Source organism: Nonomuraea sp. NPDC004580 (genome assembly GCF_040609855.1).
Taxonomy (GTDB): Bacteria; Actinomycetota; Actinomycetes; order Streptosporangiales; family Streptosporangiaceae; genus Nonomuraea; species Nonomuraea salmonea.
The window spans coordinates 56,944-166,215 of sequence record NZ_JBEXLH010000007.1; the positions used below are offsets into that span (position 1 = coordinate 56,944).

Consider the following 109,272-nt stretch of genomic DNA (forward strand, 5'->3'; position numbering starts at 1 on the left):
TGCTCGGCACGGGGGTCGCGCTGGGCGGGGCAGGGGAGCCGCCGCTGCCGCAGGCGGTGAGGAACGCCGCTCCCAGCAGGAGCGTCACGATCGGCTTCTTCATGCCGTCCAGCATGGTTCGACAGCTATATGCCGATGTAGTGGGTGAAAACACCACTTCCGGATGACTTCGAGGATCAGCCGGAGATGACGAATGTCAGTCGCGGCCGGGACGGCGGACGAACCAGATGCCGAACAGCCCGAACGCGACGCCGGTCACGCAGGTCCAGATCCACCACGTGCTCTCCGGGCCGGGACGGAAGATCAGCAGCGCCACGAGAGCGAGCGCCCACAGGCCGGTGCCGACGGCGACGGCGGCCGTGTCGTTCGTTTTGATGGGCGGCGGGTCGGGATGCCACTGCTTGTCCACGTATCCAGCCTAGCTTCCAATAGGGTCTCGATCTCATCACTGGCTCTTTTCGCAGCTCATCCCTGCTGTCACTCTTCGCGTCGTGAGTGACACTCGTACGGCTATCGACCGTTTCTTCCAGATCTCTGAACGAGGCTCGACGATCTCCCGTGAAGTACGGGGCGGTCTGGCCACGTTCTTCACCATGGCGTACATCGTGGTGCTGAATCCCCTCATCATCGGCACCGGCAAGGACGTCACCGGTGAGTACATCGGTGATGGTTCCGCGCCCAACGTGGCCTTGGTCGCCGCGGGCACGGCGTTCGTGGCGGGCGTGCTGACCATCCTCATGGGCGTCGTCGGCAAGGTGCCGTTCGCCATGGCGGCCGGGCTGGGCCTGAACGCCTTCGTGACGTTCACCATCGCCTCCGTCATGACCTGGGAGGAGGCCATGGGCCTGGTCTTCCTCGAGGGCATCATCATCACGATCCTGGTGCTCACCGGGCTGCGGACGGCGATCTTCCACGCCATCCCGGCCCCGTTGAAGACCGCGATCAGCGTGGGCATCGGCCTGTTCATCGCGCTGATCGGCTTCGTGGACGCCGGGTTCGTGCGCAGGGCCGCGGGCACGCCGCTGGAGCTGGGCATCGGCGGCAACCTCACCTCGTGGCCGATCCTCGTCTTCATCATCGGCCTGCTCGCCACGGCCGCCCTGGTGGCCCGCAAGGTCAAGGGCGCGATCCTCATCGGCATCGTCGGCACCACCGTCCTCGCGATCATCGTGGAGGCGATCGCCAAGGCCGGCGCCTTCTCGCCGGAGAACCCCGGCGGCTGGCAGCTCAACCGCCCCTCCGTGCCCGAGCAGATCTTCGGCTTCCACAACCCGCTCACGCTGTTCACCGAGTTCGACCCGTTCGGTGGCTTCGTCCGCATCGATGTGCTGCTGGCGGGCTTGTTCGTGTTCACCCTGCTCATCACGGACTTCTTCGACACCATGGGCACGATGGTCGGCGTCGGCCGCCAGGCGGGGCTGGTGCAGGAGGACGGCACGCTGCCGCGTACCCAGCAGATCCTGCTCGTCGACTCGATCGGCGCGGCGGCCGGCGGCGCGGGCTCGGTCTCCTCGAACACCACCTACATCGAGTCGGCGTCGGGTGTCGCCGAGGGCGCCCGCACCGGGCTGGCCAGCGTGGTGACCGGCGCGCTGTTCCTCGTCGCCATCTTCTTCGCGCCGCTCGTCACGGTCGTCCCGTACGAGGCCGCCGCCCCGGCGCTGGTGCTGGTGGGCTTCATGATGATGACCGCCGTCCGCGACATCGACTGGAACGACTTCGAGCTCGCCATCCCGGCGTTCCTCACCATCGTCATCATGCCGTTCACGTACTCGGTGTCGAACGGCATCGGCGCGGGCTTCATCACGTACGTGCTGATCAAGGTGGTTCGCGGCAAGGGCCGCGAGCTGCACCCGCTGCTGTGGATCGTGGCCGTGCTGTTCGCGCTCTACTTCGCGATCGGCCCGATCAGGGCGCTGCTCGGCATCTGACGGCCCGAGGAGGCCGTACGGACCTGTAGAAAGAGGGCTCGGGAGCCGCTCCGCGCACGCGGGGCGGCTCCCGGGTATCAAGGGGACAGAAGACCTTGATTCGGGAAATATCCTGCCATGCCGTATAGTTAGCAAAGGTAATGACTCATGCTAACCAACACCAAGCCCAAGATGGACCTGCGCAGCGACGCAGGTCTCGCTTCAGCCCTGCGCGTTTCGCTCGCCAGGCTGAACCGAAGACTCCGACGACAGGCGGCGGCACACTCGCTGACGGCCACCCAGTTCGCGACACTCGCCGCGGTGCATCGGCATTCCGGGATAACCCCCGGCGAATTGGCCGAGCTCGAGAAGGTGCAGCCGCCCTCGATGACGCGCGTGATCGCCGCGCTCGAGGAACGCGGGCTGGTCTCGCGCACCCCGCATCCGACCGACCGGCGCCAGGTGACCGTCTCGGTGACCGAGGCCGCAGAGAAGCTGCTGAAGGAGGAACGCCGCCGCAAGGAGGCGTGGCTGGCGCAGCGGTTGAAGGAGCTGTCGCCGGAGGAGAGGTCGATCCTCAGGCAGGCGGCGCCGATTCTGGAGAAGCTCAGCCAGATCTAGAGCCTGAAGAACCCAGGACCGGGATGTTCCGGTCTCTCAAGGTTCGCAACTACCGCATGTTCGCAGCCGGGGGCGCCGTCTCCAACGTGGGCACCTGGCTGCAGCGCACCGCCCAGGACTGGCTGGTCCTCGACCTGACCCACGGCAGCGCCTCCGCACTCGGCACGGCCACCGCCCTGCAGTTCCTGCCGATGCTGCTGTTCGGCATGTTCGGCGGCGTGCTCGCCGACCGCTACCCGAAGCGGCCCATCCTCATCGGAGCCCAGACCCTCATGGCCGGGCTCGCGCTGACCATCGGCATCCTGACGATGACGGGCAGTGCCCAGGTGTGGCACGTGTACGTGATGGCGTTCCTGCTCGGCATGATCTCCTGCGTGGAGGTGCCGACCCGGCAGGCGTTCGTGGTCGAGATGGTCGGCCGCGCCGACCTGCCCAACGCGATCGCGCTCAACAGCTCCATCTTCAACCTGGCGCGCGTGGTCGGGCCGGCCCTGGCCGGTGTGCTGATCTACGTGCTGGGCGGCACCGGGCCGATCTTCCTGATCAACGCGCTGACCTTCGGCGGCGTGATCTCCAGCCTGGTCTTCATGCGTAAGTCCGAGCTCAACCTGTCCCAGCCCGTCCCCAGGGCCAAGGGGCAGCTGCGCGAGGGGCTGCGCTACGTGCTCCAGCACGAGGAGATCCTCATGCCGGTGCTGCTGATCGCGTTCGTGTCGATGTTCTCGCAGTCGTTCTCGATGTCGATCGCGCTCATGGCCCGCGAAGTGTTCGGGGCGGGGGCGTCCTCGTTCGGGCTGGCCTCCAGCATGTTCGCGGTCGGCGCGCTCGCCGGCGCCCTGCTGGCCGCGCGGCGGGCCAGGCTGTCGCGCAAGGTGCTGTTCGCGGGGGCGATCGGATTCGGGCTGTTCCAGATCGCCACGGCCGTCGCGCCGTTCTACCCGATCTACCTGCTGCTGCTGGTGCCGACCGGGATCGCGTTGATCACCATCAACACGGCCGCGAACGCCAGCGTGCAGATCGCCACCTCGCCCGAGATGCGGGGCCGCGTGATGGGCATCTACATGCTCGTCTTCACCGGCGGGGCGCCGCTGGGCGCGCCGCTGATCGGCTGGCTGTCCGAGATCGGCGGGCCGCGGATGGGCGTGCTGCTCTCCGGCGTGCTGGTCCTCGTCGGCACCGGGGCGGCCGTCCTGATGACCCGCCTCATCACCACTCGGGTGGAGAGGTCGGCGCTAGCGATGGCATGAGTCATTTCCGCCGTCATCGTGGGGGAAGCGGGCGTCCGTACGCGGGGGCCCGCTTCGTTCTGTACGGGGGAGCAGAGCCCAGACGACGCGCTCACCCACGCGCGTGACGTCCGTGCCCCAGCAGCCGCCCGTGAGGTCGTGCACCAGCCACAGGCCCCGGCCCCGCGTGTCCTCCGGAGCCGGCGAGCGCGGCAGCGGCACGGCTCCGCCTCCGCCCGGGTCGATGACGGCGAGCCGCCAGTAGTCGCGTCCGCCCTCGCGGACGGGGAGCAGGCTCAGCCGCACCCAGCGGCCGCCGCCGTGCTCCAGCGCGTTGGTCACCAGCTCGGACGTGATGAGCTGCAGGTCCTCCAGCGCCGGATGATCTCGCAACCACCCGTGCACCTCGCGCCGCGCCAACGCGGGCAGCCGTCTCGGGTCGTCCAGCTCTGCGATCAGCCAGACCTTGAAGCTCGTGTACGCTAGCGCTCTTTGCATGGTCACCTCGGCCCGTCACAGGGGTACACCCCCGATCCGGCTCGTACGCGGAATCTCCCCAGCATGAGCTTTTCGCCAGCCCGCAGGGGGTGAGAGCGGACCTACAGTTCCCTTACAGTTAGTAGGCCAGCACGCTGCGTGTCCGAGGAGCACGAGATGGCAGCTGAGGGGGACGATCCGGGCCGGGAGGCGTGGAAGGAGTTCGCCAGGCGGCAGCGCAGGTTCCGCAGGGGCCGGGGCCTGAGCCAGGAGCGCCTCGCGAGCCTGCTGCCCTACAGCGAGAGCGCCGTCGGCCATGTCGAGCGCCTCATGCGCAAGCCGACCGGCGACTACACCCGCGCGGTGGAGAAGGCGCTCGGTCTCGACGGCCAGCTCATGGAGCTGGTGCCGGTCATCCAGGGGCACACCATGGCCCCGAAGTGGTTCAGGGAGTGGCCGCGCGTCGAGACGTCGGCGCACACGATCAGGACGTGGGAGCCGATGCTGATCCCCGGCCTGCTGCAGACGGAGGACTACGCCACTCAGGTGTTCCTGGGGGAGCCGGGGGTCGCCGAGGCGGGCATGCGGCAGGCCGTCCGGTTCCGCATGCACCGGCAGGCCGTCTTCGCCCGCCCCCGCCCGCCGCTCTACTCGGCCCTCATCGACGAGAGCGTCCTGCGCCGCCAGGTCGGCGGGCGGGAGGTCATGCGGGCGCAGCTGGGCAAGATCCTCGACGTCCTGCGGCCCCCGTACGTCACCGTGCGGATCGTGCCGCTCTCAGCAGGGCTGACGACCGGCTGCCTCGGCGCGTTCGAGGTGGCGACGCTCCTCGACGGGGGCGTGGACCACGCGTACTTGGAAAGTGCGGAGGAAGGGCGTGTGACCAATCGCGCCGAGACCGTACAAGCGCTTATCGTGCGGTGGGAGATCCTGTCCAGCGTGGCGTACCCGCTGGACAGGAGCCGGGAAACGATTTCTGAGGTGATGGCGAGCTATGCCTGAAACAGTCGGATTGACCGTTGGCGTGTGGACGAAGGCCAAGGCGTCGGGCGGAAACGGTGGGAGTTGCGTCGAGGTGATGCGCGGAGCGGACGACAGCGTCCTGGTGCGCGACACCAAGGACCACGGGAAGGGGCCCGTCCTGACGTTCCGGCGGGACGAGTGGCGGGCCTTCCTGGACGGCGCGTCGAAGGGGGAGTTCGACCTCTCCTGACAGCGCTGCCGTCCTCGTCCATAGGGTGAGCGACCACGGAGGCGCCGCGAACGGTCAGCGGGCGAGCAGTGCCCAGACGACGCGTTCGCCCACACGGGTGCGGCCCGTGCCCCAGCAGCCGCCGGTCAGGCCGTCCACGAGCCACAGGCCGCGCCCGCGTGGCTCGTCCGGGCCCGGTATGCGGGGCAGGGGGACGGCTCCGGGCCTGCCGGGGTCGATGACGGCGAGCCGCCAGTAGCTTCGTTCCCCCTCCTGTACGGGGAGCAGGCTCATCCGCACCCAGGGGCCGCGTCCGTGCTCCAAAGCGTTGGCCACCAGCTCGGAGGCGACGAGCTGCAGGTCCTCCAGCGCCGGATGGTCCCGCACCCACCCGTGCAGTGCGCTCCGCGCCAGCGCGGGCAGCCGCCTCGGGTCGTCCAGCTCGTCGATCAGCCAGACCTTGAAGCTCGTGTACGGGCGTTCGGGCACGATCGCTCGGATCATGGGCTCTCACCACCTGTCTCGGCAAGGGGCGAACGGCCTACACGCAAGATCGCGCATGTCATTTCACTCGCAGCAATTTGAGTAAAATGTCGGATTGCCGTCTGGCGCCCTTCTGTCAATGGCTTCAGAGTGCCGGTGAACCAGGGGAAAATGCACGCCGGATAAGGGGACAATCGCTCGACATAAAGCCCCACGGATTGTGCTCCTGTGTGCTTACATTGTGAGCGAACGTCGTCGGATTCCCTCCGCCCCCCTGGAGCCCGTCGTGGCGAACAATCTCGACCCCCGTCTGTCGCCTGCCGAACGATTCGGCCGTGAGCTGGCGCGATGCCGCAAGGAGAAGGGGCTGTCCCAGCGACGGCTGGCTGAGCGCCTACGGTGCTCACCGTCTCTCGTAGGACATATCGAAACCGGTAGCCGAAATCCGCAGCTTGATTTCGCCGAAGTCTGCGACCAGATCTTCGAACTGCCGGAGAAGGACTACTTCGTCCGGCTATGTCGGCGCATTCATCAATTTCCTTCCGGTCCGGGATGGTACTTGCGGTGGCTGGAGGAGATCGAGCCCAGCGCGGTGACCCTTCGCACCTGGGACCCGCTTCTCGTGCCCGGCCTGCTCCAGACCCACGACTACGCCAGGGCCGTGTTCCGCGGGCATATGGCCATGCCGGAGCCGGAGGTCGAAGAACAGGTCGCCGCGCGGATGGAGCGGCAGGCGATCCTCGCCAGAGAGTCCCCGCCCACCTTGTGGGTGCTCATCGACGAAGGGATCCTTGAGCGTCCCATCGGCGGCCCCGACATCATGGTCGGCCAGCTCGCCCACCTGGCCACCGTCGCGCTCCGCCACAACGTGACGGTGCAAATAGTGCCCATCGACAATCCCTGCACAGACGGTCTGATGTCCAGCTTCGTCATTGCGGAGCTGCCCACCTCACCGACGACCGTTTCCGTGGACTCGGCGGGAAAAGGCGAGGTATCGGCGGAACATGATCTTGTCTCGCTGATCTGGGGCCGCTATGACAGACTGAGGGCGGAGGCGTACCGTCCAGGCGAATCGCTCGCGATGATGAAGAAAGCGGCAGACCGATGGAGCGCAAAGATCTGAAGGCTACGGACCTCGCCGAGGCTGTATGGAAGAAGAGCTCCCTCAGCGGCAACAACGGCGGTAATTGCGTTGAGGTCGCCACCAATCTTCCCGGCATGATCGCCGTTCGGGACAGCAAGAATCCGGCCGGCTCAGCGCTCGTCTTCACGCCGGACGAGTGGCGGGCCTTCCTCGGTGGGGTCAGGCTCGGCGAGTTCGACCGGTAGCTCCGGCTGCGGCATGGTCCGCTTCTCCTGCCTCGGCGTCGTTCGGCAGGATGAGGAGCATGAGGTTGTTCGCGGCGGTGGTGCCGCCCGATGCGGTGCTGGACGAGGTCGCCGAGGCCATCAAGCCCTTCGTCGGGCAGGTGCCCGGCCTGCGGTGGCCCGACCGGGAGTTCTGGCACATCACGCTCGGGTTCTTCGGCGAGGTGCCCGAGCGGGTGCTGCCGGAGCTGGAAGTGCGTCTCGCTCGCGCCGTACGCCGGCATTCCGCCCCTGAGCTGGCCTTCGACGGGTTCGGGGCCTTCTCGTCCGTACGCCGTGCGCGCGTCTTCTGGGCGGGCCTCACCGGCGACTCCATGGTCAGGCTGGCCGACTCCGTCAAGGCGGGAGCGCGGCGGGCCGGGGCCGTACAGACGGATGAGAAACGCTTCCATCCGCACCTCACGCTGGCCCGCGCCAAGACGGAGACCGATCTCCGGCCGCTGGTCGAGGCCCTCTCCGGGTTCAGCGGGTCGCCGTGGCGGGCCGAGCGGGTGCGGCTCGTCCGCAGCCACACCGGAGCCCAGATGAGGTACGAGTCACTCGCCGAATGGGCGCTGGCACCCGCTGAGCAGAGCTAGGCTCCACGTCGTGGACCGTCCTCGCTCCTGGTTGCTGCCCGTCGTGCTGGGCCTGCTCCTGCTGATCGTCATCGTCGGAGCCGCACTCACCTGACCGCCTGACACGGGCCTGTGTCCGATGTGCGGCCCGCTCCTGCTCGCGGGGCCGCGTCGCCGGCCGCCACGGCGACGGACGGCGACGCGGTCGAGGTCTGCCAGAGGTCTACCAGGCGTAGTCCTCCGGGGCGGTGCGGTGGCCGGGGAAGATCTCGTCGAGGCGGGCCAGGGCGGCCTCGTCCAGGTCGATCTCCAGCGCCCGCAGGCTGCCCTCCAGCTGCGCCAGCGTGCGCGGGCCGATGATCGGGGCGGCGACCGCGCGCTGCTTGAGCAGCCAGGCCAGCGCCACGTTCGCCGGGTCCTCGTTCAGCTCGTCGCAGAACTTCTCGTACGCCTCGATCTTGTCGCGGTGCTTGTCGAGCTGCTTGACCATGTTCTCGGCGGCCGAGCGGCCCTTGTCGATCTTGCGCAGCACGCCGCCGAGCAGGCCGCCGGCCAGCGGGCTCCACGGGATCACGCCGAGCCCGTAGTCCTCGGCCGCGGGCAGCACCTCCAGCTCCGGCGCGCGGGTCAGGAGGTTGTAGTGGGTCTGCTCGCTGACCAGGCCCATGAAGTTGCGGCGGGCCGCGGTCTCCTGCGCCTTGGCGAGGTGCCAGCCGGCGAAGTTCGACGAACCCACGTAAATGATCTTGCCTTGCTGCCGCAGGACCTCCATGGCCTCCCAGAACTCGTCGAACGGCGTGAGCCTGTCGACGTGGTGGGCCTGGTAGATGTCGATGTAGTCGGTCTGCAGCCGCTTGAGCGAGGCGTCGGCGGCGCGGCGGATGTTGAGCGCCGACAGCCGGCGCTCGTTGGGCCAGTCGCCCATGTCGCCGTAGACCTTGGTCGCGATGACCGTACGCTCCCTGCGGCCCCCGCCCTGGGCGAACCACCGGCCCACGATGGTCTCGGTGATGCCCTCGCCCTTGACGCCGCCGTACACGTTGGCCGTGTCGAAGAAGTTCAGCCCCAGCTCGTGAGCCCGGTCCATGATGGCGAAGGAGTCTTCCTCCGTCGTGCGCGGGCCGAAGTTCATGGTGCCGAGGCAGAGCGGGCTCACGAGGAGACCGCTGCGTCCGAGTGTGACGTAATCCATGTCGTCCAACCCTAAAGACCTGGAGTGCACTCCAGGCCATACGCTCGACGGGTGAAATCCGCCGCGTCGCCCCCCGGACATCGGCTCGTGCTCACCCTGCTCCGCGCGGCGGTGCCGCTCTGCCTGGCGATGATCGCCGGCATGGTCGGCTCGCTGGTGGTGACCTCGGTGCTGGGGCAGCACGACACGGTGACGCTGGCCGCGTTCGCGGTGGTGACGGCCGTGCTCAACCCGGCGTCCGCGGCCGTGCAGGGGGCGCTGCGCGGGCTGGGGCCGTTCGTCGCGCCCTTCCGTGACGACCCGGCGGCGGCCGTGCCGGTGATCCGCGACGCGCGCTGGCTCAGCCTGGCGGCGGGCGCGCTGGGGGCGGTCGCGGTGGTCTGCGTGCCGCTGCTCGCCACCGTCACCGGGGTGCCGGACGAGGTGGTGGCAGAGATGGGGCTGCTGCCCTGGTTCCTCGCCGGATACGTGCTCATCTTCGCCTCCACCGGCGGCGCCAGCACCATCCTGGTCGCGCTCGGGCGCAACCGTAACGTGCTCTGGCCCACCCTGACCTACGGCATCGCGCTGGGCGGGCTCACCGCGCTGCTCGTGCCGTCGCTCGGGCTGACGGGGGTGGGCATCGCCTGGCTGGTGGGCGGCGTGACGTCGGCGGGGGTGGCGGCCTTCAACGTGCGCAGGGCCGTCGGCCGCCCGGTGGGGCAGAGCCGGCCGAGGCCGCGCGAGATCGTCAAGCTGGCCAGGGTCAGCCTTCCGCTGGCCGCGACCGTGCTGGTGAAGTTCGCGGTGCTGGGCGTGGTGACGTTCGCGGCGGGCACCACGAACACCCGCGACACCGCCGCCCACGCCGTGCTCACCACGCTGACGGGCCTGATCATGATGGTGTCACTTTCCATCGCGCAGGCCGCGGTGCCCGAGATCGCCCGCGCCCCCGACACCGCCGGGGCTCGGCGGGCCGGGCGCGTCGCGGCGCTGCTCGCCGTCTCGGGGACGCTCGTGGTCGCGGTGCTGCTGCTGGTGGCCGGGCAGCCGTTCATCGGGCTGTTCACCGACGATCCGTCCGTGCGGGAGCGGGCGCTGGGGCTGCTGCCGCTGATGCTGGTCTCCGCGGCGTTCGACGCGGCGCAGGCGGTGCGCGGGATGGGGCTGACGGCGCTCAAGCGGTCGTCGTCCAGCCTCGGGTACTTCGCGCTCGCGTACGGGCTGCTGCTCGTCTCCGTCGTCCCCGTGGCGCGGACCTGGGGCATCACCGGGTTGTGGGCCGCCATGACGGCGGCCAACGCGCTGCTGGTGGTGCTGCAGGGGCTGGGGTTCCACCGGCACAGCGCCCGCGTCGGCGCGGTCGCGGCCGCGTGAGCGGCCGGTGGGGCATGATGGCGGCGTGGGGGACTTCGTGATCAGACTGCTCGCCGTCGTGGCGGCGGCGTGCCTGCTGCCCGCCGCGCCCGCGCTGGCGGCGCCCGGCGACGACGGCATGGAGAGGCTGTTCACCTTCAAGGACGAGCGCATCACCGAGTCGAGCGGCCTCGCCGTCTCGCCCACCCACGACGGCGTCTACTACACCCACAACGACAGCGCCGCCGCGCCCGTCTTCTACGCGGTGGACGGCGGCGGGCGCACGCTCGCCACCTTCCAACTGCGCGGGGCCGAGGCGCGCGACTGGGAGGCCATGGCCGCCTCCAAGGACCCGGCGACCGGGCGGGGCGTGCTCTGGTTCGCCGACATCGGCGACAACCTCGACGGCGCCTGGCCGAACGTCTCCGTCTACAAGGTCATGGAGCCGCGCGACCTCACCGACGCCACGCTGCCCGCCGTCCGCTACCGCTTCCGGTACGCCGACGGGGCGCGCAACGCCGAGGGCATCATGGTCAACCCCAGGACCGGGCGGCTGTACGTCGTGTCCAAGGAGTTCGCCGGGTCGGTCTACGCCGCGCCCAAGAAGCTGCGCACCGACCGGGTCAACGTGCTGCGCAAGGTCACCGGCGCGCCCATCATGGCGACGGACGCCGCGTACGCGCCCGACGGCTCCTCGTACGTCGTCCGCACCTACTTCTCCGCCACCGTCTACAAGCCCTCGGGCGAGGTGCTGACCAGGGTGACGATGCCGGACCTGAAGCAGGCGGAGTCGATCGCGTACACGGCCGACGGCAAGGCGCTGCTCACCGGCAGCGAGGGGCCGCGCAGCCCGGTCTACCGGGTGCCGATCCCCGAGGCCGCCCAGCCCACGCCCACTCCGACCCCGACGCCCACCCCCTCGGAAACCGAGACCGAGACCGAGGAGAGCGCACAGGCCGCCGGCTCCGGTGGCCTGACCGGCACCGACGTCCTCATCTGGCTGGCCGCCGCCGTGCTCGCCATCGGCGTGATCACGTTCCTGGCCCGGCGCACCCGCTAGCGGCGCATGGTGGCGGTGAAGATGTCGCCGCGCAGCGCCCGCTCGACCACCTCGATCGAGCGCTGCAGCCGCACCAGCCGGGGCCCCTCCTCGCGGTAGGTGTCGAGCACGGCTTCGATGGCGTGGGGCGGCAGGTGGCCCTTGAGATCGACGGCGGCGGCGCGGTAGCCGGCGCGGGCGGCCTCGACGGCGGACCTGACGTGGTGGCGGGCCATCGCGGCCAGCGCCACGGGGTGCCGCCTGAGCACCTCGTACGCCCGGTAGTCGGGCGGCACCGCGTCGAGCAGCCAGGCCACGGCCGAGGTCTCCCAGTCGGGGACGCTAGGCGGACGGACCTCGGCAGGCCACTCCGGCGGCAGATACATGAGCCCATCGTACTCACGTTCGATTCCGGTCCACTTGGGTGGTTAGCATCCTGGTATGCGGCTTCATGTACGAGAGTTCGACGGGCCCGCGGAGCGCACCTTGCTGGTCATCCATGGCGGCCCCGACTGGGACCACAGTTACCTCGTGGAGCCGCTGAACAGGTTGGCCGGCGAGCATCGCCTGCTCTTCCCCGACCTGCGCGGGTGCGGCCGGTCTCCTGTCGCCGAGCCGCTCACTCCCGACGCGATGGTGGCCGATCTCGTCGAACTCATCGGCGCGTCACCGGTGGACGTGCTCGGCTTCTCCTATGGCGGTCTCATCGCCCAGCGGCTGGCCATTCAGGCTCCCGGCCTGGTCCGCCGCCTGATCGTGGCCTCCAGCAGCGTCCTGCCCGTGCCGGCGGACGCGTTCGAGGGATGGGAGGAGTACGAGCGCCGCAGCGCCGCGGTCGTTCTGGAGGAGGCAGGGCACATGGCGCACATTGATCAGCCAGAGGCGTGGCTGGATGCGGTCAGGCGATTCCTGGCCGCTGCCACATGATCCCCCGTGCCGGATATGGCGGTGACGGGCGGTAAGTCGGAAAATCGGCTTGTGACGGAGAAGATCGGGATCGTGGGCGCGGGCATCGTCGGGCTGGCGGTGGCGCGCGAGCTGGCCGGCGCCAGGGGCGCCGAGGTGACCGTGCTGGAGAAGGAGAGCCACGTCGGCGCCCACCAGACCGGGCACAACAGCGGCGTCGTCCACGCGGGCATCTACTACCCGCCCGGCTCGCTCAAGGCGCGGCTCTGCCGGGAGGGCGTGGCGCTGCTCAAGGAGTACTGCGCCGCGCACGACCTGCCGTACCAGGAGGTCGGCAAGCTGGTGGTGGCGAGCACGCGCGCCGAGCGGCCGCTGCTCGCGGCCCTGGCCGAGCGGGCGCGCGCGAACGGCGTGCCGGACATCGCCGAGCTGGACGGGCTCGCGCTGCGCGAGATCGAGCCGCACGCGGCCGGCGTCGGCGCGATCCACTCGCCGCACACCGCGATCTGCGACTTTCCCGCCGTCGCCCGCCGGCTCGCGCGGGACGTCGAGGAGCTGGGCGGGTCCGTACGCCTGAACGCCCCCGTCAGGGCCATCAGGGAACGCGCAGGCACGGTCGAGGTGGTGGCCGGGCGGCAGCGGCTGGCCTTCGACCGGCTGGTGGTCTGCGGCGGCCTGGGCACCGACGCGGTGGCCCGGATGGCGGGCGCGCCCGGCGAGGTGCGGATCGTGCCGTTCAGGGGCGAGTACTACGCGCTCAAGGGCGCCGCGCAGGACCTGGTGCGCGGCCTCATCTATCCGGTGCCCGATCCGCGCTACCCGTTCCTGGGCGTGCATCTGACGCGGCGGATCGGCGGGGGCGTGCTGGTGGGGCCGAACGCGGTGCTGGCGCTCGCGTACGAAGGCTACAAGTGGCGAAATTTCGGCAATTTCCGGCAAATTTTGGGTTGGCCGGGCACGCTGCGCATGGCGCGGACCCACTGGCGTACCGGCGTCAAAGAGGTCTACGGATCCCTCGTCAAGGGCGCCTTCCTGGAGGCCGCGCGCCGCTACGTCCCCGAACTCACGGCCGCCGACCTGGAAAGAGCGCGGGGCGGCGTCCGCGCCCAGGCCGTCGCGCGGGACGGCAGGCTCGTGGACGACTTCATCGTGGACGTGCACGGCCGCGTCGTCCTGGTCCGCAACGCGCCCTCACCCGCGGCCACGTCGAGCCTCGCGATCGCCCGGCACATTGCCGGAATTGTCCCAGCACTCGTCCGATGAGTGCATCCTTGGTACTGATGGAATCACGCCTGCTGATAGTCGAGGACGACCCCAACATCCTCGAGCTCCTCGCCGCGAGCCTGAGGTTCGCGGGTTTCGACGTGACCACGGCGAAGAGCGGCCACGACGCCGTCGCCGCCGTCCAACGACACCGCCCTGACCTCGTCGTGCTCGACGTCATGCTGCCCGACCTGGACGGTTTCGAGATCGTCAGGCGGATGCGCGGCGGCGGGCTGCACACGCCGGTGGTGTTCCTGACCGCGCGTGACGAGACCGAGGACAAGATCCGCGGGCTCACGATCGGCGGCGACGACTACGTCACCAAGCCGTTCAGCCTGGAGGAGGTGGTCGCGAGGATCCACGCCGTGCTGCGCCGGACGAGCGGGGACGCCCAGGCCGCGCCGCCCCGGCTGACGTTCGCCGACATCGAGCTGGACGAGGAGAGCCACGAGGTGTGGCGCGGCGGCACCGCCGTCGCGCTGTCGCCCACCGAGTTCAAGCTGCTGCGTTACTTCATGACGAACGCCGGCCGCGTCCTGTCCAAGCCGCAGATCCTCGACCACGTGTGGGACTACGACTTCCGCGGGGAGGTGGGCATCGTCGAGTCGTACGTGTCCGTGCTGCGCCGCAAGATCGACAACCGCAGCCCCCGGCTCATCCACACCCTGCGTGGCGTCGGATACGTCATGCGCCTGCCACCGAGCTCCTGATGCGCGGGCTGCCGCTGCGGATCAAGCTCATAGCGTCGATGCTGGCGCTGCTCGGCATGGGCATGTTCTTCATCGGCCTGGTGAGCGTCTCCGTCCTGCACGGTTACCTGCTCGACCGGGTGGACAGCCAGCTCCACCTGCTCAGCGCGCGCATGGAGAAGAAGGTCAGGAGCGACTGGCGCAAGGACAGGGAGACCCCCGATCGGCCGATCCTCATCGAGTCCGACGCGATCGCGCTGGTCAAGGAGCGCGACGCGGCGTTCGTCCCGATGCTGACCGACCGCGACGTGGACGCCAAGCCGAAGCCCGTGCTGTCGGCCGCGCCGGGCCGGGACCCCTACACCGCGCCCGCCGTGAGCGGTGACGGCGAGTGGCGGGTGCTGGAGACCGTGGGGCAGTGGCGCACGCTCGTCGTCGCGGTCGACCTCGAAGAGGTGGACGCCATCACCCGGCGGCTCGCTCTGATCGAGCTGCTCGGCGGCGGCGGGATCCTGCTCATCCTGGCCGTGGCCGGCGTCACGATCGTGCGGCACAGCTTGCGGCCGCTGGGCGAGATCGAGCGTACGGCCGAGGCCATCGCGGGCGGCGAGCTGGGCCGCAGGGTGCCCGACCTCGACCCGCGTACGGAGGTCGGCGGCCTGGCCAGGTCGCTCAACGGCATGCTGGCCCAGATCGAGGCCGCGTTCGTCGCCAGGTCGGCGTCGGAGGAGGCGGCCCGCCGCTCCGAGGACCGCATGCGGCAGTTCGTCGGCGACGCCTCCCACGAGCTGCGCACCCCGCTCACCTCGATCCGCGGCTTCGCCGAGTACGCCAGGCAGAACCCGCAGGCCGACACCACCGAGCTGATGCAGCGCGTGGAGAAGGCCGCGGGACGGATGAGCCTGCTGGTGGACGACCTGCTGCTGCTCGCCAGGGTGGACCAGCAGCGGCCGTTGCGGGTGCAGCCGGTGGACATGCTGGCGCTGGCCGCGGACGCCGTACAGGATGCCAGGATCATCGCCCCGGACCGGCAGATCAAGCTCGACGTGGTCGGCGGCGCGGCGCTGATCGTCTCCGGCGACGAGGTGCGGCTGCGCCAGGTCATCAGCAACCTCGTCACCAACGCCATCGTGCACACCGAGCCGGGCTCGCCGATCATCGTGCGGGCCGGCGGCACCACGGGCAGGGTGTTCGTCGAGGTCGTGGACAGCGGCCCAGGGCTGACTCCTGAGCAGGTCGAGCACGTCTTCGAGCGCTTCTACCGGGCCGACTCGGCCCGCTCGCGCCGCCGCTCCGCCGAGGACCGCGGCAGCGGGCTCGGCCTCGCCATCGTGCAGGCCCTCGTCGAGGCGCACGACGGCACGGTCACCGTGACCAGCTCGCCCGAGTCGGGCTCGAGCTTCCGCGTCGAACTCCCACTCGCCTTGGAGTGAGCGTTCAGCAAACCCTCAGCATGCTGCGTCACTCTAAGTAGGTGACGAATGCCGAGGCGTTGATCATGGTCGTGGACGACGAGCCCAGCATCAGGGACCTGCTCGCCGCCAGCCTGCGCTTCTCCGGGTTCGAGGTGCTGACCGCCGGCGACGGCGAGGAGGCCGTCGAGGTCGCCGTACGCGCCTCGCCCGACCTGGTGGTGCTCGACGTCATGCTGCCCGACCTCGACGGGTTCGAGGTGGCCAAGCGGATCGACGCGCCCGTGCTGTTCCTCACCGCGCGCGACGCCACCGAGGACAAGATCGCCGGGCTGCGGGTGGGCGACGACTACGTGACCAAGCCGTTCAGCCTGGAAGAGGTGCAGGCGCGCATCCGCGCCGTGCTGCGCCGCACGCGCGGCGACGCCGCGCCGGTCAGCAAGCTCAAGGTCGCCGACCTGGAGCTGGACGAGGACTCGCGCGAGGTGTGGCGGGCCGGCCGGCAGGTACGCCTGTCGCCGACCGAGTTCAAGCTGCTGCACTACTTCATGGTCAACGCCGGCCGGGTGGTGTCGAAGGCGCAGATCCTCGACCACGTCTGGAACTACGACTTCGGCGGCGACGCCGGAGTGGTCGAGTCGTACGTGTCGTATCTGCGGCGCAAGGTGGACGACGTCGAGCCGCGGCTCATCCACACGCTGCGCAGCGTTGGGTACGTGCTTAGGGAGCCGCCTGCGGGTTAGCGTGCAGGCATGGACCTGCTCGGCGCGCTCGAGTCGCTGCGGCGGCCACTGGACCGGGAGCTGTTCCCGCTGGCCGTCGGCGACGTGGCGGGCGAGCGGCGCGCGCTGCGCGACCTGACCGGACAGCTCGACGACTATCTGCTGCCGCGGCTGCGCTCGATCGACGCGCCGCTGCTCGCCGTCGTCGGCGGCTCCACGGGGGCAGGGAAGTCCACGCTGGTCAACTCGCTGGTCGGGGCCGACGTGGCCGAGCCTGGCGTGCTGCGGCCGACCACGCTGGTGCCGACGCTCGTCGTCAGCCCGGCCGACCGCTCCTGGTTCATGGGCCAGAACGTGCTGCCGGGGCTGTCCCGCGTCACCGGCGAGGGGCCCGGCGCGCTGCGCGTCGTCACCTCGCCCGCGCTCGGGGCCGGGCTCGCGCTGCTCGACGCGCCCGACATCGACTCCGTCGTGACCGCCAACCGGGAGCTGGCCGCCCAGCTGCTCGCCGCCGCCGACCTGTGGTTGTTCGTCACCACCGCCGCCCGGTACGCCGACGAGGTGCCGTGGAGCTTCCTGCGCTCGGCCCGCGAACGCAGCACCGCGCTCGCCGTCGTCCTCGACCGGGTGCCGCCCGAGGCGGTCGAGCCCGTCTCCCGCGACCTCGAACGGCTGCTGCGCGAGAACGGTCTCCAAGGCACCCGGCTGTTCACCGTGCCCGAGGCGGCGCTGCCCGACGAGAAGGCCCGGCTGCCCGTCGCCTCCGTCCGGCCCATCGCCGACTGGCTCACCGAGCTGGCCGCCGACGCCGCCCAGCGCTCCCTGGTCGTGCGGCAGACGCTCACCGGGGCACTCGACAGCCTGGCCACCCGGGTGCCGGCGCTGGCCGCCGCCGTCGAACGCCAGCAGGACGCCTTCGAGTCGCTGCGCGACATCGTCGAGGCCGCGTACGCGGGCGGCATGGCCGACTTCGACGCCGGCATGCGCGACGGGTCCCTGCTGCGGGGGGAGGTGCTGGCCCGGTGGCAGGACTTCATCGGCACCGGCGACCTCATGCGCTCCCTGGAGAGCCGCGTCGGGTGGCTGCGTGACCGGGTCGTCGGGTTCTTCACCGGGCGGGCGCCCGAGGTGCAGCTTCGCGACGCGCTGGAGAGCGGGGTCGAGGCGCTCATCAGGGGCTCTGCCGACGGCGCCGCGGAACGCGCCCTTGAGGGCTGGTCGGCCGCGCCGGGCGGTCCAGGGCTGCTCGAACGGCTCGGCGCCGTCGAGTCCGCCCGCCTCGGCCGGGCCTCCGCCGACCTCGCGCAGCGGGCCGAGGCGGCGGTGCGGGGATGGCAGGCGTACGTGCTGGACCTCGTCCGCGAGGAGGGCGCGGAACGGCGGACCGCCGCTCGCGTGGCCTCCTTCAGCGTGAACGGGGCCGGGCTCCTGCTCATGCTGGCCGTCTTCGCCTCCACCGGCGGGCTCACCGGGATCGAGGTGGGGATCGCGGGCGGCACGAGCGTGCTGTCCCAGAAGATCCTGGAGGCCGTCTTCGGCGACCAGGCCGTACGGACGCTCACCGTCCGCGCCCGCGAGGACCTGCGTGATCGCGTACGCGAGCTGCTGGCCGACGAAGCGGACCGCTTCCTCGACCTGCTGGACGCGGTCGAGCCGCCCCGCGACACCGCCGACGCGCTGCGCGCCGCCGCCCGCCGCATCCACGAGCACCGCACGGAGCTTCCGACCGCCGAACTCCCCACGTTGGGCGAGGCCCGGAGCGAGGGCGGGGAGGAGGCGTGAAGGTGTTGCGGCGTAAGGAGGGGCCGTCGCTGGACGTCCGGCTGGCCGCCCTGACCGAGGCGGCCGAGCTGGGGGCGGGGCGGTTGCCGGACGAGGTCGTGGCGGCGGCTCGGGAGGTGGCCGGGCGGGCCGGGGCGCGGCGGGAGCTGTCGCTTGAGCACACCGTGGTCGCCCTGGCCGGCGCCACCGGCAGCGGCAAGTCCTCGCTCTACAACGCCCTCGCAGGGCGGCGGCTCGCGGACGTCGGCGTCACCAGGCCCACGACCTCGACCGCCCAGGCCGCCCTGTGGGACGGCGACGGCGCCGGCCCGCTCCTCGACTGGCTGGAGGTCCCGCACCGCCACCCGGCGGGCGAGACCGGCGACCTGGCCGGGCTCGTCCTGCTCGACCTGCCCGACCACGACTCCATCCGCCTGTCCCACCGCCTGGAAGTGGACCGGCTGGTACGCCAGGTGGACGTGCTGGTGTGGGTGGTGGACCCGCAGAAGTACGCCGACGCCGCCCTGCACGAGCGCTACCTGCGCCCGCTGGCCGGGCACCGCGACGTGACGATGGTGGTGCTCAACCAGGTGGACCGGCTGCCGCCCGCCGCCGTCGACCGCTGCCTCGACGACCTGCGCCGCCTCCTGGACGGCGACGGCCTCACCGGCGTCCCGGTGCTCGCGGTCTCGGCCAGGACCGGCCAGGGCCTCGACGACCTGCGCGGCCTGCTGGCCGAGCGCGTCGCCGACCGCCGCTCGTGGTCGGCCCGCCTCTCCGCCGACCTGACGACCGCCGCCGGCCACCTCGCCACCGATCCCCACGCCACCGGTGAGCCGTCCGCGACCGCCCCTGGGCACGTGCTCGTCACCGAGCGGGAGGGGACGGGCAAGCGGCCGGGTAGGGCGGAGCGGGGGCTGACCGACGCGTTGTGCGTGGCGGCCGGGGTGCCGGTGATCGTGGAGGCGGTGGCCAAGGGGCATCGGCATCGGGCCGTGGTGGCGACCGGGTGGCCGGTGACGCGGTGGCTGAGGAGGTTCAGGCCCGATCCGCTGCGCAGGTTGCGCATCGAGGCGGGCCGGGGGAAGGACGTCGTCGGGCGGACGTCGGTGCCGGCCGCGTCGGGGGCGCAGCGGGCTCGGGTCGAGACCGCGATCAGGGACGTCGGCGAAGCTGCGGCGGACGGGCTGCCCGGCCCTTGGGCGGCGGCCGTGCGGCAGGCGGCGCGGTCGCGGGCCGGTGAGCTGACGGACGCCGTGGACCGGGTGGTGGCCACGACCTCGGCGGGCGCGACCAGGCGGCCACGGTGGTGGCGGGCGGTGAACGTCCTGCAGTGGCTGGTCTTCGGGGCCCTGCTGGCGGGGGCGCTGTGGCTGGGCGTGCTGTTCGCGATGGACTACCTGCGGCTGCCGCAGCCACCGCTCCCGACCGCCGGCGAGGTGCCGTGGCCGACGGTGCTGCTGCTCGGCGGGGCGGTGGCGGGCGTGCTCATCGCGCTGGCGGCGCGGCTGGCGGCCTGGCTGGGCGGGCGGCGCAGGGCCAGGCGTACGGCGAAGGCGCTGCGTACGGCCATCGCGCAGGTCGGCCGTGAGCAGGTGCTGCAGCCCGTGGAAGCGGAACTGGCCACCTACGCCCGCTTCACCGAAGCCGTCACCGTGGCCCGCGGTTGACCAGGGTCGCGGCGAGGGCGGCGGCCAGCAGGGCGAAGAGGGCGGCGGCGGGGAAGGGGGCCGAGGGGCCGAACCGTTCGCCCGCCACGCCGGCCGCCGCGGAGCCCAGCGCGCCGCCGATGCCGATCGCCGTGGACACCCAGCCGAACGCCTCGCCCTGGGCGGCCGGCGCGTACTCGTCCACCAGCAGGGACGACGTCGTGAGGGACGGATTGAGCACCAGCCCGCCCGCGAACAGCGCCGCCCAGAACACCGCCAGCGGCCCCGCCAGCACCAGCGGCGCGAGAACGAGCCCGAGCACGAGCAGCAGCGAGGCGAGCCGCACCGGGACGCGCGAGCGCCAGACGCGGGCACCGTACGCGGCGGCGCCCGCGATGCCGCCCAGCGACAGGGCGGCCACGAGCAGCCCGGTCGCGGCCGGTACGTCGCGGGCGGCGGCCAGCGCGGGCACGCCCACCTGCAGCGCCCCCACGACGGCCCCGAGCAGCGTGGTCACGGCCAGCAGCATGAGCATCCGCCGGTCGGCGAACACCCGCCCCCGCTGCCGGACGGCCGCGGCATGCCCCCTACGCAGCGCGCGGGCGAAGGCCAGCGTTCCCGCCCCGGCCGCCCCCGCGACCACGCCCAGCGCCAGCGACGACGAGGCCACCGCGATCAGCAGCCCGAACACCAGCGGCCCGACCATCATGGCCGTCTCCTGGACGAGGTAGACGAGGCTGTAGGCGGCCGTACGCCCCTCGGCGGCCATCCTGGCGCCCCACGCGATGCGCATGCTGACCGAGATCGGCGGCAGGCCGATGCCCGCCGCCCAGGCCAGCAGGGGCAGCGGCCACCACGGCCAGTGGGCGCGGGCGCAGGCGAGCAGCGCCAGCAGCGCCGCCACGTGCAGGAACGCCGTGCCGGCCAGCACCGGGCCGGCGCCGCGCCGGTCCATCAGCCGCCCCTGCACCGGACGCCCCATGCCCGCCCCCACCGCGAACGCCGCCGCCGTCGCCCCCGCGAAGGCCAGCGAGCCGGTGGCGTGCTGGGTCACGAGCACGATGCCCACGGGCGCCACCTGCTGCGTGAGCTGCGCCAGGAACCCGAGCACGGCCTGCGCCGCGACCCCGGGCAGGCCGAGCAGCCGCCGATAGGGAAGGCCGCCCGGCCGCTCGCGCGTCATGGGCGCAGGCTATCTTCCCAAGATCAGACGATCGGACAGCCGTACGCTGTCAGCGACTTGTCGTTCTGGAAGGTGATCTCCTCCTGCGGCATGGGGTCCTCCGAGACCCGGAGGGTGGCCACGCCCGGCTCGGTGAGGAAGCCGCCCTGCACGTGCCAGTCGCCGGGCACCGACGTGCGCAGGTCGCTGCCGTCGTCATTGCCGACGAGCGCGGCATCGGAGTACTCGTTGACCCGCACCCCGCGCTGCTTCAGCAGCCCCAGCACCTCGGTGACGCTCTTGTCGAGGTGGGGCACGCAGTTCATGGGCTCGCCCTTGGCCGTGAACGTGGTGATGGCCTGGTACTTCTCGCCCGGCCGCGCCTCACGGAACACGGTGATCTCGGCGGTCTCGGAGAAATTCTTGGGGATCTTGAAGCCGACGGCGCATCCGCCCTGCTTGTCGCACGGGCCCGGCGGGAAGATGCTCTTGATCTCCGTAAGGTGCCGCATGTCGGGTGCCTTGGGGTGGATCAGGCGTTCGTAGGCGGCGGTGCCGGGTTTCACCTCCAGCGTGACGTCGAGGCTGGCCTGGCGCAGCTCCTGCTCGTACACCTTCGGGTTGGCGTAGAGGTCCTTGACCTCGATGACGTAGTAGCCGCCCTCCTGCTCGATGCTGAGCGCGGCGGCGGGGGAGACGGGCAGCAGCCAGGTGGTGGCCGCCACGGCCCCGGCGGCGAGCAGCGCGCCCGCGGGGACGGCCATCCGCAGGTTGATGCGCCTGCGAAGCCTGGCGGGCGCGGCCTGCGGGGTCGCGGTGATCTGGTGCATCAGGTCGCGGGCGCCGTCGCTGACGGAGGTGACGGCGGGTGCGGCGAACCGGGAGACGACGTCGTGGATGTCCTGCTGAGTCATGATCAGTGTCCCTTCGCTAGGGAGACGGCACGGGTGCCGTAGGAGGCGAGGTCGGGGTCGAGGGCGGCCAGCTCCTTGGCCAGCCGCTTGCGGGCGCGGTGCAGCCGGATGCGGGCGGCGCCGCGCGAGCAGCCGAGCACCTTGGCGATCTCGGGGCCGCTGAGCCCCTCCCAGGCGACCAGCGCGAGCAGCTCCTTGTCGTCGTCGCTCAGCCGCTGGAACGCCTGGTACGCCGGGTCGTGCTCCCTGCCGGCCACCTCCCAGGTCGCGGCCTCCTCGCGGAGCCTGGCGGCCAGGGCGGTCCTGCGCTCCTCGGCGCGGAAGTGGTTGGCGAGCACGCGCCGGGCGACGCCGTACAGCCAGAGCCTGGTCTCGTGCTCCCCGCGCTGCGGGACGTCGTCCAGCCGGCGCCAGGCGGTGGTGAAGGTCTCGGCGATCACGTCCGCGATGTCGTCGGGGTCGGCACGTCGCCTGACATATGTGGCGATGGCGGGATAGTGCGCCATATATAGCTCCTCGAAGCGTTGTTCGGGCTCAGGTGGGCCCATGGTGTGGTCCTTCCGATCGGCGAACACACCCGAGGAGATGTCCGGATATGGGCGGAGTGTTTCAGCCCGTTCCGAGAGATCCGGCCACCTCGCGGAGCGCGGCGAGGAGCGGGCGCAGGAGGGGATGGGCGTCGGAGCCCCGGCGTACGGCGGCGAAGACCCGGCGTTCCGGACCCGGCGTGTGGCGGACGACGACGCCGGGCAGCGCCATGTCCCGCAGCGCCAGCCGTGGCACGAGCGCCACCCCGGCACCGGCCCCGACCAGGGCGACCACGGCGCGGAAGTCGTCGGAGCAGTGGATGAGGTCGGGCGTGAAGCCGGCCTGCCGGCAGGCGAACGTGATCACGTCGTGCACCGGGTTGCCCGGGTAGGGGCCGATCCAGGTCTCCGTCGCCAGCGAGACGAGGGTCGCCGAGCCCGCCAAGGGGTGGTCGCGGGGGAGCACCAGGTCGAACGGCTCGGCGTACAGGGGGTGGCGCGACAGGCGGCGGTCGGCGGCGTCGGGGGCGCCCCGGTATTCGACCGTGATGGTCAGGTCGGCGCGCTCGTCGAGCAGCATGGCGAGGCCCTGGTCGCCCTCGGCGTCGTGGACGCGGACCCGCACGCCGGGCGCGGTGCCGCGCAGCGTGGCGATCGCCGGGGAGAGCACGGCGCTGATGGCCGTGGCGAAGCAGGCCACCGTGACCTCGCCCGCCTCGCCCGTCGTGTACGCCGCCACCTCCGCCTCGGCCCGTTCGAGCTGGGCGAGCACCTCGTTCGCGTGGGACAGCATGATCCTGCCGACGGCGGTGAGGTGCACGCCGCGCCCGTCGCGGTTGAGCAGGCGGTGGCCCACCTCGTGCTCCAGCGCGGCGAGCTGCTGGGACACGGCGGAGGGCGTCAGGTGCAGCGCGGCCGCGGCGGCGGTGACCGTGCCGTGGTCGGCCACCGCCCGCAGCGTACGCAGCCGCCGCGTGTCAATCACGCAGCGAGGATACGCGCCCCAGGGTCAGACGGCGGTGCGGGCCTGGGTGAACGCCTCGATCACGCGGTCCACGTCCTCCGTCGAGTGCGCGGCGGACAGCTGGACGCGGATCCGGGCCTGGCCGTGCGGGACGACGGGGTAGGAGAAGCCGATCACGTAGATGCCCAGGTCGAGCAGGCGCTCGGCCATGGCGGCGGCCTCGGCGGCGTCGCCGATCATGACGGGCACGATCGGGTGGTCGCCCGGCAGGATGTCGAACCCGGCCTTCGTCATCCCCTCGCGGAAGCGCGCGGTGTTGGCGCGCAGCCGCTCGCGGGCGTCGCTGGAGGTCTCCAGCAGGTCGAGGATGCGCAGCGAGGCCGACGCGATGACGGGCGCCAGCGAGTTGGAGAACAGGTACGGCCTGGAGCGCTGCCGCAGCAGGTCGCAGATCTCCTTGCGGGCCGCGACGTAACCGCCGCTGGCCCCGCCGAGCGCCTTGCCCAGGGTGCCGGTGATGATGTCGATCCGGTCGGTCACGCCGTGCAGCTCGGGCGTGCCGCGCCCGGTGGGGCCGACGAAGCCGACGGCGTGGGAGTCGTCGACCATGACCATGGCGTCGTAGCGGTCGGCCAGGTCGCAGATCTCGCGCAGCGGCGCGACGTAGCCGTCCATGGAGAACACGCCGTCGGTCACGATGAGCCGCCGCCGCGCCTCCGACGCCTCCTTGAGCCGGGACTCCAGCTCGGCCATGTCCCGGTTGGCGTAGCGGAGGCGCTGGGCCTTGGACAGGCGGATGCCGTCGATGATGCTGGCGTGGTTGAGCGCGTCGGAGATCACCGCGTCCTGGGCGTCGAGCAGGGTCTCGAACACGCCGCCGTTGGCGTCGAAGCAGGAGCTGTAGAGGACGGTGTCCTCCATGCCGAGGAAGTCCGACAGGCGCGACTCCAGCTCCTTGTGCACCTCCTGCGTGCCGCAGATGAACCGTACGGAGGCCATGCCGAACCCCCACCGGTCGAGCGCCTCCTTGGCCGCCTCGACCACCGCCGGGTCGTCGGCGAGGCCCAGGTAGTTGTTGGCGCAGAAGTTGAGCACCTCGCGCCCGGCCACGCTGACCTGGGAGCTCTGCGGGGTGGAGATGACGCGCTCGGGCTTGAGCAGCCCGGCCTCGGTGATCTCGTCGAGCGTCGCACGCAGCTGCTCGCGAACGTTGGTGAACATCAGGCGCTCCTGTTCGTGGTCGGGGCCGCCGCTGACTCATGGGCGGCGTCCTCGCTCCAGTCGAGGATCACCTTCCCGGTACGGCCGCTCGCCGCCGTGTCGAAGGCGGCGTCGAAGTCCTGGTACGAGAACCGGTCGGTGATCACCGGGCTGAGGTCGAGCCCCTTCTCCAGCAGGACGGACATGTTGTACCAGGTCTCGTACATCTCCCGGCCGTACACCCCCTTGATGGTGAGCATCGAGGTCACCACCGTCGCCCAGTCGATGGCGAACTCCTCGGCGGGCAGCCCCAGCATGGCGATCCTGCCGCCGTGGGTCATGCTCGCGATCATGTCGCGCACGGCCACCGGGTTGCCGGACATCTCCAGCCCCACGTCGAAGCCCTCGCGCAGGTGGAGCTGGCGCATGCCCTCGGCGATGGAGGAGCGGGCGACGTTCACGGCGAGGGAGACGCCGAGCTTGCCGGCCAGGTCCAGCCGCTCGTCGCTGACGTCGGTGATCATCACGTTCCGCGCGCCGACGTGGGTGGCCACGGCCGCCGCCATGAGCCCGATCGGGCCCGCGCCGGTGATCAGCACGTCCTCGCCGACGAGCGGGAAGGAGAGCGCGGTGTGCACGGCGTTGCCGAAGGGGTCGAAGATGGCGGCGATGTCGGGGTGGACGGGGTTGCGGTGGACCCAGACGTTGGTGGCGGGCAGGGTGACGTACTCGGCGAAGGCGCCGTCCCTGTTGACGCCGAGCCCGACCGTGTTGCGGCACAGGTGCCGGCGCCCCGCCATGCAGTTGCGGCACTTGCCGCAGACGAGGTGGCCCTCGCCGCTGACGAGGTCGCCGACCGCGATGTCCTCGACGCCGGGCGCGACCTCGACGACGTGGCCGCTGAACTCGTGGCCCACGATGAGCGGCAGCTCCAGCGTGTGCCGCGCCCAATCATCAAATTTCCGGATATGCAGGTCCGTGCCGCAGATCCCGGTACGCAGGACCCGGATCTTCACCTCACCGGGCCCCAGCTCCGGCTCGGGCACGTCCACCAGCCACAGGCCAGGCTCGGCCTGGTTCTTGACCAGCGCTTTCATGACGTCGCTTCCCCCTGTCACAACCTACTGACGAGCCCCGGCCCCGTCACCCCGCCGCCCCGGGAGGGGTTCGGCGAGCGAGGCAGGACATGACGCGTCGCAACGCACTGTGCCGCTTCGGCTCGGGACGTGTCCATCGAGGAGTTCTTAAGTGCCCCCACAGCTCCGCTTCACGCGACCTCCGCACCTGGCAGAATTAGCCAACCGACTTGAGATAACCGGAGGACGGATGCAGCAGAGCGGCGACGCCTCCCTCCTGCGCAGGCTCAACTCGGCGGCGATCCTGCGCGTCCTGCGTGAGAGCGGCGCGGCCACGGTGTCCGAGCTGGCGGGTGCGGCCCGGGTGTCCAGGCCCACGGCCGAGGTCATCGTGGACGACCTGGTGGCGGGCGGCTGGGCCGAGGAGTGCGGCGAGGAGCCCGGCGACCGCAGGCGGGGGCGGCCCGCGCGGCGCTTCAGGTTCAGGGCCGCGGCAGGTCACGTGGTGGGGGTGGGCGTCGGCTCGTCCTGGCTGCGGGCGATGGTGAGCGACCTCGACGGCACGGTGGTGGCCGCCGAGCGCCTGCGCCACCACGCCTCGATGCCCGCCGCCGACCGGCTCGACGCCATCGCGGGCCTGGTCGAGGCGGTGGCGGCCGAGGCGGGGCTGCCGGTGTCCGGCCTGGCGGCGGTGGGCGTCGGCACCACGGGCACGGTCGACGGCGCCGGCCGGGTCGTCAGGAGCGTCGCGCTGGCCGGCTGGACGGGCCTCGACCTGCGGGGCGAGCTGGCCCGCAGGCTGCCCGCCCCCGTGCTGGTCGAGAACGACATGCGGCTCGCGGTGCTGGCCGAGCACTGGCGCGGGCAGGCGCGCGGCCACGACGACGTGGTCTACCTGTTCACCGGCAGCAGGCTCGGCCTCGGCCTGCTCATCGGCGGCCGGCCGCACCGGGGCGCCCATACGGCCTCGGGCGAGATCGGCCGCCAGTCGGGCGACCACTGGCTGGCCCACCGGCACGTCATCGACTACGCGCTGGCGGCCGAGCCGGGGGAGATGCGCTCGCAGCGCGAGGCCGCCGAGTTCGCCGTCGAGCGGGCACGGGCCGGTGACGAGCGGGCGCTGGCGGCCGTCCGCGCGTTCGCCCGCCACCTGGGCGACGGCCTGCTCACCGTGGTCAACCCGCTCGACCCCGAGCTGGTGGTGATCGGCGGCAGCCTGTCGAAGGCCGGTGACCTGCTGCTTGAGCCGATCGCGGAGCGGTTCGCGGACGTGTGCCTCTGCCCGCCGCCGGTGGTGGCCTCGACGCTGGGCAACGACTGCGTGGTGCTCGGCGCGGTCAGGTGGGCACTCGACCACGCCGAGCGGTGCCTGTTTACGCTGCCGGCTTGACTATCGATTGCGTGATATCGCGCGTTCAAGCCATGTATTGACCTTTTTCAGGAGATCATGCGAGATTAAAGCAAGCAACTTGCGTAAAGCGGGGAGGACGTCAGTGGAAGACCTGCGCATCGGAGTCATCGGGCTCGGCCTGCGGACCAGCATCGCCCTCGCCGCCGACCGGCCCAGCGAGGGGTCCGGCGCGGGGTCCGGCGCGGGGGCCGTCGTGACCGCCCTGTGCGACGCCGACCCCGCCGTGCTCAAGCGGCAGTCCGCGAAGTTCCCCGCGGCCGCCTTTCTCACCCAGGACCACCGCGAGCTGCTCGACCGCCCCGACCTCGACGCGATCGTGGTCAACACCCCCGACGACACGCACGAGCGGCTGGCCGTCGACGTCCTGCGCGCCGGCAAGGCCCTCTATCTGGAGAAGCCCATGGCCATCACGGTCGAGGGCTGCGACGCCATCCTGCGCACCGCCCGTGAGACCGGCACGAAACTGTACGTCGGCCACAACATGCGCCACATGGGCGTCGTCCGGCTGATGCGCGACATCATCGCCAAGGGAGTCATCGGCGAGCCCAAGACCGTCTGGGTGCGCCACTTCGTCGGCTACGGCACCGAGTTCTACTACAAGGACTGGCACGCCGACCGCACCCGTACGACGGGCCTGCTGCTGCAGAAGGCCACCCACGACCTCGACGTCATCCACTGGCTGGCCGGCGGCTACACCACCCGCGTCAACGCGCTCGGCGACCTGCTGCTCCACGGCGACCTGCCGCGCCGCGCCCCCGGCACGCTCCGGCCGGACGGCGAGTGGCTGCTGGCGGACGACTGGCCGCCCACCGCCCGCAAGGACCTCAACCCGGTCGTGGACGTCGAGGACGTCTCGGTCATGAACATGCGGCTCGACAACGGCGTCATCGCCGCCTACCAGCAGTGCCACTTCACGCCCGACTACGTGCGCAACTACACGGTCATCGGCACCGAGGGCCGGCTGGAGAACTTCGGCGACGGGCCGGGCGCCACGGTCAAGGTCTGGAACACCGGGCCGACGGGGTACCGGGACGACTGCGACATCGCGTACAAGGTGCCGGAGGCGCAGGGCACGCACGGCGGCGCGGACGTGCAGATCATGTCGGAGTTCATCAGGTTCGCGCGCGAGGGCGGGGTGACCGACACCTCGCCGGTGGCGGCCAGGATGAGCGTCGCGGCCGGTTACCTCGCCACGATGTCGCTGCGCGACGGCGGCCGGCCGTACGACGTGCCGCCGCTCGACCCGGAGCTGGCGGCGTACTTCGACGGCGGTCAGCAGGCATGAGAACGCCGCCCGCCTCATCGGCGGGCGGCGCGTCGTGGACGGTCAGCGGTGCTCGGCCTCGGTGGGCTTCTTGTCGAGGCCGGAGAACGGGGCCGGCTCCTCGGCGGCCTGGGTGAGCTGGCGCGGCCCGTCGGCCTCCTGGGCGTCGGCGACCGCCTCGGCCGCCGCCTCCGCCGCCTTGGCGACCTCCTCGTCCGCGGCGGAGGTCTCAGGCAGGTCCTCCCTGGTCGCGGTGCGGGGCAGCGCCTCGGTGAACGCCTTGGAGACGCCCTGCAGCGCCGAGGTGACCTCGCTGGGGATCACCCAGAACGTGTTGCCGTCGCCCTGCGCGAGCTGCGGCAGCACCTGGAGGTACTGGTACGCGAGCAGCTTGGGATCGGGGTCGTTGCGATGCACGGCCTGGAAGACCTGGTCGATGGCCCGCGACTGGCCCTCGGCCTCCAGGATCGCGGCGGTGCGCTGGCCCTCGGCGCGCAGGATGCGGCTCTGCTTGTCACCTTCGGCGGTGAGGATCTGCGACTGCCGCTGGCCCTCGGCGTTGAGGATCGCGGCCCGCTTGTCGCGCTCGGCCCGCATCTGCTTCTCCATCGCGTCCTTGATCGTCTTCGGCGGGTCGATGGCCTTGATCTCGACGCGGTTGACGCGGATGCCCCACTTGCCGGTGGCCTCGTCGAGCACGCCGCGCAGCTGGCTGTTGATGGTGTCGCGGGAGGTGAGGGTCTTCTCCAGGTCCATCGAGCCGACGACGTTGCGCAACGTGGTGACCGTGAGCTGCTCGACCGCCTGGATGTAGTTGGCGATCTCGTACGCCGCCGCCCGCGGGTCGGTGACCTGGAAGTACAGCACGGTGTCGATCTCGACGACCAGGTTGTCCTCGGTGATGACCGGCTGGGGGCGGAAGGAGACGACCTGCTCACGCAGGTCGATCATGGGGTAGACGCGGTCGATGTACGGGATGACGAAGTTGAGACCTGGCTTGAGCGTGCGGTGATAGCGGCCGAGCCGCTCGACGTTGCGCGCCCTGGCCTGCGGGATGATGCGCACGGCCTTGAGCATCGTGATCACCGCGAACAGGATGACGAAGATTCCGACCAGCAACAGCGGGTCCATGGATCACTCCCGGGGATACACGAGGGCGGTGGCCCCCTCGATCTCGATGACGTCGACGGTCGCCCCTGCGGGAATCACCAGGGTCTCGTCGTAGGCGCGCGCCGACCATTCCTCGCCCCCGATGCGCACGCGACCGTCTCTGCCCGTCACCTCGGAGACGACGTAGGCGGGCTTTCCGACGAGTGCTTCCACGCCGAAACGCTGCAACGGCGGATGTTTGATATAGCGCATCGCGATCGGCTTGAGCACCAGCAAGCCGGCGGTGGACGTCACGGCGAAGAGCAGTAACTGCAAGGGAACGGGCAATCCGACGGCCGCGCCGGCAGCGGTGAGCAGCGCGGCGACGCCGAGCAGACCGAGGGACGCCGTCAAAGTGAAGATTTCGGCAACACCGAGGACGATCGCAAGGATGACCCAGATGATCCATTCGTCCATGTCCGGCCCTCCTCAAGGTATAACGGGCCCGCACTCTTACCTGGTTCCCCCACTGTCTACGGTAATCCTGATATCAACCCCTCGGTACCAGCACGTTATCCGCGCCCTTTCCCAGGAGCGCACTGCCCTGGCGCCATTTCTCCCACGGGAGTTGCCAGAAGCCCCACCCGTTGTGCCATTCGAGCGGCCGGTCGGTGCCGGTGATGAGCACCGGGTCGCCGCGCAGCGAGGTGGCGTAGAACCAGGCCGCCTGGTCGGGCCGGGCGTTGACGCAGCCGTGGCTGACGTTGGCCCGGCCCTGGGCCCACACGTTGTCCTTGGCGTGGACGTATTCGCCGCTGTCGGAGATGCGGACGGCGTGGTCGATCATCAGGTCGTAGTAGCCGGGGTCGCCCTCCTCGCGGCCGGGGGAGATCATGCGGACCGGGTTGCCCTTGTCCATGGTCAGGTGCCAGCCGCTGGTCGTGGTGTATTCGACGGTGGTGGCCATGCCGGCGCTGATGGCCAGGCGCTGGGCCACCCGGCCGTCGCGGGTGACGACCATCTGGTGGGTCCTGGTGTCGATGGTGCTGGTCTGCCTGCGGCCGACGGTGAAGGCGAAGGTGGTGTCGGTGGCGCCGTAGAGGCCGTCGCCCGCGCGTACGCCGGCCAGGTGGGCGGTGACCGTGACCTGCTGCCTGGGCGTCCAGAAGCGGCGGGGACGGTAGGCGACCCGGGTGTCGCTGAGCCAGCGCCACGCCCCCTCGACCGGGGCCGAGGCGCGCACTTCGAGCGCCTCTTCGACGGCGGCGCGGTCGCTGACCGGGGTGTCGAAGTCGATGATGACCGGCATGCCGACGCCGACGGTCTCGCCGGGCAGCGGCGTGATGCGGGCCACCTGGAACGTCGTGTCGACGGCGCGGGTGCGGACGCGGCCCATGGCGACGGTGGCGGGCGCGCCCTCACGGGTGGCGGTGGCGGTGACCGTGTATTCGGTGGCGGGCTTGAGCGTCCAGTCGGTGCGCCACGTCGTACGCGACCCGTCGAGCCGCCCCGGCACCGGCTCGCCGGCCTGGTAGACGAGCACCTGGCTGAGCGTGCCGCCCTGGGCCCTGACGACCAGGCCGCGGTCGGGCCGCGCCCGTTTGGTGTCGAACGGCGGCCAGACCCGCACGACGGGCGGCGCGGAAGGGGTGGCCGCGGTGACGGACGTGCAGCCGCAGACCAGGAGGAAGGCGACACAGAACATCGCGGCACGACGCATGTGACTCCTGCTTTCCGAGGGAGAGGGAGATCCCAGGGTAGCGGTGAGTCACGATGCAAGCACGTCGAGTCACTTATCCGACAGTTCCGGAAACCTCCCCCAGGGCCAGCCCGCCCGCGGCGGCCCTGATCGTGACCGTGTCGCCGTCCTGGAGGAACGTCCGCGTCTCGCCGCCCCGCAGCTTGATCGGGTCGGTTCCGTTCCAGGTCAGCTCCATGAGCGAGCCCCGCTGGTCGCGCTCAGGGCCGGAGATCGTGCCGCTGGCGAACAGGTCGCCCGTCCGCAGCGTGGCCCCGTTCACCGTCAGGTGCGCGAGCATCTGGTCGGGCGTCCAGTACATCCCCGCGTAGGGCGGCCGGGAGATCACCTCGCCGTTGAGCAGCACCTCCAGCGTGATGTCCAGCCCCCAGTCGGCCCGGCGGCGCAGGTAGGGGGCGGGCTCGGGGTCCTGGGCCCGGCCGGGGACGCGCGGCAGCGCCTCCAGCGGCGTCACCCAGGGCGAGATCGACGTGGCGAACGACTTGGCCAGGAAGGGACCCAGCGGGACGTACTCCCACGCCTGGATGTCACGCGCGCTCCAGTCGTTGACCAGCGTCACCCCGAACACATGCTCCTCGAACGGCCCCGCCGGCTCGCCGGGCTCGGTCGGCACGCCGACCACGAACCCCAGCTCCGCCTCGATGTCGAGCTTCTCGCACGGACCGAACCTGCCGGGGCCGAGCTGCCCGCTCGGCCGTCTGACCGGCGTGCCCGACACCACGACCGTGCCCGCCCTGCCGTGGTAGCCGACCGGCAGGTGCCGCCAGTTGGGCTGCAGCGGCTCCTGGCCGGGGCGGAAGATCTGGCCGATGGCGCTCGCGTGCTCGATCGAGCAGTAGAAGTCGACGTAGTCGGCCACCTCGAACGGCAGGTGCAGGCGGACCTGGTCGAGCGGGATCAGGTGGGCCTCGGTGACGGACAGGTCGGTGGCCAGCTTGTTGCGGATCAGCTCCCTGGTGGCGTGCCAGGCCGCGCGGCCCCGCGCCATGAACGGGTTGAGCGAGGGCGCCGCGAACACCTCGTCGTGCAGCGCGGGGGCCAGGTCGAGCACCTTGTCGCCGTACCTGACGCCGACCCTGGGCCGCTCTCCCGGGCAGGAGAAGACCCCGTAGGGCAGGTTGTCCACACCCCAGCTCACCGATCCTCCTCCTCGATCAGTCCGAGCGCGCACAGGTCGTCGAGCGGCGCGGTGGTGTTGCAGGAGCCGTAGCTGACCAGCAGCCGCCTGGCGCGGGCGGCCGTCTCGTCGGACACCGCGCGGGCCATGCGGACGAGGTGGCCGACGTCGGTGGAGCGCAGCGCGGGCGTCGGGTCGCGGCCCTCGACGGCCTCGCAGACGGCCAGCAGCAGGTTGAGGAAGCCGTGGCGGTCGACGCCGAGCGAGGGGTCGAAGTGGCGTACGGCGTGGTGCAGCCCGGCGGTCGCCTTGAACGGGATGCCGTTGTCCGCGCACGACTTGATGAACTGCGCGAGGTGCTCGACCGGCGGGAAGTCCTCGGCCGCCGCGCCGCCGCAGCGCACCTTGAGCCCGGTGTTCGGCGGCAGGTCACCGGCGGTCTTGTGCGCGGGCACCTCGGCGAACAGCCGCACGCCCTCCGGCAGCCCGAGCCGGTCGGCCAGCGCCTCGATCGTGCTGTCGGGCGGCAGCTTCGTCTCGACGAAGTCCACCGGCAGGTCGCCGAAGTCGGGCAGGTCGGCGGTGTCGGCGATGAGCCCGATGCGGCGCGGCCGGTAGTCGGCGCCGCGCAGCCGGTCGAGCCGGCTGGCCGGGCAGAGGAAACGGTGGGTGAGCACGTCGCTGCCGTGCTCAAGGTCGCGCCGGTTGCGGGCCAGCGCCTCGGTCATGTGCAGGGACGACGGCGGGAACAGTCCGGCGTCGTCGACGAGTGCGGCGTAGAGCTTCATCGTGCCCAGGTCCAGGCGTATCCGGGGTCCTCGCAGGACAGAGCGCCCTGTCCGAGGTCGAGCGGGCGGAACGTGTCGACCATGACGGCCATCTCGCTCGTCACGGTGACGCCACGTGAGACGGCGTCGATCACCGCCTCCACGGCGCCGGGCTGCGGCCCGTGCGTGAAGCCGGCGGGATGCAGCGAGATCGACCCGACGTCGATGCCGGAGCCGGCCCGCGCGGAGTAGTCGCCGCCCACGTAGAACATGAACTCGTCGGAGTCCACGTTGTGATGGTTGTACGGGATCGGAACCGCCTCCGGGTGGTAGTCGAGCGGCCGGGGACAGAACGAGCACACCACGAACCCGGGCCCCTCGAAGGTCTGGTGCACGGGCGGTGGCGCGTGCGTCTTCTTCACGATCGGCTCGAAGTCCTCGATGTTGAACGCGTACGGGTAGAGATAGCCGTCCCAGCCGACCACGTCGAACGGGTGGTGGCGGTAGACCAGCCGGGTCAGCCCGCCTCGCGTGCGGACCAGCACCGGCACCTCCTCGCCCGAGACGACGTGCGGCTCGGTGGGCGCGCGCAGGTCGCGCTCGCAGTAGGGGGCGTGCTCAAGGAACTGGCCGTACTGCGACAGGTAGCGCTTCGGCGGCCTGATGTGCCCGGACGCCTCGATGGCCAGCACGTTGACCTGGCCGTCGGGCACCCAGCGGTGGATGGTGCCGGTCGGGACGATCACGTAGTCGCCCTCGCCGGCCTCGATCACCCCGTAGGTGGACTCGAAGCGGACCCGTCCCCGCTGCACGTACACGCACTCGTCGCCCATGGAGTTGCGGTAGAGCTCGCTCGGCCGGTCGCTGGTGGCGTACGACAACCGGACGTCGGCGTTGCCCGCCAGCACCATGCGCCCGGTGACGAGGTCGCCCGCACCGGCCAGTTCCTGAGTGCGGAAGTGGCGGGGCGAGAGCGGCAGGTTGGGCCGCAGCGTCGTCTCCACGGCCGGAGTGACGGCGTCGGCCTTGACGATGGCGGTCGGCAGGTGGCGGTGGTAGAGCAGCGAGGAGTCGGACGAGAAGCCCTCCTCGCCCATCAGCTCTTCGGCGTACAGGCCGCCGTCCGGCCGTCTGAACTGCACGTGCCGTTTTCGCGGCACCTCTCCCACGACGCGGTAGTACGGCATCCACCCCTCCACTGCTGTCCGGTTATCGGACGGAAGTGTCCTCTATCTGGAACAACCGTCCGCCATCAGCCTGGAGAAGTCAACTCGGTCCAGTGGTCAGTTCGGCGGCCAGCTCGGCGGCGGCCGCGACCACGCGCGGTCCCGTGGACTCCTCCAGCGGCCCGAACGTCACCACCCCCACCGACGCCTCCAGCCACGGCAGCCCGGTGACCGGCGCGGCGACGCCACGTGCCCCCTCCTGCAACTGCCCCTCCGTGACGAAGTAGTCGTGCCTGTGGTCAGGCCGGCCTTCGCGCAGCGCCAGGATGGCCCGCCCCGCCGCGCCTCTGCCCAGCGGATGGCGCGAGCCCTCGCGGTAGGCCACGTGCATGTCGGTCCACGACGGCTCCACGACCGCCACGGCCAGCCCGTCGTCGCCCTCGGCCACGGTCAGGTGCGCGGTCGCGCCCACCTGCTCGGCCAGCCGCCGCAACGTGGGCGTGGCCGCCGCGCGCAGCAGCGGCTGCACGGCCTGGGCCAGCGCCAGCACCCCGAACCCGAGGTGCACCCGGCCCTCGGAGTCCCTGCGCACGAAGCCCTCGCCCTGCAGCGTGGTCAGCAGGCGGTAGACGACGGGCCTGCTCAGCGACAGCTCGCCGCTCAGCTCGGTCGGCGTGCGCCCGCCCTTCCCGTCGGCGAGCAGGCGCAGCAGGCGGAGCCCGCGTTCGAGGGTCTGAGCGGATTCTGCGGCCATGCGACCGATTATCCAGTGGTGACGCCGCCCTGCTTGAGGGGTACGTAAGGGCAGGGAAGAGCCGGGGGGTAAACATGCGGCAATGGTGGGTTCTCCTGCTTGCCGGGGTGGCGCTGTGCGTGCTGTCGCCTGCCATGCCGCCGTTCACCGCGACCCTGGTCAACCAGGCCTCGCTCACCACCCCCGCGAGCCCGAGCCTGGTCGAGGACACCTTCTACGTCACGCAGGGCATCGAGGTCAGCCGGACGCTGCTGCCCCGCGCCAAGGGCGTCACGTTCCGGCCCGCGTACCTCGCCTCCGGCGTCCGCGTGGACGGCGGCGGCCGGCTGTCCGGCAGGCCCGAGCGCCCCGGCACCTACGCCGTGCGCGTGGGCGTCTGCTCCGGCGGCTCCTGCCAGGAGGAGAGCCTGACGCTCGTGGTGCTGGCGAACGTGCCGTGGGAGCCGCGCGAGCTGACCTTCCCCGGCCGGGCCGGCACGCCGCTCGACGGCGAGATCGGCGTCAACGGCGGCCCTAGCGGCGTGGTGCCCACCTTCACCGTCACCGACCAGGACAAGGTGCCCGCGGGCGTGGCCATCGGGCCCGACGGCCACGTGGGCGGCGTCCCGGCCGCGGCGGGCATCTCCGAGGTGCCCGTACGCATCTGCGTGGCGGGTAACTGCGCGGGCGTGGTCGTCCGGCTGATCATCGTCTGACCCTCTTGCGGGGGCCGGGGTTTGCGGTCACCGTGGAGGCATGAAATCGGTCATTGTGGTCGGATCCGGTATTTGGGGGTCGTCCTTGGCGTTGCGGCTGGCCGAAACCGGCTGGCAGGTGACGCTGGTGGAGCAGCACAGGCCGGGGCACGTACGGCAGGCCAGCGCGGGCGAGACGCGGCTGCTGCGCTGCTCGCACGGCGACGACGACTGGTACGCCCGCCTCGCCTGGCAGGCCAGGGAGGGCTGGCTGCGGCTGGGCGAGCGGGCGGGCGAGGACCTGTACGTCGAGTCGGGCATGCTGTGGTTCGCCAGGAAGCCGGACGGGTGGGAGCACGCCAGTGCCCAGGTCCTGAAAAATCTGGACATCGAGTGTGAGGTGCTCGACCCGGCCGACGGCCGCCGCTTCTTCCCCGACTTCCGCGGCGACGACCTCAGCTTCCTGCTCTGGGAGCCGAACGCCGGCGTGCTGCGCGCCAGGCGGGCCACCCAGGTCACCGCCGCGCTGGCGCAGGCCGCCGGGGTGCGGCTGGTCAGGGCGCGGGCGGTGCCGGTGACGGGGGACACGTTGCGGAACACGGCGGGGGACACGGCTGGGAACACGGCTGGGAACACGGCTGGGAACACGGTGGGGAACGCGGCGCCGTACGGGTGCGCGGTCGAGATCGACGGCGAGACGCACCACGCCGACCGGGTGGTCTGGGCGTGCGGCGCGTGGCTGCCCGAGCTGTTCGGCGGGCTGCCGATCACCGTGACCAAGCAGGACACCCTGCACTTCGCCGCGCCGCCGCAGTGGTCGCTGCCCGAGACGCCGGCCTGGGTGGACCACGGCGCCTCCGCCTACGGGCACGGCGACGTGGACGGCGTGGGCATGAAGGCCACCTCCGACGCCGAGGGGCCGCCGTACGAGCCCGAACACGGCCCGCGCGTCGTGGACCCTGGTAGCGTCGAGCAGGCCCGCGGCTACCTGCGGCGCCGCTTCCCGAGCCTGGCCGAGCTGCCGGTGCTGTTCACCCAGGTCTGCCAGTACGCGCTGACGCCCGACGCCGAGTGGCTGCTGGCCGAGGTGTCGCCCGGCGTGTGGGTGCTGGGCGGCGACTCGGGGCACGGGTTCAAGCACGGCCCCGCGTGGGCCGGTTACGTGGCGGGCGTGCTGGACGGCGCGTACGAGCCGGAGCCGCGTTTCGGCGACCACCCGCGCACGCCCAGCCGCGGCCTGCGGACCAGCGGCCAGACCTGGTGAGGCGTCACGCCTGGGCGACCGGAGCGGCCGGCTGAGGCGCGCGCAGGTTGCGCACCCCCGGTGAGAACAGCGCGGCCAGCGTCGAGAGCAGGACGAGGACCGCGCAGCCCAGCAGCGCCTGCTGGGTGCCGAACACCGCCGCCGCGGGCCCGGCGAGCAGCAGCCCGATCGGGCCGAACATCAGCGAGCCGAGCACGTCGTACGAGCTGACCCGCGACAGCGCCTCAGGCGGGACCTCGCGCTGCATCGTCGTCTGCCACAACACGCCGAACACGTCGAAGCAGACGCCGAGCACGAAGGCCGCGCCCACGATCGCCCAGAGCGGCGCGCCGACCCCGAGCGTCACGTAAGGCAGGGCGGTCGGCAGGCAGAGCAGCACCGCGACCAGGATGGGCCGGCGCGGGCGCACCCGCAGCGAGACCAGCACGCCGATGATCGTCCCCACGGCCTCGCCGGTCAGGAACGCCGACCAGGCGGCGGGCCCGCCCAGCGACTCCTTGGCCATCAGCGGCCCGAGCACGCCGTGTCCGGCCTGCACGGCCATGACCAGCAGCGAGAACTGCGCGACCACCACCCAGATCCACTGCCGCGAGCGGAACTCCCGCCAGCCGTCGCGCAGGTCGGCCAGCACCGAGTGGGCCTCCTGGCGGGCCCGCTCGCCGGGCTTGAGCCGCAGGTTGGCGATCAGCAGCCCGGCCACCGCGAACATCGCGCCGCTCACCACCAGCGCCCAGCCGCCGCCGAACAGCACGACCGTGGCGCCGCCGAGCACCGCCCCCGCCACGCGGGAGGCGTTGGCGCCGAGGCCGAGCAGCGCGTTGCCGGTCTGCAGCCGGTCGGCGGGGACGACCTCGGGGATGATCCCGGTCAGCGCGGGGTACGTCACCGCGCTGGCCACCCCGGCGAGCGCGGCGGCGGCGGCCAGTGCGCCCAGCGGGGTCCAGCCGGTGAGCAGCATGACCGCCAGCGCGAAATAGCCGGTCGCGAGCAGGAACTCGCCGGCCATCATCACCCGCTGGCGCGGGAGGCGGTCCGCGATCACGCCGCCGATCAGCATGAACGAGATCATCGGCAGCGACTGCGCGGTGAGCACCACCGACAGGGTCGTGGCGGTGGCGCCGGGCAGGTTCAGGACGCCGAACGCCAGCGCGACGGGCGCGAACGAGCTGCCCAGCATGGAGATGGTCCTGGCGGCCAGCAACAGGGAGAAGCGGCGGTCACGGAGCAGCCCGAGATCGCCAAGAAAGGAATGCACGCCACTCAACCCCCCGCTTTATGCCAAACTCCGCCATTCTGTCGCAGTTCACCGGCTCTGTCGCGGGATTAAAGGCCGGTGTACGGCGTCGACAGCGACGGTTACAGGCCGTGGAGAAATGGGGGAAGAACGCCGCTGATCTCATTGAACGTTGTTGATCGTCCGGATAGTGTGCGATATGCCCACGATCACCCCCTGGAAGTAAGGTGCCATGAGACGGCGGCTACGGCAGGTCTTCATCATCGGACTCACCCTCTCGCTCCTCGGCATCGGCGTTCCCGCGTGGTCGGAGGACGACGACCGCAGCTGCAACGACCTGATGGCCGCCGACACCCCGGCGTACGTCGTCTGCACCTGGCTGGCCAAGCCCGACGAGGCCGCCGACATCGCCAGGTTCTGGCTCAACGACGACGGCCAGAACATGATCGACGCCGGCCCCATGAACCCCATCACCATCGACTGCCAGGAGCCGGGCGCCCAGTGCCCGACCGACGGCGAGGGTGACGGCGAGATGCACGACATCGGCGACCCCGACGTGCCGGGCGCCGAGGACGGCGGCACCCCCGAGTGCCAGAACGGCGAGCAGTGCTACGTCGACCCGACGGGCATCAGCGCAGCCGAGAAGAGCGCCGCCAAGGCCACCCCGGCCGGCCAGGCCGCGCAGGCCGCCGTCCAGACCACGATGCGCGTCTGGATCGACACCGAGCTGGCCGACGACTACAAGGCGGGCAAGCTCGCCGAGGCCGCCAAGAAGATCGCCGCGCTGGCCGTCGCGCAGCCCGGCGTCGTGGGCGTCAGGTTCACCTCGCAGCTCGGCTACAACCAGACCTTCAGCACCGCCGAGGAGCTGGACACCTTCGTCAGCGAGGCCGCGACCACGCTGCGCACGCTGCTGCCCGGCAAGAAGCTGGCCGCGCACACGGTGGTGCCGCTGCTCGGCTGCGGCGCGAACGACGCCTGCAAGACCGCGATGACCGAGAAGTACCCGCTGCTCGACCCCGAGCGCGTCGGCGCCTGGCTGAGCAAGGGCTACATCGACCAGCTCGCCCTCGACGACGGCCACCTCGCCAGCCAGTACGCCGAGTGGAAGATCGACGCGAACGAGGCCCAGCGCAACCAGTGGATCCAGGTCCGCGCCCGCGCCTGGGACGCCTACGCCCAGATCGCCGCCGAGGACGCCACCCTCGCCGGCGCCCAGCTCAAGGACGAGCAGATCGACCAGGTCATCTCCGAGCGCGTCGCCACCCCGCTGCAGAACGACGCCGCCGAGACCGTCACCCTGTGGACCCGCTGGCAGGACGACAAGGGCCAGGTCAACCGGGCGTACGGCGAGCAGTGGGCCGACAACGCCACCTGGGAGCGGCTCAAGAAGCTCGGCTCCGTCAAGCCCCGGCTGGCCACCCTCTACGACCCGGCCAACCCCGAGGTCGACCAGGCCACCGACCTGAAGCACCTGTCCGAGGTGTTCGGCCAGGTGTACCTGCACGCCGCCTGACCTCACGTTCTCCAGGCCGGACGCTCCTTCCCAGGGGCGCCCGGCCTCGTCGCACCGCGGGCCTGTACGGGCGCCCGTCCCTGGCCTTTCGCGGGCAGTTCGGTATCTTGCCTACTCGACCGAACACTCGCGACAGAAGGGAACGGCACGTGCCCGACGACGCCGGCCTGCAGGCACTCCGCGAGGCGGCCCGCCTGTCCCCGGACAACCTGCCACTCCGCCAGCACCTCGCCGGGCAGCTCCTGGCCAAGGGCTACCTCGCCGACGCGGAGGCCGAGTTCAGGGCGGCGCTCGTGCTCTCGCCCAAGAACCCCGAGATCATCACCGGTCTGGCCGAGGCGTTCGTCCGGCAGAGCGCGTACGGCTCCGCGCTGGCCGCGCTCGAACCGCTGCTCGCCGAGCCCGGTTACCCGCCCAGGGCCGGGGTGCTCGCGGCCAGGGCGCTGGCCGGTGAGGGCGATCTGGGGCGGGCCGCGTACCGGTACTTCGAGGCGATCTCCCGGGAGCCCGCGCTGGCCGACCCCGAGTTCGCCGCCCGGCTCAACCCGCCGCCCGCGCCGCCCCCCGTCCCGCAGCCGCCCGCCGCACCGCCAGCCGCGCCGCCAGCCGCGCCGGCCCCGCCCGCGCCCGCGTTGGTCACCCCGCAACCCGGCTCGCCGCTCGCGCCCCAGAGCAACGCCGAGGTGCAGAGCTCCGGGCTGACGTTCGCCGACGTGGCCGGCATGGAGGCGGTCAAGGAGGCGCTGCGGGTCAAGCTGCTGCTGCCGATCCAGCAGCCCGACCTGTTCGCCGCGTTCGGCAAGCGCGCGGGCGGCGGCGTCCTGCTGTACGGCCCGCCCGGCGCCGGCAAGACCCACCTCGCCAGGGCGGCGGCGGGCGAGCTGGGCGCGGCGTTCGTCAACGTGGGCCTCGCCGACATCCTCGACATGTACATCGGCTCCAGCGAGCGCAACCTGCACGCCACCTTCGACCTCGCCCGCCGTAACCGGCCGTGCGTGCTGTTCTTCGACGAGGTGGACGCGCTCGCCGCCCGCCGCTCCGACATGCGCCAGGCGCACACCAGGCAGCTCGTCAACCAGTTCCTGGCCGAGCTGGACGGCGTGGACCAGAACGCCAACGAGGGCGTCCTGGTGCTGGCCGCCACCAACGCCCCCTGGTACGTCGACGCCGCCTTCCGCCGCCCGGGCCGGCTCGACCAGCCGGTGTTCGTGCCCCCTCCCGACGCCGCCGCCCGCGCCGCCATCCTGCGCATCCTGTGCAGGGACAAGCCGCTCGCCGAGATGGACTTCGACGCCGTGGCCAAGGTGACCGAGCACTTCGTCGGCGCCGACCTCAAGGGCGTGGTGGACCGCGCGGTCGAGGCCAAGCTGCAGCAGTCGATCAGCGCCGGCCGGCCGATTCCGCTCTCCACGCCCGACCTGCTGGCGGCGGCCCAGAGCGTACGCCCGACGGCCGTACGCGAATGGATGGCCACCGCCCGCAACTACGTCATGCACGCCAACGACTCCGGCGCCTGGGACGAGCTGATGCCCTGGGTCAAGGGCAAGTGGTGAAGGTCGGCGACCCGGTCGAGCGGGCGCGCACGCTCCTGCGGCTGCGCCGCCCGGCCGACGCCGAGCGGGAGCTGCGCGGGCTGCTCGCGCAGGAGCCGCAGCACCTCACCGGGCACGCGCTGCTGGCGCTCGCCCTGGTCGAGCAGCGCCGGGTCGCCGAGGCGGTCGCCGAGGCCGAGGAGTCCGTACGTCTCGCGCCCGACCACTGGTTCTCCCACTACGCCGGCGCCCAGGTGTACTACCGGGCCCGCCACGTCGATCGGGCCATGGCCGCCGTCCGCACCACGCTGGACCTCGAACCGCAGTACGCGCCCGCGTGGGAGCTGCTGGCCCGCGTCCACATGCTCAAGGGCGAGTGGCCGCTGATGGCCGGGGCGGCGCGGCAGGGGCTGTCCATCGACCCCGAGGACACCGACCTGGTGAGCCTGCTGGCCCTCGCCCACGTCAACCAGGGCGAGGCGGAGCCGGCACGGGCCGCCGCCGCGCACGCCGTGCGGCTGGATCCCGAGAGCCCGACCGCGCACTTCGTGTACGGGCGCGTGTCGCTGCGGTCCGGCGATGCCCGGCAGGCCGCCGACGCCTTCCGTGAGGTGCTGCGCCTCGACCCCGGCTACGGCGTCGCGAGGGACCTGCTGGTGGCGGCGCTCAAGCAGCGCAACCCTCTCTACCGGTGGTTGTCGCGGCTCCGAGGCCGGTTCGCCGGCGGCTGGCGGCTGATCTTCCTGCTGCCCGTCGTGCCGCCGCTCATCGCCGTCTTCATCGTGCTCGCGGTGCTGCACTGGGTGGCATGGGTGGCCGAGGCGTGGACCACGCTGCGGCTGGCCCGGGGCAAGGCCACCGGCCTGCTGTTCGAGGGCACGGCGGCCCGCGTGGCTGCGGGCTGCCTCGCGCTCGTGGTGGTCGGCGCGGCCCTGCTCGCCGCGGGCATCGCACTCGGGCACGAGGCCCTGGGCACCGCCGGGGCGGCCGCCATGGCGCTGGTCACCCCCGTTCAGGAGGCCGCCCACACCGGCGCACCCCGCCGCCGCACGGTCCTGTACGCCTGGTCCGCCCTCCTCGCCCTGACCATGGCCACCGGAGCGCTCTTCGCCCAGCCCGCGGTGCCCCTGCTCGCCGGCTACGCCGCCCTCGCCACGGTCTGGCTGGCCACGGCCGTCCGAGGCCGCCTCGCCACCGACGGCCTCTGAGCCCCCGGTCTCAGAGGCCGGTGGCGGTCAGAGGAGGGTGGCGCCGGTGACCTTGAAGCGGGAGAGGGCGTCGTCGATCCTGGCCAGCGTGTCCTCGTGGAGGATGAGGTCGGCGGCGGCCAGGTTCTCCTCGATGTGGGCGGGGGTGCGGCTGCCCGGGATCGGCACCACGTGCTCGTCCTGGTGCAGCAGCCAGGCCAGGGCGAGCTGGGCCGGCGTGATGCCGAGCGACACCGCGAGGTCGCGTACGGGGGCGTAGCGGTCGTTGTTGCCGGCGAGGTTCTCGGCCGAGAAGCGGGGGGCGTTGCGGCGGAAGTCGTCCTCGCCGAGGGCGGTGACCGTACCGGCGAGGAAGCCGTTGCCGAGCGGGCTCCAGGCGACGATCCCGACGCCCAGCTCGCGCGCCGTGGCGAGCAGCTCGGCGTCGATCGGCCGCCACATCGACCACTCGGTCTGCACGGCCGCCACGGGATGCACCGCGTGCGCGGCCCTGAGCTGGGCGGCCGTCAGGTTGGACAGGCCGAGGTGCCGCACCAGGCCGTCGCGCACCAGCTCCGCCATCGCCCCCACCGTCTCCTCGATGGGCACGCCGGGGTCGGGATAGTGGGCGTAGTAGAGGTCGATCACGTCGATGCCCAGGTTGCGCAGGCTGCGCTCGGCGTAACCGCGTACGAGGCGGGGCTCGGCGTTCACGCGCAGCTCGCCGAAGGCGTAACCGACGGGCTGGGCCCGGCTCGGCTCGCCCTCGGGCACCGCCAGGCCGAACTTGGTCGCGACCACCACCTCGTCCCTGCGGCCCTTGATCGCCCGGCCGACCAGGCGCTCGTTGTGGCCGTCGGGGCCGTAGGCGTCGCTGGTGTCCACATGGGTGCCGCCCGCGTCCAGCGCCGCCTTGATCGCGGCCTCGCCGCGAGCGTCGTCAACCTCGCCGTACATGCCGGGTGACAGCACCATCGCGCCGTAACCGATAGCAGGGACCCGCAGGTCGTCGCCAAGAGTGCGTGTCTTCATGCCGACGATCCTGGGGCCGCGCCGGGCCGCGCGTCCAAGACCCTTTGCTATAACCGATGGTTATGGACGTACATTTGCGCGAGTTGCGGTACTTCGTCGCCGTCGCCGACGAGCTGAACGTCACCCGCGCCGCCGAGCGGCTCTTCGTCTCCCAGCCCGCGCTGTCCAAGCAGCTCAGGGTGCTGGAACGGCAGCTCGGCCACCGCCTGTTCGACCGGGTGCCGAGCGGGGTGGTGCTCACCCGGCAGGGCGCCGAGCTGCTGCCGGTGGCCCGCGACGTGCTCGAACAGTGGGCCGCGGGGGTCGAGCGGGCGCGGGCCGCGGGGCCCGCGGGCACGCTCGTCATCGGCCTGCAGACCGCCGTCGGGCGAGGGCTGCAGCAGGAGGCGCTGCGGCGGTTCCGTTCCGTGATGCCGGGGTGGGAGGTGTCGCTGCGGCTGGTCGGCTGGGAGGACCCGAGCGGCGGGCTGGGCGACGGGTCGTCGGACGTGGCGTTCCTGTGGTTGCCGGTGCCGCCGGGGCTGCGGACGTATGTGCTGGTCACCGAGCGGCGCGGGGTCGCCATGCCCGCCGATCACCGGCTGGCCGGGCTCGCGGAGGTGCCGTTCGACGAGCTGCGGGACGAGCCGTTCATCGCGCTGCCCCCGGCGGCCGGGCCGCTGCGTGACTTCTGGCTCGGGGTCGAGCATCGTTCGGGGCCGCCGGTGATCGGCGTGACCGCCGGTACGGCCGAGGAGGTGTTCGAGGCGGTGTCGAGCGGGCTCGGGGTCGTCCTGGTGGCCGAGGGGAACGCGGAGCTCTACCGGCGACCTGGGGTGACGTACCGGCCTGTTAGCGGGCTGCCTCCCGGGGAACTGGCCATTGCCTGGCGCGAAAGGGATACCAGGCCACAAGTGATGGCATTCGTCGACGCGTTGCGACACGTCACCACTAAGGTCTGACCCGACGATCGGATCAAGCGGAAGGGCGACCCCCCACATGAGCGACTACGCGACGACCTTCAACCTCATCGACGCCGACAAGGACGGCCGGATCTCCGCCGACGAGCTGGTCCGGCTGATGGACGTGCTCGGCCAGCCCGTGACGCTGGAGGCCGCCCAGGAAGGGGTGCGGAAGCTGGACAAGGACGGTGACGGGCTGATCGACGTGGAGGAGTTCGGGGCTTTCCTCCAGAAGTGATAACAAACAAGCACTTGTTTTCCTGTTGCCTGGGTCACAATGGCGACAGGAGGGACGATGGCCACCACGAGTGACACCAGCGGCAGCCGCCGGGACGCCGTGCGCGCGCTCAGATCGGGCATCGGGCGGATCTCCGACGAGCTGACCGCGGAGATCCAGGCCCGCATCCCGGAGTACGCCCGGCCCTCGGACGAGCTCCGCACCAAGGTCGTCAGGACGGCGGTGGAGCAGGCCGTCGAAGGCTTCGTCGATCGCGTCGAGCGTCCAGGCGCGGCGTGGGACCCCGAGCCGTTCCGGCTGATCGGCAAGGGCGAGGCCGCCGAGGGCCGCACCCTGGAGCCCCTCCAGTCGGCCTTACGGCTCGGGGCCCGAGTCGGCTGGCGCCGCCTCACCGACCTCGGGCTTCCCCCGGAATGCCTGCACGACCTGGGCGAGAAGGTCTTCACCTACTTGGACGACCTCGCCGAAGCCGCAGCGGAAGGCTACGAGGCGGCCAAGGCGCACCTCCCCGACGCCCTGACCCGCCACCGCGCCCACCTGCTGAACCTCCTCCTGAACGGCCTGCCTTCCGCTGCGGAGGCCCTCAGCAACGCCGCCCAAGCCGCCGCCTGGCCCCTCCCCGCCACCGTCGCCTGCATAGCCCTCGCTCCCACCCACTCCACCGCTACGGGCACCGCGCCCCCTGCGGCCGGCGTCACCCCCGTCCCCTCTCGTCAAAAGGACGGTCACCCTCGACGGCGGGATGTCCTGGTGCGGTGGCCTGCTTGTGGGGGTTGCCTTCTGATGTGTTGGTGGGCTTGGAGCGCGACGTGCCGTGTCTCCTCGTGCCGGAGCCCGAGGGGAAGGGGGAGGTGATCGAGCGGGCTCTCCGGGGGTGCAGGGCCGCGGTCGGGCCCGCGGTTCCCCTGGCGGCGGCGGGGACGTCGCTGCGGTGGGCCGCAGAGGCGCTGGAGTTGTCGCGGCGGGGCGTGCTGCCCGGTGGGGTGTTGTGGTGCTCCGAGCACATGGCGACGTTGGTGCTGTTCAAGGATGAGGAGCTGGTCAGGGCCCTGGCTCAGGTGCGGCTTGCGCCGCTGGCTCATCTGCGGCCGGCGCAGCAGGATCGGCTGGCCGAGACGTTGCTCGCCTGGTTGCGGCATGGCAGGGGTGCCGGTGAGGTGGCGGCTAAGTTGCACGTCCACCCCCAAACCGTCCGCTACCGGTTGCGGCAGCTCGAAGAGCTGTACGGTGACCAGCTCGCCGACCCCGACATCCGCTTCGAGCTGGAGATCGCGCTCAGAGCCAGGCAGGCCGCCCCGGCCGCCCGCTGACCTTGCCGTTCCCCTGGGCGGACAGGGCCCACGGGCCTAGCATGGGGCGATGCCGACACCCGTGATCCTCGACTGCGACCCCGGGCACGACGACGTCTTCGCGATCTGGCTGGCGGCCGGGGACCCCGCGATCGATCTGCGGGCCGTCACCACCGTCGGTGGCAACGGCCGGCTCTACCACACCACCTACAACGCCAGGGTGGTGATCAGCCTGGCCGGCATCGAGGGGGTGCCGGTCGCGCCGGGCGCCGACAGCCCCATGGTGCGGCTGCTGAGGCCGGCCGAGTGGATCCACGGGGACAACGCGCTGGGCGGCCCAGAGCTGCCGAAGCCAACGGTGGAGGCCGACGCGCGCTCGGCGATCGAGCTGATCAGGGACACGCTCGACGCCGCCGGCGAGCCGGTGACGATCGTGGCGACCGGGCCGCTGACGAACGTGGCGATGTTCGCCCGCACCTGCCCCGACCGCCTCCCGATGATCAGGGAGGTGGTCTGGATGGGCGGCTCGACGGGGAGGGGGAACGTCACCCCGTACGCCGAGTTCAACGCCTGGACCGACCCCGAGGCGGTGGCGATCGTGCTGGGCACGGGGGTGCCGTTCACGATGGTCGGGCTGAACGTCACCCACCAGGTCCTGGCCACCCAAGAGGTGATCGCGCGGATCGAGGCGGTGGGCAACAGGACGGCGGCGTTCGGGGTGGAGCTGCTCAACTTCTTCAACTCCACGTACGAGACCGACCAGGGCATGCCGGACGGCCCGCTGCACGACCCGGTGGCGGTGGCCCTGGTGGCCAGGCCGGGGCTGGTGACGACCGTCCGCACCCGCGTGGACGTCGAGCTGCACGGCACCGAGACCTCGGGCGCGACCTGCGTCGACCTGCTGGGCAAGCTCAACCGCCCGCCCAACGCGAACGTGGCCACCGGTGTGGACGTGCCCGCGTTCTGGCAGCTCGTGGAGGACGCCGTACGCACGCTCGCGTGACGGCGGACGCGCTGGGTAGCGGAGGCGGATGCGACTGACGTACACCTCCGACGTGTGGTGGAAGAACGCCGTCGTCTACTGCCTGGACGTGGAGACGTTCAAGGACGGCAACGACGACGGCGTGGGCGACTTCCGCGGCCTGACGCAGCACATCGACTACCTGGCGGGCCTGGGCGTGACGTGCCTGTGGCTGATGCCGTTCTTCCCCACCCCCAACAAGGACGACGGTTACGACATCACCGACTTCTACACGGTCGATCCCCGGCTCGGCACGCTGGGCGACTTCGTGGAGTTCATGCGCACGGCGCACGACCGGGGCCTGCGCGTGATCGCGGACCTGGTCGTCAACCACACCTCCGACCAGCATCCGTGGTTCGCGGAGTCGCGGTCGAGCCGGGACTCGCCGCTGCGCGACTGGTATGTCTGGAAGGACACCCCCGAGCCGGAGCCTGACCAGGTCGTCTTCCCCGACAAGGAGAACAGCGTCTGGGAGTACGACGAGCGCACCGGCCAGTACTACCTGCACAGCTTCTACCGGCACCAGCCCGACCTCAACGTGAGCAACCCGCAGGTCAGGGACGAGATCACCCGCATACTCGGCTTCTGGATGGAGCTGGGGCTGTCGGGGTTCAGGGTGGACGCGGTGCCGTTCCTCATCGACAACGTCGATCCCGAGCTGGCGGACCCGCACGAGTTCCTGGCGGACCTGCGGGCGTTCATGACCCGGCGCATGGGCGGGTCGGTCCTGCTCGGCGAGGTGAACCTGCCGTACAAGGAGCTGATGGGGTACTTCGGCGACGGCCTGGGCGACCAGCTCACCATGTGCTTCGACTTCGTCGGCATGCAGAAGGCGTGGCTGTCGATGGCGCGCGGCGACGCGCGGCCGCTGGCGGCGGCGCTGCGCGAGCGGCCCGAGCCGCCGAAGGACTGCCAGTGGGCGATGTTCCTGCGCAACCACGACGAGCTGACGCTCGACAAGCTCACCGACGGCGAGCGGCAGGAGGTCTTCGCGGCGTTCGGGCCGGAGGAGGACATGCAGATCTTCGGACGCGGCCTGCGCAGGAGGCTGCCGCCGATGTTCGGCGGGGACGAGCGGCGCGTGAAGATGGCGTACAGCCTGCTGTTCTCGCTGCCCAGCACGCCGGTGATCTTCTACGGCGAGGAGATCGGCATGGGGGAGGACCTCGCGGCGGAGGGCCGCATGGCGGTCCGCCTGCCCATGCAGTGGTCGCAGGACGGCGGCTTCAGCCGGACCGAGCCGGTGCGCCCGATGGTCGAGGGTGATTACGGTCCCGCACACGTCAACGTGGCGGCGCAGAAGCGGGACCCCGACTCGTTACTGCGCTGGTTCCAGCTCCTCATCGAGCGCTACCGGGAGTGCCCCGAGCTGGCGTGGGGCGCGTACACGGTGCTGGACGGCGGCCCCGACGCCGTGCTGGCGCACCGCTGCGACGCCGACGGCGCCACAGTGGTGGTCCTGCACAACCTGTCGGACGCGCCGCAGGACGTGGAGCTGCACCTGGACGGCCTGGAGCGCTGCCGGCTGACGGACCTGCTGGTGGACGGCACGCTGGAGGTGCCGGACGACGGCGTCGTCCGCCTGACGCTCGACCCGTACGGCTGCCGCTGGCTGCGCGCCTCGGAGCCCGGGGTCTCCCCTGAGGACGCCTCGGTCAAGTCGCGGTGACGACCGGCCAGGCGGCCATGGCGCGGTCGGCGACCGCGAGCAGCTCGCGGAGGGAGGCGCCGTCGCGGGCCTGGGTGGACATGCCCTGGATGATCGCGGCGTAGAAGGTGGCGAGCCCGTCCGTGTCGGTGCCGGGCGGCAGGCGGCCCGCGCTGACGTCGTCGTCGATGCGCTGCCTGATCGCCGCCTTGGTCGCCTCCCTGAACCCGCGCAGCAGCTCGACCACCTCGGCCGACTCGCAGTTGACGGCGGCACTGATGATCATGCAGCCGTGCGGGTGGTCCGCGCGGGAGTATTCGTGGGCCGCGTCCCGCAGCACGCGCTCGACGGCCTCCCGGGCGGTGGGCTCGTCGGTCAGGGCGCGGGCGGCGAAGGCGCCGTAGGTCTCCTGGTAGCGCTGGACGGACTCCTCGAACAGGCGGCGTTTGTCGCCGAAGGCGGCGTACAGGCTGGGCGGGTTGATGCCCATCGCGGTCGTCAGCGTGGCGACCGAGGTGGCCTCGTAGCCGTGCTGCCAGAACGTGCGCAGCGCGCTCTCCAGCGCCTCGTCCCTGTCGAATCCTCGCCGTCTGGCCATGCGGCAATTCTATAGCGGTCGCTATGCTATTTTTCTGTAGCGATCACTAAAGCAAGGAGACGTTCGCATGTCTGTAGCCGCTCACGCCTTGGGAGACGTCCACTACCGCAAGGAGGGCAGCGGGCCGGGCCTGGTGCTGGTGCACGGCGCGTCCGGCGACGCGGAGACCAACTACGCCCACCTCATGCACGGCCTGTCCGACATCCGCACGGTCATCGCCCCCGACTACGCCGGCAGCGGCCGGACCTTCGACCACGGCGGCGACCTCACTCTCGATCTGCTCGCCGACCAGGTCGCCGCCACCTTCGAGGGGCCGTCGGACCTGGTCGGGTTCTCGCTGGGCGCGGCGGTCGCGGTCACCATCGCGGCCGAGCGGCCCGAGCTGGTCAGGCGGCTGGTGCTGATCGCGGGCTGGACCCACCTCGCCGACTCCCGCCTTGAGCTGGGCCTGCGTACGTGGGCCAGGCTGTCGGAAACCGATCGGGAGAGCTACGCCGCGTACGGGCCGCTCATGGCCTTCAGCCCCGGGTTCGTCGGCGAGATCGGCGTGCAGACCCTGATGGCGGGGGACCCGCCGCCCGGCGCCCTGCGCCAGATCGACCTGGCCCTGCGGGTGGACGTCAGGGACGCGCTGCCGAAGATCACCGCGCCGACCCTGGTCGTCGGGGCGGCCAAGGACTACCTGATCCCGGTCGAGCACGCCCGCGCGTTGCACGCGGCCATCCCGGGCAGTGCGTACGCCGAACTCGACAGCGGCCACGTGGTCCTCCACGAGCGTCCGGAGGAGGTCACCCGGCTGATCAGGAATTTCGTCACCAAGGAGACCAACGGGTGATTCATCCCAGTGCGCTGCTGTTCGACTCGGGTGACACCCTCCAGGGCACGCCGCTGGCCTCCTCCTACGCCAAGGTCGAACCGCCACCGCGCAGCGCACCATCGACCCGGCCGGCTTCGCCGCCTCCAACTGGAAGCCGGCCAGGGACGGCCGGCCGCTGTTCTAGAGGTAGGAGGGCCCGCTGACCCGGTGCCGGAACGTCCACCACACCCACGCCTGCGCCGCCACCAGGAACGGGAGCAGGGTGAGGACGATCGGCACCAGCAGCGGCCCCGACGTGCCGGGCTCCAGCGGCAGCCGGAGCCCGGCCAGCACCCCCACGACCAGCATCGCCGCGGACGTCAGCGCGTACGTGCCCGCCTCGCCGGCCCCGCCCGACGCCACGGCGGCTCGTGTCCGCAGCTCGCCGCGCAGCCGCAGCGCCGCGAACGCCAGCCCGTGCGCGCAGAACAGCGCGGCGACCACCAGCGCGGGCAGCAGCGCGACCGGCCCCTCGATGCCGAGCAGCACCCCGGACAGGATCACGCCGAGGCTGATCGCCAGCCCCCAGCTGCCTGCCACGATGGCGCCGTCCCAAAGAGTCTGCCAGCGCGCCCCCGGCACCCGCCCGCGCAGCCACAGCCCCATGTCGCGCACCACCCACGCGAGCAGCAGCGTCACCACCATGACGAAGTTGCCGTGCAGCAGCTCGCCCTCCAGCCGCGGGAACAGCCCGGCCAGCACCCCGGCCGTGGCGACCAGCCACACCTCGTTGCCGAGGAAGAACGGCGCGATCGCGGCGATCACCTCGCGCCGCTCGCCCGGCGTCCTGCCCAGGTAGGGCAGCGCCATCCCGACCCCGATGTCGGCCCCGGCCAGCACGAGGTAGCCGAGCGCGAAGAAGGCCAGTACGAAGATCTCCATGTGCGGGGGGCTCCTAGAACGAGGGGACGGGGACGGGCGTCTCGACCGGCCGGTCGCCCAGCGCCACCGCGCCGGGTTCGCGACGGGCGTGCCTGGCCAGCAGCCAGGTGTTGACGGCGGTCAGCACCGCGAAGACGGTGGCGAAGGCGAGCACGGAGAACGCCGCCTGTGCCCTCGTGACCGGCGACATGGCCTCCGACGTGCGCAGCAGCCCGTACACGACCCACGGCTGGCGGCCCATCTCGCGGAAGACCCAGCCGCCCAGCATGGCCACGAACGGCACCGGGATCATCAGCGTCAGCACCCAGTGCCACAACCGGAACCGGTACACGGCCGGCTGGATGAGCATGAGCAGGAAGCTCGGGCCCGCCACCGCCATCATCAGCAGCCACAGCATGATCATCACCAGGCCGCCCGCCCGCACCCAGCCGACGTCCGGCAGGTGGTCGCCGGGCCCGAGACTGACGACCAGCTCCGCCTGGAGTGCGGCCAGCCGGTCCGCGTCGGCCGACCAGGCGGCGGACTTCTCGGGCTGCAGGGTCTGGAACGAGAGCCCGCCGATGACGGCGTTGAGGAAGGTCGCGGGCAGCGCGACGCCGATCCCGATGCGCAGCGACTTGCGGAACAGCTCCCACTCGGGTGTGCGGCGGCGCAGGTGGTAGGCGCTCACCCCCGCCATGAAGAATCCGCCGACGATCAGCCCGCCCACCAGCACGTGCCAGAACGCCGCCTGCGCCGCCGGGTTCGCCACCATCGCGCCGAAGTCGGTCAGCCGCAGCCGTCCGCCCTCCACCACGTGGCCCACCGGGTTCTGCAGGAAACCGTTGGCGACGAGGATCCAGAACGCCGACGCGTACGCGGTGAGCGTCACCACCCAGATGAGCGCCAGGTGCGCCCACCGGTTCAGCTTGTTCCAGCCGAAGATCCACAAGCCGAGGAACGTGGACTCGACGAAGAACGCCACCAGCGTCTCGATCGCCAGCGCCGAGCCGAACACGTCACCCGCGTAGTTCGTCAGCCCGCTCCACGACAGCCCGAGCTGGAACTCCATCACCAGGCCGGTGACGATGCCCATCGCGTAGTTGATGATGTAGAGCTGGCCCCAGAACCGGGTCATCCGCAGGTGGACGTCCTTGCCCGAGAACGTCGCCGTGGTCTGCACGACCGCGAGCAGGGTCGCGAGGCCGAGCGTCAGCGCGACGAACAGGAAGTGCGCGCCCGCGGTGAGCGCGAACTGCAGGCGGGCGAGGTCGACGGTGTCCATGCCGTCGAGCCTCCGCCTGCGGCTTCGCCCGCCGCGTCCGTCCACGGCGGGCAGCCGGCGTACCTCCTGGGATGACAGGCGGCCGCCGGCGTACACCTCAGGGAGTAAGCCAGCCCGGTGTGATCATGCCGGCCTCGTACGCGATGACCACGAGCTGCGCCCTGTCGCGCACGCCGAGCTTGGTCAGGATGCGGCTGACGTGCGTCTTCGCGGTGGCGGGGCTGACCACGAGCCGGGCCGCGATCTCGTCGTTGGACAGGCCGCCCGCCACCAGCGTCATGACCTCGCGCTCCCGCTCGGTGAGCGCGTTGAGCTCGGGGCCCGGGTCGGGGCGCTTGACCCGGCCGGCGAACTCGGCGATGAGCCGCCGGGTGATCGACGGCGCGATGAGGGCGTCGCCCCTCGCCACCACCCGGACGGCGTGGATCAGCTCGGCCGGCTCGGTGTCCTTCACCAGGAAGCCGCTGGCGCCCGCGCGCAGCGCTCCGTAGACGTAGTCGTCCAGGTCGAACGTGGTCAGGATGATCACCTTGACGTCGCCGAGCGCCTGGTCGCCGGCGATGCGGCGGGTGGCCTCCAGGCCGTCGAGCTCGGGCATGCGGATGTCCATGAGCACCACGTCGGGGCGGTGCTCGCGGGCTCCGTCGATCGCCTGGGCGCCGGTGGCGGCCTCGGCCACCACCTCGATGTCGTCCTCGTCGCTGAGTATCGACCGGAATCCGGCGCGTACCAGGGTCTGGTCGTCGGCGAGCAGTACGCGGATCATCGAGCCTCGTTCGTGAGCGGGGTGGGTCATGGGGTGAGGGGGAGGCGGGCGGTGACGCGGAAGCCGCCCTCTGGGCGGGGGCCCGCCTCCAGCGTGCCGCCGAGGGCGGTGGCGCGTTCGCGCATGCCCTGGATGCCGTAGCCGGTGCCGCCGTCGTAGGGGGCGCCCGGGCCCTCATCTTCCACGCAGATGATGATATTTCCGGACTTGTTGGTGACGGTGAGGGCCGCCTCGTCGGTGCCCGCGTGGCGGGAGACGTTCGTCAGCGCCTCCCTGATGATGCGGGCGGCGGCCAGGTCGACCTCGGTGGGCAGCGCGTCCAGCGGGCCCGACGTCTCCGTACGGACCCGCAGTCCCGACGCCTTGACCAGCTCGTCCAGCCGTGCGAGCCCGGCGGCGGGCCCGGTCGGCGCGTCCTCGTCCACCTGCCGCAGCACGCCCAGCGTGGTGCGCAGCTCGCGCAGCGTCTCCTTGCTGGTGTCCTTGATCGTGCGCAGCGCCGCCTCGGCGTCCTCTGGCCGCTTCTTCAGCCCGTGCAGCGCCGCCGCGGCCTGCACGTTGATCATGGAGATGTTGTGGCCGATCACGTCGTGCAGCTCGCGCGCGATGCGCAGCCGCTCCTCGCCGGCCCGCCGCCTGGCCTCCTCCTCCTTCGTGCGCAGCGCGTCGAGCGCGAGCTGCCTGGCCGCTTCGAGGTACGCGCGGCGGTTGCGGGTGACGCCGCCGAACGCGATGGCGGCCACCACCCACCCGGCGATCATGATGAACATGCTGTCGTCCACGTGCCGGACGCCGCCGCTCTCGCCGTAGCCCATGGCCAGCAGCGCGGCCGCGCCCGTCGCCACGGCGGCGGCCAGGTGGCCCCGGTCGGCGGCGGTGTAGAGGGCGACGAAGATCACCACGATGAGCGGCCCGTCGAGCTTCGCGTACGGGTAGTAGGCGACGGTCGAGACCGCCGCCACGATCACCGCGGCGACCGGGTGCCGCCGCCGCGCCAGCAGCGCGCCGCAGGCGGCCAGCGGCAGCACGACGTCGAGCGCGTTGAGCTCGACGGGGCGGCGGGTGACGTAGGTGACGACGAGGCCCGCCAGCACGGCGGCGCAGATCGCGAGCGACACGATCGTGCCGGTGGAGAGCCTCGACATGGCTCCCATTCTGGACGTTGCCCGCGCTGCCCGGTAATCGCCCGGGTACTGCTGGGTAGAGCCCGTGCATGAGCACCAAGGACGAACTCCAGCAGATCGAAGCGGATCTGGCCCGGCTGCGCGCCGAGAACCAGGAGATCCGCGACCAGATCAGGGACATCGGCGCGACCGACCAGGTCGAGATCGGGGCGATGATCAGCCAGGCGGATGAGCAGGTCGAGCTCATCGCCGAGCTCGAACGCCGCCGCGACGGGCTGCTGCAGAAGCTGGAGACAGGAGGCGACAAGGAGGGCACCCGCTGACCGGCCGCCCTCCTGGGAGGTCAGCCGACGGTCGCGGCAGGGGGGTGGCGTAGGGCGGCGCCCACCTCGTGCAGGTGGGACAGCGCCTGCCCGTACGACTCGAACAGGCCGGTCTCCAGGTAGCTGACGCCGATCTCGGCGCAGTACCGCTCGACGATGGGCTGTGCCTTGCGCAGGTTGGGCGCCGGCATGTTGGGGAACAGGTGATGCTCGATCTGGTAGTTGAGCTGGCCGAGCGCGATGTCGGTGAACCAGCCGCCGCGCACGTTCCGCGAGGTGAGCACCTGCTTGCGGAGGAAGTCCAGCTTGTCGTCCTTGGTGAGGACGGGCATGCCCTTGTGGTTGGGTGCGAACGTACTGCCGAGGTAGACCCCGAACAGGCCCTGGTGCACGATCAGGAACAGCACCGCCTTGCCGGGCGAGAGCACGGCGAAGACCGCGCCGAGGTAGATCACGGCGTGCACGACCAGCAGGGTCAGCTCCAGCTTGCGGCGCTTGGCGGCGGGGTTCAGCAGCGCCTTGAAGCTGGCGACGTGCAGGTGCCAGGCTTCGAGCGTGAGCAGCGGAAAGAACCAATAAGCCTGATATTTCGCGATAAACCGGGGCAAGCCGGAGCTGCGCGCCACCTGATCCTCCGACCAGACGATCACCGCGGGGGAGACGTCGGGGTCGTGGTCCTCGTGGTTGGGGTTGGCGTGGTGGCGGTTGTGCTTGGTGTTCCACCACCCCCAGCCCAGGCCGATGCCGAGATTGCCGACGATCAGGCCGGCGACGTCGCTCGGCCGCCGCGTCCTGAAGACCTGGCGATGGCCGAGGTCGTGGGCGAGGAAGCCGAGCTGCCCGAAGACCACTGCCAGGACGGCGGCCAGCAGCAGCTGGAGCCAGGAGTCGCCGAGCCAGGCGAACAATGCCCAGCAACCGGCGTACACGACGGCGGCGATGGTCATCCGCACGGCGTAGTAAACAGGGCGCCGGTTCAGCAGGCCGGCGTCCGTGATGCGATGGGCTAGTCGGGCGAAATCACTGCCTCGAGTGTCGATCGTGCCGGGACTGGCCACAGGTCTCCTTACTTCGCGGTGCAAGTTGCCCTAACCATCGCGCATCCATCGCCAAACCGGAAGGACGCCGCCTGTCCCTCGGCGTCCGCCGGGACGCACGCCGCCCCGCTCGCCGGGCTGGCGTTCGAGCTGACGGGCCTGGCCATGGCCCTGAACCACGCGATCCGGCTGCACCGCGACCCCGAGGCCGCCGCGCCTTCGCCGCCCGCCTCGGCGAGCCCGCGAAGACCGGCGGCGATCACCACTGAGGAGGGGTGGGGCTGGTCAGGCGGTGGCGAGGCGGTCGAAGAGGGCGAGGGCCGCTTCGCGGACCTCGGCCGGCGTCACGCCGTCCAGGGTCTTTCTCGCGTCGTCGATGTCGCGGGTGGTGGCCAGGGTGATGGCCACGGACGTGGCGGCGGCGCGGTCGATCGATCCCGTCGGGGCGGCGTCGGCCATTTCCTGGGCGCTCGCGGCGAGGTCGAGGTTGTCTCTCAACGGATCTCCTCGGGTGAAGACGGTTCGGCCCATTGCATCACTTGAGGTCGTGCTGCATCCACCATTCGGTGAATTCCCGGCACCGCCCGTCGGGTCCGAATCGGATCACCCATAGATTGCTGTACGTTTTGTCCGGATATGTCGTAACTCCCTGGATGATGCTCACATCGTCCGTCACACAAACCGGATGCCATTGAAAGTCTGCCTCGCCAGGCTTGTCCTGCCGGCCCAGCCACTGCGAGATGATCTCGTCGCGCCCCTGCCAGGGCCTGCTGAAAGGCTCGGGGTAGTAGACCGCGCTCTCGGTGAACAACGCGGCGATGTCGTCGGGGTCGTTGGAGTTCCAGGCTCGGACATACCCCTCGATCCAGGGACGCGGCTCGATCACGGAGTCATCCTCTCAAGGGATCATGGCCCACGGACATCAGCTCCCGCCGTGAGTCGTCGTCCGTACGGTCGCCCTTGGTCTCGACGATCTCCACGACCCGGCGCATCACGTCGAGGTCGGCCCCGGTGAGGTCGCCCTTGCGCTTGGTCAGAACGTGCAGCACGCCCCGGCCCAGCTCGTCGATGCCGAGATCGGGGTCGGCGGGGAAGCTCTCCTCGCCGGAGGCCTCGGCGAGCAGATAGGCGCGCAACTCCTCGGAGTTCATGTTGACGGTCCGGTGGAACTGTTCCCACAGCATGTCGGTGTCGAAAGCCTCGGTCATACTCGCCCGCCTACCCGGCCGGCCCCGCCTTACGCTCCCCCGTGACCGTGCGCGAAAGGTTACGATTCGCTCCCTTTCAGATCACGTTCGGGTACAGAGGTACTCAGAACGTCTCTTCCTCACTCGGTAGGTTCGGAGCCGTCTCCGCGCGGGGGACGCGGGGGCGGCTTCCCTGAGACTCGCCGCGGAGGAGGGGACGGCACGTGCCGCGGGCCAGGGAGAGGCGGTCTGCCAGCCGCCCCGCCCGCCGCTCGCGGCACGTGCCGCGCAGGGGCGTCTCAGGCGACGGGGCCGGTGCTGCCACGCGGGGTGAGGCTGGCGGCGCGGTCTTCGTACGGGGGCACGCTCTCGCCCGCGATGAGGGCCAGCAGGCGCTGCGCCGCGTGCGCGCCGTAGGCCGGGATGTCGCGGGTGAGAGCGGTCAGCGGCGGGCGTACGACCTGGGCGAGCGGCGAGTCGTCCCACGCCACGATGGACAGGTCGCGCGGCACCTCCACCCGCATCTCCTGCGCCACCGACAGCCCCGCGACGGCCATGATGTCGTTGTCGTAGACGATGGCGGTGGGCCGGTCGGTGGAGCTGAGCAGCCGCCTGGTGGCCCGCGCGCCCTCCTCGCCGGTGTAGTCGGTGTGCACGATGACGTGCTCGGCCACGCCCTCGCACGCCTGCACGAACGCCTGGTCGCGGACCGCCGTGTGCACCAGCGCGGGCAGCCCGGCCACCCGGGCGATGCGGCGATGGCCGAGCGCCACGAGGTAGCCGACGGTCTCGCGCACCGCCTCGCCGTCGTCGGACCAGATGGCCGACAGCGAGCCCGACTCCGACGGATGCCCGATGACCACGACGGGCATGCCGAGCCGCTCAAGCTCGGCCACCCGGGAGTCGGCGTAGTGCAGGTCCACGAGGAACACGCCGTCGATGCGGCTCTCGCCCCACCAGGTGCGGTAGACCTCGCTCTCCTGCTGGTGGCTGGTGACCACCTGGAGCAGCAGGCCGTAGGAGCGGTCGGCGAGCACGCCCTCGATGCCGCTGATCAGCTCCATGAAGAACGGCTCGACGCCGAGGATGCGCGCGGGCCGGCAGAGCGCGAGCCCGACGCAGTTGGCCCGGGCGCCGTTGAGCGCGCGGGCGGCGCTGTTGGGCCGCCAGCCGATCTCCTCGGCGATGGCGACGATCCGTGCCCGCGTCGCATCCGACACCCCTGGCTGGCCGTTGAGCGCGTAGGAGACCGCTACTTTGGAGACCCCCGCACGGCTGGCGATGTCGGCGATCGTGGGACGTTTCACGGACTGATATTAACCGCTTAAGCCGCGTGCCAGGGCTTCGCTTCCTGCGTCTCCTTGGCGTCGCCGGCCACGCGCAGCGCGTACGTCGGCCGCTCGGCCCCCTCGACGGGCCCGAGGTAGGCGTGCCCGGTCATGTGACACCACGCCGGCAGATCGACGGGCGCGGCCGGATCGGTGGCGATCAGGTGGATCACCGCGCCGGGCCCGGCCTCGCGCACGTGGCCGCGCAACTCGATGAGCAACTGCACGCACAGCTTGTCGCCGCCGTCCACCACGAGATCAGGCATGCTTCTAGCAAACCACCCCGCGGATCACGGACGCACACCACCCTCAGGAGATGCCGGGCGGGGCGGTGGAGTCGCGGATGACGAGCTGGCACGGCAGCGTGTGCACGCCGGGCGTCGCCTTGCCGTCGATGGCCGCGAACAGGTGCTGGGCGGCCGTTCGGCCGAGCACTTCGAGGTTCATGTCGACGGTGGTCAGGGCGGGCCTGGTCTCGGTGGAGAGCACCTCCCAGTTGTCGTAACCGACCACCGCGATGTCGTCGGGGATGCGCCGTCCCCGCTCTCTGGCGCCCTCGACGAACCCGGCGGCGATCTGGTCGCTGCCGCAGAACACCGCGTCGATCTCCGGCTCGGCCATCAGCAGCATCTCGGCCGCGTGCCGCCCCCACCGCTGCGACCACACGCCCGACAGGGTCTGCCCGGCCTGCTCGACGCCGGCCTCGGCGAGCGCCCTGCGCACGCCCTCCTCGCGGTCGCGGGCCGCCTTGTAGTGGGCGGGCCCGGTGATGTGCGCGATGCGGCGCCGGCCGAGCGCGAGCAGGTGCTGGACGGCCATGGCGGCGGCGCCCACGTCGTCGGGCACGAACGAGACGTCGCCGGGGTCCTCGGACGGGCCGTAGGCGTAGACGACGGGGACCGGCAGGTCCTTGCTGATCGACGGCCGCGGGTTGGTGCTCTCGCCCACCACGATGAGCCCGTCGACCCGCCGCGACAGCAGCGCGCGTACGTGGTGCTGCTCCCTGATGGCGTCGCCGCGCGCGTCGCACAGCAGCACAGCCATCTCCCCGGCCCCGAACGCGTCCTCCGCGCCGAGCAGCACCGGGATGCCGAACCGGCCGACGCTGTCGGAGGTGAGCAGGCCCACCGTGCGCGTCTGCCCGGACAGCAACCCCCTGGCCAGGGCGTTCGGCTGGAAGGAGAGCTCCGCCGCGGCGGCCAGCACGCGCTCGCGCGTGGCCGCGCGCACGTCCTGACGCCCGTTGAGCGCCTTGGAGGCCGTGGCGATGGACACCCCCGCCAGCGAGGCCACATCGTTGATGGTCGCCCGCTTACCCGCCATACTTCGAAACCCTTTTCGGTCTATGGGAACTGCTTAGCACCTTAGCACCCATTGACACGGCCTCACGTTTCTTCTACGTTTCCGAAAACCTTTAAGTGCAGGAGCACATCATGAGACGAAGGCTGGCAGGGATCTCCCTCTTCTCGGTGTTAGCGCTCACAGCCGCAGCCTGCGGCAACAGCGGCGGCGGCGACGGCGGGCAGCCCGCGGACGGCCCCGTGACGATCACGATGTGGACTCGCGCGGCCACGCAGACCCAGACGGAACGCCTGGTCCAGGCATACAACAGCAGCCACAAGAACCAGGTCGAGCTGACCGTCATCCCCACCGACAACTACCAGCCCCGCATCGCCGCCGCAGCCGGGGCCAAGCAGTTGCCCGACGTGTTCGCGGCCGACGTCATCTTCGTCCCGAACTACACCTCCCAGGGCCTGTTCATGGACCTGACCGACCGCATCGCGAAGCTGCCGTACAAGGACAAGCTCGCGCCCTCGCACATGAAGCTCGGCACGCTGGACGGCCGTCAGTACACGCTTCCGCACACGCTGGACCTGTCGGTCTGGTTCTGGAACAAGGACCTGTACGACAAGGCCGGGCTCGACCCCGAGCAGGGCCCGAAGACGCTCAAGGAGCTGGCCGAGCACGCCACCACCATCCAGGACAAGCTCGGCGAGGACGGCAAGGTCCACGGCACGTTCTTCGGCGGCAACTGCGGCGGCTGCTACGTCTTCACCTTCTGGCCCTCGGTCTGGGCGGCCGGCGGCCAGGTCATGAACGACGACGGCACCGCCTCGCTCAACGACCAGCCGGCGATGACCGAGGTCTTCAGGATCTGGCGCGAGCTGTACGAGAAGAAGGCCACGGGACCGACCGCCAAGGAGGAGCAGGGCCCGACCTGGACCGGCTTCTTCCCCAAGGGCGAGATCGGCGTCATGCCGATGCCCTCGACCACGCTCGGCCTGATGCCGAAGGACATGAAGATCGGCGTCACCCCCATCGCCGGCCCCGACGGCGGCGAGTCCACGTTCGTCGGCGGCGACTCCGTCGGCATCGCGGCGACCACCGAGCACGCGGACGCGGCCTGGGAGTTCCTGTCCTGGACGGTGTCCGACGAGGCGCAGGTCGAGGTCATGGCCAAGAACAAAGACGTGGTCGCGCGCACCGACCTGGCCGGCAACACGTACTCGGCCGAGGACCCGCGGGTGGTGCTCATCAACTCGCTGGTGGCCAAGGGCCGGACGCCGTACGCGCTGCGCTTCGGCCAGACCTTCAACGACCCGCAGGGCCCGTGGCTGCGGCTGGCCCGCGAGGCGGTGTTCGGCGACGCCTCGAAGGTGCCCCAGCTGAACGCCGAGATCACGAAGTCGCTGCAGCAATGACGCTGACCGCCGGCAGATCCGGGCGGCGGGCGGCGCACTCCGCGCCCTCCGCCCGGTGGCGCAGCAGCAGGAAGGTGCAGGGCTGGCTGTACGCCGCCCCGACGGCGGTCATCGTCGGCGTGCTGTTCGTCGCGCCGCTGGTGCTGGTCGTCTGGATGTCGCTCAACCGCTGGCCGCTGCTCGGCCCGGCGACGTTCAACGCGCCGGACAACTACACGAAGATCGCCGACAACCCGCTGTTCGTGGACGCGGTGCTCTTCACGCTGAAGTACACGGCGATCACGACCGTGCTGCTGTCGCTGGTGGCGCTCGGCCTCGCGCTGCTGGTGCAGGAGCGCAGGCCGGGCGTCGCGTTCTTCAGGACGGCGTTCTTCCTGCCGGGAGCGGTCGGCTTCGCCGCGGCGGGCCTGCTGTTCTACGGCATGCTGAACAACGACTTCGGCCCCATCGACCCGATGCTCCAGGCGCTCGGCGTCACCGGCGAGCCGGTCAAGTGGATCGGCACGCCCAACATGGCGCTGTTCTCCACGATCACGCTGGTGCTCTGGCGCTTCGCCGGCTTCAACATGCTGATCCTGCTGACCGGCCTGCAGGCCATCCCGACCGAGGTGTACGAGGCCGCGCGCAGCGACGGGGCGGGCCGCTGGCAGATCCTCACCAGGATCACGCTGCCGCTGCTGCGCCCCACGCTGGCGCTGATGCTCATCCTCAGCGTCACAGGCTCGCTGCTGGCCTTCGACCAGTTCTTCGTCTTCACCAACGGCGGCCCGGACAACAGCACGGTCTCCATGGTGATGGTCATCTACCGGGACGCGTTCTTCCGCTTCGACCTCGGCGGCGCGGCGGCCCTGTCGGTCGTGCTGCTGCTGGCCCTCGTCGGCCTGAACGCGCTGATGATGAGGAGGCTCAGGTGAGTCGCTCCCTCACGCTGTCCGCGCTGGCGGTGCTGTTCCTGTTCCCGCTGGTGTGGAGCGGGTACGCCTCGCTGGAGGAGCCGTCCAACTACCTGGAGATGGCGAGCTTCGGCGAGGGGCTCGACACGTACGCGGCCAACAGCGTCCTGGTGTCCGCCATGACGGTGGGCGGCACGCTGCTGGTGTCGGCGCTCGGCGGCTACGGCTTCGCCCGCTTCGACTTCCCCGGCAAGAACCTGCTGTTCCTCGCCACGCTGGCGATCCTCATGGTGCCGTACGCGACGATCCTCATCCCGCTGTACGTGCTGCTCGGCTACCTCGGCCTGCAGAACTCCCTGGTGGGCCTGTCGCTGGTGTTCGTGATGTTCCAGCTCCCGTTCGCGCTGTTCATGATGCGCAACGCGTTCGAGGCACTGCCGCGCGAGCTGGAGGAGGCCGCGCTGGTCGACGGGTGCGGCACGTTCCGCGCGTTCGCCAGGATCCTGCTGCACGCGGTGCGGCCCGCGCTGGTCACGGTGGGCCTGTTCGCCTTCCTGGCCTCGTGGAACGACTTCTTCGCGCCGCTCATCCTGCTCAACGACGGCTCGTCGTTCACGCTGCCGGTGGCCGTGGTGAGCATGACGCAGCACACGTTCGGCGCCATCGACTACGGCATGCTCCAGGCCGGCGTCATGGTGATGGCGATCCCCTGTCTCGTTCTCTTCGTCGTTCTGCAGCGCCACTACGTGCGCGGATTCATGTCAGGAGCTCTGCGTGGCTGATCCTGTCCTGCCCTCATCGGGCGCCCTGTCCCCGCTCGGCCTCGACGCGGTACGCCTCCTTCCCGGCTTCTGGGGCGACCGCGTGGCGCTCAACCGCGAGGTCACGATCGCCCACTGCCTGGAATGGGAGGAACGCGAGGGCTGGATCGGCAACTTCCGCGGCGAGCGGCCGCGCAGGGGCCGGGAGTTCAGCGACTCGGAGATCTACAAGCTGCTGGAGGCGATGGCCTGGGCCGGGCATCCCGGCCTGCCCCCGCTGGCCGAGACCGTCGCGCAGGCTCAGGAGGGCGACGGCTATCTCAACACCCGCTGGTCGGGCAGCCGCTACACCGACTTCGCGTGGGGCCACGAGCTGTACTGCTACGGCCATCTCATCCAGGCGGGCGTGGCCAGGCTGCGGACGTACGGGGACGACCTGCTCACCGAGGTGGCCGTCAAGGCGGCCGACCACGTGTGCCGCCGCTTCATGGACGGCACCGAGACCTGCGGCCACCCGGTGATCGAGATGGCGCTGGTCGAGCTGTACCGCGCCACCGGCACCGCGCGCTACCTGGAGATGGCCCGCCGCTTCGTCGAGCGGCGCGGCCTGCCCGCGCTGGCCGACATCCCGTTCGGGCGCGGCTACTACCAGGACGACGTGCCGGTCAGGCAGGCGCAGGTGTTCCGCGGGCACGTCGTACGCGCGCTCTACCTGGCCTCCGGCGTCGTGGACGTGGCGGTCGAGACGGGGGACCAGGAGCTGCTGAAGACGGTCGAGGCCCAGTGGGAGCGCACGGTGGCCCGGCGTACCCACCTGACCGGCGGCATGGGCTCCAGGCATGCCGACGAGTCGTACGGGGAGGACTGGGAGCTGCCGCCGGACCGCGCGTACAACGAGACGTGCGGCGGCATCGCCTCGATCATGCTGTCGCACCGGCTGCTGCTGGCCACCGGCGACGTGCGCTACGCCGAGCTGGCCGAGCGCACGATGTACAACCTGCTGGCCACCGGCGTCGCGCTCGACGGCCGCTCGTTCTTCTACGTCAACCCGCTGCACGTGCGGGTGCCCGCGACGCCGCTCGACGGGGTCAACCACGCGGCCGAGGGCGGGTTGCGCTCGCCCTGGTTCGACGTCTCGTGCTGCCCGAACAACATCGCCCGCACGCTCGCCTCGCTCCCCGCGTACGTGGCCGCGGGCTCCCGTGACGGCGTCGTCATCCACCACCTCACCCCGGCCGAGATCCGGCACGGCGGGCTCGCGCTGCGGGTCGAGACCGGCTACCCGTGGACCGGCTCGGTCACCGTCCGGGTGCTGGAGGACGGCGCGGGCCGCATCGCCGTACGGGTGCCCGCGTGGGCGGCGGACGCGACGCTGGCCAGGGTGCCGGCGTCGGCGCCCGACGCGCCGCTGCGGGAGGAGCCGCGGGTGCGGCCCGCCGAGCCCGGCTACGTCGCCGCCGACGGGCCCTGGCGGGCCGGCGACGAGCTGCGGCTCGAGCTGCCGATGCGGCCGCGCTGGACCTTCCCGGACCGGCGCATCGACGCGCTGCGGGGGAGCGCGGCGGTCGAGCGGGGGCCGCTGGTCTACTGCGCGGAGTCGGTGGCCGACGAGCCGCCGCTCGGCGACCTGACCGCGCACGCCGAGCCGCCCGTGGAGCACGAGGGCGACGGCGTGGTGGAGCTGGAGGTGGGGGCCGCGATCGGCTCAGGGGCGAACGGCGGCTGGCCGTACGGGGCTCCGTCCGCGACCGGCGGGGGCGGCGACGTGCGGCTGCGGCTCGTCCCTTATCACCGGTGGGGCAACCGGGGTCCCGCCACCATGCGTGTCTGGCTACCGATCTCAGGATCGAAGGCCACCGTTACCGTCCGCTAACGCCTATATTGTCCAGGCCCCGCGCGTTCGGCCGGGGCCAGGACAGCGGCCGCCGGCACCCCCGTCGGCCGGCGCGAGGCGTGCGGGCCGGCCGGAGAAGGGCGGCCCGGGGAGGCGGGCGGAGCACGATGGCCGAACGTCCCGGCGGCGAGGTCGAGCCGCTGGCGGAGGAGGGGCGGCGGCTCACCGGCGGGGTGGTGTTCGCGGCCGTCCTGGCGGTGGCTTCGCCGCTGCTCGGCCTGCTCGCCGTCCTCGTCTACCTCGGGCTGCCGCCGGAGTGGACGCCGCCCGAGATGGCGAGCCCGCAGACCGCCGTCATCTTCACCTTCCCCGCCGTCGGCGCGTTCCTGCTCCACCACCGGCCCCAGCTCAACATGGCCTGGCTCATGGTCATCGGCGGGACGGCCGCCGGGGTCAGCGACCTGGCCAGGATGCTGATGTTCCGGGTCGCCGCCGACGGCGAGCTGCTCATGGCCGGCTGGTTACGGGTCCCGGCCCAGCTCGGCTGGGCGATCTGCGGCCTGACGCTGACCATGGTGCTGCCGCTCTACTCGCCCGACGGCCGCCTGCCGTCCAGGCGCTGGCGGCCGGTCCTGTGGCTGGGCGCCGCCGCGCTCGGGACCGCCACCGTGCGGGCCCTGATCAGGGTGACGCCGCCGCGCGCGGGCTACCCGTACCCCGAGGTCATCCCCAACCCGACGCAGGCGCCCGCGCTGGCGCCGTACCTGGACGTGGTGGACGTAGCGAGCTGGGTCGGCATCTACACCGCGATGGCGCTGGCGTGGCTGTCGATGGCGGTGCGCATGCGGCGCGCCGGGCCCGAGGTGCGGCGGCAGATCGGCTGGCCCATGTTCGCCTTCGCCGGGTACATCGTCTTCCTCGTCGGGGCCGCGATCTGGCCCGCTCTGATCTGGCCGGCGGTCGCGTGGGCGGCGGCCATCCCGTTCGCGGTGGCGTTCTCCGTCATGCGGTACCGGCTCTACGGCATCGACACCGTGATCAGCCGGGCGTTCGTGGCGGCCGGGGTGGTGGCCGTGGTCAGCGCCGTCTACTTCGGCGCGGGCGCGCTGTCCGGGCTGCTCGTCTCCGGCTACCACCAGGTCGCCGGGGTCGCCGCCGCGCTGTTCGCCGGCGTCTTCTTCCACCCGCTGCGGCGGGCGCTCCAGCGGGCCGTGGACCGGCTCCTGTACGGCTCCGTCGGCGACCCCGCCGTGCTGGCCGCCCGGCTCACCCAGGCGGTCCGGCGCGGCGACCCGGCCGAGGCGCTGACCTCGGTGGTGAGCGTGCTGCGCGACGGGCTCGCGGTCGAGGGCGTCGCCGTCGAGGTGACCGACGGGGAGCCCCCTTACGTCGAGAGCGGCCGGGTGGGTCCGTCGCCGCGCGAGGTGCCGCTGGTCTGGCACGGCACCCGGGTCGGGCGGCTGCTCGTCGGGCCGCCGGGGCCGCGCCGCTTCCCCGCCGCGCACAACGACCGGGTGCTGGGCACGCTCACGCCGTACGCCGCCGACGTCGCCCACGCCGTACGCATGGCCGCCGACCTGCAGCGCTCCCGCGAGCGCATCCTGACCGCGCGCGAGGAGGAGCGCCGCCGGCTGCGCCGCGACCTGCACGACGGGCTCGGCCAGAGCCTGTCGGCCATGGCGATGACCGTGAACATGGCCCGCCTCACGCTCACATCCTCTCCCGAGGCGGCGGGCGAGCTGCTGCGGGAGCTGTCCACCGGCATGGGCGCCGTCACCCAGGACGTCAAGGAGCTGGTGTACGGCCTGCGCCCGCCCGCCCTCGACGACCTCGGCCTGGCCGGCGCCCTCCACGGCCTCGCCGGCGGGCCCCAGCCCGAGGCGGCGGACGGCGCCGCCGGTTCGTCCCCTGAGGTCACGGTGGAGGTCGAAGGCGACCTGGACGACCTCCCCGCCGCCGTCGAGGTGGCCGTCTACCGCATCGTCCAGGAGTCCCTGACGAACGTCCGCCGCCACGCCGAGGCGACTACGGCCGCGATCACCGTCCAGCGCGAGGATGGCCGCCTGCGCGTCCTGGTCACCGACGACGGCAAGGGCCTCCCGGACACGCCCCGCGCCGGCGTCGGTCTGGGATCGATGCGCGAACGCGCCGCAGAACTGGGCGGCGTCTGTGTGGTCACCGGCTCACCCGGCACCGGCACCCGCGTGGAGGTCACCCTCCCGCTCCTGGCCACCCCTTCCGAGGACCGGGCCCGCCTTCCCTGAGCCGTGGGGAGGCGGGCCCTTCGCCTCACGTCAGGAGGCCGCGCACGTGTAGGAGGAGACGGTGGCGGTGTTGCCGGTGGGGCGGGTCACCTGGAAGCCGAAGCTCGTCGAGCCGCCGGCGCTCAGGGTGCCGTTGTAGGCGGCGTTCCTGGCCGTGACCGTCTGGCCGCTCACCGAGACCGAGGCGTTCCACGAGCCGGCCAGGGTGTGGCCGGCGGGCAGGGTGAAGGTGACGCTCCAGCCGGTGATGCCGGAGGTGCCGCCGTTGGTGACGGTGACCGGCTGTACCACGTACCCGCCGCTCCACTGGGTCTGGACGGTGCCGGCGGCGGTGCAGCCGCCGCCGTTGCCGCCGCCCGAGGTGGTGGTGAAGGTGGCGGGCGGCGAGTTGCCCGACTGGTTGCCCGCGCCGTCGCGGGCGCGGACGTACACCTGGTACTGCGTCGAGGGGCTCAGCCCGGTGAGCGTGACGGAGCTGGTGACGCTCTGCCCGAGCAGGGTGTCGTTGCTGCCCTGCTCCCGGTAGACGTCATAACCGGCCAGTCCCGAGCCGCCCGAGTCGGTGGAGGCGGTCCAGGTGAGGGTCGCGCCGCCGGAGGTGATGGCGGCGGCGGACGGGGTGCCGGGCGTCGTGGGGGCGGTGGTGTCGGTGCCGCCGCCGCCGAAGTACGTCGCCTCGCGCGAGGTCTGCCCGATGCCGTTGGCGCCGTTGAAGATGCGCTGCCCCCAGGAGGTCAGGCTGGCCGGGTCGAAGTTGTTCACCATGTCGAGGTATTCGACCCCGCCGCCGTTGCCGCTCCACGACCAGCCGATGTAGCCGATGCCCCGCGACTGGGCCTGTGCCATGATCGTGTCCTCGTCGGGGTTGCCGTCGCTGTGGTTGTGCCCGAACTCGCCGATGACCAGCGGCAGCCCGGCGGTCCGGAAGGCGTCCAGGTACGCGGTGATCTCGGCGGCGGTGTCGTAGACGCCGTACATGTGGACGGAGAAGACCGTGTTGTCCTGCGGGTCGGCGTCGGCCACCCGCTGCGCGTTGTCCCGCATGACGGACTGCCAGTCCTGGCCCCAGTTGGGCGCGTCCACCATCAGCAGGTGCTGGAAGCCCAGGCCGCGCATCCGGGTGATGGCGTCGATGGTGGCGGAGGTCCAGGACGAGGGGTTGTTGTTGCCGATCGGCTCGTTGCCGATGTTGACGATGATGAAGTCTTCTGTGCCGGTGAGCGCGCTCTTGACGCTGTTCCAGTAGTCGACGGCCTGGTCCAGCGTGTACGCGCCGCTCTGCTCGCCGTAGCCGGTGGTGTCGTGGTTTTCGAGCACGCATATTAACCGGTTCTGCCGACACAGCGAGACGATATTGGCGACGTCGGAGGCGCCGTTGGCGGGCCACCGGCCGCCGCTCAGCACCACCCGTACGGTGTTGGCGCGCAGCGCCTTGATGTGCGCGAAGGCGCCCGTCTGGCTCGTGTACCAGGTGTGGGCGTGGCTGACGCCGCGCATGACGAACGCGTTCCCGTTGGCCTCGACGATCCTGGTGCCGCTGACCCGGAGCCCGACGGCGGCGTGCGCCGGGGCGGCGGGGAGGATCAGCATCGTGAGGAGGAGCGACAGGAGCGCCGCCACGGCGGCCCCGAGTCGTGTGCTCATGGAGGGGTGCCCTTCTCTGTTAACCGGTTAGGTCGGCGGGCCCACATGGTCCGCGCAAATCACGCCGATGTACAGGAAGAGGGGGCGGGGCGGTCAGGAATGCCTGGATCCGGGTGAAACTTTCACCTCGGGCGGCTCGTCCCGCAGCGCCGGCAGGCCCAGCGCGATCGCCGTCAGCGCGCGGGTGAGCGTGGGCTCCAGCCGGGGGCAGGCCGCGGCCAGTTCGGGGTCCTCGGCGTAGACCTGGAGGATGGCGGGCGGCGGGTTGGAGGCCGGGTAGAGCATGCCGGCCAGCCCGCACGCGGCGCCCACCAGCTCGCCGCCCTCGCGCGCGGTCAGCCCGGCGACGGGGGCCACCCGCGCGCCCAGCTCGGCGGTGACCCCGATCGCCGTCCGCTTGTACGTGCGGGCCGCCAAGACGGAGACGTTGTGCTCCAGGCTGTTGGACGAGTGGCTCATCAGGTCGCAGAACAGCGGCCGCTCGACCAGCGTGCCGGTCAGCACGGCCACCACCCGCCGCACGCCTTCCGCCTGCCCGGGAGGCTCGTCGCGGAGGGCCGCGGCCACGGCGTCGGCCCACGAGTGCCACTCCGCGGCGAGCAACTCCAGATAGATCTCCTCGCGGGTGCCGAAATAGCGCACGATGTTGGACTTCGCGAGCCCGACGGCGTCGGCGACCGCGCCGAGGCTGACGTTGCGGACACCCGAGGTACGGGCGAGCTCGCGTGCGGCGGCGAGGATCGCCTCGCGCCGCTGCTGCTTGTGCTCGGGCCTCCTGGCCCGGCGAAACGCCGCCCTTGTCATGTCGTCAGCAGCATAACGCGCATAGATAACAGAACGTCGGTCTCTTGTTAGGTGAACGTCGTTCTGTTAACGTCACCCCCATATCCGCCATGGGAGGACTCTCGAGTGACCGAGATACGGATGAAGGTGAACGGCGACGTCGTGGCCCTCGACGTCGAGCCGTGGGTGAGCCTGCTCGACGCGCTGCGCGACCGGATCGGCCTGACCGGCCCCAAGAAGGGCTGCGACCAGGGGGCCTGCGGCGCGTGCACGGTGCTGGACGGCGGCATGCGGATCAACTCCTGCCTGGCCCTGGCCGTCCAGTACGACGGTCACGAGATCACCACCATCGAGGGCGTGGACCACCCGCTCCAGGAGGCGTTCGTCCGCCACGACGGCCTCCAGTGCGGCTACTGCACGCCGGGCCAGATCTGCTCGGCGATCGGCATGCTGGCCGAGCACGCGGCCGGGCAGCCCAGCGCGGTCACGGGCGAGGCGGCCGTGCGGCGGCTGTCGGAGCCCGAGGTCAGGGAGCGGATGAGCGGCAACCTGTGCCGCTGCGGCGCCTACAACGGCATCGTGGACGCGATCATGGACGTCGCGGGGGAGGCCGGACGATGAGGCCGTTCGCGTACGTCAAGCCCGCCGACGTCGAGGCCGCCGTGCTGGCCGCCTCGACCGAGCCGAGAGCCCGCTTCATCGGCGGCGGCACCAACCTGGTGGACCTCATGCGCGAGGGCATCGAGCGGCCCGACACCGTCGTGGACGTCACGGGCCTGCCGCTCGACACCATCGAGGAGCTTCCCGACGGCGGCCTGCGCGTCGGCGCGCTCGTCCGCAACAGCGTGCTGGCCGCCGACCGGCGGGTCCGCGCCCGCCACCCGGTGCTGTCGCAGGCGCTGCTCGCCGGGGCGTCGGCGCAACTGCGCAACATGGCCACCGTGGGCGGCAACCTGCTCCAGCGCACCCGCTGCCCGTACTTCTACGACACCGACGCCGCCTGCAACAAGCGCGAGCGCGGCGCCGGCTGCGACGCGCTGGAGGGGTTCAACCGCGGCTCGGCGATCCTCGGCGTGAGCGAGCACTGCATCGCCACGCACCCGTCCGACATGGCCGTGGCGCTCGCCGCGCTGGACGCCGTCATCGAGGTACGCGGCCTCGACGGCACCCGCCGCGTCCCCCTGACCGAGTTCCACCGCCTGCCCGGCGACACCCCCGACGTCGAGACCGACCTGGCTCACGGCGAGCTGATCACCGCGGTCGAGATCCCCGCGTTCGCCGCCCCCTCCCGCTACCGCAAGGTCCGCGACCGCGCCTCGTACGCGTTCGCGCTGGTCTCGGTCGCGGCGGCGCTGGACGTCCGCGACGGCGTGATCGCCGAGGCCCGGCTGGCGCTCGGCGGCGTCGCCACCAAGCCCTGGCGGGCCAGGGAGGCAGAACGCCTCCTGGCAGGAGGCCCCGCCGACGAGGACGCGTTCGGCCGCGCCGCCGACGCCGAGCTGGCGGCGGCCACCGTACGCCCGGCGAACGCGTTCAAGTCCGGCCTGGCCCGCGCCACGATCGTGGCCACGCTGCGCGAGCTGAGCACCGAAGGGACCGCCCGATGACGACGTTCGCCCCTCCCGAGACCCGCACCCCCTACGTCGGCCGGGCCGTGGACCGCATCGACGGCGCCGCCAAAACCCACGGCGAGGCCCGCTTCGCCGCCGAGCACTCCTACCCCGGGCTGGCGCACGCCGCGCTCGTGCACTCCACGATCGCGCGCGGCCGCATCACCGCCATCGACACCGCCGCCGCCCGCGCGGTGCCCGGCGTGATCGAGGTGCTCACCCACGACAACGCCCCCGCCATGAAGCCCGCCAAGGGCGGCCCGCTCGACCTCAGCTCGATGGTCTCCGGCACCTCGGTCAACTACCTCGCCACCGACCAGGTGCACTGGAACGGCCAGCCGGTGGCCGTCGTGGTGGCCGAGACGCAGGAGACCGCCAGGCACGCGGCCCGGCTGGTGCGGCCGGCGTACGAGGAGCTGCCCGCGGCGGTGGACTTCGCCGCCGAGGCGCCGAACGCCGTACCCGTCAAAGGCAACCCGATCATGCAGCACGGCGCCGAGAAGGGCGACGCGGAGGCGGCGCTGGCCGCCGCGCCGGTCTCGGTGGACCTGACGTTCAGCACGCCCGCCCTGAACCACAACGCCATCGAGCCGCACGCCACCACCGCCGTCTGGAACGGCGACGAGCTGACCGTGCACGAGAGCACCCAGAGCATCGCCTTCCTGCGCAGGCACCTGGCCAAGCGGTTCGGGGTGCCGGAGGGGAACGTGCGGGTGCTGTCGCCGTACGTGGGAGGCGGGTTCGGCGGCAAGGGCTCGGTGTGGGCGGGCACGCTGCTCGCCGTGCTGGCCGCCCGCGCGACCGGCCGTCCCGTACGCCTCGCGCTCACCCGCGAGGCCGTCTACCGGACGGTCGGCGGGCGCACCCCCAGCACGCAGCGGGTCGCGCTGGGCGCCGACGCCCACGGACGGCTGACCGCGCTCATCCACACCAGCGTGTCGCACACCAGCAGGATCGGCGGCAACGCCGAGCCGATCACCGCGGCCTCCCGCCACCTCTACGCGGCCCCGAACATCCTGCTGCGCGAATCCTCGGTCCAGCTCGACCTGCTGGCCACCACGTTCATGCGGGCGCCGGGCGAGGCCATCGGCACGTTCGCCATCGAGTCGGCCATGGACGAGCTGGCCTGGCGGCTCGGCATGGACCCGATCGAGCTGCGCCTGGCCAACGAGCCCGAGCGGGACCCGGTGGGCGGGCAGGAGTTCTCCCACCGGCGGCTGCGTGAGCTGTACGCGAAGGGGGCCGAGCTGTTCGGCTGGCACCGGCGCACCGAGGGCATGCGCGACGGCCGGCTGCTGGTCGGCATGGGCGTCGCCACCGCCTACCACCCCGCGATGCTCTGGCCCGCGAGCGTCACCGTGCGGCTGGCCGCCGACGGCACCGTGGTCGTGCGCTGCGGGATGCAGGAGATGGGCATGGGCGCGGCGACCGCGCAGGCCCAGATCGCGGCCGACGAGCTGGGGGTGCCGCTGGAGTCCGTACGCGTCGAGTACGGCGACTCCGACCTCCCGGCCGCCCCCATGGCCGCCGGCTCCGGGCAGACCGCGAGCGTGGCCGCGGCCGTGGTCGCCGCCTGTGCCAAGGTGAAGCAGGCCGTGCTCGCCCTGGCCCGCCGCGCCCCCGCCTCGCCGCTGCGCGGCCACCGGCTCGCCGACCTCCAGGCCCGTGACGGCGGGCTGCACCACGCCGGGGGCGGGCAGACGTACGCGGACATCCTCGCCGCCGCCGGCCGCGACCACGTCGAGGGCGCCATCAAGCAGGGCATGCTCGGCTTCGTCGTGGGGATGCTGCGCGAGCGCCGCCGCTGGGTCAAGGCCGCCACCGGCGCGCACTTCTGCGAGGTGCGCGTCGACCCCGACACCATGGAGGTACGCGTCGCGCGCTGGCTCAGCGTCTTCGACATCGGCACCGTGGTCAACACCAGGACCGCCGAGAGCCAGATGCGCGGCGGCATCGTCATGGGGCTCGGCCTCGCGCTGACCGAGCAGACCCTGATCGACCCGCGCAACGGGCGGATCGTCAACCCCAGCCTGTCGGAGTACCACGTGCCGGTGCACGCCGACGTCCCGCGCCTGGAGGTGCACCACCTCGGCGACCCCGACCCCACCATGCCGCTCGGCATCGTCGGGGTCGGGGAGGTGGGCATCACCGGGGTCGCCGCGGCCGTCGGCAACGCCGTACGGCATGCCACGGGCAGGCGCGTCGGCGACCTGCCGATCACCTTGGACAAGCTGATGTGAGCCGGTTTCCCTGGCGGGCGTGCCTAAGCTGATCTCCTCTATTTGAGGAGGCTTCGATGTCACGCCCGCCCTTCCCGCCGTTCACCGAGGAGACCGCCCGCGTCAAGGTGCAGGCCGCCGAGGACGCCTGGAACACCCGCGACCCGGAGAAGGTGGCCCTGGCCTACACCGAGGACACCGTCTGGCGCAACCGCGACGAGTTCCTGACCGGGCGGGCCGAGGTGGTCGCCTTCCTGCGGCGCAAGTGGGACAGGGAGCTGGACTACGCGCTGCGCAAGGAGCTGTGGGGGGTGCTCGGGAACCGGATCGCGGTGCGGTTCCAGTACGAGTCGCGGGATTCTTCCGGGCAGTGGTGGCGTAGCTACGGGAACGAGCAGTGGGAGTTCGACGAGTCGGGGCTGATGCGGCGCAGGGAGGCCAGCATCAACGACGTGCCCATCTCGGAGTCGGAGCGGCGCATCTTCGGGGTCAGGGGCGAGGACGAGCGCGGCGTGGACGTCCTGCCGATCTTCTAGCGCTCGGGCGCTCGGTCACGGGCTTGGGCCGGTTCGCTTGAGTTGGGCCGCTTCTGTCAGGGGCTCCGGCGATCAGGGTGTGCGGATCCACATCGGGTCGCCGTACCGCTGCTCGACGCCCTCACCCGGCACGAAGTCCGGCGCCGTGCCCAGCACGACCAGCCCCTGCACCTCCAGATACCGGATGAGGCCCGCCGCCACCGAGAACACCGTCTCCATCGAGCCGCAGTGCGGCGGCATGTGCTGCCGCAGCACCTCCACCACGTCCTGCACCCTGAACTCCGTCGGCAGCAGGCCCGCCACCTCCTTGACGAAGTCCTCCGTCACCTGGGCCTGCACCACCACCGCGCCCTGCTGGTTCTTGCCCGAGCCATCGCAGTGGTGGCAGCCGTCGCTGTGGAAGGGAGCGATCGAGATCATGCCCGAGCCCAGGCAGGTCACGCAGCGGCCCTGCTCGGCGGCGTGCAGCGTCGCCGCCTCCCGGTCGGCCAGCGGGACGGCGCAGGAGCAGCGGTAGGAGTTGTAGGTGCCGGCGACGTAGTCGCGGTAGCCGATGAACTTGGGGGCGTCGACCCATTCGGTGGTGATCACGTGCAGCTCGTTCATGAAACTCTTGTCCTTGTCGGCTGGGGTGACCACAACATAGCCCCGGCACCGGCCCGAAATCACAGGATCGGCCGAACCCATTACTTTCCGTAAGGCACTGGCTCTGTGAGTCTCGCAGGCTCTGGCCCCGCGAGCCTCGTCAGGCTGTGGTCGGCGAGTTGCGTAGGGCTCGGGCTGGAGAGTTCCGCAGTGCTTTGGCTAGTGAGCTTCGTAGGGCTTTGGCTGGAGAGGCGGGCCGCCTTTGAGCTCGTGGAAGCCGGGAGTGCCCGCGACCAGCAGCACCCCGTCCCAGAGCCGCCCCGCGTCCTCACCCGTCGGCACCTGGGAGATGACGGGCCCGAAGAACGCGGTCCGGCCGGTCACGGCCACGATCGGCGTGCCGACCTGATTGCCCCCGACGTGTTGGAGCGCCTCGGCCGTCGAGGCCCGCAAGTCGTCGTCGTAGTCGTGCCCCATCCCCGCCTCGACCAGGTCCTGGGGCAGGTTCGCCGTTTCCAGCGCCGTACGCAGATCACCGAGCCAGTCACCTCCGCCCGTCGTCCACAGGGCTGTGTAGAACCGGCCGAGCGCCTCCTGCCCATGCGTCTTGCGAACGGCCGCGCAGATGCGCGCCGGCACCCACAGGTACCCCTCGGGGTCGCCTTCGGGATCGTCCTCCCGCTCCTCGTTGAGCACCGACAGGCTCATCACCTGCCACCGCACCTCGACCGCCCGCACCCTGCTGACCTCGACGAGCCACCGCGAGGCCAACCAGGTGTACGGGCAGGACGGATCGAACCACATGTCCGCGATCATCATGACCACCATCCTCGGGGTTACCTTCATGAGTGTGCTGACCGTCGGCGTGGACCTGGCCGCCGAACCCCCGCGTACCGCCGTGGCCCGGCTGGACTGGTCCCCCGGCCGCGCCCACCTCACCCGCCTCGACCTGGGCGCGGACGACGCGACCTGCCTCGAAGCCATGCTCACGGCGGACAAGACCGGCATCGACTGCCCCCTGGGCTGGCCTGCCCCGTTCATCGACTTCATCACCGCACATCGCGAGGGAAACGTCACGGTGCCGCCCGGCGTACCCGGCCTGACCTGGCGCCGCGCCCTCACCCACCGCCTCACCGACCACCTCGTACAGGCTCGAACCGGCCTCCGCCCTCTGAGCCCCTCAGCCGACCGCATCGGCCACACCACGATGCGCTGCGCCGCCCTCCTCGCCGCTCTGGCGGACCACGGCCACCCTGTGGACCGCCGCGGCACCGGCGCAGTGGCAGAGGTCTACCCGGCCGCCTCCCTGAAGCTGTGGGGCCTCCCACACCAGGGCTACAAACGGCCCCGCAACCTGTCGTCGTTGAACACCCTCGTAAACCGCCTGAAGTCGTCGGCCCCCTGGCTCGACCTGGCCTCGTTCGAGCCGCTCTGCCGAAAGTCCGACGACGCCCTGGACGCCGTCATCTGCGCCCTGACCGCCCGCGCCGCCGCCTTGGGCAAGACCACCACCCCATCGGCTGAGGAGTCGCCCACGGCAGCCACGGAAGGCTGGATAGCCCTCCCCACCACCCCACTAGCCGACCTCACCCCCTGAGATTTTGTCCGTGCCGCCCGCCAAGACCTGGGCATGCCCACCGACCCGGTTCACGCCGAACTCGTCGAGATCGGCGGCTGCGTCACCTACGTCCGCGACCTGCCGTTCGACGAGGTGGTGACCCGCCTCGGCGGCCACCCCGACACCTTCACCCCCGAGCCACAGTGGGACTACTCGACGGGGAGCGAAGCCCACGTGGGAATCGCAAAGGTGGGCGACTGGACCGTGATCGTCGAGTGGAGCACGCTGCTCGGCATCTCAGGAAGCGTCATGAGGCGGCTGTCCGCCGGCACCCGCCTCGTCTCCCACTACTGCCTCGACATCAAGGCCCTCGACTACTTCTACTGGTTGGACGACGGCGAGCTGCGTTTCTGCTTCATCGCGCAGGAGGGCTACATGAAGCCCGTGCCCGCGGAGCTGGCAGCGTTCATGGAGGATCTCGAGACCCGCTACCCCAACGCCGACCCTCACAAGGCCCCGATGTGGCTCCTGACCGAACACCTGACGGGCATCAAACCGTGGGGGCGATGGGCCTGAATGATCGGCACCACCGCCCACCACTTGATCAAACGGCCTGACCGTCCAGGATCATCTCGAAGGTTCGTCGCGCCACGGCCGTCAGCGTCCAGGCCGTCTCGTGCACGGTCCCCTGCTCTCGGTCTGTACGCCGCACGAACCCATGCCCAGCGGCGGCGCACAGCTCGTACGTGATGGCCTGGCAGTCACAGGTGTGCGCGACGACCCGGACGACCGGCGTCCGCCGCACCGGCTTGTACCAGGCCAGCTCGACCCGATCGGGAAGCAGCGGCCCAAGATGAGGCCCGTGATACTCAGGAACGCTCACTGGGTCCGCCCCTCGAAGACCTCGACCAAGTTCCGAAGAGCCGTGCCGACCCGCGCCATGACGAGTCTGTGTACGTAATCGCTGTCGCGCGGCAGCCGATACCCGTGCCGCTCCAACACTTCACGCACCTCAGCCGCGAGGAGCGGCGTGAACCGTACGTCTGTGATCGTGTGACCCATGGGCCGGACCTCCGTTTTGAGGACGAATGGCACGTCCTGGCAGCCATCGGAGCGTGGGGTCTGCCAGATGGAGCCGAGGATGGGCTCTGAACGAACCTGAATAGGCGAGCCGAGATCCAGGCTACGCAGATTCCCTATACATGTCTACTGTTGTCAGCAGACAGAACCTCATGTAAGGGGACGTGGGGGGATCCCTAGAGTTCTGAGTATGGTGGAAGAGTGGCAGTTTGATCCCACAAGCCCCAAGTCGGCACAGATAGCAGCGGAGCTGGAGAGACGGATACGGGCCGGCAAGTACCCACCCAAGCACCCCATCTACGAAGTGCGGCTTGTGCAGGAGTTCGGCGTGGCGCGCGTGACCGCACGGAAGGCGACGGTGATCCTCAGAGACCGAGGGCTGATCTTCACCGTGCGCGGCATGGGCAGCTTCGTGTCAGAACCCAGCGCCTGGGCCGACTGATCGATGGTCCCTCGGGTGGAGGAAGTGGGCGATCATCGCCCGCTACTAGGTCACACGACCTGATCGTCCAGGATGCCGCGCCAAGACGATCCCGTACACATGTTCGCTCTTGAACCGCAGTCAGCATGCGTGCCCCGCCGCGCGCTCCAACACCTCATGCCCCTCAGCGCGCCATGGAAGTCCTGCGTGAGGAAGGCTGGGTAGTCACGATCCAGGGCCGGGGCACGTTCGTAGCACCCAAGGGCCGGTGGCCAACGGATTGACGGCCGGCCGCGTGTGTTGACGAACCTCAGTCGAGCGCCTCAGCGCGCAGGTCGTTCCAGGCGTAGCCGCAGTCGGCCGAAGGCAGCCCCTCGAACGTACGCGGGACATCGACCTCTAGGTCGCACAGCCGTTGATCCACTGAGCACGTGTGATAAGCCACGGCCTTCCGTATGGCGCTCCCCATATCGGCCGCCTCCACGACCCACGTGTACGGCGCCTCGCCGTCGAACCGCTCAGTACCAGCGACGGTCACGGTGAACACCTTCACGTGACGACCAGCACACGAGCCATAGCCAAATCATCCATGGCCGCAGGCTAGCGATCCTCCCAGGCTGAGTACGACGTTGCTCAAGCAACGTGGTGAACGCCTTGCGCACGGACGCTCACTGCGCCCTGCCTCACAAGGGCGAGTCCACCGGCGGCCAGGATTTCTCAGGGCCTGGCCGCAACGGGACGTTGCTCCTGAGCCGTCGATGTCGTTCAATGCTGAACACATTCCTGTGCGTAGAGGGGTTCGAATGGCGCGAGTGACGGAGTTTTTCAGAACTCAGCAGAACGGACGTCTGCATCCGACGGAGGTGGAGTGCGGGTACCAGACCGTCTCAGGCCCTAGTGGTAGGTATCTGCAGCTCAGTACGTACGGCTCGGATGGCAGACAGTCTGAGAAAAAGGTCAGCCAGACGTTGCAGCTCGATCGAGAGCGAGCAGCCATGCTGCTCAATATCATCAAGGAAGCCTTCCCGGATCTCGAATAGGCAGGACCGTGCAGGACAGGACTCCTGATCGCGAGCCAACGTAGGCGCTCGCACAATGCCCGGCCGACGTGGTGAGTGGGCGGCTCATCGACGCGGGTGCCGCCCGCCTCTTAACTACTGTTAGTAATCGAGAGAAGTCGAGCGGTAATTTCAAGTTCTCGTACTGATGACGTTGGCCGTAGTACGCGGTCGAGTGCTGCCGTATCCGACCCCTGATCGGTGACCGTTATCTCTTTGTTATGAAGCCAGCGCTGCTGATGACCTTCGGGCTCAGGTGATCGGTGCGGGGGGTTTCGTTACGGGAAAGCGCGTCGCTTTCTAGATTCCGTAACGTCAGTGACCTGGGATGACAGGCCGCATCGAGTGCGATCACGCGGTTTGCTGTCCACAGTGGCAAAATCTGACTGACTGGTGAGAGTTCTCGCCAGGCCCTCGGGTGAGGGCTGATTCTGCCCCACAAATGAACGCAACTTCGCCCCTCTAAGGCTGTGACCTGGGAATTCGTGCCAGGGCCGTTTAGTTGGCCCTGGCTCAAATCCTTCTTTTGCCGTCTGAGTTGTGTCCGCGTTGAAGGGGCGTTAAGGTTCGAGCTGCCAGAGCCTGAAGAGCGTTGGAGTTAACGCAGGACGGGCTTCCACTGAGAACCCCGTCTCGAGTAGGTCATACATGCGACTCAACTCCTGGGCAGTCTGGAGCAGCATCGTTACAGCCGCACTCGGCGTTGCGGTCAACCTGGCTACTGAGTGGAAGTTCAACGTCCAAGCCTGGGTTGTTGTGCTGGTCCTTGCTGTTTTGGCGGGCTTGATAGCGTCTAAGGCGAGTGAAAGCGGCAGGCGTAAGGCCGTAAGTCGCGGTAGGCGACCAGTGCATCCAGTGCTCAGCTGGGACGAGCAGTGCGGGACTGCCCGGCGCACGGTGTCAACGACTGATAGGAAGGTCGCTACACAGTTTCTCAAGCGCGTTCCTCCTCTAACTTCTGCCAGCGAACCCCCAAGTTCAGAGTCCAGCAACCTCACGTAGAGAGGCCTCGCACCAGTGGCTAAGTCTCGTTTCGAGTATGTTCTTCCAGATCACCGCGTTGACTATGGTGTCGAGGTTGAGATTGACACGCTCCAAATCGACGCAGAAGCGCAGCGGCAACTCAATCCCAAGCGAGCGCAGAACATCGCCGATGGCCTGATTGTGGATGCTCTAGGCTCTATCGTGGTGTCCGAACGAGCTGACGGCACACGGTACGTCGTCGATGGCATGCACCGTAAGGAAGCCTGCAGGCTGCGAGGGCTTCGGACGATCAAGGCCGAGATTCACTATGGCCTTACCCAGCAGCAAGAGGCGACGCTCTTCCTGATCAAGAACCGGGAATCGGCGAAGGTCAGCACGCTAGATGAGTACAGAGTCGGACTCACTGCCGGTGACGAACTCTGTGTGAGCGTCGATCGCGTGCTGAAGGCCCATAAGCTTGGTCTCGGTTCAAGTTCCACGAACAGCGTGGGTGCGGTGTCAGCCGTCCTGCGAATCACGAAGCAGTACGGCTGGGAGATCCTGGACCGAACCTTGAACGTGGTCGAGGCCGCATGGGGCAGAGACAAGGAGTCCTGGGACGGCGTGATCCTCGGCGGGGTGGCGATGTTCCTCAATCGGCATGGAGCTGAGATTGACGACGACGACGACCTCGCGAAGCGCATGCTCAGAAAAGGCCTAGCAGCGCGATGGCGATCCGAGGCGCTGACCAGGGCATCCAACGGTGGCTATAACAACAGCGGCACTGGGTCGCGTGAGAGCCAGTGCTACCAGATGGTGGTTGAGTGCTGGAATAAGGGCCGCACTGCGTCCAAGCGGATCAGTTAGTGGCGCCTGTTGTGGTACGTGAGTGCTGCAACAGGTATCACGGGTTTTACTCACGGGAGCTGACGTGAACTCGGCGAAAGCTGATCTTGCTGAAGGCGCGCGAGCCCTACCAGAAACAAACCTGCATGGTTCGGAGTGCCGACTCTTCGGCCCACAGGATGGTGCGTAGCCCGGTAGGTGCGTAATCAGTTGTCGTCGGTTAGCGGCAGTACCTCCGGAGACCGTCCTGGTGGCCTCGGGAACCAGTCAATGGGAGAAGTCGAACTCTCCTGCGCGGACGCCGTCCACGAACGCCCGCCACTCAGCCCCCGTGTAAACGATCACGGTGTCTCGCAGCTTGCTGTGTCGGACCGCTACCCGGCCGGACCCGTCCTGGAGGGGGCCGGCCTCGACGCAGTTGCCGCCGCCGTCCGCGCTGAAGCTGCTGATGTGCCAGGCGATCTCAGGGGTGGTCATGGTGAGCGGCTCCGTCCTTATGCGTCGGCGAGGCTCTCCGCGACGGCGGCGATCAGCTTCAGGGAGTCGTCAGGGCTGAGCGCGGCGTGCCGTATGCGGTCATATTTCAGCTTAAGTCGGTCGGTGGCTTTGCCCTCGACGTAGATCGCGCCGGTCGGGGTCGGGACGTACGCCACCGCCGGGAACGGCGGCGGTAGCTGGAAGATGCGGAAGGAGCCGTCCGGGCTGGCATGGGCGCCTGCCGTGAGCGGGAGGACGCGGAGTTCGATTGTGGAAGCGCGGTCGGCGAGGTGGGTGAGCTGGTCGCGCATGGTCGCGGGGCAGCCGATCTGGCGTCGTAGCACGTACTCGTCCAGGACCGTGGCGAAGCGGGGCCCGTCGGGCAGGAGCTTCTGCCTGGTACGGCGGAACTCGACCCAGCGGGCCACCTGCTCGTCGGTCGCGTCAGGGTCCTCGGCGCGGATGACGGCCTCCATGTAGTCCTCGGTCTGAAGCAGGCCGGGGATCACCAGGGCGTCGAAGGACGTGATGCGCTCGGCGCGGGCCTCCAGCCAGGCATAGTCCACGATGCCGTGGGACACGTCGCCCGAGTAGTCGTCCCACCAGCCGTTCTGCCAGGCGTCGCGGCTCAGGCGGACCAGACCGTCACGCTCCTGGGGCTTGGTGACGCCGTACAGGTCGAGGAGGGCGAGGACGTCAGGGGTGCGGGCCGGGTAGAGCCCGGCCTCGAAGCGGCTGACCGTGGACCCGTCGCGCTGGACGTACGCTCCGGCCTCCTTGAGCGTGAGGCCGGCGCGTTCGCGCAGAGCCCGCAGCTGCTTGCCGAGCCACTGGGCTCGGAGCGTCACCCCGCGCTTCCCGCTCATGCTCACCACCTCGATCGGCTGTCCCGAACGTTACACGCGCCGCCGCGCGCCTCCAGAGGTGTTCAAGCTTTGCCATGCAAACTTGCACAGCGCATGTCAGCATCAGAGAGATCGCGGAGCAACAGGCGGGACGGGACGGGCGATGAACGGGATGGCGTGGCGTGGTGAGTTCCCCGGTGATCTCGCGCACCTGGGGGACGTACGGCGGCTCGCCAAGGCGCTCCTCCAGGACTCGCAGGTACGGGACGACGCGATCATGTGCCTGATGGAGCTGGCCGCGAACGCGGTCCTGCACACCAGGTCTGCTAATGGCGTCTTCACGGTCGGCATTTGGTCGGCGGGCGACACCGCTGCCCGGGTCGCCGTCCAGGACTCCGGCGGCTGGGACGAACCCGTGGTGCGGCAGCCCGGGCAGGAGGATCTTGCGGAGAGCGGGCGCGGGCTGGCCATCGTGGTGGCGCTCGCCGAGCGGCTCGGGGTTGCGGGGGATGAGGGTGGGCGGGTGGTGTGGGCGGATCTGTCGTGTGATCAAGGCGGTGACCCGCCGTGGGAATCGCCTTGGGAAGAGGTTCCGCTGCTCGAGCCGGCCTGTGATCGCTGCCGTCCCGCAGCAGGGCCGAAGATGATCTATACGGCTGTTCCGAGCTGAGGTCACTTGGACTCGGTGAAGAGGATCGGCTCGAGCTGGTGGACTGAACGCAGCGTGCGGATCATGTGGCGCCGGGCATACCCCACCCGGCCAGAGCGCCTTCAACCAGCGCAGGCTCGACCAGAGCACATGGCGCGTCAGGCGGCATCGCGCGGCTGGTCGACCGGAGTATTCAGCCGCCGCCCTCCTACCGCTGGGACGGTAGTGGTGCGAGGGCCACGGCGGGGTCGCCGAGGATGACCAGGCTCTCCCGGTCTGTCGCGGTCAGCCGGTAGTACGTCGCCTCCTCACGTGCGCCGCCCGCCATGGCATCAATGCCGGCACGGGCCTGGGCGACTTTGCTGTACAGCTCGCCCACGCCTCGGTAGTGCTCCGCGAAGGCGAACCCGACCGGAGACCGCCTGTACAGGCGAGGGTAGATGGCCTCCACCAGCGGGGTGGTCAGGAACTGGCCGGTGTCCTGAGCGAGCAGTGTCCAGTCGAAGGTCGGCTCGACATGACCAATGAAGGCGCGTAGCGGTTCGGGGGCGCCCAGCAGCGCCGTGGGGAGCGGCGCCACTTTCGCGCCCAGGGTGCCGACCGTGCGTAGCACGCGGTCGGCGAGGGAGTCCGGCTGCAACAGACCGTCGAAGGAGGTGCCGTCGTCACTGCCGGCCGAGCAGCACGCCTGGGCGTACCAGACGGCGCCGCCCGGGTGCCAGGACCTGAGCTGGTCGAGACCGAGTGTCGTCTGGCTGGCATCTACCGGCAGGCCGAGCGTAGCCCGCATCGCTTGGATGTCCTCAAGTGGTCCGGTCCTACCGTGGCTGCAGGTCACCACCACCCCGGGGGCTGTCTCGACGAGTGCCGAAATCAGGGCCTCGCTCGTGGCGGTCTCCCCCCGCAGTTGGGTGATGGTGAGCTCGGGATCTCTCGTCATCGTCGCCTGGAGTGGCTGGGCGATGGTGATGTCCATCTTCTGCGTCATGGAGTCGCCGGTGACGCTCCATACGACGGCGGAGGTGGCATTGGTCCTCGATCCCGCCCATCCGGATAGCAGTGCTCTGACGTAGTTGGCGAGTCCTTCCTCGGGAAGGTCCAGTCGGCCAACGTGGTGGCGCCGGTTGAGCGAATATTGCAGCCGCCAGGGAACCTCAGTCGGGGAAGCGCAAATGAGCAGGTAGAGCGGCAGCCGCCCGGGGCCGGTGCCGAACGGAGTCAATCCGATCTCCGGATCCTGGCGGCGGCCGTCGTCGAAGTAGCGAGCGAGCTTGCGTTCCCCGAGGTCGGCACGGTAGCGCAGGATCGGCGCGCTGCCTCGCGCCTCGATGAGTTCACGGATCGGCTGCGGAGCATCGGTTCCCCGGACTTTGTCGAGTACGGAGAGGTCGTCACGGTCGGGAAGGACCACCCCCCATCCCACGTCAGGATGCGCCCATTCGGTAGGGCTGACCGCCGCTGGTGGCGCCAGAGGAGCCTGCTTGGGGAGCATCGTGCCTTTTGCCCCCCAGCGCACCCCTTTCTCCGCTAGCTCTCCGATGACGGGGCCGTCGGCGCCGGTGAAAGCGTTCATGGTAAGTCTCGGAGGTGGTCTCATGCGCTGCCTTCGGAGAGTATGGCCGTCAGCTCGTCGAGCACGTCTTGTGGTGTCCCTTCGGGGAGCACGTTGAGGAGGCCCCTGGTCGTTCGGGTGGTGCCGAGGCGTTGGATGGTGTCATCCCGTTCGGCCGGGGTGGCCGGCAGCACCGTAAAGGGGCCGGGCCTCGTGTAGAGCACGGGGACGGTCCAGGCGTCGTGCAGCGCGGGATCGGCACCGTGCCGGTCTCTCAGCTTCCTGCGAGCCTGGAGCACTGTGTCGCCCCAACTCATGGTGGCGGAGTCGGTAGCCCCCACCGCTTCATGGATGGCGCGGAACGCGGCCGGGTAGAAGGCCGCGGAGAAGGCGGAGGCATCCTCGGCGTCCACCTGCCGCCGCATCCCAATGGCGATCGGCACGCCGCCGTTGACGATTTCTTCGGCGTGAGTGAGGGGCGGGCCGGCCGCCTCGGCGCCCCGGCAGGTATTCAGGATCACCGCCCACGTTCCGGCCTTCTTGGCCACAGGACCGAGTTCCTGCGTCTTGAGCTTCACGGAGCTTGGCCCGAAGGAGCCGTCCGCGTTGTCGAAGTCGCTGATCGTTCCAATCGCCAGCTCGCGTACGTCACCGGCGATCGTGCCATGGCAGTAGAAATGGAGCAGGTGAGGCTCCGGCTTGAGGGCTGCCAGAGCATCGAGGAGGTCGCTGGCGTTCGCAGGCACGGGCCTAACTGCAACGCCCGGGTCGTTCAGCCGCTCGACAGCGTTGATGATCTCTGTCTCCTCGCCGGCAAACAGTGTGACGGTGATGGGAAACCGTACTGTGCGGGCCTGGGTGACGGCGGAGTAGATGGCCTGCCACTCTGCGACGGCGGGACAACCGACCGCGGACAGCACGCACACCAGGTGCAGCGGAGGGGCGAAGACGCGCTCGGTGCCATAAGTGACGTTGCCGCCGCGCGCGATGCGTAGGATGGGCCACCGCTCGTCAAGGGCGATGAAGTTTCCGTCGCTGACGAGCGCCTCCCATGACAGTCCGTGAGCGTCAGCGTCGCTGACCCTGAAGTAGATGGGAATGCTGGGCGGCGCGGCGGGGTGGGTCATTATCCGGGTGAGAACGGTGTCCACGACCGGGTTCTCGCGGATCTTGGCGGCGAGGAGTCTGCCGACCGCCTGGATCGCGTCCGGTCCGGTGACGGCATGCACCTCGTTCAGCCGCACCAACGTTGTCAGTCCTCCGTTCGTCAAGTGGAACGGGGCTTCGACGAAGCACGCGCTTATCCCATCGCCGACAGGATTGACGTTGACGATGATGTCGCCACTCATCTGTGGTTCTCCGTGTGACGGTGGATGACCGCCCGGATCCGTTCGAGCGCGACTTGCCGGCCCTGCTGAAAGGCGATCTCCGTTTCGCTCGTGACCCGCTGCCCGCTCGACCTCTTGAACCGAGCCAGCTCCGCTTCAGACTGCTCGATGTAACGTTGCGCCGTTGAGATCCACCCGGGGGTCCCCTCACGGGCGAATTCGGTCCTGACCTCGGGCGATGGCCGGAACATGTCAATAAGTTCCTGGACGTCCCGGGTGAGGTCGAAGTCGGCCACCTGCGCGGGATGGGCGAAGATCACCAGGTGTGGGCTCGCGGGAGGACGCGCTGGCACGGCCGAGGACAGAAACCTGTAGCCCTGAGCGAGGTCGTTCACCTCACGCGCTTCCGCCGGATCGTGCAGGAGGACCGGGCCCGCGCGCATGGAGCCGAGGTCATCAACCAGGCGCCAAAGGCCATAGTCGGAGCGGTTGCCGGGAGGCCGGGTGAAGCCCACTGCCAGGGCTCCGAGCCGGATCAGGAAGTCGCGCAGAGCTCCTGACTGCACGACATGAGTGTGCCGTGCTCCGGGAGAGCCGGGCGAGCCGCCGGTCAAGATGGCTCCCTCGTCCCCGAGCGCGCATCCATGCGCGACGAAGTGGACGGCGTCCACGGTGTGTTCGGCCAGCTCTCGCTGAATCCAGCTCAGCCACGGATTTTCGGAACCGTACTGTTCCGTGTCCATGCCGGCCGATGACCGATGAACCGTCAGGGCCGGTACCCGCAGGTCTCTGAGGAGCCCTCGCAGCGGAGCTTCATCCTCCTGATCGGTGAAGACGTGGAGCTGCAGGGTGTCCCCCACTCCGTCCAGCAGAGCGCGCACCACGGCCGACGGGCTCTCGCCGAGGCCTTGAGGACCGGTGGCAAGGCAGAGCACGACGCGAAAGGCGGAGCTGCGGCGTTGCGGCTCGGGCAGGACGTCAGGCAACCGTAGGAAGGGAACCTCGATCGCCGGTTGCACGAACCGCTCCCAGGGTACGGCGCCCAATGCCGCGCACGGCTTCACGAGATGGAGCCAGAACGGGTCCCGCTCCTCTGGCGCTTCCAGCTGTCCGTCACATCGGTGCTGGTCGGCGATCCATGAGACCACGTCCTGTGGGACATGGAGCTCTAGATCTGCGGTCTTGACGCCTTCGGCCTGGCTGAAGCCGTACCGGCTCAGATCGTCCACCCGCTCCGCCTCGATGTCGCCGCGCCCCTGACGATTGGTGACGAGCTGGATCTGCGCAGCGAGGCGTCCCTGCTCGCGGGTAAGCGCCACTCGGGCGACCCGCAGGGGCCGGGCCTCCGTCGATGTCCGCATGGTCACCTCCCGGCGAGATCGCACAGAGCCCAGGCCGTCGACTCGTTGACCACGTCCCCATGACCGGTGATGGTTCTGCTGCCGTTGACCGCCCATACACCGGGGGCGCCAGCCCCAAGGTCATAAGGCTCGGGGGGATCCTTGATCGCGACCGTCCCCCAGTCATCGAACCCCCGTGGGCCGTAACCGCCCAGTGCCGCGTACTCGTTGGGCGGCTCGTCGCCGGCGATCTCGATCTCCCCGAGATCCTTCCCCCTGCGCAGGGCAAGGTGGAACAGCTTGTGCAGCGCGAAGTCATTGGGGGTGTACGTCGTCAGGATCGGCTGCCGCACCAGGTCGGGTGCCTGGTGGAACCCTCCTGGGTGCCCGTTCGGCAATCTGTCGGCGAAGCACAGGTGGTTCACTGCCGGTTGCAGGAGGAGAAGCGAATCGATGGGGTGGGGAAGTGGCCCGCCACGTGGGTGGGTGATCGCGGCGAGCAGCACGCGTGCCCCATAGGAGTGACCTACGAGGTGGTAGCGGGTGGGCATGCCGTCCGTTGCCTGGATCATGTCCCGCAGAAGGGGACCGACGCCTGCGGCGCCCACCATCCCGGCGCGGTCTTTCATGTGGAAGACGGTCAGGCTCCGGATCAGGTCACGCGGGTTGAGCATGTCCATCAACCCCGCTACGTCGGGCGCCGTTGTCCCGAACGTGCCCGCCGCACCGAAGTCTTCGGCCGAGGACGGCAAGGCCGGCGCCATGACCTGTGCCTCGACCACGGCCCAGGCGGCCAGCATCTCATCGAGATCGCGTCCGGGATCGCGCGGCACATCCGGATCGCCGGACTCATAAACGGCGGTCATAAGCTTCAGCAGCTCTCGTGCCTCGCCCTCCTCAAGAGCAGGGCGCTCCACAAGTTCGTAGTAGCGGGCCAAACGCCTGGGATCGACGTAGGATGCCAGCTCACCGGCGAGAGACAGATCGACCGCGTCGATGTCCGTTCCCCCGGCGCCGGCGAGTTCCGGGCCCTGCTCCCACGCCATGAGCAGTGCCGTGGAAGGCCAGTGCACACCGACAAGGACAGGCCGGTAATCCTCGTCCTGCCCCTTGCCGTGGCGTTCCCGTACGTCCCGGTACGTGACTATGAAGCGGCGGTAGGCGTCGTGCGCGGTCTTCCAGTCGTTGTTCCAGCCGTGACTGAACAGGTAGACGTCAGTCGTGCCTCCCGCGGCCAGCGTGTGGAGCAGATGCTGCTGCGTGAGGGGCGAGGCGGCGAGACCCTGCCGATCGAATCGCAGGGCGTAGTAGGGAGCCTCACGTCCACGCGCAAAAGAAATGTGCAGATACGGCCCCGGCGTGTTTGTCATTCCCGGCTCAATCCCTTCGCCTCAAGCAGTCCGCCCTATATTCAGAGTGAAATCAGCGAACGCACACGAAGGGTCTCCCCATGAATAAGTATCGTGAATATCTCGAGGAGTCCATATATGTTCAAGGTGAAGGTTTCCACCGTGATCACTCTTCTGAATGAGCTCCGTCGTCCGCACATTCTGCGATAGCCGAGGATGCCTTCGCGCCGGCCCGGTTCGGCGAGCCGACTGTCGCACGACACCCGTGAGGCTCACGGCCGCACCACGCGCCTTCCTGCAGCCCTCGCTCCTCCGCCACGGCATCCAGGTTCCGGAGGGCGGCGTGGGCCGAGGTTCCGGCCGGGGCGCTGAGGAGAACGACCCACAGTTTTTCGTCCTCAACATCAGTAAGAAACTGCCAGTCCACATCGAACTGCCCGGCTATCGGGTGGTTCAGCCGGCTACGGCCGCAGGTGCGCATGGTGACCAGGTGCTGCCCCCACCAGGTACGGAAATCACCATCATGAGCGGCCAATTCGCTGATCAGAGCGCGCAACCTCGGCTGCAGGGGGTGCGTGCCGGCCGCCATGCGAAGAGTCGACACGGTCTCCTGGGCCCGCTCCCTCCAGTCCAGTAGCAGAGATCTGGTATGTGGATCAAGGAAAACCATGCGCGCGAGATTACGATGCTGCGGTTTTATCGTGTGCAAATCGCCGAAGAGCGCCGAGGCCAGCCGGTTCCAGGCCAGGATGTCGAGGTAGGGGCCAAGGACCAGGCCGGCGGTGTCGACGAGGTTGCTCAGCAGCCGAGCGATCTGGGGCCTGATGCGCTCGTGTCCATGCCTACAGCCGCTACGGTCGCTGGCTTCAGGATGGGCCAGCTGGATGAGATAGCGGTGCTGGTCGCCGTTGAGTTGCAGCGCCCGGCCAAGGGCGTTCAGCACCGCGCGTGAAGCGGTGCGCACCCGTCCCTGCTCCAGGCGCGTGTAGTAGTCAGTGCTGATTCCCGCCAGGTGGGCGACCTCCTCCCGGCGCAGGCCCGGCACCCGCCGGAGCTTGCCCGTTTCCGCAAGGCCGGCCTCTGGCGCGCTGAGCGATGCTCGCCGGGCAGCGAGGAAGTCTCCCAGCGGGCCCCGACTGCTCCGGTCTCTACGATTCACAGCGGGATTTTCCCACTCGTGTACCGGTTCTCCAGGGAGGGCGCCTCTTGTTTTCCAGGGTAGGCGTTTCCTACGAAGAACGTGTCCTTGCAGGTCACATGGCATGTGCAGCAGGGTTGGGCGGGGAGAGGGGACGCTGGCGGCGTGTCACGGATCCGTTGGCCGGCGGCAGTGCTCCCAAAAAGTTCGCAGGGCACTTTCCGCTGCCCTGGCCGAGGAACTGTTCTGCCCGGAGCTCAATAGGGCACGGCTTCACTACATGACTGACGCAAATAGCTTCATCTCACGTATACGGGGGAAAGATGACGCACACGGCAACGAAGGCTTGGCCTTCCGGATGGACGCAGCAGGGCTACCAGCCCCTCACGACGGGCCAGGGCCAGGGTCAGCAGATGATCCCGGCGGGAGTGCTCAGCAGCCTGCTCGGCCCCCTGCTCAGCATCTTCAGCACGCAGCAACAGCAGCAGGGCTACCAGCCCTTTACGACAGGCCAGGGTCAGGGTCAGGGTCAGGGTCAGCAGATGATCCCGGCCGACGCGGTCGGGACCATCCTCGACCTGGCGCTCAAGCACGGCCCAGACCTGATCAAGGGCATCCTCGACCTGTTCAGCACCCAGCAGCAGGGCTACCAGCCCTTCACGACAGGTCAGGGTCAGGGTCAGCAGATGGTCCCGGCCGACGCGGTCGGGACCATCCTCGACCTGGCGCTCAAGCACGGCCCGGACCTGATCAAGGGCATCCTCGACCTGTTCAGCACCCAGCAGCAGGGCATGCGGCCTGCTCAGGCGGGCCAGGGTCAGCAGATGATCCCGGCCGACGCGGTCAACGCCATCACGAACCTGTTCAAGAAGTACCCCGCTGACATCATCACCGACTGCTTCGGGATGCTACGTCCTTCATTCTGAGCCGCCGCCTATGCCCAGCCCGGTTCGGTACTCATGGGTGGGCAACAGGGTGCTGCCGCGAGCCGAGCAAAAATTAAGGGCGTCGCGGATTATTTCCGTGGCGCGCAACAGGGGGAAGTATGAAAAACGGAGCCACGATAGCTCAGCAGCCTTATGGATCGACGCAGGGCTTCCAGACGTCCTCAGCGGGAGGGGGCACCGGTCAGGGTCAGCAGATGATCCCGGCCGACGCGGTCGGGACCATCCTCAATCTGGCACTCAAGCACGGCCCCGACCTGATCAAGGGTATCCTCGACCTGTTCAGCACCCAGCAGCAGCAGGGCATGCGGCCTGCTCAGGCGGGCTGGTACACCAGCCAGCCCCAGCAGGGTCAACAGGGCCAGCAGATGATTCCGGCCGATGCCGTCAGCACCATCCTGAAGCTGGCGCGGCCTTACATCGAGTCCGGCACGCAGCGACCGGGCGTGCAACCCGCCTCCACCGGGGGAGGCGGCGGCCAGGGCCAGCAGCTCTATCCAGCTGAGTTGATCTCAACGCTGATCGGGCTCGGTGTCACCTTCGGCCCCAGTCTGATCGAGGGCATCCTCGACCTGTTCAGCACCCAGCCAAGCATGCAACCTGCCTCCACCGGGGGAGGCGGCGGCCAGGGCCAGCAGCTCTATCCAGCTGAGTTGATCTCAACGCTGATCGGACTCGGTGTCACCTTCGGCCCGAGCCTGATCGAGGGCATCCTCGACCTGTTCAGCACCCAGCAGCAGGCTATGCAGCCTGCCATGATGCCTTCCTTCATTCCGCCGAACTCCGGGCAGGAATGCTCTTCTTCCCGCTGGCCGTGGATCATGGCCTGACGAAGGTGTAGTGATGACATCAGTTCAGATCGCCGATCCTTCCAGTTCGCTGTCCGAGAGCGCGACCACACAGGGCCTCGGAGGGCTGAAGGAAAAGTGCCGGTCCTTGCTGGAACAGTTCAATGGCTGGCTGCAGGTGACGGTGCCGAACGCACCCCACCTCGTCGGCATCGTTCCGGTGGTCACCCAGGCCATCCACCTCTACCGAGCCGGTAAGTACGAGGCCTGCGTCGGTCGCGTCAAAGATGCGGCTGAGATCCTTCGGTTGGTCGGTCATCCGGTTCCGATGAACCCGTGAGCAGGCAAGCCGGGCCGCCCGGACCGGCTCAACACCGGTCCGGGCGCCGACGCTACATGATCGGTAGCAGCAACGGCGAGCTCCTGGCCAAACTGGCACACGAGCTTGCTTCCGATCCTGAGGTAAGGCTGCTGAGAAAGCTCGGCGACGGAGACGCTCCGAGTCTCCTTGTCGTCGAGATGTCGCCGGAGCACGCCGTGACGCTGAACGAACGGCTGGCGCCTCAGGTGACAGTCGAGCCGGACCTCCCCCTTGAACCGCTGGGGCACAGTCCCCGTAGTGCGAAGAGGACAACTATCGTTATGGCAGGAAAAGACAAGGGCGATGCTGAAAAGCCGCGAGGCCGTACGTCGAAAGAACCGAAACGGCGGACGACCTCATCGAGCGCACAATCCGACGATGCCAAGACGACGCCGGACTCGATTGACATAAAATCTCGCCGTCAGCGTTACATGATGGCGGCGAAGTCACCTATGCAGCTCATGGCCATGGGCGTGTCGGAGCAACCGATCAGCCCTGCGACTTTGCACCAGATGCTCACGGAAGACGCCCACGTACAAGTGGTGCGCCGCCTGCAACCGGCCCGTGCCACGCTTTTCAGCTCGGAGACCTCGGTCTCCGAGATCGTGGTGGCCGAGATGGACGTCGAATACGCGCAAATGCTGCGACACCAGCTACCTCAGGTGCAGGTGGAGCGCGATCAGTTGCTCACCTACGCGGCGGCTCCGCCCTCGACAGGCGTTGCGGCGGGGCCTGAGGTGGCGGCGGCCGAGCCACTGCTCCTTCCGCTGGGGCTCCAGACGACCATCTCCTTCCTGGTACAAAGCCCCGCGGCCGAGCCGCTGCGAGACGTGACCATCCACGTCATCGGGACGGCGGGACTTTTCCAAGCCGTCACCGGCGGCGATGGTCGAGCGCATGTCACCTTGTTCGGTGACACCCCACAGTCCGTGCAATCGATCCTCGTCATGCCGGCCGAAGGCTACTGGAACTGGCGCATGGAACGGCCCGCGTTGGCGACGGGCCGCGACAACGTCGTTACCTTGCGCAGGCTTTCGGACCTCTTCACCGGATTCCCCGCGCAGCAGACCTTCGGCTGGGGACAGCGAGCTATGCGCCTGGACAAGCTGTCGCCCACCTTCCGTGGCGCGGGCGTGAAAGTCGCAGTCATCGACTCAGGAGTCGATACCAGGCATCCTGACCTCAAGAACGAGGTCGCCGCTGGGAAAGACCTGGTCGATCGTACTCCGACGGGATGGACCGTCGACACGGTCCGGCACGGCTCCCACTGCTCTGGAATCATCACGGCGGCCGACAACGGCAAGGGGATCTTCGGCTTCGCCACAGAAGCGGAGATACACATCTGCAAGATCTTCCCTGGGGGATGGCAGAGTGATCTCATCGAAGCTCTCGACTACTGCATCGACAACCAGATAGACGTTGTCAACCTCAGCATGGGCATGCCCGGCTACAACAACCTGGTGGCCCAGAAAATCAACGATGCTCGCAACCTAGGAGTGGCATGCGTCGTCGCTGCGGGTAACACCGCCGGTCCGGTCAATTTCCCGGGCAACATTCCTACGGTGCTGACGGTGGCTGCCATCGGCAAAGTGGGGACCTACCCCACGGACAGCGGCCATGCGGCCGAGGCCACGCCGGCGAACAGCGACGGATACTTCTCCGCGCGATTCACTTGTCTCGGGCCGGAGATCGATGTCTGCGCCCCAGGCGTAGCCATTCTGTCCACGGTCCCGGGTGGTTACGCCGCCTGGGATGGCACGTCACAGGCGGCGCCGCACGTGACGGGCCTGGCCGCGCTCGTCCTGGCCCATCGGGACGAGTTCCGCAACGAATTCCGCTACCGCGACCGCCGCCGCGTCGACCGGCTGTTTCAGGTGCTCAAGGCCAGTTGCGTGCCCGTCGACCTGGGCGATCGAAACCGTACGGGTGTCGGCATGCCTGACGCCGTACGAGCGTTCGAGCCCATCTCAGCCGACGCCATGGTCGACGTGGGTCAGCAGGCCATGCTGGACGAACTCATCAAAAAGCTGATCGAAGCGGGGCTGACTCCGGCCACCGGCCTGGCTCCACAACAATTCGTGCCGGGGCAGGCGTCGCCGTCGTCGACCGATTCCACAGCCGCGTCCTCAGGGCAGGAGCGCCTCATCACCAGCGTGTCCGGAGCTCTCGCTCAACTGGATCACGAGATGTACTCGGCAGGTCTGACGGGTTACGGCCCCGACCCCCTCGCCTGATTCGTAACAACGGCGACCAAGGTGGGAGAGACGCTTGCGTTCTCCCACCTTGGTCGCGGCATCTCAGGACATTCCTAGAGGCCGGGCCTGGCTTCTCGATGGCGTTCTACGGCGGTGGTGGTGCGGGGTATGTCGCTGGCTGTGATGGCCTCCACCAACTCCGTGTGGACCTCTACGCGGCGCCGCAGGTACGCGGTCGGGTCGGTGGTGGAGTCGGGGGTGGCGTGGGCGGACAAGTCTGAGATGCAGCGGGTCATCGTCAGGTAGACGGCTTTGGCCAGGTGGTTCGGAGTTATTTCGGCTATGCGTTCGTGCAGGGCCAGGTTTGCGCGGATGAAGCGGGTTCTGTCGGACGTCGCGCGCTTCAGTGCCGTGAGGAGTTTGCGTAGGTCCGTGATGTCTTGCTTGGTGCGGTGGCGGGCGGCGTCTGCCGCGATCAAGGGCTCCAATGAGTCGCGTACGGCTATCGCGTCGGCCACTGTCGTCGGCATCGAGCGGACCGAGAGCAGGGTGTGGCGGAGGCGGACGATGGGGTTGGGGGCGGCGACGAACAGGCCGCCGTTGCGGCCCGGGCGGATCTCCACCGTGCCGCGGTCGCTGAGCAGCCGGGCCGCCTCGCTGATCGTGGCGCGGCCGTAGCCCGACAGGTCGCGGAAGCCGTCCATGGTGCCGATCAGGTCGCCGGGGCCGAGGCCGCGGGCGTCGATCATGGACTCGATGTCGGCGGCGAGGGACTCGGCGCGGGTCGGAGGTGAACCGGAAAACACCCGAACCATTCTGGTCAATCGAGCGCGGCGGCGCTACGCTCCGGTCAAGCCTTTGGAGGACTATGTGACCCCGCTGCTGCGACAGGTCCTGAGCCAGATCGACGGGCCCGATCCCCGGGTCAACGAGGTGGTCTCCGCGCTCGTCAAGCATCTGCACGCCTTCGTCGAGGAGGTGCGGGCCGATCTGTCGTGTGCCCAAGGCGGTGCCTCGCCTTGGGAGGAGGTCCCGCTGCTGGAGCCGGCCTGTGATGAGTGCCGGCCTATGGCGGGGCCGACGCGATCACGACAGGCACGGCTGTGACGAGACCGTCCGATACGTGATGCGTGACGCTGGGCCGCACGAGGCGGCCAGGGCCCTGTGCGGTACTCGGCAGCCATGTCCTGTACGAAGGAGGACCTAGCCTTGAGGTTGCGTTCACCTGATCTTCATCGGCCCGTCAGCGCGGGCTCATAGCTTAACGATCATGTCACGTGAACCCCAACCCTCCCTCCAGGACGAATGGTCGGCGTGGGAGCCCTATCCGCAGCGGCAGGACTACTGGCCAGGGCTCGGTATGGAGCGCGTCGACGGGTACGAGGTCGATCACGCCCGCCTGCGGACCATCGGCACGCACTTCATGACCGAGTTCGAGGAGGTTCACAAGCGCCTGCCCAAGCCGCACCTCGACGATTTCGCTGACCGCATGGGTTACCACCCGGCGGGGTAGGGGGCCGCGCAGACCTGGACGACCTTGGTCGGCGCCTTCGAGGACGCGTTGTGCTCGCTGACCACGGACGTGATGATGGAGACGGCGATGGCGGCCAGAAAGGTCGCGACGAGCGGGCGCAACTACGAACTGGTCGACCAGGACCCCTGGCTGTCCAAGCACCAGCTCGGGAGTGGGGTCAGCTCGGATCGAGCCGACCGCTACCGGGTGACCAACGTCTACCCGTCGGGATCGGTCGAGCTGCTCGCACCGTATGCGAACGTCGACGACGTGATCGGGAACTGGGTGGCGAACGAGCCCTGGATGGACGACGACAGCCGTACCTCCATCAGGTACAAGCTCATGAGCTGGAAGCCGGAGGGACTGACCTCCTACGCGAGCACGGTCACCGGCATCGCCGGCGGGCTGGTCGAGGTCACGCACGGGCTGATGTCGCGCGCGCGGGAGATCAGGGACGCACCCTGGCAGGGGGCCGCAGCCGACGAGGCCCAGCAGTCGCTCCGGAAGATCTACGAGAACGTCCGCGGTCTGGCCGCCACCCACGGCCAGGTCGCGCACGGCCTCACCGCCGCCGCCGAGATCATCACGACCGCGCAGAGCCGCTTCGACATGGTGGTCAACAAGGGCGGCTGGGAGTTCTCCGACCTGTGGCACGGCGACGACGAGGACGCCAGGCGCTTCCTCAAGGGGGTGGGCCGGCAGCTCGCGGACGTACTACGGCAGATGCCGCAGACCGCGCGGATCGACCTGCCCGGTCTCATCCCCGAGGCGCAGCGGGAGACCTATGTCCTGTCCGGGTGACTACCCGATCGGGTCGGCTGATGGGTCGGCGTTCAGTCGCGGTCGAATGCCTGAACGATGATCAGGCAGGCGAACGCGGCGAGCGCGAGTGCCGTCCGGATGAAGTGCAGGGTCAGCCACCGCCGGTGGCTCTCGTGCCAGTCGGCGGGTAAGAGGTCGGGGTCCCAGGCGTCCACCATCCGGTTGAGGGGCTCCAGGCCCGTCAGGGTGAGGGCGACGGTGAGGATCACCAGGATCAGGGCGGCCGCGCTGACGCCGAAGCTGAACCATCCGCGGCGCCACGACAGGACGGCCACGATGGTCAGCGCCGCGATGCCGGTCAGCAGCAGCGGCGGCATGGCGCGGCCGTAGTCGACGTTGAGCGCCTGCCAGTACCGGACGTAGGCGGGTCCCGGCAGACGCGCCACGGACGGGGCGAGCACCACGAAGACGACGCCGCCCGCGTACAGGCCGACCAGCAGCAGCGCGACCATCCTGGACGCGGCGAGCACCGAAGACATCGCGGAGCCCTTCCATGTAGAAAATCGACTAGAAGTGCACTTTTTCATTAGATGAGCTTCTAGTCAATATAAGTCTGGAATCATGGTGCGCGATGACTGGGCAGAAGAAGCGTCGCCCCTACTCCAGCGTTCTACGGCAGGAGCAGGCCGAGGCCACGCGGCGAAAGATCGCGGGCGCGGCGCGGGAATTGATGATCAGTAAGGGTTACGCCGACACGACCATGGCCGAGGTCGCCCGTGAGGCCGGCGTGGCGCTCCAGACGCTGTACACGTCATCTCCCGGCGGCAAACCCGCCCTGGCCAAGCTCGTCTACGACATCACACTGGCCGGCGACGCCCGGCCCCTGCTCCAGAGCGACCGCCCCGAGGTCCAGGCGATCATCGACGAACCCGATCCCGTACGCAAGCTGGCCCGGTACGCCGCCATGGCCACCGGGATCCTCCGGCGCGTCCAGCCCGTGCACCGCGTCCTGCGTGCGGCCGCCGCAGCCTCACCGGCCGACGCGGGGCTCCAGGAGGTCCTGGCCGGCATCGAACGCGAGCGGCTGAAGGGCAGTCACGGTCCGGCCCACCACCTGCACGCGCTCGGAGCTCTGCGGCCGGGCCTCGCCCCGGCCAGGGCAGCCGAGCAGATCTACGTCCTCACCTCGACGGAGAACTTCGAGAAGCTGACCGAGGTCTGCGGGTGGACCGAGACCGAGTACGAGGAATGGCTCGCCGGGATCCTCGCGGCCACCCTCCTCCGGGCTTGACGATCACATCCCTATCCACACTCGGCCATGTTGATCATCAAGGTGTGCCGAGGCCGGGGCTCGGTGGCGTTCTACGGCGGTGGTGGTGCGGGCTATGTCGCCGGCGGCGATCGCCTCGACCAGCTCGGCGTGGACCTCCACGCGGTGGCGCAGGTAGGCGGCCGGGTCGGTGCCGGAGTCGGGGGTGGCGTGGTCGGACAGGTCGGAGATGCAGCGGGTCATGGACAAGTAGACCGCTTTGGCCAGGTGGTTCGGGGTGATCTCGGCGATGCGTTCGTGGAGGGCCCAGTTCGCGCGCATAAAGCGGTTCCTGTCGGTGGTGGCTCGCTTGAGTGCTGTGAGGAGCTTGCGTAGGGCGGTGATGTCCTGCTTTGTGCGGTGGCGGGCGGCGTCCAGCGCGATCAACGGTTCCAAGGAGTCGCGTACGGCTATCGCGTCGGCCACCGTCGTCGGCAGCGAGCGTACTGAGAGCAGAGTGTGGCGGAGGCGGACGATCGGGTTGGGGGCGGCGACGAACAGGCCGCCGTTGCGGCCCGGGCGGATCTCCACCGTGCCGCGGTCGCTGAGCAGCCGGGCCGCCTCGCTGATCGTGGCGCGGCCGTAGCCCGACAGGTCGCGGAAGCCGTCCATGGTGCCGATCAGGTCGCCGGGGCCGAGGCCGCGGGCGTCGATCATGGACTCGATGTCGGCGGCGAGGGACTCGGCGCGGGTCGGAGGTGAACCGGAAAACACCCGAACCATTCTGGTCAATTGTGCGCGGCGGCGCTACGCTCCGAGTCAAGCCTTTGGAGGACGATGTGACCCCGCTGCTGCGCCAGGTCCTGAGCCAGATCGACGGGCCCGATCCCCGGGTCAACGAGGTGGTCTCCGCGCTCGTCAAGCACCTGCACGTCTTCGTCGAGGAGGTGCGGCCCACCGAGCGCGAGTGGATCGCGGGGCTCGACTTCCTCATAGAGACCGGGCAGATGTGCACCCCGCACCGCAACGAGTTCATCCTGCTGTCCGACATGCTCGGTCTGACCAGCGCCGTGGACGACGTGAACAACGAGGGCCCCGAGGGCATGACGCCGTCCTCGGTGGAGGGGCCGTTCCACTCGCCCGCCCCCGAGCGGGAGCCGGGCGCGTGGATCAGTGCCGGGCCCGAGCGGGAGCGCGGGACGCCGGCCGTGGTGCAGGGACGGGTGCTCGACTGCGACGGCACGCCGCTGCCGGGCGCCGTGGTGGACGTGTGGCAGGCCAACGACACCGGCCTGTACGACACCCAGGACGACAGCCAGGATCTCGGCAACCTGCGCGGCCTGTTCACCACGGACGCGGAGGGGCGCTACCGGTTCCGTACGATCCGGCCGAGCAGCTACCCCGTGCCGACCGACGGCACCGCGGGACGGCTGCTGCGGGCGGTCGGGCGGCATCCCATGCGGCCTGCGCACTTCCACTACCGGGTCACCGCCGCCGGATACCGGCCGCTGACCACGCACGTCTTCCTCGCCGGCGACCCCTATCTGGGCTCCGACGCGGCGTACGCGGTGAAGGACGCGCTGGTGCGCGAGCCGGTGCGGCGTACGGACGGGTACGAGGAGATCACGTTCGACATCAAGCTGGTCCCGTTGGACTGGAAGGAGGGGCAGTGAGGCTCGTCGGGGTACGCGTCCGCGGGGACGACGTCGTACGGGTCGCGCGGCTCGACGGCGACACGGTGACGCTGCTCGCCGAGGTGAACGAGTTCTGGGCCGACGCGCGCAGCCTGGTCGCCAAGGTGGCGGGCATCAGGGAGGGGCTGCGGCTGGCCGACGGCAACGTCACGCTCTCCACGGAGGCTGTGACGTTCGTGCCGCCGGTGCCGCCGTCCGCGCGGGTGATCTGCGTGGGATTGAACTACCGGGCGCACGCGGCCGAGGGCTCCTTCGAGGTGCCTGAGCATCCGACGTTGTTCGGGCGGTGGACGGCGTCGCTGAGCGTGGGCGGGGTGCCGGTCGCGGTGCCGGCCGGTGAGGCGGGGCTGGACTGGGAGGGGGAGGTGGCGGCGTACGTCGCGGAGCCGGTGCGCGACGCCGACCCCACGACCGCGCTGAGGGCCGTGCTCGGCTACTCCACCTTCAACGACCTGACCGCGCGCCGCGCCCAGAAGCTCACCAGCCAGTGGACCTTGGGCAAGAACGCCGACCGCAGCGGCCCCCTGGGGCCGATCGTGACCGCCGACGAGGTGGGGGATCTGCGGGACGGGCTGCGGGTGCGTACCAGGGTGAATGGGACTGTCGTCCAGGACGGCAACACCCGCGACATGATCTTCGGCGTCGGCGAGGTGTTGTCGCTGATCAGCCGCACGCTCACGCTCAACCCCGGCGACGTCATCGCCACCGGCACCCCCGACGGCGTCGGCTACGTGCGCACGCCGCCCTGGCTGCTGCAGCCCGGTGACGTGGTGGAGGTCGAGATCGACCGGCTCGGCGTGCTTCGTACTCCCGTCACGGCCACCCTTCCCTGACCGCGCGCGCCCGGCGTGCGGGGCCGGGTGTGCGGGGCCGGGTGTGCGGGGCCGGGTGCGCGGTGCCGGGTGCGCGGGGCCGGGTGCGCGGGGCCGGGTGCGCGGCGGCCGTTTAACCGGTGGGAAACTGTCGGACCCCGGTGATACACATCAGGTCCGCGTACGCTCACCACCGGCCGGGGAGACCATGTCCGTGACCACCAGCTCCGAGTTCGTCGTGACCGGTCCGCGCTTCGACCGGCGCGGCCCGGTGCGCTGGCTCTGGTCCCATCTGCGCCGCCATCCGCTGCAGCTCGCGGGGTTCCTCGGCGGCTCGGTCGTGATGACGGTGCTCAACTCCGCCGTCCCGCAGCTCACGGGGGCCGCGTTCGACGCCGTGCTGGGCGGCGGTGGCGCGGCGGCCCGCACGCTGGGGCTGATCGTGGCGACGCTGCTCGCCATCGTCGTCGCGCGCGGGCTGTTCGACCTGGTGGCCCGCATGTCCAGCGAAATGCTGGCCAAGCGGCTCGAACGCGACGCGCGCGACGAGCTCTACGCCGGCCTGCTCGGCAAGAGCCAGACCTTCCACAACCGGCAGCGGGTCGGTGACCTGATGGCCCGTGCCGCCAACGACATCAGGCAGTTGTCCTTCATGATCTCTCCTGGCGTCGATCTGATCGTCGACTCGGGGCTTTCAGGGCTGGTGCCGCTGTTCTTCATCGCCGCCATCGACCCGCGGCTGCTGCTGGCGCCCGGGGTGTTCGCGGTGATCTTCGTGTTCGCGCTCTGGCACTACATGCGCCAGCTCAACCCGGTCGCGACGCAGATGCGGGAGCAGTTCGGCGAGGTCAACGCCGGGCTCAACCAGGCGGTGCGCGGCATCGAGGTGATCAAGGTGATGGCGCAGGAGGGGCAGGAGCGGGCGCGGTTCCGTGCCAACGCGCGCCGCTACCGGGATCTTTTCGTACGCAACGGGCTCGTCCAGGCTCGCTACCTGCCGACGTTGCTGTTCGCCTGCGCACTTGCCGGAGCTTTGTGGCACGGGCTCTATCTCCAGGGCATGGGTGCGATCAGCGTGGGCGACCTGGTGGCGTTCATGGGGCTGATGGTCATGCTCGGCTTTCCCACCCAGATGTCGATCTTCACGTTCTCGCTGGTGCAGATCGGCATCGCCTCCTCGCGGCGCATCCTCGGCATCGTGACCGCCGAGACCGAGCTGCACCAGCCCGCCGACGGGCATGCCGGCCGCATATCCGGCGAGATCGTCTTCGAGGACGTCACGTTCGGCTACGACGACGGCGAGCCGGCGCTGCGCGGGGTCAGCTTCACCGTCGAACCCGGCGAGACGGTGGCGATCGTGGGGGAGACCGGGTCGGGCAAGAGCACGCTGACCAAGCTGGTGCCGCGCATCTACGACGTCACGTCCGGGCGCATTCTGGTCGATGGCGTGGACGTACGCGCCTGGGACCTCGACTCGCTGCGGTCCCAGATCTCCACGATCGAGCAGGACATCGTGCTGTTCTCGCGGTCCGTGGCCGAGAACATCGCGTTCAGCATGGGGCAGCGAGCCGATCGCGAGGCCGTGGTCAGGGCGGCCGAGGACGCGCAGGCCGCCGAGTTCGTCGCCGAGCTGGAAGATGGCTACGACACGGTGATCGGCGAGCGTGGGGTCACCCTGTCGGGCGGGCAGCGGCAGCGGCTGGCCATCGCGCGGGCGCTGCTCACCGACCCGGCGATCCTCATCCTCGACGACTCCACCAGCGCCATCGACTCCGCGACCGAGGACAAGATCCAGCAGGCGATCGGGCGGGTGCTCGAAGGGCGTACGACATTGCTGATCACCCATCGGCTCTCGCAGATCCGCTGGGCCGACAAGGTCGTGCTGCTGCGGCGGGGTGAGCTGGTCGACTGCGGGACCCATGACGAGCTGATCGCCCGTAGTCGCCTCTACCGCCGCATCTTCGCTCATTACGACGAGGCCGACTACGCCGGGCCCGATGCGCAGGCGCTCGCGCAGGAGCAGGGGGGTGTGCGCTGATGGGCTTCATCATGGACGGCCTCGACGCCGAGGACTACGACCGCACCTACAACGATCGTGACCTGTTGCGCCGCATCCTGACCTACTTCCGGCCCAAGCTGGGGTCGATGGTGCTGGTCGCCGTGATGATCGTGCTGTCGTCCACCAGTCAGGCGTTCGTGCCGCTGCTGACCAGCCACGTCGTGGACGCCATCGCCGACGGCTCGATCGGGCGGGTCGGGTGGATGTTCGTGCTGGGGCTGCTGGCGGCGGGGGCGCTCGGGTGGGTGTTCAACTTCGTACGCCAGTCGTTCAGCTCGCGCGTCACCGGCGACGTGGTGCTCAAGCTGCGCGAAGACGCCTTCGACGCGGTTCTCGAGCGTGACATGTCCTTCTACGACGAGACGCCGTCCGGGCGCATCGTCAGCCGGGTCACCTCCGACACCGATGACTTCGCCACGGTCTCCACCCTGACGATGGATCTGATCAGCCAGGTCCTGATGGTCGGCATCGTCACGGCGCTGCTGTTCCTGCGCAGTGTCGAGCTGGCGCTGCTGACGCTGCTGATCGTGCCCGTGGTGGTGGGGCTGGCGCTGCTGTTCAGGCGGCTCGCGCGGGCCAGCACCCGCCAGGCGCAGCGCTCGCTCAGCCGGGTCAACGCCAACCTGCAGGAGACCATGGGCGGCATCGCCGTCGCGAAGAACTTCCGCCAGGAGCAGCAGGTCTACGACGAGTTCCGGCCGATCAACCGGCAGAGCTACCAGGTGACGCTGCGGCAGGGGTTCGTCTTCTCCGGGATCTTTCCGGTGCTGTTCCTCGTGGCGGGGCTGGCGACCGTCGCGCTCGTCCAGCTCGGCGGCTCGGCGGTGCTCAGCCGAGGGCTGACCGCCGGTGACTGGTACCTGTTCCTCCAGGGGGTCGCGCTCTTCTGGATGCCGCTCACGTCCATCGCGGCGTTCTGGTCGCAGTTCCAGCAGGGGCTGTCGGCCTCGGAGCGGGTGTTCGCGCTGATCGACGCGCCGGCCCGGGTCGTGCAGACCGACGCGAAGCCGGTCGGGCGGCTGGCCGGACGCATCGAGTTCCAGGGCGTCACGTTCGGGTACGACCCCGCGCATCCCGTACTGCGCGACTTCGACCTGACCATCGAGGCGGGCGAGAGCGTGGCCCTCGTCGGGCACACCGGGGCCGGCAAGTCCACGCTCAGCAAGCTGATCACCCGGTTCTACGAGTTCCAGGACGGGAAGCTGCTGATCGACGGGCATGACATCCGTACGCTCGACCTCGGCTCCTACCGGCGGCAGATCGGTGCGGTGCCGCAGGCTCCGTTCCTGTTCAGCGGCACCGTCGCCGACAACATCCGCTACCCGCGGCCCGACGCCACCGACGAGGAGGTGCTCGCCGCCGCCTCGGCCGTGGGCGACGGCGACTGGATCGAGGCGCTGCCCGACGGGCTGCGGACCGACGTCGGCGAGCACGGGCGGGCGCTGTCCATGGGGCAGCGGCAGCTCGTCGCCCTGGCCCGGCTGCTCATCCAGGACCCGGCCATCGTCGTGCTCGACGAGGCCACGGCCAGCGTCGATCCGCTGACCGAGGCGCAGATCCAGGAGGGTCTCGACGTGGTGCTCGCCGGCCGCACCTCCATCGTCATCGCCCACCGGCTGTCCACCATCGAGCACGTCGATCGCATCATCGTGCTCGACCACGGGCGCATCGTGGAGGAAGGCGACCACGCCTCGCTGCTGGCGCGCGGGGGCCGCTACTGCCAGGTCTACAACACCTACTTCCGCCACCAGTCCCCGAACTACCGCGCGGGAACGGGCTTCGTCCCGGTCAGCGACGCCCAACTGACCGGCTCCGCCTGACGGGGCTGGGCGTCGGCAGGTGGGTCATGAGGCGGCCTTGGCGCGGGCCTGGGCGCCCAGGTTCGGGACGCCGAGTTGTCTCTTGAGGAGTTCTGCCTCGTGGTCCGGGAGTTCCCGGCGGATGGTCAGGGCGTTGTCCACGAGGGGGTTCGCCGTCAGGCGGACCTGGCGGACGCCTTCCGCGAACGCCTCGGAGTCCCAGCCACCTGTGACCTCGGCTTCTGCGGCCATTCTGGTGATCGACTCCGGGGTGGGCGGGGTGGCTATGCCGAGGCGGGTGGTGAGGCGGTCGCCTACCAGGAGGCCCGCCAGGTAGCTGCGGCCCGAGACCGGGGAGCGGCGGGGGCGGGGGTCGGTGCCGTGGACCCAAGCCGTGACGACGTCGGCGACCAGGCGGGCGGCGGCGTGGCTGGGGCGGTCGGAGAGGCCGAGATCGCCGAGGTCGTACTGGTTGGTGGAGATGACCAGCACCACGCGGTCCTTCATCCAGCCTCTCGTGAAGTGGTTCCAGCCCCACAGGTACTCGCCGCCGTGGCCGATGTACGGGTGGTCGCCGCCGTCGAACACGTTGAACACGAAGCCCACGGACGCCTCCGCGCTGGGGCCCGTGAGGGTGCCGCCAGACGCCTGGGTGGTGAGCATGTCTTGGGTGGTCTCCGGCGCCAGCACCCGGCCTGAGTCCAGTTCGCCGCCGTTCAGGAGGGCCAGGATGAAGCGGGTGTGATCGGACGGCGTGGTCAGCGCCGAGCCGGCCGGCCAGTCGCCGGGGTAGAGGGGCGGCAGCGTGAGGCGGAGGCCCGGCAGGGTGGCGTAGCCGGTGGAGCGGCGGGCCAGCAGGTCGGCGGGCACGTGGTCGGGGTGTTGAGCGCGCGGGAACACCGTTGTGGTCATCCCCAGCGGGGCGAACACGTGTCGCGCGACCCACTCCGAGAACGTCACGCCGTCGGGGTTGAGCAGCTCGACCAGGTGCCCGACCAGGGCGATGCCGATGTTGCTGTACGTGTAGCGCTCGCCGACGGGCGCGGCCCAGAACGGCAGCAGCGTGCCCCCGTACGCGTCGGACCGGGCCTCGGTCAGGACGCGCCGCAGGTGCTCGCCCAGCGGCGGGGGCGGGACGTGGTCCCAGTTGCCCATGTTCGTGCCCAGGCCGCTGCGATGGGTCAGCAGGTCGCGCAAGGTGATGGAACGTTCCCCGAGAGGGTTGCGTACGTGCTCGTCCAAGGGGTCGTCCAGGCCGATCACGCCGCGTTCGACGAGCTGGAGGGCGGCGACGGCGGTGTACGCCTTGCAGTCGGAGCCCGTGGGGCCGACCGTGTCGGGGGTCATGGGGCGGCCGGTGGCGACGTCCGCCAGCCCGTACGCCCTGGTCAGCGCCACCTCCGTGCCCACGCCGACGGCGAGTGAGAGACCGGGGGCGCCGCAGTGGCCGAGGATCTCCGGCGTGAGGACGTCCAGCGCCTCCGCCAGCTTCTTGATGTCCATGCGTCAACGATGGCCTTGACGCTTCCAAACTGTCAAGGATTACCTTGACAGCATAATGGGATAGTGCCCGAGCTGCCCGACCTCACCGCCCTGCTGTCGATCGTCGAAGAGCGCAGTGAGGCCGCCGACCCCTTGAGCCGCCTCACCGTCGCCGAAGGCGTGCTGTCCGAACTGGAGGGGGTCGGCGACCGGCTGCTCGGCTACCTCGTCGAGCTGGCCAGGGCCGAGGGCTGCTCGTGGTCCGACATCGGCGACCACCTCGGCATCAGCCGCCAGGCCGCCCAGCAGCGGTACGGCCGCCGCTGGTCCAGCCTGACCGTGGCCGACCTCGCGCAGTCGGGCGCGTTCGACCGCTACACCGGCCGCGCCAAGCAGACCCTGGAACGGGCCGAGGCCCACGCCCGCCGGCGAGGGGCCACCGCCGTCGGGGCCGATCACCTGCTGCTCGGCATCCTCGACGATCCGCAGACGCTGGCCGTACGGGCGATCGCCGCCCAGGGCGCGGACCCGGCCGCGCTCAGGGCCGACCTGGAGCGGCAGCTCACCGAGGGTCCTGGGTCGCCCGCCGCGCTGCCCATCGGCGCCGACGCCCGCCGCGCCCTCCAGGCGGCGCTGCTGGAGACGGCCGAGCTGCGGCACAACTACGTCGGCACCGAGCACCTGCTGCTCGGCCTGCTGCGCGAGAAGTCGGTCGGCCTGCTGCGCGAACGCGGGGTCATGCTCGAACCGACGCGCGCCGCCGTACGGGCGGCGCTGGAGGCGATCCTGCGCGCCCGGGAAAGCTAGCGACAGGCAGAATCCAGCCGCAACGCAGTGGGCGGGCGCGGGTTGGTGCGGGGATGACGGAAGAGGTGGTACAGCTAGCGCTACCTTGTGCCGGCCCGTCTACGGGATCGCGACGGCCTGACCGCGCTCAGTAGCGTTTCCAGCATGATCACTCGACGCACCCTCCGCTGGACCGGCGCCTCCGCTCTCGCCCTCGCCGTCCTGGCCGGCCCCGCCGTGACCGCCGCCCACGCCGCCGCCCCCGAGGCGCCTTTCCAGGACGTTCTAGACGACCTGGTCACCAACGACAAGTTCCCCGCCGCCATCGCGACCATCCAGGACGAGGACGGCGAGATGACCGACTACACGGCAGGCAAGGGCGAGCCGCCCGCCGACGGGTACGTACGCATCGGCAGCAACACCAAGACCTTCACGGCGGTGACGATCCTGCAGCTGGTCGGGGAGGGGAAGGTCAAGCTGGACGGCCCGGTCGAGAAGTATCTGCCGGGCCTGCTGCGCGGCAAGGGCGTCGACGGCCGGCGCATCACCGTACGGCAGCTGCTCCAGCACACCAGCGGCCTGCCCGAGTACACCGACTTCCTGGCGAAGGGCGCGCTGCCGTACCAGCACACCTACTTCCAGCCCCGCGACCTCCTGGACATGGCGCTGAAGAAGAAGGCCCAGTTCGCGCCCGGCACGAAGTGGTCGTACACGAACACCAACTTTCTCGTCGCCGGCCTGATCATCGAGAAGGTCACCGGCCGCCCGGCCGCCGAGGAGATCGAGAAGCGGACCGTCAAGAAGCTGGGCCTCATCCACACGTACTTTCCGAACGTCGGCGACCAGAGCATCCGCGACCCGCACCCGACCGGCTACCACCGCGACGACCCGGCCAAGCCGATGACCGACGTGTCCACCTATGAGCCGTCCGGCGCGTGGACCGCCGGCCAGATGATCTCGACGCCGAGCGACCTCAACCGCTTCTTCACCGCGCTGCTCGACGGCAAGCTGCTCAAGCCCGCGCAGCTCAAGCAGATGCGCACCACCGTCAAGGCGCCTGAGCTGGGCCCCGGCGGCCGGTACGGGCTCGGCATCAGCGCCGTCAAGCTGTCCTGCGGGGGCACGGCTTGGGGCCACGGCGGGGCGATCCCCGGTTTCTACACGACGAACGCCGCCACCGAGGACGGCCGCGCCGCCGCCATCGCGGTCACCCACCTGCCGACGACCGCGCCCGCCCAGCAGCACGTCGAGGCCGCCCTGGACGCGGCCCTGTGCGCGAAGTCCTGAGGCGGCCCTGTGCGCGAAGTCCTGAGGCGGTCCTGAGTCTGTCAGTCCTTGTCCACGAGGCGGGCGGGGAAGCCGCCCGTCGCGATGGGCCCCCAGCGGTCGATGGTGATGCGGATCAGCGACTTGTCCTGGCGGCGCATGGCCTGGCGGTATTCGTCCCAGTCGGGGTGCTCGCCGGCGATGCACCGGTAGTACTCGACCAGCGGCTCCAGTGCGGCCGGCATGTCGAGCACCTCGGCCTGCCCGTCGACCTGCACGTAAGGGCCGTTCCAGTCGTCGGACAGCACGCACATCGACACGCGGGGGTCGCGGCGGGCGTTCACGGCCTTGGCGCGGTCGGGATAGGTGGACACCACGATGCGGCCTGACTCGTCCACACCGCACGAGACCGGCGAGAGCTGGGGGCGGCCGTCGGAGCGGGTGGTGGAGAGCAGGCCGTGGTGGCGGGGACGGAGGAAGTCGAGCAGGTCGGGGAGCTCGACGCGGCGGGCGGTGGCGATGCTCGGTGCCATCTGCAGATGCCTCTCATGACGCAGTCAGTGCAACAAGCCCGATCCTGCCACCCGCCCGGGAACGCTCTTCACAGGGTGGTCAGTCCGACGCCGGCCAGGACGAGGCCCGCCGCGCAGGCCACGGTCCTGATCGTGTTCCAGCGGGTCCAGCGCGGCGCGTACTCCTGGTAGGACATGGTGCCGGCGTCCAGGGCGTTGTTCATCGGTACGTTGATTGCCACCGTGACGAGGAACGACCCGACCGCGTTGACCGCCGCCGCGGCGTAGAACCACGGCGAGCCGCCCACGATCCCGGCCGCCAGCGCGGCCAGGGGCGAGCCCATGAAGGCGATGTACAGCCACGGGTTGAGGATCTTCCGGTTGATACTGCGCATCGCCGCCTCGGCCTGGGCGGGGTCGATGGCGTTCAGACCCGGCATGACGGACATGGAGAAGGCGTAGAACAGGCCCGTGAGGGCGCCGTGCAGCAGGAGGGTGATGAGAGCCAGAAGCATCATGCCTTCATGGTGGCCCGCAGCAGGTGAGACGGGCCATGGTCGTTCCGCTCATGCGCATAAGAGAGCGTCTCAAGGTCGCTGTGACGGGCGTCACGTTCGCTGTGTGCATTCGTCCACAGTTGTTCTGCGCGGGTCTCCGTAATGTCCCTGTCAACGGATCACACCGACGACGGGGAGGAACCCGACATGCGTAAGACTCTGGCGATCGCTGCTCTTGCCGGTTCGATGGCTGTCACCGGCCTGGCGATGGCCGCGCCGGCCCAGGCCGGCACCGGGACGTCGTGGGGGAAGGTGTTCTCCAGCGACCACAAGGCGTACACGTTCGGCAAGACGTGGAAGTCGGGTGGCAAGGTGTTCACGAAGTGGTACGGGGTGGACAAGCGCGGCGGGAAGAAGGGCTGGGTCTGGTTCGAGGTCTACCAGAACGGCCACTGGACGAAGTTCAACAAGGCGTGGGACGGCAAGGTCGTCGGCACGTGGAGCGGGCACGGGATCAAGAAGGTCTACACGTTCACCTGCTGGGCAGGGAAGTTCGACAACTGCGGCAAGAAGTACCGCATCTACTAAAACTTGGGGGAGGCCCCAAGCGTGTCTCCCCGCGTTGACGGGTGATCGGGCGAGGCTTGCCTGGACAGGTTCCGGCCCGACAGGCAGGCTCTCATGCTCGGACGATCCTTCGCCGCCCTCGCCCTGACCACCGCCGTTCTCACGCATCCGGCTCCGGCGCACGCCGTGACGCTGGCACAGAAGCTGGCCACGCTCGCCGCGTTCACCCAGCCCACCGACGCCAGCTCGGCCGCCTGGCGGGACGCCTGGTCCGACCAGGGGTCGTGGGCCGCGTACGCCTTCGACTGGACCACCGACCAGTGCTCGGCCAGCCCCGACAAGCCGCTCGGCTTCGACTTCAGGATGCCCTGCACGCGGCACGACTTCGGCTACCGCAACTACAAGGCGGTCAGCCGGTTCGCGGAGAACAAGGCGCACGTGGACGACGCCTTCCTGCACGACCTGCGCCAGGTGTGCGCCGGTCACGAAGGGGCGCGCAGGAGGGTGTGCGAGCGGCTCGCCTGGTCGTACTACCAGGCGGTGCGGCGGCTCGGCGCGCTGGTGCCGGGGGACAGGCTCGACGAGTTCGCCTGATACCGGGGGACTCCGGGCGATAGTCTGCTCGCGATCATCGTCGTCGCGGGCGGAGGGGGAAGCGGTGCCAGGCCCGACGCGCGACCCGGAGCAGGTGGGGCCGTACCGGATCGTGGGGCGGCTCGGCGCCGGCGGAATGGGGGTCGTGTACGCCGGCGTGGACGCGGCCGGGCAGCGCGCGGCCGTGAAGCTCATCCACGACTCGCATGCCGCCGACCAGGAGTTCAGGGCGCGGTTCCGGCGCGAGGTCGCGATGCTGCGCCGGGTGCGGGGCGCCTGCTGCGTACGCATCCTGGCCGACGGCGCCGGCGCGGCGCGGCCCTGGCTGGCCACCGAGTACATCGCGGGCCTGACCCTGACCGAGCACGTCGCCGAGCACGGCCCGCTGCGCGGTGACGAGCTGTACGGCCTGGCCGCCGGGCTCGCCGAGGCGCTGACCGCCGTGCACGCGGCCGGGGTCGTGCACCGCGACCTGAAGCCGTCCAACGTGATGCTGTCGCCGGACGGGCCCCGGCTGGTGGACTTCGGCATCGCCCGCGCCCTCGACGGCACCGCCCTGACGGCGACCGGTCACGTGGTGGGCTCGCCGGGGTGGGTGAGCCCCGAGGAGTACGCGGGCGGCCCGACCGGTCCGGCCGCCGACGTGTACGGCTGGGCGCTGGTCGTCGTGTACGCGGCGACGGGGCGGCAGCCGTACGGGAGCGAGCGGCCCGAGGTGCTCGCGCTGCGCGTGCTGCGGAACCCGGTGGACACCACCGCCTTACCGCCCGCGCTCAGAGCCCTGGCCGATCGGGCCCTGTCGAAGGCGCCCGAGCAGCGGCCGGCGATGGGCGAGGTGCTCGCGGCGGTCGCCACCGCGTGGCGCGGGCAGCCCGTCGCCCCGGTGGACGCGGCCGCCGACATCACCGACCGCGTCAAGCGCACCTGGCCGTCCCGCACGGGCAGCGCACCTCCCTGGCCGGGAGCCGCCCCCGGGCCCTCGGGGCAGCCGGCGACCGTGCCGCCCCGGCGTCGCGTCAAGGTCGTGCCGGTCGCCGCCGTCGC

115 protein-coding genes (2 of these 115 cut by a window edge) are annotated in these 109,272 nt (G+C 70.2%); 63 read left to right on the forward strand and 52 right to left on the reverse strand.

Going from position 1 to position 109,272, the window contains the following annotated elements:
- On the reverse strand, positions 1–103 hold the beginning of the coding sequence (locus ABZW11_RS10645) for an alpha/beta hydrolase (protein WP_355414906.1). It extends 1,376 nt beyond the left edge of the window; 103 of the gene's 1,479 nt are visible here — the first part of the coding sequence; it begins with the start codon at positions 101–103; its stop codon lies beyond the left edge, outside the window.
- A gap of 93 nt (positions 104–196) precedes the next feature.
- Entirely contained in the window at positions 197–409 is a 213-nt protein-coding gene (locus tag ABZW11_RS10650; protein WP_355414908.1) for a DUF2530 domain-containing protein, read from the reverse strand.
- An 82-nt stretch (positions 410–491) separates the two neighbouring features.
- On the opposite strand from ABZW11_RS10650, the gene ABZW11_RS10655 reads away from it, so the two are divergent.
- The 3 genes from ABZW11_RS10655 to ABZW11_RS10665 all read left to right on the forward strand — a co-directional run bounded on the left by ABZW11_RS10655 (position 492) and on the right by ABZW11_RS10665 (position 3,778).
- Positions 492–1,931, forward strand: coding sequence for an NCS2 family permease (locus tag ABZW11_RS10655; RefSeq protein WP_355414910.1), 1,440 nt, complete (start codon positions 492–494; stop codon positions 1,929–1,931).
- A 147-nt stretch (positions 1,932–2,078) separates the two neighbouring features.
- The gene (locus ABZW11_RS10660; protein ID WP_345391160.1) at positions 2,079–2,531 is read left to right on the forward strand and encodes a MarR family transcriptional regulator; all 453 of its coding nucleotides are present in this window, start codon (positions 2,079–2,081) and stop codon (positions 2,529–2,531) included.
- Positions 2,532–2,554: 23 nt separating this feature from the next.
- Positions 2,555–3,778: an MFS transporter gene (locus tag ABZW11_RS10665; protein WP_355414912.1), complete on the forward strand. Its 1,224-nt coding sequence runs from the start codon at positions 2,555–2,557 to the stop codon at positions 3,776–3,778.
- Here ABZW11_RS10665 and ABZW11_RS10670 read toward each other — a convergent pair.
- Entirely contained in the window at positions 3,764–4,255 is a 492-nt protein-coding gene (locus ABZW11_RS10670) for an ATP-binding protein (RefSeq protein WP_355414914.1), read from the reverse strand. The genes ABZW11_RS10665 and ABZW11_RS10670 overlap by 15 nt on opposite strands.
- A gap of 156 nt (positions 4,256–4,411) precedes the next feature.
- On the opposite strand from ABZW11_RS10670, the gene ABZW11_RS10675 reads away from it, so the two are divergent.
- Both ABZW11_RS10675 and ABZW11_RS10680 read left to right on the forward strand, forming a co-directional pair.
- On the forward strand, positions 4,412–5,236 hold the full coding sequence (locus ABZW11_RS10675) for a helix-turn-helix transcriptional regulator (RefSeq protein ID WP_355414916.1): 825 nt from the start codon (positions 4,412–4,414) through the stop codon (positions 5,234–5,236).
- Positions 5,229–5,447: a DUF397 domain-containing protein gene (locus tag ABZW11_RS10680; protein WP_355414918.1), complete on the forward strand. Its 219-nt coding sequence runs from the start codon at positions 5,229–5,231 to the stop codon at positions 5,445–5,447. The genes ABZW11_RS10675 and ABZW11_RS10680 overlap by 8 nt, the downstream gene beginning before the upstream one ends.
- Before the next feature lie 54 nt (positions 5,448–5,501).
- On the opposite strand, the gene ABZW11_RS10685 is transcribed toward ABZW11_RS10680, so the two are convergent.
- Positions 5,502–5,930 carry an ATP-binding protein gene (locus ABZW11_RS10685; RefSeq protein ID WP_355414920.1) on the reverse strand — a complete coding sequence of 143 codons (429 nt, stop codon included), beginning with the start codon at positions 5,928–5,930 and terminating at the stop codon, positions 5,502–5,504.
- A gap of 265 nt (positions 5,931–6,195) precedes the next feature.
- Between ABZW11_RS10685 and ABZW11_RS10690 the strand changes: the two genes are divergently transcribed.
- From ABZW11_RS10690 to thpR, 3 genes are read left to right on the forward strand one after another with little or no spacing between them, the layout of a single operon-like run.
- Complete coding sequence (locus ABZW11_RS10690) at positions 6,196–7,032, forward strand: helix-turn-helix transcriptional regulator (RefSeq protein WP_355414922.1); 837 nt, start codon at positions 6,196–6,198, stop codon at positions 7,030–7,032.
- Positions 7,014–7,238 carry a DUF397 domain-containing protein gene (locus ABZW11_RS10695; protein ID WP_355414924.1) on the forward strand — a complete coding sequence of 75 codons (225 nt, stop codon included), beginning with the start codon at positions 7,014–7,016 and terminating at the stop codon, positions 7,236–7,238. The genes ABZW11_RS10690 and ABZW11_RS10695 overlap by 19 nt, the downstream gene beginning before the upstream one ends.
- 59 nt (positions 7,239–7,297) lie before the next feature.
- Entirely contained in the window at positions 7,298–7,855 is a 558-nt protein-coding gene (gene thpR, locus ABZW11_RS10700; protein ID WP_355414926.1) for an RNA 2',3'-cyclic phosphodiesterase, read from the forward strand.
- 202 nt (positions 7,856–8,057) lie between these two features.
- Here the strand turns inward: thpR and ABZW11_RS10705 are convergent, their stop codons facing one another.
- On the reverse strand, positions 8,058–9,026 hold the full coding sequence (locus tag ABZW11_RS10705) for an aldo/keto reductase (RefSeq protein WP_355414928.1): 969 nt from the start codon (positions 9,024–9,026) through the stop codon (positions 8,058–8,060).
- 87 nt (positions 9,027–9,113) lie between these two features.
- Here ABZW11_RS10705 and ABZW11_RS10710 point away from each other — a divergent pair, with 87 nt between their 5' ends.
- Together ABZW11_RS10710 and ABZW11_RS10715 are read left to right on the forward strand one after the other, a co-directional pair.
- The gene (locus ABZW11_RS10710; RefSeq protein WP_355414930.1) at positions 9,114–10,382 is read left to right on the forward strand and encodes an MATE family efflux transporter; all 1,269 of its coding nucleotides are present in this window, start codon (positions 9,114–9,116) and stop codon (positions 10,380–10,382) included.
- A gap of 25 nt (positions 10,383–10,407) precedes the next feature.
- A complete protein-coding gene (locus ABZW11_RS10715) occupies positions 10,408–11,421 on the forward strand; it encodes a hypothetical protein (RefSeq protein ID WP_355414932.1) in 1,014 nt (337 codons plus the stop codon).
- On the opposite strand, the gene ABZW11_RS10720 is transcribed toward ABZW11_RS10715, so the two are convergent.
- Entirely contained in the window at positions 11,418–11,786 is a 369-nt protein-coding gene (locus tag ABZW11_RS10720; protein WP_355414934.1) for a hypothetical protein, read from the reverse strand. The two genes, ABZW11_RS10715 and ABZW11_RS10720, sit on opposite strands and share 4 nt — an antisense overlap.
- Before the next feature lie 55 nt (positions 11,787–11,841).
- Between ABZW11_RS10720 and ABZW11_RS10725 the strand changes: the two genes are divergently transcribed.
- Genes ABZW11_RS10725 through ABZW11_RS10755 form a run of 7 tightly spaced genes read left to right on the forward strand, consistent with a single transcriptional unit; the run spans position 11,842 to position 19,823 of the window.
- Positions 11,842–12,327: an alpha/beta hydrolase gene (locus ABZW11_RS10725; protein WP_355414936.1), complete on the forward strand. Its 486-nt coding sequence runs from the start codon at positions 11,842–11,844 to the stop codon at positions 12,325–12,327.
- 15 nt (positions 12,328–12,342) lie between these two features.
- Positions 12,343–13,569, forward strand: coding sequence for an L-2-hydroxyglutarate oxidase (lhgO, locus tag ABZW11_RS10730; RefSeq protein ID WP_355414938.1), 1,227 nt, complete (start codon positions 12,343–12,345; stop codon positions 13,567–13,569).
- Positions 13,570–13,586: 17 nt separating this feature from the next.
- Positions 13,587–14,279: a response regulator transcription factor gene (locus ABZW11_RS10735; RefSeq protein WP_355414940.1), complete on the forward strand. Its 693-nt coding sequence runs from the start codon at positions 13,587–13,589 to the stop codon at positions 14,277–14,279.
- On the forward strand, positions 14,279–15,691 hold the full coding sequence (locus ABZW11_RS10740; RefSeq protein ID WP_355414942.1) for a HAMP domain-containing sensor histidine kinase: 1,413 nt from the start codon (positions 14,279–14,281) through the stop codon (positions 15,689–15,691). The genes ABZW11_RS10735 and ABZW11_RS10740 overlap by 1 nt, the downstream gene beginning before the upstream one ends.
- Positions 15,692–15,732: 41 nt before the next feature.
- On the forward strand, positions 15,733–16,413 hold the full coding sequence (locus tag ABZW11_RS10745) for a response regulator transcription factor (protein ID WP_355414944.1): 681 nt from the start codon (positions 15,733–15,735) through the stop codon (positions 16,411–16,413).
- Between the two features lie 9 nt (positions 16,414–16,422).
- The gene (locus tag ABZW11_RS10750; protein WP_355414946.1) at positions 16,423–18,174 is read left to right on the forward strand and encodes an ABC transporter; all 1,752 of its coding nucleotides are present in this window, start codon (positions 16,423–16,425) and stop codon (positions 18,172–18,174) included.
- The gene (locus ABZW11_RS10755) at positions 18,171–19,823 is read left to right on the forward strand and encodes a YfjP family GTPase (RefSeq protein ID WP_355414948.1); all 1,653 of its coding nucleotides are present in this window, start codon (positions 18,171–18,173) and stop codon (positions 19,821–19,823) included. Before ABZW11_RS10750 ends, ABZW11_RS10755 begins: the two co-directional genes overlap by 4 nt.
- Here the strand turns inward: ABZW11_RS10755 and ABZW11_RS10760 are convergent.
- The 6 genes from ABZW11_RS10760 to tdh form a co-directional block, all read right to left on the reverse strand.
- Positions 19,804–20,985, reverse strand: coding sequence for an MFS transporter (locus ABZW11_RS10760; protein WP_355414950.1), 1,182 nt, complete (start codon positions 20,983–20,985; stop codon positions 19,804–19,806). The genes ABZW11_RS10755 and ABZW11_RS10760 overlap by 20 nt on opposite strands.
- A gap of 23 nt (positions 20,986–21,008) precedes the next feature.
- Entirely contained in the window at positions 21,009–21,878 is an 870-nt protein-coding gene (locus ABZW11_RS10765) for a hypothetical protein (protein ID WP_355414952.1), read from the reverse strand.
- 2 nt (positions 21,879–21,880) lie between these two features.
- Entirely contained in the window at positions 21,881–22,426 is a 546-nt protein-coding gene (locus ABZW11_RS10770) for an RNA polymerase sigma factor (protein WP_355414954.1), read from the reverse strand.
- Between the two features lie 61 nt (positions 22,427–22,487).
- Complete coding sequence (locus ABZW11_RS10775; protein WP_355414956.1) at positions 22,488–23,390, reverse strand: LysR family transcriptional regulator; 903 nt, start codon at positions 23,388–23,390, stop codon at positions 22,488–22,490.
- Between the two features lie 24 nt (positions 23,391–23,414).
- A complete protein-coding gene (locus ABZW11_RS10780) occupies positions 23,415–24,590 on the reverse strand; it encodes a glycine C-acetyltransferase (RefSeq protein WP_355414958.1) in 1,176 nt (391 codons plus the stop codon).
- The gene (gene tdh / locus ABZW11_RS10785) at positions 24,590–25,666 is read right to left on the reverse strand and encodes an L-threonine 3-dehydrogenase (RefSeq protein WP_355414960.1); all 1,077 of its coding nucleotides are present in this window, start codon (positions 25,664–25,666) and stop codon (positions 24,590–24,592) included. Before tdh ends, ABZW11_RS10780 begins: the two co-directional genes overlap by 1 nt.
- A gap of 229 nt (positions 25,667–25,895) precedes the next feature.
- Here tdh and ABZW11_RS10790 point away from each other — a divergent pair, with 229 nt between their 5' ends.
- Both ABZW11_RS10790 and ABZW11_RS10795 read left to right on the forward strand, forming a co-directional pair.
- Positions 25,896–27,035, forward strand: coding sequence for an ROK family transcriptional regulator (locus ABZW11_RS10790; protein WP_355414962.1), 1,140 nt, complete (start codon positions 25,896–25,898; stop codon positions 27,033–27,035).
- A gap of 103 nt (positions 27,036–27,138) precedes the next feature.
- Positions 27,139–28,341, forward strand: coding sequence for a Gfo/Idh/MocA family oxidoreductase (locus ABZW11_RS10795; protein WP_355414964.1), 1,203 nt, complete (start codon positions 27,139–27,141; stop codon positions 28,339–28,341).
- Between the two features lie 42 nt (positions 28,342–28,383).
- Here the strand turns inward: ABZW11_RS10795 and ABZW11_RS10800 are convergent, their stop codons facing one another.
- The 7 genes from ABZW11_RS10800 to ABZW11_RS10830 form a co-directional block, all read right to left on the reverse strand.
- Entirely contained in the window at positions 28,384–29,451 is a 1,068-nt protein-coding gene (locus tag ABZW11_RS10800) for an SPFH domain-containing protein (protein ID WP_355414966.1), read from the reverse strand.
- 3 nt (positions 29,452–29,454) lie between these two features.
- On the reverse strand, positions 29,455–29,886 hold the full coding sequence (locus ABZW11_RS10805; RefSeq protein ID WP_355414968.1) for an NfeD family protein: 432 nt from the start codon (positions 29,884–29,886) through the stop codon (positions 29,455–29,457).
- Positions 29,887–29,959: 73 nt separating this feature from the next.
- Positions 29,960–31,129, reverse strand: coding sequence for an Ig-like domain-containing protein (locus tag ABZW11_RS10810; protein ID WP_355414970.1), 1,170 nt, complete (start codon positions 31,127–31,129; stop codon positions 29,960–29,962).
- A 73-nt stretch (positions 31,130–31,202) separates the two neighbouring features.
- A complete protein-coding gene (gene fahA / locus ABZW11_RS10815) occupies positions 31,203–32,306 on the reverse strand; it encodes a fumarylacetoacetase (RefSeq protein WP_355414972.1) in 1,104 nt (367 codons plus the stop codon).
- Positions 32,303–33,073, reverse strand: a complete 771-nt coding sequence (locus ABZW11_RS10820) for a hypothetical protein (protein WP_355414975.1) — start codon at positions 33,071–33,073, stop codon at positions 32,303–32,305. The genes fahA and ABZW11_RS10820 overlap by 4 nt, the downstream gene beginning before the upstream one ends.
- Positions 33,070–34,239: a homogentisate 1,2-dioxygenase domain-containing protein gene (locus ABZW11_RS10825; RefSeq protein WP_355414977.1), complete on the reverse strand. Its 1,170-nt coding sequence runs from the start codon at positions 34,237–34,239 to the stop codon at positions 33,070–33,072. Before ABZW11_RS10825 ends, ABZW11_RS10820 begins: the two co-directional genes overlap by 4 nt.
- Before the next feature lie 79 nt (positions 34,240–34,318).
- Positions 34,319–34,972 (reverse strand): helix-turn-helix domain-containing protein, encoded by a 654-nt coding sequence (locus ABZW11_RS10830; RefSeq protein WP_355414979.1) that lies wholly within the window; start codon positions 34,970–34,972, stop codon positions 34,319–34,321.
- A 74-nt stretch (positions 34,973–35,046) separates the two neighbouring features.
- Between ABZW11_RS10830 and ABZW11_RS10835 the strand changes: the two genes are divergently transcribed.
- Entirely contained in the window at positions 35,047–35,667 is a 621-nt protein-coding gene (locus ABZW11_RS10835; protein ID WP_355414981.1) for a hypothetical protein, read from the forward strand.
- A gap of 40 nt (positions 35,668–35,707) precedes the next feature.
- Positions 35,708–36,910, forward strand: coding sequence for an FAD-dependent oxidoreductase (locus ABZW11_RS10840; protein WP_355414983.1), 1,203 nt, complete (start codon positions 35,708–35,710; stop codon positions 36,908–36,910).
- Between the two features lie 4 nt (positions 36,911–36,914).
- On the opposite strand, the gene ABZW11_RS10845 is transcribed toward ABZW11_RS10840, so the two are convergent.
- Entirely contained in the window at positions 36,915–38,165 is a 1,251-nt protein-coding gene (locus ABZW11_RS10845; protein ID WP_355414985.1) for an MFS transporter, read from the reverse strand.
- Between the two features lie 211 nt (positions 38,166–38,376).
- Here ABZW11_RS10845 and ABZW11_RS10850 point away from each other — a divergent pair, with 211 nt between their 5' ends.
- The 3 genes from ABZW11_RS10850 (at position 38,377) to ABZW11_RS10860 (ending at position 42,400) form a co-directional block, all read left to right on the forward strand.
- Positions 38,377–39,660 (forward strand): hypothetical protein, encoded by a 1,284-nt coding sequence (locus tag ABZW11_RS10850; RefSeq protein ID WP_355414987.1) that lies wholly within the window; start codon positions 38,377–38,379, stop codon positions 39,658–39,660.
- A gap of 149 nt (positions 39,661–39,809) precedes the next feature.
- On the forward strand, positions 39,810–41,213 hold the full coding sequence (locus tag ABZW11_RS10855) for an ATP-binding protein (RefSeq protein ID WP_355414989.1): 1,404 nt from the start codon (positions 39,810–39,812) through the stop codon (positions 41,211–41,213).
- Positions 41,210–42,400, forward strand: coding sequence for a tetratricopeptide repeat protein (locus tag ABZW11_RS10860; RefSeq protein WP_355414991.1), 1,191 nt, complete (start codon positions 41,210–41,212; stop codon positions 42,398–42,400). The genes ABZW11_RS10855 and ABZW11_RS10860 overlap by 4 nt, the downstream gene beginning before the upstream one ends.
- A 27-nt stretch (positions 42,401–42,427) precedes the next feature.
- Here ABZW11_RS10860 and ABZW11_RS10865 read toward each other — a convergent pair whose 3' ends face one another.
- A complete protein-coding gene (locus ABZW11_RS10865; protein ID WP_355414993.1) occupies positions 42,428–43,411 on the reverse strand; it encodes an aldo/keto reductase in 984 nt (327 codons plus the stop codon).
- Between the two features lie 62 nt (positions 43,412–43,473).
- Between ABZW11_RS10865 and ABZW11_RS10870 the strand changes: the two genes are divergently transcribed.
- The 6 genes from ABZW11_RS10870 to ABZW11_RS10895 are packed head-to-tail and all read left to right on the forward strand — an operon-like array spanning position 43,474 to position 48,569.
- Positions 43,474–44,352, forward strand: coding sequence for a LysR substrate-binding domain-containing protein (locus ABZW11_RS10870; protein ID WP_355414995.1), 879 nt, complete (start codon positions 43,474–43,476; stop codon positions 44,350–44,352).
- A gap of 37 nt (positions 44,353–44,389) precedes the next feature.
- Entirely contained in the window at positions 44,390–44,590 is a 201-nt protein-coding gene (locus ABZW11_RS10875) for an EF-hand domain-containing protein (protein ID WP_355414997.1), read from the forward strand.
- Between the two features lie 57 nt (positions 44,591–44,647).
- The gene (locus ABZW11_RS10880) at positions 44,648–45,445 is read left to right on the forward strand and encodes a hypothetical protein (protein WP_355414999.1); all 798 of its coding nucleotides are present in this window, start codon (positions 44,648–44,650) and stop codon (positions 45,443–45,445) included.
- On the forward strand, positions 45,442–45,900 hold the full coding sequence (locus tag ABZW11_RS10885; RefSeq protein WP_355415001.1) for a helix-turn-helix domain-containing protein: 459 nt from the start codon (positions 45,442–45,444) through the stop codon (positions 45,898–45,900). The genes ABZW11_RS10880 and ABZW11_RS10885 overlap by 4 nt, the downstream gene beginning before the upstream one ends.
- Positions 45,901–45,949: 49 nt before the next feature.
- Entirely contained in the window at positions 45,950–46,882 is a 933-nt protein-coding gene (locus ABZW11_RS10890) for a nucleoside hydrolase (protein WP_355415003.1), read from the forward strand.
- Between the two features lie 28 nt (positions 46,883–46,910).
- Positions 46,911–48,569 (forward strand): alpha-amylase family protein, encoded by a 1,659-nt coding sequence (locus tag ABZW11_RS10895; RefSeq protein WP_355415005.1) that lies wholly within the window; start codon positions 46,911–46,913, stop codon positions 48,567–48,569.
- Here ABZW11_RS10895 and ABZW11_RS10900 read toward each other — a convergent pair.
- Complete coding sequence (locus ABZW11_RS10900) at positions 48,556–49,146, reverse strand: TetR/AcrR family transcriptional regulator (RefSeq protein WP_355415007.1); 591 nt, start codon at positions 49,144–49,146, stop codon at positions 48,556–48,558. The two genes, ABZW11_RS10895 and ABZW11_RS10900, sit on opposite strands and share 14 nt — an antisense overlap.
- Positions 49,147–49,213: 67 nt before the next feature.
- Here ABZW11_RS10900 and ABZW11_RS10905 point away from each other — a divergent pair, with 67 nt between their 5' ends.
- Positions 49,214–49,981 carry an alpha/beta hydrolase gene (locus ABZW11_RS10905; protein WP_355415009.1) on the forward strand — a complete coding sequence of 256 codons (768 nt, stop codon included), beginning with the start codon at positions 49,214–49,216 and terminating at the stop codon, positions 49,979–49,981.
- A 162-nt stretch (positions 49,982–50,143) separates the two neighbouring features.
- Here ABZW11_RS10905 and ABZW11_RS10910 read toward each other — a convergent pair whose 3' ends face one another.
- The 4 genes from ABZW11_RS10910 to ABZW11_RS10925 all read right to left on the reverse strand — a co-directional run bounded on the left by ABZW11_RS10910 (position 50,144) and on the right by ABZW11_RS10925 (position 54,059).
- On the reverse strand, positions 50,144–50,884 hold the full coding sequence (locus ABZW11_RS10910; protein WP_355415011.1) for a cytochrome d ubiquinol oxidase subunit II: 741 nt from the start codon (positions 50,882–50,884) through the stop codon (positions 50,144–50,146).
- Between the two features lie 13 nt (positions 50,885–50,897).
- The gene (locus ABZW11_RS10915) at positions 50,898–52,148 is read right to left on the reverse strand and encodes a cytochrome ubiquinol oxidase subunit I (RefSeq protein ID WP_355415013.1); all 1,251 of its coding nucleotides are present in this window, start codon (positions 52,146–52,148) and stop codon (positions 50,898–50,900) included.
- A gap of 97 nt (positions 52,149–52,245) precedes the next feature.
- On the reverse strand, positions 52,246–52,914 hold the full coding sequence (locus ABZW11_RS10920) for a response regulator transcription factor (protein WP_355415015.1): 669 nt from the start codon (positions 52,912–52,914) through the stop codon (positions 52,246–52,248).
- Positions 52,915–52,940: 26 nt separating this feature from the next.
- Positions 52,941–54,059 carry a sensor histidine kinase gene (locus tag ABZW11_RS10925; protein ID WP_355415017.1) on the reverse strand — a complete coding sequence of 373 codons (1,119 nt, stop codon included), beginning with the start codon at positions 54,057–54,059 and terminating at the stop codon, positions 52,941–52,943.
- A gap of 68 nt (positions 54,060–54,127) precedes the next feature.
- On the opposite strand from ABZW11_RS10925, the gene ABZW11_RS10930 reads away from it, so the two are divergent.
- A complete protein-coding gene (locus ABZW11_RS10930; RefSeq protein WP_355415020.1) occupies positions 54,128–54,361 on the forward strand; it encodes a hypothetical protein in 234 nt (77 codons plus the stop codon).
- A gap of 20 nt (positions 54,362–54,381) precedes the next feature.
- Here ABZW11_RS10930 and ABZW11_RS10935 read toward each other — a convergent pair whose 3' ends face one another.
- The 7 genes from ABZW11_RS10935 to ABZW11_RS10965 all read right to left on the reverse strand — a co-directional run bounded on the left by ABZW11_RS10935 (position 54,382) and on the right by ABZW11_RS10965 (position 59,236).
- The gene (locus ABZW11_RS10935) at positions 54,382–55,308 is read right to left on the reverse strand and encodes an acyl-CoA desaturase (protein WP_355415022.1); all 927 of its coding nucleotides are present in this window, start codon (positions 55,306–55,308) and stop codon (positions 54,382–54,384) included.
- 375 nt (positions 55,309–55,683) lie between these two features.
- Complete coding sequence (locus tag ABZW11_RS10940) at positions 55,684–55,896, reverse strand: hypothetical protein (protein ID WP_345391009.1); 213 nt, start codon at positions 55,894–55,896, stop codon at positions 55,684–55,686.
- 37 nt (positions 55,897–55,933) lie between these two features.
- On the reverse strand, positions 55,934–56,284 hold the full coding sequence (locus tag ABZW11_RS10945; RefSeq protein ID WP_355415024.1) for a nuclear transport factor 2 family protein: 351 nt from the start codon (positions 56,282–56,284) through the stop codon (positions 55,934–55,936).
- A gap of 4 nt (positions 56,285–56,288) precedes the next feature.
- A complete protein-coding gene (locus ABZW11_RS10950) occupies positions 56,289–56,606 on the reverse strand; it encodes a DUF3140 domain-containing protein (protein WP_355415026.1) in 318 nt (105 codons plus the stop codon).
- Between the two features lie 278 nt (positions 56,607–56,884).
- Positions 56,885–57,892, reverse strand: a complete 1,008-nt coding sequence (locus tag ABZW11_RS10955; protein WP_355415028.1) for a LacI family DNA-binding transcriptional regulator — start codon at positions 57,890–57,892, stop codon at positions 56,885–56,887.
- A 17-nt stretch (positions 57,893–57,909) separates the two neighbouring features.
- Positions 57,910–58,179 carry a sulfurtransferase TusA family protein gene (locus ABZW11_RS10960; RefSeq protein WP_345390997.1) on the reverse strand — a complete coding sequence of 90 codons (270 nt, stop codon included), beginning with the start codon at positions 58,177–58,179 and terminating at the stop codon, positions 57,910–57,912.
- Positions 58,180–58,222: 43 nt separating this feature from the next.
- Positions 58,223–59,236 carry a LacI family DNA-binding transcriptional regulator gene (locus ABZW11_RS10965; RefSeq protein ID WP_355415032.1) on the reverse strand — a complete coding sequence of 338 codons (1,014 nt, stop codon included), beginning with the start codon at positions 59,234–59,236 and terminating at the stop codon, positions 58,223–58,225.
- A gap of 110 nt (positions 59,237–59,346) precedes the next feature.
- Here ABZW11_RS10965 and ABZW11_RS10970 point away from each other — a divergent pair, with 110 nt between their 5' ends.
- The 5 genes from ABZW11_RS10970 (at position 59,347) to ABZW11_RS10990 (ending at position 66,367) form a co-directional block, all read left to right on the forward strand.
- Positions 59,347–60,615 (forward strand): sugar ABC transporter substrate-binding protein, encoded by a 1,269-nt coding sequence (locus ABZW11_RS10970; protein WP_355415035.1) that lies wholly within the window; start codon positions 59,347–59,349, stop codon positions 60,613–60,615.
- Positions 60,612–61,529 (forward strand): sugar ABC transporter permease, encoded by a 918-nt coding sequence (locus tag ABZW11_RS10975; protein ID WP_355415037.1) that lies wholly within the window; start codon positions 60,612–60,614, stop codon positions 61,527–61,529. Before ABZW11_RS10970 ends, ABZW11_RS10975 begins: the two co-directional genes overlap by 4 nt.
- Positions 61,526–62,290 carry a carbohydrate ABC transporter permease gene (locus ABZW11_RS10980; protein ID WP_355415039.1) on the forward strand — a complete coding sequence of 255 codons (765 nt, stop codon included), beginning with the start codon at positions 61,526–61,528 and terminating at the stop codon, positions 62,288–62,290. Before ABZW11_RS10975 ends, ABZW11_RS10980 begins: the two co-directional genes overlap by 4 nt.
- A complete protein-coding gene (locus tag ABZW11_RS10985; protein WP_355415041.1) occupies positions 62,283–64,142 on the forward strand; it encodes a beta-L-arabinofuranosidase domain-containing protein in 1,860 nt (619 codons plus the stop codon). Before ABZW11_RS10980 ends, ABZW11_RS10985 begins: the two co-directional genes overlap by 8 nt.
- Before the next feature lie 128 nt (positions 64,143–64,270).
- Positions 64,271–66,367 carry a sensor histidine kinase gene (locus tag ABZW11_RS10990; protein WP_355415043.1) on the forward strand — a complete coding sequence of 699 codons (2,097 nt, stop codon included), beginning with the start codon at positions 64,271–64,273 and terminating at the stop codon, positions 66,365–66,367.
- Positions 66,368–66,397: 30 nt separating this feature from the next.
- On the opposite strand, the gene ABZW11_RS10995 is transcribed toward ABZW11_RS10990, so the two are convergent.
- A complete protein-coding gene (locus ABZW11_RS10995) occupies positions 66,398–68,011 on the reverse strand; it encodes a cellulase family glycosylhydrolase (protein WP_355415045.1) in 1,614 nt (537 codons plus the stop codon).
- 93 nt (positions 68,012–68,104) lie between these two features.
- Positions 68,105–68,815, reverse strand: coding sequence for a TetR family transcriptional regulator (locus tag ABZW11_RS11000; RefSeq protein ID WP_355415047.1), 711 nt, complete (start codon positions 68,813–68,815; stop codon positions 68,105–68,107).
- A 120-nt stretch (positions 68,816–68,935) separates the two neighbouring features.
- On the opposite strand from ABZW11_RS11000, the gene ABZW11_RS11005 reads away from it, so the two are divergent.
- Genes ABZW11_RS11005 through ABZW11_RS11020 form a run of 4 tightly spaced genes read left to right on the forward strand, consistent with a single transcriptional unit; the run spans position 68,936 to position 73,159 of the window.
- Positions 68,936–69,415 carry a 2Fe-2S iron-sulfur cluster-binding protein gene (locus tag ABZW11_RS11005; protein WP_355415193.1) on the forward strand — a complete coding sequence of 160 codons (480 nt, stop codon included), beginning with the start codon at positions 68,936–68,938 and terminating at the stop codon, positions 69,413–69,415.
- Positions 69,412–70,401, forward strand: coding sequence for a xanthine dehydrogenase family protein subunit M (locus ABZW11_RS11010; RefSeq protein ID WP_355415049.1), 990 nt, complete (start codon positions 69,412–69,414; stop codon positions 70,399–70,401). The genes ABZW11_RS11005 and ABZW11_RS11010 overlap by 4 nt, the downstream gene beginning before the upstream one ends.
- Positions 70,398–72,644, forward strand: coding sequence for a xanthine dehydrogenase family protein molybdopterin-binding subunit (locus tag ABZW11_RS11015; protein ID WP_355415052.1), 2,247 nt, complete (start codon positions 70,398–70,400; stop codon positions 72,642–72,644). The genes ABZW11_RS11010 and ABZW11_RS11015 overlap by 4 nt, the downstream gene beginning before the upstream one ends.
- 56 nt (positions 72,645–72,700) lie before the next feature.
- Positions 72,701–73,159 carry a nuclear transport factor 2 family protein gene (locus ABZW11_RS11020; RefSeq protein ID WP_355415054.1) on the forward strand — a complete coding sequence of 153 codons (459 nt, stop codon included), beginning with the start codon at positions 72,701–72,703 and terminating at the stop codon, positions 73,157–73,159.
- A 72-nt stretch (positions 73,160–73,231) separates the two neighbouring features.
- On the opposite strand, the gene ABZW11_RS11025 is transcribed toward ABZW11_RS11020, so the two are convergent.
- Together ABZW11_RS11025 and ABZW11_RS11030 are read right to left on the reverse strand one after the other, a co-directional pair.
- Entirely contained in the window at positions 73,232–73,765 is a 534-nt protein-coding gene (locus ABZW11_RS11025) for a hypothetical protein (protein WP_355415056.1), read from the reverse strand.
- Between the two features lie 198 nt (positions 73,766–73,963).
- Positions 73,964–74,563: a disulfide bond formation protein DsbA gene (locus ABZW11_RS11030; protein ID WP_355415058.1), complete on the reverse strand. Its 600-nt coding sequence runs from the start codon at positions 74,561–74,563 to the stop codon at positions 73,964–73,966.
- Here ABZW11_RS11030 and ABZW11_RS11035 point away from each other — a divergent pair.
- Together ABZW11_RS11035 and ABZW11_RS11040 are read left to right on the forward strand one after the other, a co-directional pair.
- Positions 74,547–75,341, forward strand: a complete 795-nt coding sequence (locus ABZW11_RS11035) for a DUF429 domain-containing protein (protein ID WP_355415060.1) — start codon at positions 74,547–74,549, stop codon at positions 75,339–75,341. The two genes, ABZW11_RS11030 and ABZW11_RS11035, sit on opposite strands and share 17 nt — an antisense overlap.
- A 33-nt stretch (positions 75,342–75,374) precedes the next feature.
- Positions 75,375–75,878, forward strand: a complete 504-nt coding sequence (locus ABZW11_RS11040; RefSeq protein WP_355415062.1) for a DUF6461 domain-containing protein — start codon at positions 75,375–75,377, stop codon at positions 75,876–75,878.
- A 28-nt stretch (positions 75,879–75,906) separates the two neighbouring features.
- Here ABZW11_RS11040 and ABZW11_RS11045 read toward each other — a convergent pair whose 3' ends face one another.
- Positions 75,907–76,185, reverse strand: coding sequence for a hypothetical protein (locus ABZW11_RS11045; protein ID WP_355415064.1), 279 nt, complete (start codon positions 76,183–76,185; stop codon positions 75,907–75,909).
- Positions 76,186–76,572: 387 nt separating this feature from the next.
- Between ABZW11_RS11045 and ABZW11_RS11050 the strand changes: the two genes are divergently transcribed.
- On the forward strand, positions 76,573–76,824 hold the full coding sequence (locus ABZW11_RS11050) for a GntR family transcriptional regulator (RefSeq protein ID WP_355415066.1): 252 nt from the start codon (positions 76,573–76,575) through the stop codon (positions 76,822–76,824).
- Between the two features lie 289 nt (positions 76,825–77,113).
- On the opposite strand, the gene ABZW11_RS11055 is transcribed toward ABZW11_RS11050, so the two are convergent.
- Complete coding sequence (locus ABZW11_RS11055; protein WP_355415068.1) at positions 77,114–77,341, reverse strand: hypothetical protein; 228 nt, start codon at positions 77,339–77,341, stop codon at positions 77,114–77,116.
- Between the two features lie 1,537 nt (positions 77,342–78,878).
- Between ABZW11_RS11055 and ABZW11_RS11060 the strand changes: the two genes are divergently transcribed.
- Positions 78,879–79,691, forward strand: coding sequence for a DUF6551 family protein (locus ABZW11_RS11060; protein ID WP_355415070.1), 813 nt, complete (start codon positions 78,879–78,881; stop codon positions 79,689–79,691).
- Between the two features lie 246 nt (positions 79,692–79,937).
- Here the strand turns inward: ABZW11_RS11060 and ABZW11_RS11065 are convergent, their stop codons facing one another.
- Both ABZW11_RS11065 and ABZW11_RS11070 read right to left on the reverse strand, forming a co-directional pair.
- Positions 79,938–80,147: a DUF397 domain-containing protein gene (locus ABZW11_RS11065; protein ID WP_355415072.1), complete on the reverse strand. Its 210-nt coding sequence runs from the start codon at positions 80,145–80,147 to the stop codon at positions 79,938–79,940.
- A 17-nt stretch (positions 80,148–80,164) separates the two neighbouring features.
- A complete protein-coding gene (locus ABZW11_RS11070) occupies positions 80,165–81,013 on the reverse strand; it encodes a helix-turn-helix transcriptional regulator (protein WP_355415074.1) in 849 nt (282 codons plus the stop codon).
- A 142-nt stretch (positions 81,014–81,155) separates the two neighbouring features.
- On the opposite strand from ABZW11_RS11070, the gene ABZW11_RS11075 reads away from it, so the two are divergent.
- Complete coding sequence (locus ABZW11_RS11075; protein WP_355415076.1) at positions 81,156–81,662, forward strand: ATP-binding protein; 507 nt, start codon at positions 81,156–81,158, stop codon at positions 81,660–81,662.
- Positions 81,663–81,849: 187 nt separating this feature from the next.
- Here ABZW11_RS11075 and ABZW11_RS11080 read toward each other — a convergent pair whose 3' ends face one another.
- From ABZW11_RS11080 to ABZW11_RS11100, 5 genes are all read right to left on the reverse strand, one after another.
- Positions 81,850–83,214, reverse strand: coding sequence for a hypothetical protein (locus ABZW11_RS11080; protein WP_355415078.1), 1,365 nt, complete (start codon positions 83,212–83,214; stop codon positions 81,850–81,852).
- A 20-nt stretch (positions 83,215–83,234) separates the two neighbouring features.
- Positions 83,235–84,542 carry a CHAT domain-containing protein gene (locus tag ABZW11_RS11085; RefSeq protein WP_355415080.1) on the reverse strand — a complete coding sequence of 436 codons (1,308 nt, stop codon included), beginning with the start codon at positions 84,540–84,542 and terminating at the stop codon, positions 83,235–83,237.
- The gene (locus ABZW11_RS11090) at positions 84,539–85,882 is read right to left on the reverse strand and encodes a hypothetical protein (protein ID WP_355415082.1); all 1,344 of its coding nucleotides are present in this window, start codon (positions 85,880–85,882) and stop codon (positions 84,539–84,541) included. The genes ABZW11_RS11085 and ABZW11_RS11090 overlap by 4 nt, the downstream gene beginning before the upstream one ends.
- Before the next feature lie 2 nt (positions 85,883–85,884).
- The gene (locus tag ABZW11_RS11095) at positions 85,885–87,231 is read right to left on the reverse strand and encodes a hypothetical protein (RefSeq protein ID WP_355415084.1); all 1,347 of its coding nucleotides are present in this window, start codon (positions 87,229–87,231) and stop codon (positions 85,885–85,887) included.
- 145 nt (positions 87,232–87,376) lie between these two features.
- Positions 87,377–88,474, reverse strand: coding sequence for a helix-turn-helix transcriptional regulator (locus tag ABZW11_RS11100; RefSeq protein ID WP_355415086.1), 1,098 nt, complete (start codon positions 88,472–88,474; stop codon positions 87,377–87,379).
- A 287-nt stretch (positions 88,475–88,761) separates the two neighbouring features.
- Here ABZW11_RS11100 and ABZW11_RS11105 point away from each other — a divergent pair, with 287 nt between their 5' ends.
- The 4 genes from ABZW11_RS11105 (at position 88,762) to ABZW11_RS11120 (ending at position 92,675) form a co-directional block, all read left to right on the forward strand.
- Complete coding sequence (locus ABZW11_RS11105; RefSeq protein ID WP_355415088.1) at positions 88,762–89,274, forward strand: hypothetical protein; 513 nt, start codon at positions 88,762–88,764, stop codon at positions 89,272–89,274.
- Positions 89,275–89,489: 215 nt separating this feature from the next.
- Positions 89,490–90,122: a hypothetical protein gene (locus ABZW11_RS11110; protein WP_355415090.1), complete on the forward strand. Its 633-nt coding sequence runs from the start codon at positions 89,490–89,492 to the stop codon at positions 90,120–90,122.
- 13 nt (positions 90,123–90,135) lie between these two features.
- Positions 90,136–90,420, forward strand: a complete 285-nt coding sequence (locus ABZW11_RS11115; protein WP_355415092.1) for a hypothetical protein — start codon at positions 90,136–90,138, stop codon at positions 90,418–90,420.
- 56 nt (positions 90,421–90,476) lie between these two features.
- Entirely contained in the window at positions 90,477–92,675 is a 2,199-nt protein-coding gene (locus ABZW11_RS11120; protein ID WP_355415094.1) for a S8 family serine peptidase, read from the forward strand.
- Positions 92,676–92,749: 74 nt separating this feature from the next.
- Here the strand turns inward: ABZW11_RS11120 and ABZW11_RS11125 are convergent, their stop codons facing one another.
- Entirely contained in the window at positions 92,750–93,385 is a 636-nt protein-coding gene (locus tag ABZW11_RS11125) for an FCD domain-containing protein (protein WP_355415096.1), read from the reverse strand.
- A gap of 7 nt (positions 93,386–93,392) precedes the next feature.
- Between ABZW11_RS11125 and ABZW11_RS11130 the strand changes: the two genes are divergently transcribed.
- The 3 genes from ABZW11_RS11130 to ABZW11_RS11140 all read left to right on the forward strand — a co-directional run bounded on the left by ABZW11_RS11130 (position 93,393) and on the right by ABZW11_RS11140 (position 94,950).
- Complete coding sequence (locus ABZW11_RS11130) at positions 93,393–93,743, forward strand: hypothetical protein (RefSeq protein ID WP_355415098.1); 351 nt, start codon at positions 93,393–93,395, stop codon at positions 93,741–93,743.
- A 163-nt stretch (positions 93,744–93,906) separates the two neighbouring features.
- Positions 93,907–94,149, forward strand: a complete 243-nt coding sequence (locus ABZW11_RS11135) for a hypothetical protein (RefSeq protein WP_355415100.1) — start codon at positions 93,907–93,909, stop codon at positions 94,147–94,149.
- Positions 94,150–94,173: 24 nt separating this feature from the next.
- Positions 94,174–94,950: a WXG100 family type VII secretion target gene (locus ABZW11_RS11140; RefSeq protein ID WP_355415102.1), complete on the forward strand. Its 777-nt coding sequence runs from the start codon at positions 94,174–94,176 to the stop codon at positions 94,948–94,950.
- A gap of 32 nt (positions 94,951–94,982) precedes the next feature.
- Here ABZW11_RS11140 and ABZW11_RS11145 read toward each other — a convergent pair whose 3' ends face one another.
- The gene (locus ABZW11_RS11145; protein ID WP_355415104.1) at positions 94,983–95,450 is read right to left on the reverse strand and encodes a DUF1772 domain-containing protein; all 468 of its coding nucleotides are present in this window, start codon (positions 95,448–95,450) and stop codon (positions 94,983–94,985) included.
- Positions 95,451–95,542: 92 nt separating this feature from the next.
- Between ABZW11_RS11145 and ABZW11_RS11150 the strand changes: the two genes are divergently transcribed.
- Positions 95,543–96,202, forward strand: a complete 660-nt coding sequence (locus ABZW11_RS11150) for a helix-turn-helix domain-containing protein (RefSeq protein WP_355415106.1) — start codon at positions 95,543–95,545, stop codon at positions 96,200–96,202.
- A gap of 3 nt (positions 96,203–96,205) precedes the next feature.
- Here the strand turns inward: ABZW11_RS11150 and ABZW11_RS11155 are convergent, their stop codons facing one another.
- Positions 96,206–96,943 (reverse strand): FCD domain-containing protein, encoded by a 738-nt coding sequence (locus ABZW11_RS11155; protein WP_355415108.1) that lies wholly within the window; start codon positions 96,941–96,943, stop codon positions 96,206–96,208.
- A 56-nt stretch (positions 96,944–96,999) separates the two neighbouring features.
- On the opposite strand from ABZW11_RS11155, the gene ABZW11_RS11160 reads away from it, so the two are divergent.
- From ABZW11_RS11160 to ABZW11_RS11175, 4 genes are all read left to right on the forward strand, one after another.
- Complete coding sequence (locus ABZW11_RS11160) at positions 97,000–97,833, forward strand: dioxygenase (protein ID WP_355415110.1); 834 nt, start codon at positions 97,000–97,002, stop codon at positions 97,831–97,833.
- Positions 97,830–98,687: a fumarylacetoacetate hydrolase family protein gene (locus tag ABZW11_RS11165; RefSeq protein ID WP_355415112.1), complete on the forward strand. Its 858-nt coding sequence runs from the start codon at positions 97,830–97,832 to the stop codon at positions 98,685–98,687. The genes ABZW11_RS11160 and ABZW11_RS11165 overlap by 4 nt, the downstream gene beginning before the upstream one ends.
- Positions 98,688–98,880: 193 nt before the next feature.
- On the forward strand, positions 98,881–100,704 hold the full coding sequence (locus ABZW11_RS11170; RefSeq protein WP_355415114.1) for an ABC transporter ATP-binding protein: 1,824 nt from the start codon (positions 98,881–98,883) through the stop codon (positions 100,702–100,704).
- A complete protein-coding gene (locus ABZW11_RS11175; protein ID WP_355415116.1) occupies positions 100,704–102,545 on the forward strand; it encodes an ABC transporter ATP-binding protein in 1,842 nt (613 codons plus the stop codon). The genes ABZW11_RS11170 and ABZW11_RS11175 overlap by 1 nt, the downstream gene beginning before the upstream one ends.
- A gap of 24 nt (positions 102,546–102,569) precedes the next feature.
- On the opposite strand, the gene ABZW11_RS11180 is transcribed toward ABZW11_RS11175, so the two are convergent.
- Positions 102,570–104,027: a serine hydrolase domain-containing protein gene (locus ABZW11_RS11180; protein WP_355415118.1), complete on the reverse strand. Its 1,458-nt coding sequence runs from the start codon at positions 104,025–104,027 to the stop codon at positions 102,570–102,572.
- Positions 104,028–104,090: 63 nt separating this feature from the next.
- Between ABZW11_RS11180 and ABZW11_RS11185 the strand changes: the two genes are divergently transcribed.
- Entirely contained in the window at positions 104,091–104,813 is a 723-nt protein-coding gene (locus ABZW11_RS11185) for a Clp protease N-terminal domain-containing protein (RefSeq protein ID WP_355415120.1), read from the forward strand.
- Positions 104,814–104,957: 144 nt separating this feature from the next.
- Positions 104,958–106,079: a serine hydrolase domain-containing protein gene (locus tag ABZW11_RS11190; RefSeq protein ID WP_355415122.1), complete on the forward strand. Its 1,122-nt coding sequence runs from the start codon at positions 104,958–104,960 to the stop codon at positions 106,077–106,079.
- Between the two features lie 41 nt (positions 106,080–106,120).
- On the opposite strand, the gene ABZW11_RS11195 is transcribed toward ABZW11_RS11190, so the two are convergent.
- Positions 106,121–106,591: a PPOX class F420-dependent oxidoreductase gene (locus ABZW11_RS11195; RefSeq protein WP_355415124.1), complete on the reverse strand. Its 471-nt coding sequence runs from the start codon at positions 106,589–106,591 to the stop codon at positions 106,121–106,123.
- A 68-nt stretch (positions 106,592–106,659) separates the two neighbouring features.
- On the reverse strand, positions 106,660–107,088 hold the full coding sequence (locus ABZW11_RS11200) for an anthrone oxygenase family protein (protein ID WP_355415126.1): 429 nt from the start codon (positions 107,086–107,088) through the stop codon (positions 106,660–106,662).
- 186 nt (positions 107,089–107,274) lie between these two features.
- Here ABZW11_RS11200 and ABZW11_RS11205 point away from each other — a divergent pair, with 186 nt between their 5' ends.
- The 3 genes from ABZW11_RS11205 to ABZW11_RS11215 form a co-directional block, all read left to right on the forward strand.
- Positions 107,275–107,655 (forward strand): hypothetical protein, encoded by a 381-nt coding sequence (locus ABZW11_RS11205; RefSeq protein ID WP_355415128.1) that lies wholly within the window; start codon positions 107,275–107,277, stop codon positions 107,653–107,655.
- Between the two features lie 93 nt (positions 107,656–107,748).
- Positions 107,749–108,228 (forward strand): phospholipase, encoded by a 480-nt coding sequence (locus ABZW11_RS11210; protein WP_355415130.1) that lies wholly within the window; start codon positions 107,749–107,751, stop codon positions 108,226–108,228.
- A gap of 64 nt (positions 108,229–108,292) precedes the next feature.
- Positions 108,293–109,272, forward strand: the 5' portion of a protein-coding gene (locus ABZW11_RS11215; protein ID WP_355415132.1) for a serine/threonine-protein kinase. The gene runs 826 nt beyond the window's last position; only the first 980 of its 1,806 coding nucleotides appear in the window; the start codon lies at positions 108,293–108,295; its stop codon lies beyond the right edge, outside the window.

Bases quoted from the DNA above. Each gene is read 5' to 3' on its own strand.
- ABZW11_RS11105 (WP_355415088.1), top strand. From the start codon at position 88,762: ATGATCCCGGCGGGAGTGCTCAGCAGCCTGCTCGGCCCCCTGCTCAGC.
- ABZW11_RS10915 (WP_355415013.1), bottom strand. From the start codon at position 52,148: ATGGACACCGTCGACCTCGCCCGCCTGCAGTTCGCGCTCACCGCGGGC.
- ABZW11_RS10870 (WP_355414995.1), top strand. From the start codon at position 43,474: ATGGACGTACATTTGCGCGAGTTGCGGTACTTCGTCGCCGTCGCCGAC.
- ABZW11_RS10920 (WP_355415015.1), bottom strand. From the start codon at position 52,914: ATGATCCGCGTACTGCTCGCCGACGACCAGACCCTGGTACGCGCCGGA.
- ABZW11_RS10790 (WP_355414962.1), top strand. From the start codon at position 25,896: ATGCAGCAGAGCGGCGACGCCTCCCTCCTGCGCAGGCTCAACTCGGCG.
- ABZW11_RS11005 (WP_355415193.1), top strand. From the start codon at position 68,936: ATGAAGGTGAACGGCGACGTCGTGGCCCTCGACGTCGAGCCGTGGGTG.
- ABZW11_RS10925 (WP_355415017.1), bottom strand. From the start codon at position 54,059: ATGTCGAGGCTCTCCACCGGCACGATCGTGTCGCTCGCGATCTGCGCC.
- ABZW11_RS10770 (WP_355414954.1), bottom strand. From the start codon at position 22,426: ATGGGCCCACCTGAGCCCGAACAACGCTTCGAGGAGCTATATATGGCG.
- ABZW11_RS10930 (WP_355415020.1), top strand. From the start codon at position 54,128: ATGAGCACCAAGGACGAACTCCAGCAGATCGAAGCGGATCTGGCCCGG.
- ABZW11_RS11065 (WP_355415072.1), bottom strand. From the start codon at position 80,147: ATGACCACCCCTGAGATCGCCTGGCACATCAGCAGCTTCAGCGCGGAC.
- tdh (WP_355414960.1), bottom strand. From the start codon at position 25,666: ATGAAAGCGCTGGTCAAGAACCAGGCCGAGCCTGGCCTGTGGCTGGTG.
- ABZW11_RS10865 (WP_355414993.1), bottom strand. From the start codon at position 43,411: ATGAAGACACGCACTCTTGGCGACGACCTGCGGGTCCCTGCTATCGGT.
- lhgO (WP_355414938.1), top strand. From the start codon at position 12,343: ATGGCGGTGACGGGCGGTAAGTCGGAAAATCGGCTTGTGACGGAGAAG.
- ABZW11_RS10950 (WP_355415026.1), bottom strand. From the start codon at position 56,606: ATGACCGAGGCTTTCGACACCGACATGCTGTGGGAACAGTTCCACCGG.
- ABZW11_RS10810 (WP_355414970.1), bottom strand. From the start codon at position 31,129: ATGCGTCGTGCCGCGATGTTCTGTGTCGCCTTCCTCCTGGTCTGCGGC.
- ABZW11_RS10895 (WP_355415005.1), top strand. From the start codon at position 46,911: ATGCGACTGACGTACACCTCCGACGTGTGGTGGAAGAACGCCGTCGTC.
- ABZW11_RS10975 (WP_355415037.1), top strand. From the start codon at position 60,612: ATGACGCTGACCGCCGGCAGATCCGGGCGGCGGGCGGCGCACTCCGCG.
- ABZW11_RS10990 (WP_355415043.1), top strand. From the start codon at position 64,271: ATGGCCGAACGTCCCGGCGGCGAGGTCGAGCCGCTGGCGGAGGAGGGG.
- ABZW11_RS11050 (WP_355415066.1), top strand. From the start codon at position 76,573: ATGGTGGAAGAGTGGCAGTTTGATCCCACAAGCCCCAAGTCGGCACAG.
- ABZW11_RS10875 (WP_355414997.1), top strand. From the start codon at position 44,390: ATGAGCGACTACGCGACGACCTTCAACCTCATCGACGCCGACAAGGAC.
- ABZW11_RS11120 (WP_355415094.1), top strand. From the start codon at position 90,477: ATGATCGGTAGCAGCAACGGCGAGCTCCTGGCCAAACTGGCACACGAG.
- ABZW11_RS10680 (WP_355414918.1), top strand. From the start codon at position 5,229: ATGCCTGAAACAGTCGGATTGACCGTTGGCGTGTGGACGAAGGCCAAG.
- ABZW11_RS10780 (WP_355414958.1), bottom strand. From the start codon at position 24,590: ATGTTCACCAACGTTCGCGAGCAGCTGCGTGCGACGCTCGACGAGATC.
- ABZW11_RS10670 (WP_355414914.1), bottom strand. From the start codon at position 4,255: ATGCAAAGAGCGCTAGCGTACACGAGCTTCAAGGTCTGGCTGATCGCA.
- ABZW11_RS10830 (WP_355414979.1), bottom strand. From the start codon at position 34,972: ATGGCCGCAGAATCCGCTCAGACCCTCGAACGCGGGCTCCGCCTGCTG.
- ABZW11_RS10740 (WP_355414942.1), top strand. From the start codon at position 14,279: ATGCGCGGGCTGCCGCTGCGGATCAAGCTCATAGCGTCGATGCTGGCG.
- ABZW11_RS10890 (WP_355415003.1), top strand. From the start codon at position 45,950: ATGCCGACACCCGTGATCCTCGACTGCGACCCCGGGCACGACGACGTC.
- ABZW11_RS10835 (WP_355414981.1), top strand. From the start codon at position 35,047: ATGCGGCAATGGTGGGTTCTCCTGCTTGCCGGGGTGGCGCTGTGCGTG.
- ABZW11_RS11070 (WP_355415074.1), bottom strand. From the start codon at position 81,013: ATGAGCGGGAAGCGCGGGGTGACGCTCCGAGCCCAGTGGCTCGGCAAG.
- ABZW11_RS10970 (WP_355415035.1), top strand. From the start codon at position 59,347: ATGAGACGAAGGCTGGCAGGGATCTCCCTCTTCTCGGTGTTAGCGCTC.
- ABZW11_RS10765 (WP_355414952.1), bottom strand. From the start codon at position 21,878: ATGACTCAGCAGGACATCCACGACGTCGTCTCCCGGTTCGCCGCACCC.
- ABZW11_RS10675 (WP_355414916.1), top strand. From the start codon at position 4,412: ATGGCAGCTGAGGGGGACGATCCGGGCCGGGAGGCGTGGAAGGAGTTC.
- ABZW11_RS11150 (WP_355415106.1), top strand. From the start codon at position 95,543: ATGACTGGGCAGAAGAAGCGTCGCCCCTACTCCAGCGTTCTACGGCAG.
- ABZW11_RS10850 (WP_355414987.1), top strand. From the start codon at position 38,377: ATGAGACGGCGGCTACGGCAGGTCTTCATCATCGGACTCACCCTCTCG.
- ABZW11_RS11115 (WP_355415092.1), top strand. From the start codon at position 90,136: ATGACATCAGTTCAGATCGCCGATCCTTCCAGTTCGCTGTCCGAGAGC.
- ABZW11_RS11075 (WP_355415076.1), top strand. From the start codon at position 81,156: ATGAACGGGATGGCGTGGCGTGGTGAGTTCCCCGGTGATCTCGCGCAC.
- ABZW11_RS10820 (WP_355414975.1), bottom strand. From the start codon at position 33,073: ATGAAGCTCTACGCCGCACTCGTCGACGACGCCGGACTGTTCCCGCCG.
- ABZW11_RS11155 (WP_355415108.1), bottom strand. From the start codon at position 96,943: ATGGTTCGGGTGTTTTCCGGTTCACCTCCGACCCGCGCCGAGTCCCTC.
- ABZW11_RS11025 (WP_355415056.1), bottom strand. From the start codon at position 73,765: ATGAACGAGCTGCACGTGATCACCACCGAATGGGTCGACGCCCCCAAG.
- ABZW11_RS10900 (WP_355415007.1), bottom strand. From the start codon at position 49,146: ATGGCCAGACGGCGAGGATTCGACAGGGACGAGGCGCTGGAGAGCGCG.
- ABZW11_RS11015 (WP_355415052.1), top strand. From the start codon at position 70,398: ATGACGACGTTCGCCCCTCCCGAGACCCGCACCCCCTACGTCGGCCGG.
- ABZW11_RS11180 (WP_355415118.1), bottom strand. From the start codon at position 104,027: ATGGACATCAAGAAGCTGGCGGAGGCGCTGGACGTCCTCACGCCGGAG.
- ABZW11_RS10935 (WP_355415022.1), bottom strand. From the start codon at position 55,308: ATGACCATCGCCGCCGTCGTGTACGCCGGTTGCTGGGCATTGTTCGCC.
- ABZW11_RS10665 (WP_355414912.1), top strand. From the start codon at position 2,555: ATGTTCCGGTCTCTCAAGGTTCGCAACTACCGCATGTTCGCAGCCGGG.
- ABZW11_RS11125 (WP_355415096.1), bottom strand. From the start codon at position 93,385: ATGATCGACGCCCGCGGCCTCGGCCCCGGCGACCTGATCGGCACCATG.
- ABZW11_RS10750 (WP_355414946.1), top strand. From the start codon at position 16,423: ATGGACCTGCTCGGCGCGCTCGAGTCGCTGCGGCGGCCACTGGACCGG.
- ABZW11_RS10965 (WP_355415032.1), bottom strand. From the start codon at position 59,236: ATGGCGGGTAAGCGGGCGACCATCAACGATGTGGCCTCGCTGGCGGGG.
- ABZW11_RS11205 (WP_355415128.1), top strand. From the start codon at position 107,275: ATGCGTAAGACTCTGGCGATCGCTGCTCTTGCCGGTTCGATGGCTGTC.
- ABZW11_RS11035 (WP_355415060.1), top strand. From the start codon at position 74,547: ATGTCCGCGATCATCATGACCACCATCCTCGGGGTTACCTTCATGAGT.
- ABZW11_RS10960 (WP_345390997.1), bottom strand. From the start codon at position 58,179: ATGCCTGATCTCGTGGTGGACGGCGGCGACAAGCTGTGCGTGCAGTTG.
- ABZW11_RS10720 (WP_355414934.1), bottom strand. From the start codon at position 11,786: ATGTATCTGCCGCCGGAGTGGCCTGCCGAGGTCCGTCCGCCTAGCGTC.
- ABZW11_RS11175 (WP_355415116.1), top strand. From the start codon at position 100,704: ATGGGCTTCATCATGGACGGCCTCGACGCCGAGGACTACGACCGCACC.
- ABZW11_RS11190 (WP_355415122.1), top strand. From the start codon at position 104,958: ATGATCACTCGACGCACCCTCCGCTGGACCGGCGCCTCCGCTCTCGCC.
- ABZW11_RS10760 (WP_355414950.1), bottom strand. From the start codon at position 20,985: ATGACGCGCGAGCGGCCGGGCGGCCTTCCCTATCGGCGGCTGCTCGGC.
- ABZW11_RS11010 (WP_355415049.1), top strand. From the start codon at position 69,412: ATGAGGCCGTTCGCGTACGTCAAGCCCGCCGACGTCGAGGCCGCCGTG.
- ABZW11_RS10805 (WP_355414968.1), bottom strand. From the start codon at position 29,886: ATGGACGAATGGATCATCTGGGTCATCCTTGCGATCGTCCTCGGTGTT.
- ABZW11_RS11040 (WP_355415062.1), top strand. From the start codon at position 75,375: ATGCCCACCGACCCGGTTCACGCCGAACTCGTCGAGATCGGCGGCTGC.
- ABZW11_RS10905 (WP_355415009.1), top strand. From the start codon at position 49,214: ATGTCTGTAGCCGCTCACGCCTTGGGAGACGTCCACTACCGCAAGGAG.
- ABZW11_RS10685 (WP_355414920.1), bottom strand. From the start codon at position 5,930: ATGATCCGAGCGATCGTGCCCGAACGCCCGTACACGAGCTTCAAGGTC.
- ABZW11_RS10995 (WP_355415045.1), bottom strand. From the start codon at position 68,011: ATGAGCACACGACTCGGGGCCGCCGTGGCGGCGCTCCTGTCGCTCCTC.
- ABZW11_RS11135 (WP_355415100.1), top strand. From the start codon at position 93,907: ATGTCACGTGAACCCCAACCCTCCCTCCAGGACGAATGGTCGGCGTGG.
- ABZW11_RS11090 (WP_355415082.1), bottom strand. From the start codon at position 85,882: ATGCGGACATCGACGGAGGCCCGGCCCCTGCGGGTCGCCCGAGTGGCG.
- ABZW11_RS11030 (WP_355415058.1), bottom strand. From the start codon at position 74,563: ATGATGATCGCGGACATGTGGTTCGATCCGTCCTGCCCGTACACCTGG.
- ABZW11_RS11000 (WP_355415047.1), bottom strand. From the start codon at position 68,815: ATGACAAGGGCGGCGTTTCGCCGGGCCAGGAGGCCCGAGCACAAGCAG.
- ABZW11_RS11020 (WP_355415054.1), top strand. From the start codon at position 72,701: ATGTCACGCCCGCCCTTCCCGCCGTTCACCGAGGAGACCGCCCGCGTC.
- ABZW11_RS11085 (WP_355415080.1), bottom strand. From the start codon at position 84,542: ATGAGTGGCGACATCATCGTCAACGTCAATCCTGTCGGCGATGGGATA.
- ABZW11_RS10725 (WP_355414936.1), top strand. From the start codon at position 11,842: ATGCGGCTTCATGTACGAGAGTTCGACGGGCCCGCGGAGCGCACCTTG.
- ABZW11_RS11100 (WP_355415086.1), bottom strand. From the start codon at position 88,474: ATGCCATGTGACCTGCAAGGACACGTTCTTCGTAGGAAACGCCTACCC.
- ABZW11_RS10800 (WP_355414966.1), bottom strand. From the start codon at position 29,451: ATGGACCCGCTGTTGCTGGTCGGAATCTTCGTCATCCTGTTCGCGGTG.
- ABZW11_RS10910 (WP_355415011.1), bottom strand. From the start codon at position 50,884: ATGGAGATCTTCGTACTGGCCTTCTTCGCGCTCGGCTACCTCGTGCTG.
- ABZW11_RS10735 (WP_355414940.1), top strand. From the start codon at position 13,587: ATGGAATCACGCCTGCTGATAGTCGAGGACGACCCCAACATCCTCGAG.
- ABZW11_RS11200 (WP_355415126.1), bottom strand. From the start codon at position 107,088: ATGATGCTTCTGGCTCTCATCACCCTCCTGCTGCACGGCGCCCTCACG.
- thpR (WP_355414926.1), top strand. From the start codon at position 7,298: ATGAGGTTGTTCGCGGCGGTGGTGCCGCCCGATGCGGTGCTGGACGAG.
- ABZW11_RS11145 (WP_355415104.1), bottom strand. From the start codon at position 95,450: ATGTCTTCGGTGCTCGCCGCGTCCAGGATGGTCGCGCTGCTGCTGGTC.
- ABZW11_RS11095 (WP_355415084.1), bottom strand. From the start codon at position 87,231: ATGACAAACACGCCGGGGCCGTATCTGCACATTTCTTTTGCGCGTGGA.
- ABZW11_RS10840 (WP_355414983.1), top strand. From the start codon at position 35,708: ATGAAATCGGTCATTGTGGTCGGATCCGGTATTTGGGGGTCGTCCTTG.
- ABZW11_RS11110 (WP_355415090.1), top strand. From the start codon at position 89,490: ATGATCCCGGCCGACGCGGTCGGGACCATCCTCAATCTGGCACTCAAG.
- ABZW11_RS10880 (WP_355414999.1), top strand. From the start codon at position 44,648: ATGGCCACCACGAGTGACACCAGCGGCAGCCGCCGGGACGCCGTGCGC.
- ABZW11_RS10695 (WP_355414924.1), top strand. From the start codon at position 7,014: ATGGAGCGCAAAGATCTGAAGGCTACGGACCTCGCCGAGGCTGTATGG.
- ABZW11_RS11210 (WP_355415130.1), top strand. From the start codon at position 107,749: ATGCTCGGACGATCCTTCGCCGCCCTCGCCCTGACCACCGCCGTTCTC.
- ABZW11_RS10660 (WP_345391160.1), top strand. From the start codon at position 2,079: ATGCTAACCAACACCAAGCCCAAGATGGACCTGCGCAGCGACGCAGGT.
- ABZW11_RS11080 (WP_355415078.1), bottom strand. From the start codon at position 83,214: ATGAACGCTTTCACCGGCGCCGACGGCCCCGTCATCGGAGAGCTAGCG.
- ABZW11_RS11130 (WP_355415098.1), top strand. From the start codon at position 93,393: ATGTCGGCGGCGAGGGACTCGGCGCGGGTCGGAGGTGAACCGGAAAAC.
- ABZW11_RS10705 (WP_355414928.1), bottom strand. From the start codon at position 9,026: ATGGATTACGTCACACTCGGACGCAGCGGTCTCCTCGTGAGCCCGCTC.
- ABZW11_RS10825 (WP_355414977.1), bottom strand. From the start codon at position 34,239: ATGCCGTACTACCGCGTCGTGGGAGAGGTGCCGCGAAAACGGCACGTG.
- ABZW11_RS11195 (WP_355415124.1), bottom strand. From the start codon at position 106,591: ATGGCACCGAGCATCGCCACCGCCCGCCGCGTCGAGCTCCCCGACCTG.